Annotated in this window: 75 protein-coding genes; 38 read left to right on the top strand and 37 right to left on the bottom strand. The window is 58.2% G+C overall.

Annotated elements, in window-relative coordinates; translation table 11 throughout:
* Positions 1 to 123: 123 nt before the first annotated feature.
* The 5 genes from glmM to WCA10_RS24130 form a co-directional block, all read right to left on the bottom strand.
* Positions 124 to 1,497: a phosphoglucosamine mutase gene (glmM, locus tag WCA10_RS24150; protein WP_472825103.1), complete on the bottom strand. Its 1,374-nt coding sequence runs from the start codon at positions 1,495 to 1,497 to the stop codon at positions 124 to 126.
* Positions 1,498 to 1,501: 4 nt separating this feature from the next.
* Positions 1,502 to 2,848 carry an exodeoxyribonuclease VII large subunit gene (gene xseA, locus WCA10_RS24145; RefSeq protein ID WP_472825102.1) on the bottom strand — a complete coding sequence of 449 codons (1,347 nt, stop codon included), beginning with the start codon at positions 2,846 to 2,848 and terminating at the stop codon, positions 1,502 to 1,504.
* Between the two features lie 111 nt (positions 2,849 to 2,959).
* Positions 2,960 to 3,292, bottom strand: coding sequence for an Hpt domain-containing protein (locus WCA10_RS24140; protein ID WP_472825101.1), 333 nt, complete (start codon positions 3,290 to 3,292; stop codon positions 2,960 to 2,962).
* Positions 3,293 to 3,302: 10 nt separating this feature from the next.
* Positions 3,303 to 3,674, bottom strand: coding sequence for a response regulator (locus tag WCA10_RS24135; protein WP_472825100.1), 372 nt, complete (start codon positions 3,672 to 3,674; stop codon positions 3,303 to 3,305).
* Positions 3,675 to 3,697: 23 nt separating this feature from the next.
* Complete coding sequence (locus WCA10_RS24130) at positions 3,698 to 7,186, bottom strand: PAS domain S-box protein (RefSeq protein ID WP_472825099.1); 3,489 nt, start codon at positions 7,184 to 7,186, stop codon at positions 3,698 to 3,700.
* A 385-nt stretch (positions 7,187 to 7,571) separates the two neighbouring features.
* Between WCA10_RS24130 and WCA10_RS24125 the strand changes: the two genes are divergently transcribed.
* Complete coding sequence (locus WCA10_RS24125; RefSeq protein WP_472825098.1) at positions 7,572 to 8,498, top strand: S1/P1 nuclease; 927 nt, start codon at positions 7,572 to 7,574, stop codon at positions 8,496 to 8,498.
* 53 nt (positions 8,499 to 8,551) lie between these two features.
* Here the strand turns inward: WCA10_RS24125 and WCA10_RS24120 are convergent, their stop codons facing one another.
* The 3 genes from WCA10_RS24120 to WCA10_RS24110 form a co-directional block, all read right to left on the bottom strand.
* The gene (locus WCA10_RS24120) at positions 8,552 to 9,001 is read right to left on the bottom strand and encodes a DUF2062 domain-containing protein (RefSeq protein ID WP_472825097.1); all 450 of its coding nucleotides are present in this window, start codon (positions 8,999 to 9,001) and stop codon (positions 8,552 to 8,554) included.
* Positions 9,002 to 9,252: 251 nt separating this feature from the next.
* The gene (locus WCA10_RS24115; protein ID WP_472825096.1) at positions 9,253 to 9,924 is read right to left on the bottom strand and encodes a uridine kinase family protein; all 672 of its coding nucleotides are present in this window, start codon (positions 9,922 to 9,924) and stop codon (positions 9,253 to 9,255) included.
* Positions 9,921 to 10,787: a purine-nucleoside phosphorylase gene (locus tag WCA10_RS24110; RefSeq protein ID WP_472825095.1), complete on the bottom strand. Its 867-nt coding sequence runs from the start codon at positions 10,785 to 10,787 to the stop codon at positions 9,921 to 9,923. Before WCA10_RS24110 ends, WCA10_RS24115 begins: the two co-directional genes overlap by 4 nt.
* Before the next feature lie 110 nt (positions 10,788 to 10,897).
* On the opposite strand from WCA10_RS24110, the gene WCA10_RS24105 reads away from it, so the two are divergent.
* From WCA10_RS24105 to WCA10_RS24095, 3 genes are all read left to right on the top strand, one after another.
* Positions 10,898 to 11,179, top strand: coding sequence for a DUF2277 domain-containing protein (locus WCA10_RS24105; RefSeq protein ID WP_472825094.1), 282 nt, complete (start codon positions 10,898 to 10,900; stop codon positions 11,177 to 11,179).
* Entirely contained in the window at positions 11,176 to 11,457 is a 282-nt protein-coding gene (locus WCA10_RS24100) for a hypothetical protein (protein WP_472825093.1), read from the top strand. The genes WCA10_RS24105 and WCA10_RS24100 overlap by 4 nt, the downstream gene beginning before the upstream one ends.
* Positions 11,458 to 11,542: 85 nt before the next feature.
* Complete coding sequence (locus tag WCA10_RS24095) at positions 11,543 to 12,373, top strand: hypothetical protein (protein ID WP_472825092.1); 831 nt, start codon at positions 11,543 to 11,545, stop codon at positions 12,371 to 12,373.
* Between the two features lie 19 nt (positions 12,374 to 12,392).
* On the opposite strand, the gene WCA10_RS24090 is transcribed toward WCA10_RS24095, so the two are convergent.
* Positions 12,393 to 13,190, bottom strand: coding sequence for a hypothetical protein (locus WCA10_RS24090; RefSeq protein ID WP_472825091.1), 798 nt, complete (start codon positions 13,188 to 13,190; stop codon positions 12,393 to 12,395).
* A 109-nt stretch (positions 13,191 to 13,299) separates the two neighbouring features.
* Positions 13,300 to 14,937, bottom strand: coding sequence for an AsmA family protein (locus WCA10_RS24085; protein WP_472825090.1), 1,638 nt, complete (start codon positions 14,935 to 14,937; stop codon positions 13,300 to 13,302).
* Between the two features lie 664 nt (positions 14,938 to 15,601).
* On the opposite strand from WCA10_RS24085, the gene WCA10_RS24080 reads away from it, so the two are divergent.
* Both WCA10_RS24080 and WCA10_RS24075 read left to right on the top strand, forming a co-directional pair.
* A complete protein-coding gene (locus tag WCA10_RS24080) occupies positions 15,602 to 16,930 on the top strand; it encodes a protoporphyrinogen/coproporphyrinogen oxidase (RefSeq protein WP_472825089.1) in 1,329 nt (442 codons plus the stop codon).
* A complete protein-coding gene (locus WCA10_RS24075) occupies positions 16,915 to 17,697 on the top strand; it encodes a glycosyltransferase family 2 protein (RefSeq protein WP_472825088.1) in 783 nt (260 codons plus the stop codon). Before WCA10_RS24080 ends, WCA10_RS24075 begins: the two co-directional genes overlap by 16 nt.
* Positions 17,698 to 18,079: 382 nt before the next feature.
* Here the strand turns inward: WCA10_RS24075 and WCA10_RS24070 are convergent, their stop codons facing one another.
* From WCA10_RS24070 to cdd, 3 genes are all read right to left on the bottom strand, one after another.
* The gene (locus tag WCA10_RS24070; protein WP_472825087.1) at positions 18,080 to 19,312 is read right to left on the bottom strand and encodes a NupC/NupG family nucleoside CNT transporter; all 1,233 of its coding nucleotides are present in this window, start codon (positions 19,310 to 19,312) and stop codon (positions 18,080 to 18,082) included.
* Between the two features lie 166 nt (positions 19,313 to 19,478).
* A complete protein-coding gene (locus WCA10_RS24065; RefSeq protein WP_472825086.1) occupies positions 19,479 to 20,861 on the bottom strand; it encodes a thymidine phosphorylase in 1,383 nt (460 codons plus the stop codon).
* 469 nt (positions 20,862 to 21,330) lie between these two features.
* Positions 21,331 to 21,768: a cytidine deaminase gene (cdd, locus tag WCA10_RS24060; RefSeq protein WP_472825085.1), complete on the bottom strand. Its 438-nt coding sequence runs from the start codon at positions 21,766 to 21,768 to the stop codon at positions 21,331 to 21,333.
* Positions 21,769 to 21,809: 41 nt separating this feature from the next.
* Here cdd and WCA10_RS24055 point away from each other — a divergent pair, with 41 nt between their 5' ends.
* On the top strand, positions 21,810 to 22,721 hold the full coding sequence (locus WCA10_RS24055; RefSeq protein WP_472825084.1) for a TIGR03435 family protein: 912 nt from the start codon (positions 21,810 to 21,812) through the stop codon (positions 22,719 to 22,721).
* 169 nt (positions 22,722 to 22,890) lie between these two features.
* On the opposite strand, the gene WCA10_RS24050 is transcribed toward WCA10_RS24055, so the two are convergent.
* Positions 22,891 to 23,169, bottom strand: coding sequence for a hypothetical protein (locus tag WCA10_RS24050; protein ID WP_472825083.1), 279 nt, complete (start codon positions 23,167 to 23,169; stop codon positions 22,891 to 22,893).
* A 181-nt stretch (positions 23,170 to 23,350) separates the two neighbouring features.
* Here WCA10_RS24050 and WCA10_RS24045 point away from each other — a divergent pair, with 181 nt between their 5' ends.
* From WCA10_RS24045 to WCA10_RS24035, 3 genes are all read left to right on the top strand, one after another.
* Complete coding sequence (locus WCA10_RS24045) at positions 23,351 to 24,511, top strand: Abi-alpha family protein (protein WP_472825082.1); 1,161 nt, start codon at positions 23,351 to 23,353, stop codon at positions 24,509 to 24,511.
* A gap of 263 nt (positions 24,512 to 24,774) precedes the next feature.
* Positions 24,775 to 25,839 (top strand): Abi-alpha family protein, encoded by a 1,065-nt coding sequence (locus WCA10_RS24040; protein WP_472825081.1) that lies wholly within the window; start codon positions 24,775 to 24,777, stop codon positions 25,837 to 25,839.
* A gap of 221 nt (positions 25,840 to 26,060) precedes the next feature.
* Positions 26,061 to 27,152, top strand: coding sequence for an Abi-alpha family protein (locus WCA10_RS24035; protein ID WP_472825080.1), 1,092 nt, complete (start codon positions 26,061 to 26,063; stop codon positions 27,150 to 27,152).
* Positions 27,153 to 27,158: 6 nt separating this feature from the next.
* On the opposite strand, the gene WCA10_RS24030 is transcribed toward WCA10_RS24035, so the two are convergent.
* Positions 27,159 to 30,011 carry an AMP-binding protein gene (locus WCA10_RS24030; RefSeq protein ID WP_472825079.1) on the bottom strand — a complete coding sequence of 951 codons (2,853 nt, stop codon included), beginning with the start codon at positions 30,009 to 30,011 and terminating at the stop codon, positions 27,159 to 27,161.
* A 133-nt stretch (positions 30,012 to 30,144) separates the two neighbouring features.
* Here WCA10_RS24030 and WCA10_RS24025 point away from each other — a divergent pair, with 133 nt between their 5' ends.
* The 3 genes from WCA10_RS24025 to WCA10_RS24015 are packed head-to-tail and all read left to right on the top strand — an operon-like array spanning position 30,145 to position 37,238.
* A complete protein-coding gene (locus tag WCA10_RS24025) occupies positions 30,145 to 35,145 on the top strand; it encodes an Lhr family helicase (RefSeq protein WP_472825078.1) in 5,001 nt (1,666 codons plus the stop codon).
* Between the two features lie 3 nt (positions 35,146 to 35,148).
* Positions 35,149 to 36,006, top strand: coding sequence for a DNA-formamidopyrimidine glycosylase family protein (locus WCA10_RS24020; RefSeq protein WP_472825077.1), 858 nt, complete (start codon positions 35,149 to 35,151; stop codon positions 36,004 to 36,006).
* Positions 36,007 to 36,032: 26 nt separating this feature from the next.
* Entirely contained in the window at positions 36,033 to 37,238 is a 1,206-nt protein-coding gene (locus WCA10_RS24015) for an FG-GAP repeat domain-containing protein (protein WP_472825076.1), read from the top strand.
* Between the two features lie 221 nt (positions 37,239 to 37,459).
* Here WCA10_RS24015 and WCA10_RS24010 read toward each other — a convergent pair whose 3' ends face one another.
* From WCA10_RS24010 to WCA10_RS23990, 5 genes are all read right to left on the bottom strand, one after another.
* Positions 37,460 to 39,874 (bottom strand): transglycosylase domain-containing protein, encoded by a 2,415-nt coding sequence (locus WCA10_RS24010; protein WP_472825075.1) that lies wholly within the window; start codon positions 39,872 to 39,874, stop codon positions 37,460 to 37,462.
* Positions 39,875 to 40,030: 156 nt separating this feature from the next.
* Entirely contained in the window at positions 40,031 to 41,821 is a 1,791-nt protein-coding gene (locus tag WCA10_RS24005; RefSeq protein ID WP_472825074.1) for a proline--tRNA ligase, read from the bottom strand.
* A gap of 344 nt (positions 41,822 to 42,165) precedes the next feature.
* Positions 42,166 to 43,017 (bottom strand): SDR family oxidoreductase, encoded by an 852-nt coding sequence (locus WCA10_RS24000; RefSeq protein ID WP_472825073.1) that lies wholly within the window; start codon positions 43,015 to 43,017, stop codon positions 42,166 to 42,168.
* Entirely contained in the window at positions 43,010 to 43,453 is a 444-nt protein-coding gene (locus WCA10_RS23995) for a hypothetical protein (protein WP_472825072.1), read from the bottom strand. Before WCA10_RS23995 ends, WCA10_RS24000 begins: the two co-directional genes overlap by 8 nt.
* 10 nt (positions 43,454 to 43,463) lie before the next feature.
* The gene (locus WCA10_RS23990) at positions 43,464 to 44,459 is read right to left on the bottom strand and encodes a KpsF/GutQ family sugar-phosphate isomerase (RefSeq protein WP_472825071.1); all 996 of its coding nucleotides are present in this window, start codon (positions 44,457 to 44,459) and stop codon (positions 43,464 to 43,466) included.
* A gap of 188 nt (positions 44,460 to 44,647) precedes the next feature.
* On the opposite strand from WCA10_RS23990, the gene WCA10_RS23985 reads away from it, so the two are divergent.
* The 5 genes from WCA10_RS23985 to WCA10_RS23965 all read left to right on the top strand — a co-directional run bounded on the left by WCA10_RS23985 (position 44,648) and on the right by WCA10_RS23965 (position 48,412).
* The gene (locus WCA10_RS23985) at positions 44,648 to 45,289 is read left to right on the top strand and encodes a TlpA family protein disulfide reductase (RefSeq protein ID WP_472825070.1); all 642 of its coding nucleotides are present in this window, start codon (positions 44,648 to 44,650) and stop codon (positions 45,287 to 45,289) included.
* A gap of 11 nt (positions 45,290 to 45,300) precedes the next feature.
* Positions 45,301 to 45,816: a protein-disulfide reductase DsbD domain-containing protein gene (locus WCA10_RS23980; RefSeq protein WP_472825069.1), complete on the top strand. Its 516-nt coding sequence runs from the start codon at positions 45,301 to 45,303 to the stop codon at positions 45,814 to 45,816.
* A 665-nt stretch (positions 45,817 to 46,481) separates the two neighbouring features.
* Positions 46,482 to 47,702 carry a caspase family protein gene (locus WCA10_RS23975; RefSeq protein ID WP_472825068.1) on the top strand — a complete coding sequence of 407 codons (1,221 nt, stop codon included), beginning with the start codon at positions 46,482 to 46,484 and terminating at the stop codon, positions 47,700 to 47,702.
* 63 nt (positions 47,703 to 47,765) lie between these two features.
* Positions 47,766 to 48,023: an AbrB/MazE/SpoVT family DNA-binding domain-containing protein gene (locus tag WCA10_RS23970; protein ID WP_472825067.1), complete on the top strand. Its 258-nt coding sequence runs from the start codon at positions 47,766 to 47,768 to the stop codon at positions 48,021 to 48,023.
* On the top strand, positions 48,020 to 48,412 hold the full coding sequence (locus WCA10_RS23965; protein WP_472825066.1) for a PIN domain-containing protein: 393 nt from the start codon (positions 48,020 to 48,022) through the stop codon (positions 48,410 to 48,412). The genes WCA10_RS23970 and WCA10_RS23965 overlap by 4 nt, the downstream gene beginning before the upstream one ends.
* A 64-nt stretch (positions 48,413 to 48,476) precedes the next feature.
* Here WCA10_RS23965 and WCA10_RS23960 read toward each other — a convergent pair whose 3' ends face one another.
* The 3 genes from WCA10_RS23960 to WCA10_RS23950 form a co-directional block, all read right to left on the bottom strand.
* Positions 48,477 to 48,833, bottom strand: a complete 357-nt coding sequence (locus tag WCA10_RS23960) for a hypothetical protein (RefSeq protein WP_472825065.1) — start codon at positions 48,831 to 48,833, stop codon at positions 48,477 to 48,479.
* 123 nt (positions 48,834 to 48,956) lie between these two features.
* The gene (locus tag WCA10_RS23955; protein ID WP_472825064.1) at positions 48,957 to 49,289 is read right to left on the bottom strand and encodes a hypothetical protein; all 333 of its coding nucleotides are present in this window, start codon (positions 49,287 to 49,289) and stop codon (positions 48,957 to 48,959) included.
* Positions 49,290 to 49,457: 168 nt separating this feature from the next.
* Entirely contained in the window at positions 49,458 to 51,170 is a 1,713-nt protein-coding gene (locus WCA10_RS23950; RefSeq protein ID WP_472825063.1) for a glutamine--tRNA ligase/YqeY domain fusion protein, read from the bottom strand.
* Between the two features lie 190 nt (positions 51,171 to 51,360).
* On the opposite strand from WCA10_RS23950, the gene WCA10_RS23945 reads away from it, so the two are divergent.
* Positions 51,361 to 51,846 carry an REP-associated tyrosine transposase gene (locus WCA10_RS23945; RefSeq protein WP_472825062.1) on the top strand — a complete coding sequence of 162 codons (486 nt, stop codon included), beginning with the start codon at positions 51,361 to 51,363 and terminating at the stop codon, positions 51,844 to 51,846.
* Between the two features lie 204 nt (positions 51,847 to 52,050).
* Here WCA10_RS23945 and gltX read toward each other — a convergent pair whose 3' ends face one another.
* From gltX to ispD, 5 genes are all read right to left on the bottom strand, one after another.
* Positions 52,051 to 53,541, bottom strand: coding sequence for a glutamate--tRNA ligase (gltX, locus tag WCA10_RS23940; protein WP_472825061.1), 1,491 nt, complete (start codon positions 53,539 to 53,541; stop codon positions 52,051 to 52,053).
* Positions 53,542 to 53,604: 63 nt separating this feature from the next.
* Positions 53,605 to 53,931 (bottom strand): hypothetical protein, encoded by a 327-nt coding sequence (locus tag WCA10_RS23935; protein WP_472825060.1) that lies wholly within the window; start codon positions 53,929 to 53,931, stop codon positions 53,605 to 53,607.
* Between the two features lie 341 nt (positions 53,932 to 54,272).
* A complete protein-coding gene (locus WCA10_RS23930; RefSeq protein ID WP_472825059.1) occupies positions 54,273 to 56,312 on the bottom strand; it encodes a PP2C family protein-serine/threonine phosphatase in 2,040 nt (679 codons plus the stop codon).
* Positions 56,313 to 56,579: 267 nt separating this feature from the next.
* Positions 56,580 to 57,197 (bottom strand): 2-C-methyl-D-erythritol 2,4-cyclodiphosphate synthase, encoded by a 618-nt coding sequence (gene ispF, locus WCA10_RS23925; RefSeq protein ID WP_472825058.1) that lies wholly within the window; start codon positions 57,195 to 57,197, stop codon positions 56,580 to 56,582.
* 32 nt (positions 57,198 to 57,229) lie between these two features.
* Positions 57,230 to 57,931, bottom strand: a complete 702-nt coding sequence (ispD, locus tag WCA10_RS23920; RefSeq protein WP_472825104.1) for a 2-C-methyl-D-erythritol 4-phosphate cytidylyltransferase — start codon at positions 57,929 to 57,931, stop codon at positions 57,230 to 57,232.
* A 168-nt stretch (positions 57,932 to 58,099) separates the two neighbouring features.
* Between ispD and WCA10_RS23915 the strand changes: the two genes are divergently transcribed.
* Positions 58,100 to 59,755, top strand: a complete 1,656-nt coding sequence (locus tag WCA10_RS23915) for a tannase/feruloyl esterase family alpha/beta hydrolase (protein ID WP_472825057.1) — start codon at positions 58,100 to 58,102, stop codon at positions 59,753 to 59,755.
* 32 nt (positions 59,756 to 59,787) lie between these two features.
* Here WCA10_RS23915 and WCA10_RS23910 read toward each other — a convergent pair whose 3' ends face one another.
* Genes WCA10_RS23910 through WCA10_RS23900 form a run of 3 tightly spaced genes read right to left on the bottom strand, consistent with a single transcriptional unit; the run spans position 59,788 to position 62,799 of the window.
* Complete coding sequence (locus WCA10_RS23910; protein WP_472825056.1) at positions 59,788 to 60,258, bottom strand: GNAT family N-acetyltransferase; 471 nt, start codon at positions 60,256 to 60,258, stop codon at positions 59,788 to 59,790.
* Complete coding sequence (locus WCA10_RS23905; RefSeq protein ID WP_472825055.1) at positions 60,230 to 62,455, bottom strand: hypothetical protein; 2,226 nt, start codon at positions 62,453 to 62,455, stop codon at positions 60,230 to 60,232. The genes WCA10_RS23910 and WCA10_RS23905 overlap by 29 nt, the downstream gene beginning before the upstream one ends.
* On the bottom strand, positions 62,455 to 62,799 hold the full coding sequence (locus tag WCA10_RS23900) for a PadR family transcriptional regulator (RefSeq protein ID WP_472825054.1): 345 nt from the start codon (positions 62,797 to 62,799) through the stop codon (positions 62,455 to 62,457). The genes WCA10_RS23905 and WCA10_RS23900 overlap by 1 nt, the downstream gene beginning before the upstream one ends.
* A 47-nt stretch (positions 62,800 to 62,846) precedes the next feature.
* Between WCA10_RS23900 and tilS the strand changes: the two genes are divergently transcribed.
* The 4 genes from tilS (at position 62,847) to WCA10_RS23880 (ending at position 67,690) form a co-directional block, all read left to right on the top strand.
* Positions 62,847 to 64,343 carry a tRNA lysidine(34) synthetase TilS gene (gene tilS / locus WCA10_RS23895; RefSeq protein WP_472825053.1) on the top strand — a complete coding sequence of 499 codons (1,497 nt, stop codon included), beginning with the start codon at positions 62,847 to 62,849 and terminating at the stop codon, positions 64,341 to 64,343.
* A gap of 269 nt (positions 64,344 to 64,612) precedes the next feature.
* Positions 64,613 to 66,535: an ATP-dependent zinc metalloprotease FtsH gene (gene ftsH, locus WCA10_RS23890; RefSeq protein WP_472825052.1), complete on the top strand. Its 1,923-nt coding sequence runs from the start codon at positions 64,613 to 64,615 to the stop codon at positions 66,533 to 66,535.
* 344 nt (positions 66,536 to 66,879) lie between these two features.
* Positions 66,880 to 67,326, top strand: coding sequence for a TA system VapC family ribonuclease toxin (locus WCA10_RS23885; RefSeq protein WP_472825051.1), 447 nt, complete (start codon positions 66,880 to 66,882; stop codon positions 67,324 to 67,326).
* 130 nt (positions 67,327 to 67,456) lie between these two features.
* Positions 67,457 to 67,690 (top strand): sigma factor, encoded by a 234-nt coding sequence (locus WCA10_RS23880; protein WP_472825050.1) that lies wholly within the window; start codon positions 67,457 to 67,459, stop codon positions 67,688 to 67,690.
* Here WCA10_RS23880 and WCA10_RS23875 read toward each other — a convergent pair.
* Complete coding sequence (locus WCA10_RS23875) at positions 67,629 to 68,135, bottom strand: MarR family winged helix-turn-helix transcriptional regulator (RefSeq protein WP_472825049.1); 507 nt, start codon at positions 68,133 to 68,135, stop codon at positions 67,629 to 67,631. The genes WCA10_RS23880 and WCA10_RS23875 overlap by 62 nt on opposite strands.
* Positions 68,136 to 68,202: 67 nt before the next feature.
* Here WCA10_RS23875 and WCA10_RS23870 point away from each other — a divergent pair, with 67 nt between their 5' ends.
* The 4 genes from WCA10_RS23870 (at position 68,203) to WCA10_RS23855 (ending at position 74,399) form a co-directional block, all read left to right on the top strand.
* Positions 68,203 to 68,889 (top strand): hypothetical protein, encoded by a 687-nt coding sequence (locus WCA10_RS23870; protein ID WP_472825048.1) that lies wholly within the window; start codon positions 68,203 to 68,205, stop codon positions 68,887 to 68,889.
* A 600-nt stretch (positions 68,890 to 69,489) separates the two neighbouring features.
* Positions 69,490 to 71,817, top strand: coding sequence for a glycoside hydrolase family 3 N-terminal domain-containing protein (locus WCA10_RS23865; RefSeq protein WP_472825047.1), 2,328 nt, complete (start codon positions 69,490 to 69,492; stop codon positions 71,815 to 71,817).
* 35 nt (positions 71,818 to 71,852) lie between these two features.
* Entirely contained in the window at positions 71,853 to 73,217 is a 1,365-nt protein-coding gene (locus tag WCA10_RS23860) for an MFS transporter (RefSeq protein WP_472825046.1), read from the top strand.
* A gap of 39 nt (positions 73,218 to 73,256) precedes the next feature.
* On the top strand, positions 73,257 to 74,399 hold the full coding sequence (locus WCA10_RS23855) for an endo-1,4-beta-xylanase (RefSeq protein ID WP_472825045.1): 1,143 nt from the start codon (positions 73,257 to 73,259) through the stop codon (positions 74,397 to 74,399).
* A gap of 254 nt (positions 74,400 to 74,653) precedes the next feature.
* Here the strand turns inward: WCA10_RS23855 and galA are convergent, their stop codons facing one another.
* Positions 74,654 to 77,662, bottom strand: a complete 3,009-nt coding sequence (gene galA, locus WCA10_RS23850) for a beta-galactosidase GalA (protein WP_472825044.1) — start codon at positions 77,660 to 77,662, stop codon at positions 74,654 to 74,656.
* Between the two features lie 289 nt (positions 77,663 to 77,951).
* Between galA and WCA10_RS23845 the strand changes: the two genes are divergently transcribed.
* Both WCA10_RS23845 and WCA10_RS23840 read left to right on the top strand, forming a co-directional pair.
* Positions 77,952 to 79,292, top strand: a complete 1,341-nt coding sequence (locus WCA10_RS23845) for a DUF3863 domain-containing protein (RefSeq protein ID WP_472825043.1) — start codon at positions 77,952 to 77,954, stop codon at positions 79,290 to 79,292.
* 191 nt (positions 79,293 to 79,483) lie between these two features.
* Positions 79,484 to 81,250, top strand: coding sequence for a tetratricopeptide repeat protein (locus WCA10_RS23840; protein ID WP_472825042.1), 1,767 nt, complete (start codon positions 79,484 to 79,486; stop codon positions 81,248 to 81,250).
* 18 nt (positions 81,251 to 81,268) lie between these two features.
* On the opposite strand, the gene WCA10_RS23835 is transcribed toward WCA10_RS23840, so the two are convergent.
* From WCA10_RS23835 to WCA10_RS23820, 4 genes are all read right to left on the bottom strand, one after another.
* Entirely contained in the window at positions 81,269 to 83,050 is a 1,782-nt protein-coding gene (locus WCA10_RS23835; RefSeq protein WP_472825041.1) for a CRTAC1 family protein, read from the bottom strand.
* Between the two features lie 79 nt (positions 83,051 to 83,129).
* Entirely contained in the window at positions 83,130 to 84,911 is a 1,782-nt protein-coding gene (locus tag WCA10_RS23830; protein ID WP_472825040.1) for a CRTAC1 family protein, read from the bottom strand.
* Between the two features lie 35 nt (positions 84,912 to 84,946).
* Positions 84,947 to 87,493, bottom strand: a complete 2,547-nt coding sequence (locus WCA10_RS23825; RefSeq protein ID WP_472825039.1) for a tetratricopeptide repeat protein — start codon at positions 87,491 to 87,493, stop codon at positions 84,947 to 84,949.
* Positions 87,494 to 87,510: 17 nt separating this feature from the next.
* Complete coding sequence (locus WCA10_RS23820; protein WP_472825038.1) at positions 87,511 to 91,287, bottom strand: FG-GAP-like repeat-containing protein; 3,777 nt, start codon at positions 91,285 to 91,287, stop codon at positions 87,511 to 87,513.
* A 654-nt stretch (positions 91,288 to 91,941) separates the two neighbouring features.
* Between WCA10_RS23820 and WCA10_RS23815 the strand changes: the two genes are divergently transcribed.
* From WCA10_RS23815 to WCA10_RS23780, 8 genes are all read left to right on the top strand, one after another.
* On the top strand, positions 91,942 to 95,733 hold the full coding sequence (locus WCA10_RS23815; RefSeq protein ID WP_472825037.1) for a TonB-dependent receptor: 3,792 nt from the start codon (positions 91,942 to 91,944) through the stop codon (positions 95,731 to 95,733).
* 102 nt (positions 95,734 to 95,835) lie between these two features.
* Positions 95,836 to 97,251: a tetratricopeptide repeat protein gene (locus WCA10_RS23810; protein ID WP_472825036.1), complete on the top strand. Its 1,416-nt coding sequence runs from the start codon at positions 95,836 to 95,838 to the stop codon at positions 97,249 to 97,251.
* Positions 97,252 to 97,345: 94 nt separating this feature from the next.
* Positions 97,346 to 98,548, top strand: coding sequence for a hypothetical protein (locus tag WCA10_RS23805; protein WP_472825035.1), 1,203 nt, complete (start codon positions 97,346 to 97,348; stop codon positions 98,546 to 98,548).
* A 2-nt stretch (positions 98,549 to 98,550) separates the two neighbouring features.
* On the top strand, positions 98,551 to 99,759 hold the full coding sequence (locus WCA10_RS23800; RefSeq protein WP_472825034.1) for a hypothetical protein: 1,209 nt from the start codon (positions 98,551 to 98,553) through the stop codon (positions 99,757 to 99,759).
* A 179-nt stretch (positions 99,760 to 99,938) separates the two neighbouring features.
* Positions 99,939 to 101,168, top strand: a complete 1,230-nt coding sequence (locus tag WCA10_RS23795) for a hypothetical protein (RefSeq protein ID WP_472825033.1) — start codon at positions 99,939 to 99,941, stop codon at positions 101,166 to 101,168.
* 25 nt (positions 101,169 to 101,193) lie between these two features.
* Entirely contained in the window at positions 101,194 to 102,483 is a 1,290-nt protein-coding gene (locus WCA10_RS23790) for a hypothetical protein (RefSeq protein WP_472825032.1), read from the top strand.
* Between the two features lie 207 nt (positions 102,484 to 102,690).
* Positions 102,691 to 105,114 (top strand): glycoside hydrolase family 2 protein, encoded by a 2,424-nt coding sequence (locus WCA10_RS23785; RefSeq protein ID WP_472825031.1) that lies wholly within the window; start codon positions 102,691 to 102,693, stop codon positions 105,112 to 105,114.
* Positions 105,115 to 105,297: 183 nt separating this feature from the next.
* The gene (locus WCA10_RS23780) at positions 105,298 to 107,025 is read left to right on the top strand and encodes an alpha-amylase family protein (protein WP_472825030.1); all 1,728 of its coding nucleotides are present in this window, start codon (positions 105,298 to 105,300) and stop codon (positions 107,023 to 107,025) included.
* Positions 107,026 to 107,859 lie beyond the last annotated feature (834 nt).

Genomic DNA, 107,859 nt, shown 5'->3' with positions numbered 1-107,859 from the left:
TACGCCGCAAAGAACTTCCCTCGCAGATCGTTCGAGTATGGTTCCGGCATCTGGGTGTGCGGACAATCGCCACCTTTAGCTTGCAACACAAATGACCCCGTGCACAGTAACTAGTGAAATGCTCTAGGCCCCCAACTCCGACCGAATCGCGTTAGCAATCGCATCGGCGTGCCGCCGCATCGCCTCTTCGCTCTCGGCTTCGATCATTACCCGTGCCAGCGCTTCGGTTCCCGAGTACCGGATCACAACGCGCCCTGAATCCTTCAACTCTTCTTCCGCCGCGCGAATGCTCGACGCGACCGCCGCAATCTCTTCAAGCGGCTTTTTCTCGCGCACTCGCACGTTCACAATGACTTGTGGAAACACCTTCAAATCTTGCGTGAGTTCGTCCACGCTGTTGCCCGTGCGGGCCACCAGATCCAACACAACAAGTGCTGTCAGAAGACCGTCTCCGGTTGTTGCAAGGTGAGGGAAGAGAATATGTCCGGACTGCTCTCCACCGAGTGCGGCGCCGTGTTGGTGCATCTGCTCGAGTACGTATCGGTCACCCACGGGAGCGCGCAGCATGCGAATTCCCGATCGTTTCAGCGCTGCTTCAAGCCCCATGTTCGACATGGTGGTCGCTACGACAAGATCGCCGGTCAGCATTCCACGCGCCTTCAGGTCCCGTGCGGCCATCAACAGAATCCCGTCGCCGTTGATGACGTTTCCATGCGCGCCGGCCAGCATGCACCGGTCCGCATCCCCATCGAAGGTCAGCCCGATTCCCGCCTGCCGCTTCTGAGCTTCCGCGGCAACCCATTGCGGATGCAGTGCGCCGCAGCCGTCATTGATGTTGCTGCCGTCCGGCGAAATGTTGAGCAGCGCAAATTCTTTCGGAATCCGCGCCCCCAACCTGGCAAACAATTCGGGCGCAACCGCCGATGCAGCGCCATTTGCGCAGTCGGCAACGATACGCAAACCATCCAGCCTCAACCCCGGCACGCAATCGATGAGGAACTGAAGATAGTCCTCGGCAAGAGTCGCGTTGTCGTCCACACGCGGAAGTCCTGACACCTCCGGCACAATGGCCTCTTCGGCGTGCCGGATAATCTCGTCCTCGATCGAAGCCTCCACGGCATCCGGAAGCTTGAAACCGTCCTGGCCGAAAAGCTTGATTCCGTTATCGCGCCAGGGATTGTGGGAAGCGGAAATCACCACTCCCGCATCAAAGCCGTGTGCTCGCGCGAGGAACGCCACCGCGGGAGTAGGGACCACACCGGCTGATTCCACGCTCACTCCGGTTTTGCGCAGCGCGTCGGAAATAGTTGCTGAGATCCACATGCTCGACTCGCGTGTGTCGCGGCCGAGAATGACTTTTGGCTCATGACGGCCCTGCAGTGAGTGTCCAAGCGCCAAACCGGTTGCGTGGATGGTTCGCACATCCAACGGCGGTTCGCCCGCGATGCCTCGAATCCCGTCGGTGCCGAAGAGCTTCCTTGTATTTCCTTTGCTCATAGCCTCACTTCTTAGGTCTTCTCCTGCCAGATGCTTCGTCAACGGTGCTGCTGAATTCACCGTCATGCAGGCGGGTTTTGACACGCTCTCCCCGCACGACTTGACTCACCGAGCGAATCACTGCACCGTCAGAGTCCAGCACCAGCGCATAGCCGCGTTCCAGTACGGCCAGGGGCGACAGCGAACGCAATCGAGCATCGAGCGCTTCGACTCGGGCACCCCATCTGCGAAGGATCCTCTCGAGCGAGCGTTCCAGTCTTGTTGCTCCCACTCCAAGCCTCTCCTGCATACGCGCCAGCATTTGTCGGGGTTCATGATGCAATACATCGGCCGCAAGTTCAGCCGCGAGTCGCTGTCGAGCGCGCACCATTTCGCTTACGCTCGACTCCATGCGAAACCCGAGATCGTCCAGCTGCTGGCTAGCTCGATGCAGCATCGCCGTCACGCGCCGTTCCGCTCGAGCCAGCGGAACGTTGTCCAGCAACTGCCGCGCGTGCAGCAGCTGAAATCGCGCCGCTCGCTCCACTCGATCCGCCAAAGATTCAACGCGCTCGGCTACACGATGCTGTGCCTCGGTAATCAGTTCCGCGGCGGCCGAAGGCGTGGGAGCCCTTAAGTCTGCCACGAAATCCGCAATCGTAAAATCCGTTTCATGTCCAATTGCCGAGACAATCGGCAGGCTTGACGCGACAATTGCCCGCGCCACCCGCTCGCTGTTGAATGCGCTCAAGTCCTCAAGCGATCCGCCGCCGCGCGCGATGACAATGACGTCGACCAGGCCGCTGGCGTTCAACTGAAACAAAGCCGATTCAACTTCACCTGGGGCCTGTTCACCTTGGACTGCCGCAGGGCACACAACTACATTCAACCCCGCATGACGGCGTCCCGCGATGTTAAGGAAGTCGCGGATCACAGCGCCGGTCAGCGAAGTTACAATTCCCACCGACCGCGGAAAAGCCGGGAGAGGCCTCTTGCGCGCAGACTCAAAGAGTCCCTCGGCTTTCAATCGCTCCTTGAGCTGTTCAAAGGCCAATTGCAGCGAGCCCGCGCCCACAGGCTCGATGGTTTCACCCACCAGCTGTAGTTGCCCACGCTGCGCATACACGCTCACGCGTCCCCGCACAAGTACATGCAGTCCATCTTCCGGCTTGAAGCGCAGCAGAACCGACTGTCGGCGAAACAACACGACTGGCAATTGGGCATCCGCGTCTTTCAGCGTGAAGTACAAATGTCCCGAAGGCGCGGGGCGGCAATTCGATATCTCCCCTTCGACCCAGATGTCGCTGTACTGCTGCTCAACCTGCTCGCAGACGCGCTCGACAAGCTCGCGCACAGGCCAGATGCGGCGCATTTGTGGCGGCGCTTCAAATGTCAGGTCGAGCTGTCGCACAGATATGTCCTGTCGAGTCACCACTACGAGTGTAATTGCTCAGGTGTGATGAGAGGTGCGGTGGGAGCGCGGCTAAGGGCGACTGGCAACGATCGTCCGGAGCTGTTCCGCAATCTGTGCAAGGCGTGCAGAAATCGCGGCGGAGCCGTCCAATGTCCCCGCGAACAGATTTTCCGCTTCACGAGCCAGTTCCGTTCCTTCGTGCAGGCCGAAGGTTCCCAGAACGCCTGCCAGCTTGTGTGCGTCGGAACTTGCCGTTTGCTGTTCAGCGGCGCCAAGCGCACCGTTGGCGGCGCTCTCTGCCGCCTTCTGCAGGGTCGTGACGCGTTCCACCATCTGTGGCAGGAACTTCGTCCACAGCCGATTCATGGCTTCAGTCAGCGGCGATCCCACCGTGTCGCTCACCTGGCGGGCCTCAGCTCCACCCCAGAATGCCGGCAACCTGTTGCGAAAGTGTCATCGGGTCGAACGGCTTCACCAGCACGGCTTTCACGCCAAGATCGGCAAAGCGCGAGCGATCCGTCGCCTGAACCTTTGCGGTGAGCAGCATAACTGGAATGTGTGCCGTCGCCGGGTTCTTCTGTAATTCCCGAAATGTCGCCGGACCGTCCATTCCCGGCATCATCACGTCCAGCAGGATCGCGTCTGGCTGGTAAGTCGTGGCGCGCGCCAATCCCTGGGCGCCCGAACTGGCCACCATCACTTCCCAGCCCGCCACTGTCTCAAGGCTCAGTGCAGCTATTTCGCGGATATCGTCTTCGTCATCAATGATAAGGATGCGATGCATGAACTACTTCTCCAGAATCGGCCTCAGGAACCCTGGCCGGCGGAAACCTCGGATACGGACTCTTCGACTTCCTGCGAACTGCGCAGCATCGTCAGTACCAGGGCTTCCAGTTGTTCGGGTTCAACGCTGGCCTTGGCCAGGAAGTGACTCAAGCCTAGCACCAGTTGCATACGTTCTGCCTGCGTCAAACCATGGGCAGAATAGGCCACCAAGGGCGCCCGGTTCAAATCTTCGTGCTGCCGCAGCCAGTCCACCACGTTGAATCCATCTCCATTGGGCATTCCAATGTCGAGGATAATGAGGTGGGGCTGCAGAGTCAGGCACTCATCCATCGCTCCCTGGCGCGTATGTGCCACGCGGACGACGATTCCTTCGCGTCTGAAGATCTCGGCGACAACCTGTCCAAGATCGAGATCGTCTTCCACGACGAGGATGCGTGCCTGTTCCCCCGGAGAGCAGAGGACCTTCACCAGTTCGCCTAGAAGAGCATCGTCGCTTGGCCTCGGGAAGAGACGGTCCGCCTTGTGATTCAGTTCCGCCGCCGGCTGCGGATGCGCCACGCCCAACAGCACGACCGGAGTGTGCGCCTCCGGATCTTCGCGGCGCAGCATTGGCAGTATCTCCCATCCGTTGATGCCGTCAATGGTCGTATCGAGCACAATTGCTGAAACGCCATCGTGAGCAACCGCGACCGCCTGGTCGACGGTCGTGGCTTCCACCACGCGGTATCCATATCGTGAGAGTTGATCGGCAATCAATGGCCGGGTCGCGCCATTTGTATCGGCTACGAGCACGGCACCGTGAGCTGCGGGGCTCGATTCACCTTCCTCTGTCTTTGCAGCAACCGGCTGATAGGGCAGAAAGACCCTGAATGTCGATCCGCGAACCGGATTTCTCTCCGCCCAGATTCTCCCACTGTGCTGCAGGACGATCGCACGGCAAATCGCCAGTCCAAGGCCGCTGCCACCCTTCTGGCGCGAGTCCGATGCATCCACTTGCTGGAATCGACCAAAGATCGCTTCGAGCTTGTCTGCGGGGATTCCGCGGCCCTGATCGATGACCGAAAGCGTCACGCCGCTGGCGCCCGAGCGCAACATCACAGAGATTGCTGAATTGGCCGGCGAAAACTTGATTGCATTCGACAACAGGTTTGTCACCACCTGAAGAAGGCGATCCGGATCGGCCGTGACCTCCACCTGTGTCTTGTCGTGGATCAGCAGCACCCCGGCCTCATCCGCCATTGGCTGAACGCCGTCGATCGCCTGGCGCACGATTTCGCCAAGTTGGATCGGCTTGAACGTGAGCGGCTCGCGGCCGCTCTGGGTGCGCTCGAGATCGAGAATGTCGTTGATCAGCCGGACGAGGCGCTCGGAGTTGCTGAGCGCAATACGCAGCAGGTTCGCAGCCTTCTCGTTGATCACGCCGAGCATGCCCGACGAAAGCAGTCCCAGCGCGCCGCGAATCGAAGTCAGCGGCGTGCGCAGTTCGTGGCTTACCGTCGAAACGAATTCGTCCTTCATGCGATCGAGCGCATACCGCTGGCTGATGTCTCTGAAGCTGAGCACCGATCCCGAGAATCTTCCCTGGTCGAGAATCGGGTTCAGGAAGAACTCCGCCGGGAATCCGGTGCCGTTGCTGCGGAAGATTGTGCCTTCCCCGGTCACGGATTTCCGCTGTCCCGAAGCTCGCCTCAGCGGACAATCTTCAGGGCATTTCTTGTCCGGCGGCGCAGTGCCGTGCACGAGTTGGTGAACCGGCTTGCCGATCAGGTTCTGTGGCCGCGCACCAAGAAGCCGCGCTGCCGCGGGGTTGGCAAACCGCACCAGGCCATTGCGATCGACACCGCAAATACCGTCGGCCACCGATCCCAGCAGAATCTCCTGCTGGCGGCTCAGTTCCTCGGCGCGTTCGCGCTCGCGTGTCCGCGCAAGCATCTGCGCCAGCGACCCGGCTACCGTTTCCATGGCCGCGGTGGTCTCGCGATCTTCGCGAATTCTTGCGTGGCAGTAGAACTCGAGCACTGCCAGCACATGATTCCCAACCTGCACGGGGGCAGCCCAGCCCGATACCATCTTGCTTCGAATGGCCGCCTGCACGCGCGGACTGGTTGTCAGCACTCCCAAATCGGATGCCCAAACCAGACGGCCCTCTTTCCACGCGCGTCCCGGCAGGCTTCCGCCGGGAGCCAGCGTGATCCCCATGCTTTCCTGAATCAGACCTTCGGCACCTTTGCCCGGAACACCCCATGCCGTGTTGAATTCGAGTCGGTTTTCTTCAGCGTTTACGTCCCACTTCACCGCGACGTCCCAGCCCTGCGAAATACAAAGCGCTTCGAGCACGCGCTTGGTGGCAATCTCTGCCGAGATGTTTTCGCCCACAATCTGGCTTACTACGAGTTGCAATGCCAGGCGGTGCTCGCGCTGCTTCTGCTGGGTTACATCGTGCAGAAGGCATTGCACGGCCAGCGGTTTGCCGGCGCGTCGGCGCTGATGCAGACTCATCTCCAGCTCAAGCACGCGACCGTCTGCCGTCTCGGTGCGCAACGGAGCTCGATCCACCGTCACGCCATCCAGAGCCTTTTTCAGCAGTGCAGCCACTTCTTCACGGCAACCCGCCCCGAATACATCGGCGAACGAATCTCGCTCCAATGGTGCGTTTCTGTCGAGACGAAACGTCTGCCGCCACGCGGGATTGGCGTAAAGAAACTTTCCCACCATGTCGAGTGTCGCGATCATTTCGCTCGAATTCTCAAACAGGTCGCGATATCGATCACGCGGGATGCGCAGACCTTCGCCCGGCGTAGTGTTCACCGACTGGTCGAGCGCGACAGCGACCAGCCCGGTCGGTAAACCATCGCGATTGCGGAGCGTGGAAATGTGCAGTCTCACCGGAAAGAGCGATCCATCCTTGCGCCGCAGATGGGTTTCAAAGCTCGGGACCTGGCTTGGCGCCAGGGAATGGACAACCTCGGCGTAGGTTTCGAGGCTGCCTTCCTGTCTGCTTTCGACTGGCTTGTTGATGTCATAGAGCCGGCGGACCTCGGAGACAAGCCGATCCTCCTCACCGGGCGCCAGCAGCTTTTCTGTGCTCTCTTTGTCGACCAGTTCTACCGCGTGGTAGCCGAGCAGTCGCTCGGCGGTCGGATTCATGTATGTGAGATTGCCGTCGAGGCCGATCGAGATCACCATCGTCCCCGCGGAGTCCAGAATGTCCTTGAGGGGATCGCCTGCATACCGTGCAGCCGCTTCGCGCTCGGCGGTGACATCGGCCAGCACGCGCATCAACACCGCCGCGGTCAGCCCCATCGCGGTCATCAGCAAAAGCCAGTCGAACTTCGGTCCCGCCTCAAGCCTTGCCAGGATGAAACCAGCGGCCATCGCTACGGCAAGGACAGACAATGAAGACCAAATCGACGGAGAGTGATTCTCTCCTTCCCAGATCGACTGTCTGGCCAAGTTCGACTGTCTGGCTTCGCGTAAATCCATCGGGTTGCCGCGCTCCTGCGTGTTCACCGGTTCCGCCGCGCCTCAATCTCAACCGAGCCGCAGTTACACCGGAGTAGCTTTTCCGCTGCACAACAAGCTGTCAATCGCGCAGGCGCCTTGGGGGTTTATCGACCGCATCCCCGTAATTCTCTTCTCGCACACTTGAAGCGAGAATACATCCAACTTGCCTCGACTGTATCGAGGTACGAGAGCCCGTCAAGCTCGGGCGAATCGCAAGCGCAATAAGGCTTATCTTGCACCCTTCCACAAATCAGCCTCGGTTTCAAGCGTATGTTACTGAACCAGCGTACCGTTGTACCCGAAATGCCACCGCCGTTCCCTGCGAATTCATCGCGGAGATTGAGTCCCGGCCGAGGCGGCCTTCGGTTCTGCGCGCCGTATACTTGCTTCCATGCGACGGACAACTGCCTGGGACACGCTGGTTCTACCCGTATTCATTCTGCTTGCAAGCGCCTTCTTGCATGCACCTTTCGCCTATGCATGGGGTAACGAAGGTCATCGTATTATCAATCGTTTGGCCATTTCGAACCTGCCCCCCGATTGTCCGGCTTTCCTCCGCTCTGCAGGTGCACTCGAAGAAATCGAATACCTGGGCCCCGAGCCCGACCGGTGGCGCTCTCCCGGCGAACCGGAATTGAACGCAGCCCAGGCTCCGGAGCATTTTATAGACCTCGAACTTGCCGACGCCCTCGGGCCGCTGCCCCGCCGTCGGTTCGATTTCGAGGCGGAGGCGTTCGCCGCCGGCCAACGCCCTGAAAAGATTGGCCTTCAGCCATGGGAAGCTACCGAGGTCTGGGAACGGCTCAAGGCGGCGCTACGCGAGTACCGCCGTCTCTCCGCCGCACATCAGGGCACGCATGCCGTGGAGCAGGCAGCGATCTTCTACGCCGGTTGGCTGGGCCACTATGTGGGCGATGCCTCCCAGCCGCTTCACACCACCGTTCAATACAACGGGTGGACGGGCGCTAACCCTAACGGCTATACCACCGCGCACACGATTCACTGGCAATTTGAAGGTCCATTTGTGGGATCCAACCTGCATGCGTCCGAGGTTCAGCCGCGCATGGCGGCGGTGCACCTTCTCGAGGGGGACGTGTTCGCGGACTACATTGCCTATCTTCGGCAAAGCTCAAAACAGGTTGAAAAGGTCTACCAATTGGAGAAAATTGGCGGATTTGAGGGGCATGGAACGCAGGAATCGCGGGATTTCACCGCCGATCGGCTCGCCGCGGGCGCCAGTATGCTGCGCGACATGATCTATTCCGCCTGGCTCCAGAGCGGCAACCCAGTTCCGGACCCATATTCATCGAGCAAATGAGGAGAGCAACTTAAATAGCGCCACTCGTCCCGCGGCACCCTTCGCTGCTTCAATCAGTCTCCCGATTCGGCAGTCGCCACCTGGGGTACCTTGCGCAGGAGAGGTGTCAACACCAGTGTCAGCAGCAGGACCATGGGAACTGCTGTGACCAGCCACGCTGCCAGCGCTTCGCCTGCCAGACTTCCGGACGCCCAGATGAGCCTGGAGGCAGACTGATGGCCAAGCATCGAAGCGTTGAGCACCGGGTGAACACTGGAGGAGAACAGCCATCCGCCGAGGCGCACAAAAGGAAAGATCAGCGCGATCTGGAAGGGCATGGCGGCATAATTGGCTGCCTGAATCGCAGGCATATTGAGCCGCAATCCCAGAGCAACCAACAGACACAGTGCGGTCGGGATTCCGATGACCGGGATGCAGCCGATGGCAAAACCCAAAGCGAGCGTGAGCGCGAGCCGCTGCGGCGAGATGCCCTGCCGCAACCACGACTCCGCTTTCTGTCGCATCGCTCTGAGTGATCTGCTCATATGATTCCTACGTTATCGGTACAAAACCTGCTGCCGTTTAGATGTTGCGTAAAAGTTCAGTGAACGGTACCAAAATTCGAACCTGATGCCAGTTTGGTGCAGGATCGGGAAGCGCACTGTGACTTCCATCAACAAGCATAAGCACCATTCACAAGCACACACCGCACCACTTTGGATGTATCTTGCGGCTCCAAAGTGTCAATTCTGGCCAGGTTTCGCGGTTTTTCCCTTTATCGAGGTAATCGGAGCAGGCCGCGTTCGCGCATTGCAGACAGTGCCTGTTCGACCTTCCAGTCCAGTGCCGCTGTTCCGTCGATGACGAGGTCGGCGTGGACCGCGGAAGGCCGGACGAAGGCAATACTGGAGGGCCGGACCGTCGCTTCGTACTGCCGGCGTACCGACTCCGGCGTGCGGCCGCGCTCGATGGTGTCCCGTCTCATGCGCCGATCGAAGCAGACATCGTCGGGAGTGTCGAGGTAAACGCGGAGCTGATAAAAAGGCAGCAGATCCGTGTAATAGAGTGCGAATAATCCTTCCACCAGAACGAATGCGCCCGCATGCATCGTTTCGGTGCGATCGGGAACGCGAATATAGTGCGAGAAATCATAGAGAGGCCGCTCAATGGTCTCTCCCCGGCCCAGCGCGGCGATCTGCGCAATGAGCAGCGAACTCTCGATCAGGGCCGGATCGTCGAAGTTCTCTTTGGCTCGTTCTGCCGGCGGCAGGTGCGACAGGTCGAAATAGTAGTTGTCGAGAGGGAAGTGAATGCCGTCAAGTTCGCGGGCGAGTTCGGCGGCGAGCGTGGTTTTGCCTGATCCGGAAGCGCCCGCGATCCCGATGATGCGCGGTGGGAACGGTAGCCTGGGCATCGCCGTCTCAGGGTATTGTGCTTCGTCGCTCACGCCTCAGCTTCCACCAGCGCCGCGATCCACATGGCGATGCGCTCAAGCAACTCCGCCAGTTTTCTTTCCACCAGTTTGCCGGCTTCGAAGACCTCGGAGTGGTTGAGCGGCGTTGCGCTCAGGCCGGAGGCGAGGTTTGTGACGCAGGAGAGACCTAGCACCTCAATGCCCATATGGCGAGCGACGATGGTCTCAGGTACGGTCGACATGCCGACCAGCGTGGCGCCCATGGTGCGGAAGGCCCGAATCTCCGCAGGAGTTTCGAAGCTGGGTCCGCTGACAGCGAGGTAGACGCCCTCTTCCAGCGTCTGGCCCTCCAATTCTGCCGCCTGGGTAGCAACCTGGCGCAGCCGTTTTGAATAGGCCTCGGACATGTCAAAAAAACGGAGTCCGCTGTTGGGGCGGCCGAAAGCGAAACGGGGATCATTGGGGCCCACCAGCGGATTCCACCCCATCATGTTGATGTGGTCGGCGATCAGCACCAGCTGCCCGATCTTGTAACCATCGATAATGCCACCGGCCGCATTGGTGAGGATGACGGCGCGAACCCCCAAAGCGCCCATCACGCGCATGGGGAAGGTGACTTCCTTGAGCGAGTATCCCTCATAGAAGTGCACGCGCCCCTGCATGACCAATACGGGAGTTCCGCCGAGTGTACCGGCAACGAGGAGCCCGGAATGCCCCTCCACCGTTGATTTGGGAAAGTGCGGAATGTCGTCGTAGGGCACAATTACCCGATCGTGCACGGCATCCGCGGCAGCGCCTAATCCTGAACCCAGTACGATACCCAGGCGGGGCTTGAGACTGCCCAGTTTTGCGCGCACGAAGTGCGCCGCTTCAGAAACCTCGTCAAAGTAGCTCATGGCTTGTACCGATAAGTCCGTTCCTGCGATTCTACAACTGCGCTTGTTCCCGATTTGGTATGCGTCTCGGGCTGGAGCGCCGGCGAATCTCTCGCCCGGGGGAGCATCCCATGTGCCGCAATATCAAAACGCTTTTCAATTTCGATCCTCCGGTGACGCCGGAGGAGATTCGCGCTGCATCGCTGCAGTTTGTACGGAAGATCAGCGGCTTTGCGAAGCCTTCGAAGGCTAACGAGGCTGCATTCCTCGCAGCGGTCGACGAAGTGGCCCGGGTTTCAGCGCGACTGCTGGAGTCGCTCGAAACCAACGCGCCGGCTCGGACACGCGAAGAAGAGGCGGCGAAAGCACGTCTCCGCAATGCGCAGAGATTTCCCGAAAGAGTTACACCATGAAGGAGATTGTCGCCGTCATCTTCGGACTCGGCCTCCTTTGCAACGCCTTGCTGTTTGTGCCTCAGGTGCTGGCGGTGTGGCGCAAGAAGACGGACGAAGGAATCTCGCTGATCACGTTTGGCGGGTTCAGTGTCCTGCAGGTGATCGGGGTCGTGCATGGGATCTATCAGCGGGATCCGTCACTGATCCTCGGCATGGCGGCGAGCTTTTTGAGCTGTGGAACGGTGAGCGCACTGACGTTGTTCTATCGAATCCGGCGCTTAAGGGAGCTCAACTAAGGGCGACGTTCCAACCGAAAATCGCTGCCCGGCCGAAGTTTGCATCTAATCCATTGTTGGAGGGTCGCTCGACCGGAGGTCCTCTGTGTTCAGGGCTCGGTTTTTCGTGTTTGTGTTCTTCTTGGCTCTTGCTCAAAGCAGCTTTGCACAGTCTCCCAAAGCGATTGTCGAGCAGGCCGTTCAGACGGAACTTGCGGCCAATCGCAATGACCATTCGCACTGGCTCTATTTCGAAATCGACAGGCAGCCGGGCAAAGCCGTAAAACAGTGGGTCGCACAAGCGCGATCGTCAAGTCTCGACCGCGTAGTTGAGCGCAATGGACAGACACTTCCTGAAAATGAGCAACGCCATGAGATGAACGCCTTCATCAATAATCCGGGCGCGCAGTCGAAGCAGCGCAAGAGCGGCCAGCATGATGACGAGCAGGCTGCCGAATTGCTGCAGATGCTCCCCAATGCGTTCATCTGGACTGCTGCGGGCGAGAAGGGAAATGAGATACTGCTTCACTTTAAACCCAATCCGCAGTTTCATCCGCCGGATCTCGAGGCACGCGTCTTCGCTGCCATGGAAGGCGATATGGCGATCGACCGCGAACAGCATCGCATTGCCAGCCTGAAAGGGCACCTGATCCACGACGTTAAAATCGCCTTTGGCCTGCTGGGAGACCTGGAAGCTGGTGGCACCTTTGGCGTGGAACGCCGGGAGCTTCGGCCGCATGTTTGGCAGATCACTGAGACTCACGTTCACATTCAGGGTCACGCGCTCATCTTCAAAACCATCTCGGAGGAAGAGGACGATGTAAAGACGCACTTCGAGCAGATTGCGGATTCAACGACGCTGCAACAGGCTCAGGCTGAGCTGCTGCATCAGAGTCACGATCCCACGAAAGACCAGGCGCTCCGTCAGGGGCGCTGAGGCGTCGATAGGCGAGATGTCAGCGTGAAGCGGTCAGCATCGAGGATGCTCCGCCTTCTGACCGTTTTGGAACGTGTCGGCCCTCGCAAGCCGAAGGGACGTTTGCCATCTGTTTGAGAAACACTTTGTATCCGGGCCAACCAGGGCGCAAGGGCGACCAGTAACTCGACATCGTGATCAGCGGCTTCTTGTGAACGATAAGTTGGTTCTCAAGGATATTCACGCCACAGAGCAGGTTGTTCTCCGGTTGCAGAATCGTTTTGTCCGGATCGTGTTCCGGCAGATGTTTGTCAGCGTTCCAGTCGAAGTCACACCCGTAGCGTTTGGAATCTTCATAAGTCAGTTGCAGCAGGCCTTCGCTGCGCACCATGCGATGACTTACTTGATCGGTCACCGCGACTTGAGGCTCGGCGTGCTGCACATCCAAGGTTGGCTTGAGACCGGCCTCCACGCCCGATAGGGCCTGGAAGAAATAAGCCCAGAAAGCGCGGCGATCCGGCACGCTCATCGACCGGAAGCGCGGGCAGAATTGCCGCACCGTTGCTCCCATTTTCGGCTTGAGCAACTCTTCAGGCAAAGCCTTCTCGATGGTTGCATCCCATTCGGGGAGCCAGGTTTCGTCATCGCCGAGTTTGGCCCTCTCTTCCGCGATGGGGGTCGAAGGAGCCGGTTTCAACTCGGGCCCTGGCGGTGGAGCGGCAATCAGTGCGGCTTTGGCATCGGACCGTTCCCGCACGATGCACAATGCCAGCATCCCTGCCGGAAGTCCGAGAGCGAGCAGGGTAATTGAAATCCGCAATGTTCTGGGCATCTTCACTTTGAAAAGCTCCAGCCAAGTGAGATGCACAGTCGGAAAGGGACGGTTTGTCCTGCGCCTCCCTCAATCCATAAGCTATTTATATTCAGTCGTATGCAGAGACAAGAATTTACTTGTTGTGCGCAATATCCTGGGTGACGCCGTAGTGTCCGGCTGTTCCGGTGACAGCGATTGGCACCACTGCACCCGCGTTCTTCTTCCGGAAGAACGGGGCGAGCGGTTTCAGCAAAAACGATTTGAAACCGGTCGCAGTGTGCGAAATGTCCTTATCCATTTTCAGATCGCCTGTAAGATGCGCGACCTCTCCGTGAAAACGGAAGGTGCCCGCGAGCGTTGCCTGCGCGCCGGTGACCGCGAAGGTGAGGTGCGATGTCGAGGCGACCCCGTTCTCGATCCTGGCTGAACCCCGGATCGACGAGAGAACATCTCGAGTTGCGTCGGTCGGCTTGTCGTCGGAGTCGACGCCGGTATTGGGCTTGCGATCTCCGCGTGCGCGCTCGCTAAAGGCGGACAGGTTCTTCTCTGCCTCTTTGTCAGTTAACTTTTCCTTCGGCACTTCAAAAGTGCCTGTGACACGCAGGCGTTCCATGAATCCATTGCCCGGAGGCCCAACGTAGGCATGGCTCTTGAGCCACACCGGTCCCGTGATGGGCACATCGCTATGCACGAAGGGTTCCATGATGTCCTGGGCGCGGCCATGGTCCACGCTGATATCGAAGTTTGTGAGCTTGGGAGCACCCTTGATGCTGCCTACCACGTGAATATTCGTTTCTCTGATCTTAACGTCGATGGCATGGACCTCCATGTCGCCGTTATCTCCGGAGAGATTGCTCTGCATGGTCGCGCTCAAAGGCGTAGGCTTGCCGTTGTCGACCGCAAAGTTCTTCGACTCTGCGGATGTCTCAACCTCCATCGACCGCAAAGTGCCTTGGAAGACACCGCGCGCATCGAGGATGCCGCTGATGTCGCCAACCTCGTGCAGGTTCACCTGCGTGAAGGCGAAGTTCCCGCTTATCGGGGTTGCCAGGAAGTCTGTGCCTCCGACCGGGCCCATGCTGCCGTGGGCCAGGATGTGGCCGGTGGGCAGCGCATTCTGCATATCCACCGCGTAGCTCAATGCCTCCCCCTTGTGCAGGTTCCTGATCTCGAGTTGCTTGATCGGAAAGGAGAGTGGCTTGCCATTCTTACGCTGGATTTCGAGCAGGCTTTTATGCACCACGAATCGCTCGATCATGGTGTCTGGACCTTCGAAGTCACGGCTGCTGCCGGGCGGAAAGTCTTCGTGGTTTTCTTTGCTGCCGATTGGCGGCACTACGACGTGGAGGCCGGTAATCTCTACCCGTTCGACACGCTGACGCAGCATGATGAGGTCGGACCAGGTCCCCTGGACAAGCATCGAGTCCACATGGCCCAGGGGCGGAAGGTCCGGCGCCGACTTGCGGCGCAAGGTGAGGCCGGTTGCGAGAAATCCGGGGTGAGGAAAATACGTGCGGTGATACCCAGTGAAAGTCACGTCGCTTGCCAGCACATCCTCAAGCATCGGTGCGATCTTGCGATGGCGGTAAGGCCAATTGGCGCTGATGATTACGACGGCCGCGGCGAGCAGAGCACCCGCCGCGACGATAACGATGTGAACCCAGAGAGGGGCTTCATGCCAGATGCTGCGGACTTCACGCCGGATACGGCCCTTCAAAGGCGGCGAAGTGTTCTTGCCGGATGGAGGTGGCGATAATGAGGGATGAGCCATAAATTCGCCATCGCAGCCGGAGATAACTGGTGCAAGTCTCGCCAAAGTTGAGCTATTCCGGATTCACGAAGACCCGCAAACGCAACCGTGGATGATTCCCAGCCCGCGGACCTTGCCGTTTGGAAGCCCGATGCTATCCCAACGTTGCCCGCGCCTTCAGCGCAATGCTTCCCCTGTGTGAGAAGCCTATCCTAATCATCTGAATTCAAGAAAGAGCCGCTCGCTCTTCTATAGTGCGGCTCTGTCGAAGCAAAACCGGTGTTTCTCTTGTAAGTCTCGCAAATGAAGACTCTTGGACCCGCGCTGAAGAGGTAGCCCATCTCTACTGCAGGCTGCTAGATTCCGGATAGCAGCAAGTCGAGAAGCTTACCCCGTCGGATTCACAACCTCTTTCCGGTCGCGCCAAAATTTGCGCGGCTCGCTCCCTCCGTTATGTCAATCCCATAAATACATGGTGTCTTCAATTATTGAAATGCGATAAGCTTGCGCCAAGCCTGCCTATGACCTCCTTGTCTTCCAACCCGAAGCGCATACTCGTCTCTTCTCCTTATGCTCTATGGGACTTTCACAGCGTCTACGAAGGCACGATCGTCAAAGCCTGCCGTCCATCTTGGCATTCGTTCTTCAAGTCAGTGGAGATTGGCAAGTTGAGGGCTCATAACAGATGAAGAGCCCGACCGTCATCGACGCCATTGTTGTCGGCGGAGGCATCGCCGGACTTACGGCAGCGCAAGCCCTTCGCGAACAGGGCCGCCACTTTTGTCTCCTGGAGCGGTGCCCCTCGCTAGGCGGGCTTACGCGCACTGTCGAGATTGGGGAGTTCTGTTTCGATTACACCGGTCATTTTCTGCACCTTTCCCGTTACGGTACCCCAGCAGACATTCCGTATGCAGGGCTGGAGAATAAAGACTGGAAGACCGTTGACCGACGCTCCTGCTGCTTCATCGGCGGCAAATTCGTTGCCGCTCCAATCCAGTACAACCTCGCAGAAGTTCCGGAACCTCTTCGTACTGAGTGCATCCACTCCTACGAGCAGCGCCCGTCGATGTTCGCGCAGAACGCAACGTTCCGCGACTACATTGTTGCCGGCTTTGGTGAGCGTCTCGCTGATTTGTTCCTGATTCCACAAAACGAGAAGACCATGGCCACGTCGCTCGATCGGCTCTCCAGCGCCGCCGTGCGCCGCTTCTTTCCTGCTCCCGACGAGGCCAAGATTCGCAATGGCATGGAATCCCCGACTGCCGTCGATTTAGGCTACAACGCCCGGTTCTGGTATCCCAGGCAGGGGGGGATTGACGCTCTTGTAGCCGGGCTTTCGCGCGGCATTCAGGAGTGCGTCGTCCATGCGGACGTCTGCAAAATCAATCTGAAATCGCGAACCATCATCGCCTCTGACGGCAAAACCTATCGCTGGAATGTTCTGTTTTCCAGTATGCCGCTGAAATATCTCTGCTCGATCGCTGAGGACGAAATCTTGCGTGAACTGGCCTCTGAGCTCACCCACAGTTCCACCATCAGTTTCAACATCGGCCTTCGCACACCCCTCAAGCCGGAATTCCACGGTATTCACTGGATCTATGTTCCGGATCGCGAAATGCCATTCTATCGCGTGGGATTTTACTCCAACATCAGCAAGGGCACCTGCGCCCCTGGTCATAGCGCCGCTTATGTTGAAGTCGGTATGACCCCGGAGGAAGCCGACAAAGTCGACGTCATTGGCAGGATTCAACCCGAGGTGTTAGCTCATCTTGAGATCCTTGGCTGGATTGATCGTAGAGATGTCATCTGCGTTGCCACGCACACCATTCGCTGTGCCTATGTTCACCACACGCCAGCGCGCGATCGAGTTGTCTCCGCGGCGCTCGCCCGGTTGAAGGAGCACGATGTCCATCCCATCGGCCGTTACGGACTTTGGGACTACACCAGTATGGAGGATTCCATTGATTCCGCCCGCCGTGCCGTCACAGAGGAGGCAGCGTGGAGTACTCGATAGTCATTCCGGTCCACAATGAGGCAGCGCACCTCGAGACTCAGGTGTCGCGCTTTGTTGAAAGCCTTCCCGTGGACCTTGCCGTCCTTGTGAAGGAAATCATCCTCGTCGAAAACGGATCAACCGACAGCACATCGGAAGTATGCGGTAAACTCGAGTCGCGCTATCCATTGCTGGTTCGCCCCGTTTGCATTGCCCGCGGCAGCTACGGCGAAGCAATCAAGCGAGGGATGCTCGAATGCAGGGGAACCCATCTTTCCATCCTTGAGTGCGATGTTCTTGACTGCGACTTCGTTGCGCGCTCCGTAGCTGTCTTCCGAACAACCGATACGGAAGTGATTGTAGGCTCCAAGCGGCTTCCCGAAGCAGTCGACAGGCGGCCATTCAAGCGCCGAGCCCTCACATACCTATACAACACTGTTTTCCTTCGTCTCTGTATGGGATATCCCGGAACCGATACGCACGGTCTTAAGAGTTTCCAGACGCCTGTCGCGCAGGGCCTTTGCGCGAAGGCCGTCACGACGGACGAAGTATTTCAGACAGAGATCATTCTTCTCGCATGGCGTTGCGGATTTCGCATTAAAGAGATTCCGCTTAGCATCGAGGAAACTCGGGCCAGTGCGATCTCCATTCGCCGCAGGCTTCCCAAAGTCATCAACACAATTCACGAGCTTCGCAATTCGCTGAATCGCTTCCCAGCGCAGCGCAATTCCGATATTGCAGCCGATCCGGCGTCGGCAGTTAAAACGAGCGCACCCGCCAATAAGTGATCGAATCCTCTCATCGAATGATATCTCGGTTATTCCCTGCACCACTATCGATCGCGAACCCTCGTTCTTGCCCTCGCGAGATGTTCTGTCCGACGAGTTGTTGTCGACTACAAGAACTTCTCAGGAGCGTCCATCAGGCATGACTGAGACCGCAACGCCCAGCCCCGCGACCGCCAGCCTGGCCATCTGTGTTTTCGTGAGAGCCGGCGCCTATGTGCGCTGAAGTGTGTACGGCGATTTAAGTTTGCTAACAGGATATTCGCGGCAACCGCGCCGTGCAGATCCCCATTCGCAGGACGGAGAGAGAAGCACACACTCCCTCGGATGGTCAGTTAGTGCTAATCGGAGATGAAGTTCAGACAGAGTCCTTACTTTTTGCTGGTCAGCCGAGGAAAATGCCGGCGATTGAGGCGGAAATCAGGTTGGCCATGGTTCCCGCGAGCATCGCACGAACTCCCAGTTTTGCCAGATCGTTGCGCCGCTCGGGAACCAGGGCGCCAATTCCGCCGATTTGCATGCCGATCGATCCGAGATTCGCAAAACCGCACAGCGCAAACGTCGCGATGGTGAACGAACGTGGCAGGATGGCAGCCTTATGGGCTCCGAGAGCGATGTAGGCGATGACTTCGTTGAGAGCCATGCGGGTGCCCAGCAGGTTGCCGATCAGGCTGCAGTCCTGCGCGGGCACGCCGATGAGCCAGGCCACCGGCCAGAAGACATAGCCGAGAATCTGGCCGAGACTACCCGGTACCCAGTGAAATCCGGCATGGATGTGGACCCAACTCAACAGCATGTCGAGCAACGCGACGAGGGCAAGAAAGCTGATGAGCATGATGGCGACATTCAGCGCCAGCTTACCGCCATCGATGGTGCCGCGCGCAATGGCGCCGATGAGATTCTCATCCTTGTGCTGTTCGTCTTTGGGGATGACGACTTTGCCTTCAGTGGCGGGGACTTCTGTCTCCGGAACCAGCATCTTCGCCATCAGGATGGTTCCGGGCGAAGTCATGATCACCGCCGACAAAAGATGTCGCGCCTCAATGCCCTGCGAAATGTACATGGCCATGATGCCGCCGGAGACGTGCGCCATGCCACTGGTCATGATCGTCATCAACTCGCTGCGCGTGGCCTTGGAAAGAAACGGTCGGATGGTCAGCGGGGCCTCGGTCTGCCCCATGAAGATGGATGCTGCAACGTTCATGCTCTCTGCGCCGGAGATGCGCATGGTCTTCAGCATCAACCAGGCCATGCCGCGAATGACGATCTGCATGACCCCGATGTGATAGAGCACTGCAAAGAATGCCGAGATGAAGATGATGGTGGGCAGCACCTGGAAGGCGAAAATCGATCCCAGCGAAGTGTCGGGCGTGCCGAGTTTTCCAAACAGGACCGATGTTCCCGCGCTTGTTGCGCTCAGCATCTGCGTCACTACGCCGCCGGCCCAGAACATCGCCCTTTGGCCGAAGTCGAAACGCAGCACCAGGAATGCGAAGATGATCTGAAGGCTCAGGCCCCACGCCACCGTGCGCCAGCGGATGTGCTTTCGATTCGTTGAGCCAAGCCATGCCGCCAGCAAAACGGCCAAGATCCCCAGCACCCCTGTATATCGTCCCAATTCCTTGCTCCTTCAAAGACAACTTCCGGCTGCAAGATTCAAGCTCGTGGCTTCGTCTATTGCTTTCGGCGGCGCTTGGCGGCGTTCACTGACTTGCACTTTTCGATACCAACAGGCTAACAGCAGTCGCGGCAGATTGAGGCCGGAAACATCTGAAGGCTCGAAGCTAGGAGTTGGAAGCCATCTCTCGTAGATATCTCTCCGCATTTTCGCGCGCAAAGATGTGGCTCACCAACGGCACCTCTTCCGGCGGCTCGTCGCTCAATGTGACCGCCCGCTTGATGCGCTCCAATGGCTCGGCCAGCATCGTCTCATTGGTGGCATAGAGAGTGGCGAAGGGCTGTCCTTTCTCTATCCGAGCCCCGCGCCGGGCGTGAAACTCGATGCCGGCGTGCGGATCGACGGGCTCGCCGGCTTTCTCGCGGCCAGCTCCGAGGCGTTGCACAGCCCATCCCAACTCCATCGTGTCGAGTTCGGCAATGTATCCGTCTTTCCACGCCTCCAGCACCAGCGTTGCGCCGGGCTTGTGTGAGTCCTTCAGGTCGTCGAAGACCGCGAGGTCGCCACCCTGCGCCTTGATCATTTCGAGGAACACCTTCAGCCCTGTTCCATCCGCAAGCGCACCGGTTGCTGCCCAATACCCCTGCTCCGCGGTCTCGGTTTTACCACCCAGATGAATCATCCAACCCGCCAGGCGCAGGGAGAGCTCGCGGAGGTCTTCATTTCCTGCCGGGGAGCCGCCGCGCAGCAATTCGACACATTCGGCAACCTCGATCCAGTTCCCGGCTGTGCGGCCAAGGGGCTGGCTCATATCGGTCATCAGAGCCACAGTATGCGTTCCGGCAGCTTCAGCCGTGGCCACCATGAGCGCTGCGAGGAACTCCGCATCGGCGCGCTTGCGCAGGAAGGCGCCCGAGCCCGTTTTCACATCCAGCACCAGGGCATTCAACCCGGCTGCCAGCTTCTTGCTCAAGATCGAAGCGCAGATCAGCCCGGGACTCTCGACGGTTCCAGTGCGATCCCTTAAGGCGTAAAGAACGCGATCGGCAGGAACCAGCGTCGGTGTCTGGCTGACGATAGCTGCGCCGCATTGCTGCAACACTGCTTCGAATTCGCCAAGCGTCAGCGCCGACCGGAATCCTGGAATCGAATCCAGCTTGTCAAGCGTCCCGCCGGTATGGCCGAGCGCGCGTCCGCTGATCATGGGCACCGCAACGCCGCATGCGGCTGCAAGGGGAGCGACGAGGAAGCTGGTCTTGTCGCCCACTCCGCCGGTCGAGTGCTTATCTACTGCTCGCTTGCCGAGTCGCGACGGATCGAATTTATCGCCGGAGTCGCGCATCGCCACGGCCAGCGCACGTGTTTCTTCGATCGTGAGGCCATTCAGCCATGCGGCCATCAGCCAGGCCGATAACTGCTCCAGGGGAATCGTCTCCTTGGCGGTGCCTGCCACGATGAATCCAATCTCGCGCGCATCCAGAACACCTCCATCGCGCTTCTTGCGAATCAGATCAATCATGTGCGGAGCGGCAGCGGATTTTTCAGACATGGGCGCTCAACCTCAATTCTCGGGACAGAAGAGATTATCGCAGGAGGCGGTGTTCGCCTCTGTGATCAGAGGCAGGAGCCGTTTTAAAACAGGTCTATCTGTTTCAGCTTGTCTCGCGCGGTTGCAGCGCCTTCATTTTCATTCGCGCCTGCAAACTTGAATTCAAACTTCGACATCGCAGTTTCGGCAGACCCATCCCGGCGTTTCGTGCCCGATCCTCCCCGTCTGCCGCGGATACGCTTCCACCCGTTCCCGCGTCATTTCAGGCTTCAGGATGGAACGATGGACGTCACTTTCGCGCGATAGCCTGCCTGGCGCTGCTGCTCCTTCTGCCTTGGGCGCACGAACACGTGAATGTTGGCCAGCGCCAGCACAATCCCCTATCCAACTGCGAGGCAAGGCTTCATTGTCGTGCTCTTTCAAGGTAGAAGAAAACCAATTCGAGGCATTAGACCGTACCGCACGCCTTCTATGCCCTGTTCCCGGTCTTTTTCAGTTTCATGTCGAAGCCGAGGGGAAGAATCTCTTCGAATGGCATCGTTCGTGTTCCATCGGCCGCAGGGAAGACAATGGGCGCGTCTGGAGCGGCAAACTCGGCGAGCATCTGGCGGCATGCGCCGCATGGAGGGCTGGCGGCATTGTTCAGATTTGCCACGGCCACTGCGTCAATGCGAATGCCGGGGCCATATTGGCTCACCGCACGCACCAGTGCCGAGCGCTCGGCGCAAATCGTGAGCCCAAAGCTGACGTTTTCAACATTGGTGCCGGTGACCACGGCGCCGTCGTGCAAGCGAAGCGCTGCGCCCACTTTGAATCCCGAATACGGCGAATAGGAGTTCTCCGCCGCCTTTGTGGCCTCTTCCACAAGATTGTCGAGCGCGTCCTGGGCTAAGCTCGTCTTCATCATGGCATCCTCGTCTGGACAAGTTTGAACCTTGAGGCTAATGCATGACTGTTCCCCATGTACATCCAAAGCACTGCGCCCCAGCCGGCGCCATAGTACCTTCAGTGGCGCGGATCGTTATAATTCTGGTCGCGGCGTTGATCGGTGTGTTGCCTGGGAATTCGCAGAGCGCCAAGCCGTCAGCGTCAAATGCGACGCTCGCAGCGCAACAGCAGCCTGTTGGCAAGTCCCTCGCACCAGCGGCGCTTTCGGCATTTGACGTCGCTTCCATTCATCCCCATCAGCCTTTGCCTCACGAGCGCTCGCACATCCTGAATTCAAACGGCCGATTCGCCACGCTCAATGTGAGCCTAAAGGCGATCATCCAATGGGCCTTCGATATTCCCGAGGGCCGCATCATCGGCGGTCCTTCGTGGCTCGGCTCCAGCCGGTGGGACATTGAAGCGAAGGCCGAGAACGCAATCGATATGCAGAAGGCGTACAGCCCAGCCGAGGCCAAGCTCGAAAAGCGTCGAATGGTGCAATCTCTCCTTGTCGAGCGGTTCATGCTCGCGACGCACACCGAGACGCGCGAGCTGCCCATCTATGCGCTCGTCGTTGCCAAGGGAGGGCCGAAGTTCCTGTCTTCGCAAGCCAGCGGGACAATGGTCGACCACGGCAACGGCAATATCCGAATTCAGGGCGGCGACGACACGGTCGCCTTGCTCGCCGAGGAGCTTGCCGAAGCACTGGGCCGCGTTGTGGTCGACAAAACCGGCATGGAGGGCCGGTACAAGCTTGTACTCACATGGACGCCGGACGACCGGGTGACCACCTCTTCCAGCAGTTCCGCTTTTGACTCTGGCCCGTCGATCTTCACCGCGCTTCAGGAGCAGCTGGGCCTCAAGCTGGAGCCGCAGAAAGGCCCCGTGGAGGTTCTCGTCATCGACCGCGCGGAAGTGCCCTCCGCGAACTGACTGTCCGATCCCCCCTTCTCTCCCTTCCAGTCTTCCTGTTTCCTTGTTTCTCGTTCTCCTGTGCCCCTCCCGGGCCGCGGCGCTCTGCTTAGATCTCCCAATCCCCAAGGTCAGTCCGGAGATCGGGCACAGGACCGCTTCGCCGTCAGCCCTTCACCGGGGGCCGGATTCACATGCCTTGCGTCACACGATGAATGACGATCAGTGCGGCGATGCAGCACCCCAGCAGAAATGAAGACGCTACAAAAGCCGTGCGGAGCGGGCTCCCCGGATAAAACCGGCGATGGCTGCGAAAGATGACCGCGATGTCTCTCTCGAGCCGCGCCAGCTTCCAACCCTCCAGGCTGCGGCGAATCTCCAGGATCATTGCCACCTCAAGCAGGCAGCAGCACCCTGCGGCGGCCAGGCTGCCCGCAGCAAAAACCTCCGTCAGCAGCAACAACGACACAGAAACCTCGCAGCATTCGCCGTAGGGTCCAACACTCAGGTTCTACGGTCAGGATGATTCCTATTATGCAACGTACCCCGATTCGTCTACTCCCAGAAACCGGCAAAAGGTGCCTAAAGTAATGGCTGCCAATCCCACAAAAGTGGGATAAAGGAGAGTAAGATTGTGAGTTGTAGAACGCTTGGGCACCTTCGGGAACGTGGGCTCGGAACTGGTGAACATCTTCTCTCCCGATGGATCGCTCGCATCGAATAGTGTCTCCGAGGGCCGCATGAATCCAACGACTTCCCATTCTGAAGGTTCCTTCGCTGCAGAACGCCGCCGGGCGGAACGGCGATTTTCGCCGTCACTTGCCGCCTATCATTGGAAGGGCGCCATCCCGCGGCAAAACAGTGTCCGCGACATCAGCGCGACCGGTGCATTCCTGGTGACACAGGAACGTTGGGAGCCGGGCGAAGTGATCGCTCTGACCCTTCAGCGCAGCGGTCCGCTGGAAAAAGACAACAGTTTTCTCGTGCAAGCTAAAGCGGTTCGCTGGGACGACCATGGCGTGGCGATCTCGTTCGTTCTCCCCCCCGGCGCCGACCTTCGTCTTTGGCAGAGTCCTCTCAAGAGCGCGGCTGAGCAGAATGAGCCGGAAGACATCCTGCGCGAATTCCGCGTCGCACGGGCCATCTCTTTTCTTTCCCGTATATCGCCTGAGACCGGCGACTCGGTTCGCATCCTGCTTCATGAAGAACTCAGCAATTACCGTCTTGAAAATGCTGTCGAAATTGCCCTCAAGGCGGAAAAGATGCTCGGAGCATCGGTAGAAGGCGATCATCTGCACGCGCTTCCTCACGTGGTGATGCGCATCGTTGAAGGCGGGTCATGGTCTTCCGACGACAGGTGGATGCTTCAGTTCTGGGCGGGGCTTCTGGCCGCGTCCTGCACCGCCTCTGGCGGCGACGAGTCGAGCCTCTTGTTTGTGGACCTGCTCGGCCAACTCAAGGCTCTCCATCTGCGCATCCTTGCTGCGTCATGCACCAAGGCCACCAAGCTTGTTACCGGACCGGGCATGATTTCTACGCGTCCCCTGAACTGGAAAGCCGCCGATCTCATGAAGTATTCGGGCTCTCACGACCTGATCAAGCTGGATCGCGAGCTGAATTACATGGCGGATATGGGAGTCATCGCGGCCCGGGAAAGGTCGGCATTTTTTCAGCAAATGACGGACACAACCGTTGCGCCCACCGGTCTTGGCCTGGAACTCTACGCCCGCTGCAATGGTCATCGCGGTACCGCGCAGGGCTTCTACGGCGTTGGAATCACTCCTGCCGGCGCCCTCGCTCTCGAGCTGTAACTTCCGCCCATCCTGATTGCGTCTGAAACGCGCGCGGGATGGGTGCGTTTCTTTTGAAAGCCCGCACGGGCATTTTCTTCTCCTCGCAGATCCCACGTTGAAACATTTCACATTGAACCGTGACCTGCGACACAATCGCCTGCTCAACACCCACCATAAACTCCATCCCAATAAGGCGTGCAACATGGTCAAGGTGCTCGGCTCCATATCCGGTGCGTTCCGGCGAACTGCCAATCTCAGACCATCTGTGCCAGAGGAGTTGGGTGGGTTCATCCAGAAGCTGGTTTCGTCTGCCATTCGTCTATCGTTCGCGCGCAGAGCGCCGCGAATCGCCCGCACTCGCAGCCTTCCAGTGGAGTGGCCCCGCCCCCTCGCAAAGCCCAATAGCCAATATCAGTCGCAGCGGCGCCTATCTCCTCACTGAAGGGCAATGGAACGTTGGCGAAATCCGTTCGTTGACTCTGCAGCGGTCGGGGGCGCTCGAGAGCGCCGGTTCGCGACGTGTTACCGTTCAGGTCAAAGTCATTCGCCGTGATTCCCAGGGCGTGGGCATTCAATTTCTCATGCCATGCGGCTCAGATCTGCATCTCTGGCAGAGCGTAATTAGGGCAGAAGTGCCCCAGACCGAGCCTGAAAATGTCGTGCGGGAATTCCGTCTGGCAAACGCTCTTGCCTTCATTCGTCGCATCGCCCCGGAAGGAACCGATCGAGTCAAGCTCCTGTTGCGAAAAGAACTCAGCAACTTCCGCATTGCGAGCGCCGTCGAGATCGCATTGCGCTGCGAGGAATTGCTGGCCCTCGAGGGCGATGGCATGCGGCTGCATGCGGACCCCGCGGTTGTCTTCCGCATCCTTGAAGACGGGTCCTGGGCTGAGACCGAGTGGATCCAGCACTACTGGGCCGGTGTCCTGGCAGCCTCGTGCACGCCGGATGTGCCGATCGAGGGCAACCTGAAGTTTGTATCGCTGCTCAGCCAGATTACGACCATTCAAACCCGCATCTTTTCCGGCTCATGTGTCCGTGCCACCAAGTCCTTTCATCGCGATGGCCGCGTATCGGCTCGCCAGCTTACGTGCTCCGCCCTGGAACTCATCCAAATCGCGGACACGCACGATCGCGTCCACATCGAACGCGATATTCAGCGTCTCGTTGAACTTGGTCTGATCGAAAAGACAGTGAAATGGAGATTTTTCTCCCTTCTGGACCATGCTGTGATTACGCCGACGGAACTGGCTCTTGAACTTTATGCGCGATGCCACGGTCATCGCCGCACCGCTGAAGAGTTCTACGCTCCATGCTCTGGCGCGGAGACGGTTGCGGTTGGCTGAGGCCCCGAACCGAGGATGGTTTCAGAACCTCCAGGGTGCTCTAACCATATGGGTTCACAGGTCGCTCGAGTGCCTACTGCCTAAGTAATTACCTCCCCATTACGAAGCGGCAATTGCGGGAGTAGGATGCACTCAGTAACAATTTTCCATTGGGTCGAGTTCGCGGGCCCGCAGGCCCCGCAAGCTTTATCCGACAGCCGCCGCGATGCGAGGAGGATGGAGTGAGGTCTCTGAGGAGCTGGTTCGAAAAGGCGTTCCCGCATGAGGAGTCCCAGCAGCCCCGTGCCGAACGGCGCCCGGTGCCCGGCCTCGAAGCCATTCACTGGACCGGATCCTCGCCCGGCCTCGACATTGTTAGAAACATCAGCGCGACGGGTATGTATCTGGTCACGCGGGAACGCTGGCCCGAGGGAGAAGTGAATCCCGTTCGTCTCGTCTATCCGGAACTGGCCGACGATAGCCCGGATCACCAGGTCACCTTGCAGACAAAAGCGGTGCGCTGGGGCGAAGACGGCATGGGCCTCACCTTCATACTTCCGGAATGCATGGACTTGTGGCTTTGGAAGACCGACGACCTCATCAAACCGGAAGATATTCTCAGTGAATTCCGACTTGCCCGGTCGCTTGCCTTTCTGCGACGTATATGTCCTTCGGCAACGCAGGAACTCAAGCTCCTGTTTCGTGAAGGGCTCAGCAATATTCGCGTCGCAAACGCCATCGGAATCACCCACCGCGCCGAGGCAATGCTCGCCGCTGAGCGCGATTTCGACAGGCTCCGTGCCCCGCAAAATGTTGTCATGCGTGTCGTCCAGGAAGGCTCGTGGGCTGAAGATGGCATCACCCAACAACTTTGGGCAGGCATCCTTGCCACCGCCTGCACTCTGATGGGCGACGACGAATCGAACCTCCCCTATATCGACCTGCTCGCCGAGCTCGCGACCATCGATGGACGTCTCTTCACCACGGCCTGCACAAAATCTCAGAAGATCTTTGCAAATTCCGGAGCGGTTTCAGCCCACCCGGTTATCTGCACGACACAGGACCTGATGCAAATCGCCGGAGCGCACGATCTGATGAAGATCGATCGCAACATCTTCCAGCTTGCCAACCTCGGTCTGCTCGAGCCCAGGGTAAAGTCGAAATACTTCAACTTTGAACAGGACGCGAATCTTACGCCTACGGCGCTCGGGTTGGAATTGTTTGCCCGTTGCCAGGGTCACCGCGGTGCGCCGCACGACTACTACGCTGCCCAGGGTGCAACGCCGGCTTCCGCAGAGAGTCCGCAGCCACCTTCTCCAGCCGCGGACCACTGAGACTGTTCACCGGATACTGTTTACGGCTGGCGGCTTCATTTCCATCAGATCGGCCACCTTCGCATGAAGAGCCGCAGTAATGGCGCCTTCGCTGTCGGTTGGATCGAAACGCATCAGCTCTCCCACACGGATGTGAATCTTTCCTGACCGAAACCATCCGCGATCGCTCGCCTTCAATTCGCCTAATCCCAGAATCGCTATGGGCAGCACCGGAGCATGGGTTTGTTTCACCAGCAGGCCAATTCCCGGCCTGAACGGTGCAAGTTGTCCCGCATCGGACCGCGTTCCTTCGGGAAACACCAGCACGTTGTATCCGCGGTCCATTGCCTCGCCCGCATGGGCAAAACTGCGCTGGAAACCTTGCCGTCTTGGCAGCGGGAAGACGTTGTAAAGCGCGGTCACCAACCAGTATGCCGCAGGGCCAAACAGCATAAAACGCTGCGAGTCAGGATCGCGGAAGTGCCGGAAGTCCTCCAGCATTTCGCCCGACATCGCTGCCGCAACCCAACGTCGCATTCGTCCTGGAAGCGCATACTCGACCAGTGCGCCATCATAGGCTGTGACGTGGTTGCAGATGATCAGCACGGGCTCGCTGGTTCGCATGACGGGCGGCAACGACACACGCGGCGATCCGAGGAACCAGACAAGCGGTTGTGCAACCAAATCAAGGAAGGCGGCTCGCAGCCAATGCATGGGCCGCCACCACGGCCACCGCGGATACTTGAAATCCGGACTGGCAGCCGATATCCCCTGGGGTTGCGAGCCGGTCGCGAGAGTCATACTCGCACCCGCCTCGTCACCGCGAACGACATTCGCATGCTGTGATGGGGAGGTGGTGGTTTCAGTGTTTCGATCCGCAGTATCGAATTCTCCTTCGCGTTTCAACCGCCCTTCGGACGGAATTCGCCTAGCGATTTCCGAGCTGCGGACTCCGCCGGCGATCCGTCTCAAATCTCCCAGGGTCTTCGCTGCATCGACAACGCCCTCCCTGGGAGCATCGGTCAGCCGCTCTTCCAGTGCTGCTGCAAGTTGCACACGTCCCAGGCTGTCCAGATGAAAGTCTTCGCTCAGCCGCAAGTCGTCTTCCCCCGGGGGATGCTCGCCTGAAATCTCCGCCACCAGCGCATACAGCCAGTCTCCGCTTCGCTCGTTCCGCAGCGCGGTGGCTCTGGTTGCGGGGTCCGCGGCAGTGTCAGCCGCGCGCCTTGCGACCCACTCGGCAATGGGTTTTCTCCGCACTTTGCCCGTCGACGTTCGGGGCAGATCCGGCTCCGGCCACAGCATCCAGCGCTGGATGCGCTGAAACTCCGCCAGGCGCGTATTGGCCCGCTCCACTGCTTCAGCCGCCTGCTTTTCACCTCCGCGCACGACGAGTACCGCGCATGGCTCCGGCCCCGACGCGGTTTCAACGGCAACAACCGCACTTGCTGCGATTTCGTGCTGCTCTTCAAGTGCGGCTTCGAGATCCTCGGGATGCACATTCACTCCCGCAGCGGTGACGATGGTCTCGCTCTTGCGGCCCATAAAACGCAACTCGCCGGTTACCTGTTCTTCGGCCAGGTCTCCCGTTGCCAGCCACTCATCGTTGCGCTGGCGAAGCTCGCCGCCGCTCCAGGTTGCGGTCGAAATCATCGCTCCCTTCACCAGTACTTCGCCGTCCGGACCGATCTTCACATCCCGCCCCGGCAGAGGTTTGCCGATCGTTCCGCTGGCGACATGAAAAGGATGATTCAGCGTGATCAACGCTGTGGTTTCTGTCATGCCATATCCCTGCACCACGACAAACCCGAGCGCGTTCCAGAATTGCTCCAACGCCCCCACGAGAGCTCCTCCACCCGAAATCAGAGCCCAGAACTTGAGACCCAGCATGCGATGAACGTCGCGGAAAATCCACCACCGCTTCCACGCGGCGATGCCCTTTGAACCCGCAACGCGCTCGGCCAGCCCCGGCGTTGTGTTCTCCAGGTGAGCCTTCAGCAGTTCCATGACGCGGGGCACCGCGGCCAATACTGAAATACGCTCCCGTTTGATCGTTTCCACCAGCCTCGGCGCAACGAGGCGCGTTTCAAAGTGAACTTCCGCCATGAAGATGGGCGGAATCCAAATCCCCATCGTCTGTCCGAATACGTGACTTAACGGCAGCGTGTGCAGAAACCGCAACGGATGGACATACTTTTCGTACCTCAGGTATCGCTGCGCGGCCTGCTCAATCGGTCCCACGCTCGCGAGCACGTTGCCGTGCGTGTGCACAATGCCCTTGGGATCGCCGGTTGTCCCCGAGGTAAACAGGATTTGCAGCGGCGTCTCATGCGACAGCCCCGGCACGGCCCCTGCCTCGCGCGCGGGAAGGGAAGCCGGCCACACTTCAAACGCGATCGAAGGCGTGCCGGATGGCTGCAGTTTTTGAAGCAAACCCGCGTCTCCAACCGCCAGCACCGGTTTCACGTCGGTTGCAATTCGGTTCGCGAAATCCGCGCTCCCGAAAGCGTCGAGCGGAACCGCCATCACCCCGCGCAGCAGGCACCCGTAGAACGCAGCAACCCATTCCGCGCTGTTTTCGCCCCAAAGCAACACGCGATCGCCCATGCCCATGCCGCGGTCTTCAAGCAGCGCCGCGAACCTGCCGGCCAGGCGTGCGAGTTCACCGTAGGTCGTCACCCTGCGCCGCACACCCTGGAAGCGCACGATGGCAATCTCGCGCTCATGTCTCTTGAAATCATCCACCAGCGTGGCCAGGTGCTCGCGCACGTACCTTACTCCTGAATCGAATCCTAGCAGCGCCGCATGACCAGCCTGTGTTTCAGTGTGGTACTTCCCAGACTGCCACAGCTCTGCTTCGGTCGCTCGATGGAGTGACATGGCAAACTGAAACCGATGACCGCGTCGGCGCGATCGAAGTTATCGGCGAATTCTCATTCGAGTTGATCTTTTCGCATAATCGCCTCTTCGCCTTTTCTTTCCCCATTGCGCGCGTTATGCTCTAAGAGCGTCCATGGAAAAGATGCCTCCCCTTTTGCCAAACTCGACTCCTGAAACGGATAGCTTCGCCTGTTTTCACCCGATCACGGCGGAGTGGTTCAGGGCAGTCTTCGATGCACCGACCGCGCCGCAGCGGCTGGGCTGGCCTGTCATCGCGCGAGGCGAAAGCGCACTGATCCTCGCGCCCACCGGCACAGGCAAGACCCTTACGGCCTTCCTCTGGTGTCTTGACCGCCTGATGTTGCACGATGTGGATAACGAGAAGAAGAAGGGCTGCAGGATTGTCTACATTTCACCGCTGAAAGCTCTGGCAGTCGATGTCGAGCGCAACCTCCGCTCCCCTCTGGTGGGGATCGCCAACCTCGCCCGACGCAAAGGCGTGCCGTTCCACGATCCTGTTATCAGCATTCGTACCGGAGACACTCCGCAGCAGGAACGTGCCCGCTTCCGCCGCGACCCGGCCGATATTCTTATCACCACTCCTGAGTCGCTCTACCTGCTGCTGACCTCGCAGTCTGCCGAAGCACTGCGCACCGTCGATACGGTCATCGTCGACGAGATTCACGCGCTCGTGCCTACCAAGCGAGGAGCTCATCTTGCGCTGACACTTGAGCGACTCGAATCCTTGACTGGGCGTCGGTTGCAGCGTATCGGCCTCTCCGCGACGCAACGGCCGCTGGAAGAGGTCGCGCGGTTTCTCGGCGGAGTTGAGGTTGCGTCGACAACGCCGCTCCTGGTCAGATCGCAGCCTCGGGAATTGGAAAGCCGGACTTCAGATCTCAATCGACAAACTGTTCTCATAGAAGAACAAAGCGATTCAGGAATTCGTGACAGAGCGTCAGGTGTCTCTGGTGCGTTTGAGCCTCTCGCGGATTCCAAATCTGGCGGTCTGATCGACCCGTCAGAACTGGACGCGGACGATTCTTCCCTGAGGACCGCCGAGAGCGAGAGCTCACTGCGTTTTCGTCCGGTCACTGTTATTAATGCCTCTGCACGCAAGCAGTTGAAGCTGCGGATTGAAGTTCCCGTTGAGGATATGGCGCGGCTCCAGACGATGGAGGAAATCCCTTCCGGCCCGGCTTCGCAAACGCCGCGCAGGGTTTCTATCTGGAACGCGATTCATCCGCGGCTGCTTGAACTCATCCGGGAGCGTCATTCCACCATTCTCTTCGTCAACAGCCGGCAGGTTGCCGAGCGGCTGGCTGGCGCGCTGAATGATCTTGCCGGCGAGGCCATCGCGCGGGCGCACCACGGCTCGCTCGCTGCCTACCAGCGCTCGGTGATTGAGGAGCAGCTCAAGGCCGGACAGATCAAGGCCCTCTGCGCCACCTCGACGCTTGAACTCGGCATCGATATGGGCGCTGTCGATCTCGTCATCCAGATCGAGGCGCCGCCATCGGTCGCCAGCGGCATGCAGCGCATCGGTCGCGCCGGCCACTCTGTCGACGCCGTCAGTGAGGGCGTGCTCTTTCCGAAATACCGCGCGGATCTCGTCGCCTGCGCCGCTGTCACGCGCGCCATGCACGAGGGGCACATTGAGTCCACCCGATTTCCGCGCAATCCCCTCGACGTGCTTTGCCAGCAGCTTGTAGCTATCGTTGCCCACCCACCGGGCTACAAGGCATCTATACGACCTAAGCAGCTCAAGCGCCGTATTGGCGCTTCGCGCTCAACCCACAAACTGGGTGCGCCAGGTCTGGATTTTCAGACCTGGGAAAATTCGACTCCTTCGGCAGAAGAGCCGAAGCCCGAAGTTCACGTCAATGCGCTGTACGACCTGGTCCGCCGCGCCGCGCCATTTGGTGCTCTCACTCGCGCAGCTTTCGATGGCGTTCTCGACCTGCTCAGCGGCCGTTATCCCTCTGACGAGTTCGCAGAACTCCGTCCGCGTCTTACGTGGGATCGCATCCGGAATGTCGTTACGGCCCGCGATGGCGCAGCCCGTCTCGCCATTCTCAACGCCGGCACTATTCCCGACCGCGGTCTCTATGGCGTCTTTCTTGCGCACACTGAAGGGAAGTCGATTCGCGTGGGCGAACTCGACGAGGAGATGGTCTTCGAATCGCATCCCAACGAGACGTTCATCCTGGGCGCTTCCACCTGGCGCATCGAAGACATCACGCACGACCGTGTGCTGGTAGTTCCCGCTCCGGGCGAACCGGGCAAGATGCCGTTCTGGAAGGGCGACGGTCCCGGCCGGCCGCTGGAGTTTGGCCGCCGCATCGGTGCGCTGGTCCGCGAATTGCGCGCGCTGCCCAAGCCGGCAGCCCTCACGCGCCTCGTCGTCGATCACGATCTCGATCCAGGAGCTGCCGAAAATCTCCTGCAATTCCTCGAGGATCAGCAGGCCGCAACGGGGCAGGTTCCCGACGACAAGACCATCGTGATTGAGCGGACACGCGATGAGTTGGGCGATTGGCGCGTGTGCGTGCTGACGCCTTTCGGGAGCCGCATTCACATACCCTGGGCCATGGCCATCAGTGCGCGTATCCGTGCCACGGGCGGACCCGAAGTGGAGACGCTCTGGGGGGATGATGGATTCGTTTTGCGTTTTCCGGATACCGACGAGCCACCCGATCCTGACTGGATCCTCATTGAATCGGCCGAAGCGATGCAGATGGTTCTCCGCCAGCTTGGCTCGACCGCATTGTTTGCCGGCCGGTTTCGTGAAGCCGCGGGTCGCGCGCTGCTGCTGCCGCGCCGCCGTGCCGATCAGCGCTCACCGCTCTGGCAACTGCGCAAGCGCTCCTATGACCTGCTGAGCGTTGCTTCGCGCTATCCATCGTTTCCGCTGCTGCTTGAGGCTTATCGCGAGTGCCTGCGCGATGTTTTCGATATGCCGGCGCTCATCGAGACTCTGCGCGCCATCGAGCAGCGGCAGCTTCGCGTGCATGTGGTCGAGACGCACAAGCCTTCGCCCTTCGCGTCATCGTTGCTGTTCAGCTATGTGGCCAACTTTGTGTATGACGGTGATGCGCCTCTGGCCGAGCGCCGAGCGCAGGCCCTCACCATCGATCAGGATCAGCTTCGCGAACTGCTCGGCGAGGCGGATCTGCGCGAATTGCTCGATGCCGACGCCATCGCCGAAGTCGAAGAAGCTGCCCAGTGCCTCGCCGAATCGTATTGCGCACGATCCGCGGATGGGATTCACGACTTGCTGCTGCGGCTTGGCGATCTTTCACGCGCCGAGCTTGCAAGGCGTGTAGCAGACTCTGCGTTGCTCGAGTCCCTTGACCGCCTGTTGCGCGCGCGGCGCCTGCTCGAACTGCGGATTGCCCCAAGCGGTGAAAACACCCGCCGCCTCATCGCCGTGGAAGATGCCGCTCGCTACCGTGACGCACTCGGCATCCCGCTTCCTCCTGGCCTGCCTGCCTCGCTGATCGATCCGGTGGCGCATCCGGTTCTTGAACTGGTGCGCCGTTATGCTCGAACGCATGGTCCTTTCACGCTGCGGGAAGCCACTGAACGCTTTGCACTCGACCCCGCGGTTGTTGAGACTGCCCTGCATCAGCTCACGGTGGAGGGCCGAGTTCTTGAGGGAGGTTTCCGTCCCGGGGGCCTGCATCGTGAGTGGTGCGATGCGGAGATTCTGCGCCAGATTCGCCGCAAATCGCTGGCCCGGCTTCGCCGGGAAGTTGAACCGGTCGAGCAGCACACGCTGGCGCGATTCCTTACGCATTGGCAGGGACTGCTTTCGCCACGCCGCATCTCGCACGCGCATCTCGATGTTCTGCTCGACTCCATCGAAAGCCTGCAGGGAGCTCCCATTCCCGCGTCGCTGCTGGAAACCTCCATCCTTCCCGCACGCGTCGCCGGATACGAACCGACAGGGCTCGATACGCTGATTGCCGCGGGTGAAGTTGCGTGGGCCGGGATCGACCCCATCGGCGAGCGGGACGGACGCATAGCCCTTTTTCTTGCGGACAAGTTGCCGCTGCTTGCTCAGCAGCGGCCACTCGCCGATCCTCTCACCGAGCGTGAAGAGAAAGTTCTGGCGGTTCTCGAATCCGCCGGAGCCAGCTTCTTCGATCCGCTGCACCAGGCGGTGGGCGGCGGATATCCGGGAGAGACGATCGACGCATTATGGAGCCTGGTGTGGCGCGGCCTGGTCACGAACGATTCACTCCACGCTCTTCGCGCTTACATCGTGCGGCCGGATTCTTCGCGCCCGCAACGACGCGTACACACGGGAGTGGTCTTTCGCTCTCGCCGCACCACACCGCCGAACGCGCAAGGCCGCTGGTCGTTGTTGCCGCTGCGCGCACAGAAGGGAACCGAAATCGTTCCCACCCAGACCGAAGCCAGCCACGCCCTTGCCCTGCAATTGCTCAATCGCTACGGCGTTCTTACGCGTGAAGCGGTGGGCGCCGAAAATGTTCCGGGCGGATTCAGCGCCGTCTACGATGTGCTGAAGGCGCTGGAGGAGGGTGGCCGCATTCGCCGCGGCTACTTTGTTGCCGGCCTCGGCGCCACTCAATTTGCATTGCCGGCCGCTGTCGACCTTTTGCGCCAACTGCGCACCGAGCCTCCGGCCGAGAAGCCGGAGTTCATCCAGCTTGCCGCAACAGACACAGCCAATCCGTATGGCTCTGTGCTGCGCTGGCCCGATCTGCCGGCAATGGATGACGATGCCGAAAGTGCGCCGCGAGTCTTAACCCGCGCGGTTTACGCTGAGGTGATCTTGCGCAATGGCCAACTCGTTGCATGGCTGCGCCGTCACAATCCCAACCTGCTCGTCTTTCTCCCCGCCGATGAACCGGAGCGGTCGAAGGTGTCCGCGGGGCTTGCGCACTTCCTGTCTGCACGCGGGCAGGAGCGCATGCGCTTGAGCAGCCACCAGGGCGTGCTGATCACTACGATTAACGGCCAGCCTGTCGCAGCCCATCCCATGGCGCGCTTTCTGATGGATGCCGGCTTCCACCCCGGACCTCTCGGCCTGCACCTGCGCCGCATTCCGATTCCCATCCATCACGACCCGCACGCCGCCGACCCGGCACCCGAGGAACTGCAATAGACCATGCCTGAGGGCGATACCATCTTCCGCACGGCGCGCTCCATGGGCCGCGCACTTATCGGTAGGCCAATCACGGGCTTCCGGTCCAATTACCCGCTGCTGACGCGTTTCCACGACGACACACCCATCACCGGCCAGATCGTTGACCGCGTTGAATCCCGGGGCAAGTGGCTCCTGATTCATCTTTCCGGCGGAGCAACGCTTGCCACGCACATGCTGATGAATGGATCGTGGCACCTCTATCGCATCGGTGAGCGCTGGCAAAAACCATCGCGCGACATGCGCATCGTGTTGGAGAATCGCGAGTACCAGGCGGTTGCTTTCACGGTCCCTGTCGCTCGGATCTACTCCGCGCAGGCGCTGGCACGCGAGACGCGCATTCCACCTGCGGGCGCCGATGTTCTCAACGCAGACTTCGATCCGCTCACAGCAGCGGCGCGCCTTCGAGCCTGTGCGAGCGAAGAAGTCGGCGATGTACTGCTTCATCAGGAGGTGCTGGCTGGCGTCGGGAATGTCTTTAAATCGGAGGTTTGTTTCGTTGAGAGCGTCAACCCGTTCTGCCTGGTATCTGCGCTGAACGATGAGCAGGTTGCCGCGCTCATTCGCACTTCACAACGTCTTGTCGCAGCAAATGTGCTGGAAGATTCCGCCGACGCCATTGTGACCTATCGCGGCCAGCAGCGACGTACAACGCATCGCTCCGATCCCAGCGAGAGCTTGTGGGTCTATGGACGTTCCGGTGAACCCTGCCGCCGCTGCGGCAACGCAGTTCGCCATCGCCTGCAAGGCCCCGACGCGCGCGTCACCTTCTGGTGCCAGACCTGCCAGCCCATGCCCGACCGCAGTGAGATTGACGGATAGCAAAAAGAGGGAAGGCACCCCCTAGGATGCAGGTTTACACTCATACCGGCATGAGACACGGTTTTGTTGGATTAGCTGCGGCATTGGCCATTCCAGCGGTGGTTACCGCGTGGCTCGCTATGCGGCGCTCTACGGCTCCGGCGCCGCCCGACTTCACGGTGCAGACGATCCGCGTCGGTAAAGCGCCCGGGTTCGTTGCTGTCGCCGACGTTAATCGTGACGGCAACCATGACCTCCTCGTCGCCAATATTGATGAGGGCACTGTCAGCGTTCTGCTCGGCGATGGCGATGGAGACTTCAAGCCCGCACTGGGTTCTCCTTTCCCATGCAACGCGAATCCCAACGACATCGCCATTGCGGACATGAATGGCGACGGCCATCCTGACATGGTGATCGCCAATCACCAAACGCCCTACATCACTGTATTGCTCGGAGACGGCAAAGGAGGCTTCAAGCCTGCGGCGCATTCACCTTTTGCCACCCAGTCTCATCCGCACCCGCATGGTGTGGCTGTCGGCGATTTCCTGGGAAATGGCAAGCTTGCAGTGGTGACCGATAGCTGGGGAAGTGGAGAAGTCCTGCTGATTCCAGGCGACGGGCATGGCAATCTGATTCTCCCGGGAAGACTCATCGCCGCCAGCGGTCGTTATTACGATCAGGGCGTTCGGGCCGGTACATTTGTCAAGGGCGGTTATCTCGATTTGGTGACGAATGGCCACAGCAAGGATACCGTCGGTCTTCTCCTTGGTGATGGCAAGGGAGGTTTCCGGCCCGCACCCGGTTCACCATTTCCCGGGGGAGCCAATTCGTGGGCGTTCACCATTGACGACATCAACCGAGATGGAAACCCAGACGTATTGACGATCCCTTACGAACCCGACCTTCGCGATCCCAAGCAGCTTGGAGTTACCATCCTGCTCGGCGACGGCAAAGGCGGCCTCACCACCATGCCCGGCTCGCCTCTTTCTCTCACAGGGTGCAACGGCCCCGATCGTGTGGCCGCAGGTGACCTGACCGGCAATGGACTTCGCGATATTGTGGTCTCCTGCGCTCAGAACGACAAAATATTCTTCTTCCTGCAGAAAAGTGACGGCACGTTCCGCTCGTTCAGTCAAAGCGTGTCAACAGGATGGGGCGGACTCACTGTCGGCAACCTCGGTCATCGCGGAAAGGATTCCGTCATCGTGTCGAATAATCGCTCTTCGACCATCACCATTCTGCATTTCAATTGAGACTGCATCATCGTCAGTCAACCTGTTGCGCCTGGCTGTACCCCCGAGTGGGGAGAATCTCTACAAACTACTCCAGACGAACAAGGCAACGAGTATTTCTTCAGCCTTTGAGGCAACACACGAAAACAGACAGCCGCAGATTTCTCGACTCGTCGCCGTGGCGACTCGCTCGGAATGACATAGCTGACCGGGGGACTTGATGCCCATTCCATACGAGATTCTCAGTTCCCGGGTTTGCCCAGGCCGAAAATCTTCTGCAGGATGTTGCGATGATCGGTTGGATGATCGCAGGTATCCGTCGGTGCGGTGCCGTCAAGGAAGGCCGCAGAGTAGTCTTCGGGGCACGCCGGATCGGCAAGCAGATTTGTCACCTTATCAAGCGTCACAATCTGCACGCCATCTGGCGGCGTGAACTCGTTGGTGTCGGAGTACTGCGACAACTGGATCGCGTTCTTCATAAACGTGGCCCAGATCGGGGCGGCGGCGTGGGCGCCCTCAAGCTTGATATCGGTATAGTCGTCGTTGCCCACCCAGACCACGCAGAGCAGGCTGCTGGTGAAGCCGGCGAACCACGCATCGTGGCTGGTACCAGTTTTGGCCGCAGCCGGTGCGGTGAACCCCATGTTGCGGACGCCGGCACCTGTTCCGCAGTAATCCAGGCCATTGACCTTGCAGCCTTCGTGCCCGTTGCCTTGCAGGACTGCCTCCATCATGTACGTGGTGAGGAAGGCGACGCGAGGATCGAGGACCTGCCGTGTAGTCGGCGTGTAGTCCGTAATGACGTCGCCGGTGGGCGTGCGCACGCTGGCCAGCAACCACGGATCGATATGTACACCGCCATTGGAGAAGACCGTATAGGCGCCCGCCATATCCAGCGGAGTGGCGTCATAAGAGCCGATGGCCATGGATGGCGTACCCACGGCGCTCTTGATGCCGGCGTCGCGCGCCAGTGCAGCCACGCGATCGAAACCGACCATGGAAGCGAGGCCGATGGTGGCGTTGTTGTCCGATCGCATCAGAGCCAAGCGGGCAGTCATCTCGCCGTAAAACACGCCCTCATAGTTGCGGGGGGTGTACTCGTATTGCGTGCCTTCGCCGTAGGTGGCCTGTTGATCGTTCAGCATGGTTGTGGGCGAAAACAATGCAGTCTGGCCAGGCAGCATCGTGCCTTCAACGGCGGTTTGAAACGCTGCTGCATATACAAACGGCTTGAAAATAGAGCCCGTAGGCCGGTGAGCTACAGCGTGGTTCACCTGGGACTTGCCGTAGTCGCGGCCACCCACCAGCGCAAGTACCTGGCCGGTGTGTGGATTGAGCGCAATGAGCGCAACTTGCGGGTAGGTGATCGGTTCATTGAGTTTTTTTAGCCTGGCGTGCCGCTTTTCAACTTGCGCGTCGATCTGGGGGACGATCTCATTCACGGCGTCCGTTGCAATGCGCTGCAACTCGGGATCGAGGGACGTGTAGATGTGCAAACCTTCGCGGTTGAAGTCGCGATCGCCAAGCTTTTGGACCAACTGATCGCGCACCAGGTCCACAAAATAGGGAGCCTCGCTGGCGTCTACGCTGGCGGGCGCAAGGTGCAGCGGCTCATCCTTGGCGCGTTCGGCCCGATCCTTGCTGATGGCGCCGGTTTCCACCATCGAATCGAGCACAAGATTGCGCCGTTCGATCGTACGCTCAGGATGCCGGAAGGCATTGAAGTAGTTTGGCCGCTGAATAATGCCGGCCAGCATCGCGCACTCCGCCAGATCAAGCTGCTGAACGTCCTTACCAAAGTAGGATTGCGCCGCTTCACCAAATCCATCAATCGAGAAGCTGCCGCGCTGGCCCAGGTTGATCTGGTTCGCGTACGCTTCGAATATCTGCTTTTTGGTGAAGCGGCTCTCGAGATGAAACGCCATCAGGATCTGCGTGATCTTGTACTTGATGGTTCCCGTATCTGCCACAAAGAGCAGCTTGGCAAGTTGCATGGTTAATGTTGAAGCGCCGCCGCGATGCTTGCGGTCTCCGATCATGTCGTGCCAAGCCCAGCCGATCATGCTGGAGAAGTTGACGCCGCCGTGCTCGAAGAATTTGCGATCTTCGATGGCGAGAACAGCCTGCACGAGGTTTGGCGGAATCTCATCGTAGGTCAGCAGACGGCGCTTGGTGCGGTTGGCGTCTTCACTGAGCCCTGTTATCAGCAAGGGCTCCAACTCATAGCTGGAAAGCGATTGTCCGTGGTCGTCGGAGATGGTATCCACTTCACCTTTGCGCGTGTGAATCGTGGCCGAATCCGGCGCGTGATACGACTCAGGACCGGGGTGAACGGTTATCGAATCGGCGGTCTCGGTGAATGTGCCGATCTTCGCAGGATGCGCGAGTCCGTCGACCGTGTAACCGGCTTCCCGCAATTCCGTGGCGATAAGATGGGCGCTTATTTTTTGTCCCGGACGGACCTCGCGCGGCGCCGCATAGATTTGCGCGGTATTGGCAAAGAGCGGCTGCTTGAGCCGTTCGTCGACAATGCGCGCGTACTTGTTGTAGTAGAAGGTGAAAACCGAGAACCCGACCAGCGCAACAAGCAGGACGCCGCCCACAGCGCCGCGAACCAGCCACGAAGACCAGGAGAGCTTCAAACTCGGTCTCTTCAATCTGATCTTCAATGCCATTCCCAATCCCCCAATTTCCCTACGCATGATTCAAGCATTTGTTCCATCACGACGTGATAGAGAACCCCGCACAGACCCGGGAGTGTCCCATCCCATGCACTTCCCGATGTCAACAACGAGAAGCCGTTGGCCGAGCGTCTATGAGCTTTCAGCCAATAGCTTCTCCTCCAGTACGCGCTGCTTCACCTGTGCCACTACTTCTGGAATCGCGACATCCACACTGCTCGCCTTGGCGCGCGATACCAGTTCCACCTGGCCGCTCGCCGTCTTCTTGCCCACATTGATTCGGTATGGAATTCCCACGAGGTCGGCGTCTTTAAATTTGACGCCTGCGCGCTCGTCTCTGTCATCAAGCAGTACGTCAAGCCCTGCAGCTTCAAGCTCGGCTGCGATCTTCTCGCCGGTCTCGCGCAGCATCGCATCGGCAATGTTTGTTACCGTGACGATCACCGTGAACGGTGCAATCGACGACGGCAGGCAGAAGCCATTTGCGTCATTGGATTGCTCGATAGCCGCGGTGAGAATGCGTTCGATGCCGATGCCGTAGCAACCCATGATCGGCATGACTTCTTTGCCGTTCACATCAAGTACGCGCGCACCCATTGACTCGGTGTACTTGTAACCCAGCTTGAAGATGTGGCCCACTTCGACAGCCCTGCCGACGACCAAGACGCCCTTACAGTTATCGACGGGGCAGGATTCGCCTTCGTTTACATTGCGGATGTCGGCACTCAAAGTCCAGGCGAAGTCGCGACCTGGAACCACGTTGCGCAAATGATAGTCCAGCTTGTTCGCGCCGCAGACGAGGTTCTTTCGACCTTCGAGCGATTTGTCCAGCACAACGGTGAGCCCTTCACCAAGCGGCTTATCATCGTGCGTCAGGCCCACCGGTCCCAGATAACCCGCGGGGCCCTTGAAGTATTGCTCCAACTCCTCGGCCTGCATGGTGCGAAGCTCCGCACCCTTGATCGCTCCGAGAAGCTTGGTTTCATTCACCTGGTGATCGCCGCGCAGGAAGACCGCAACACCGTGCCATGTATCCTTTGCTTTGCCGGCACCGCGCTTGAGCGCCATGTAGGCAACGCACTTGATGTCCGATGCCGGCGAAATCTTGAAGAATGCGGCGACATCGGTGATGGCTGCACATCCGGGGGTGGAAACCAGCTCCGGCATGCCATCGCCCGTCGGCTCCATCTCCGCCACCGCCTCGAGGCGCGACGTTGCCTTCTCGAGATTGGCGGCGTAGCCACATACCGGGCAGCTTGCGATCAGGTCCTCGCCAGCGTCGGTGTAGACCATGAACTCCTGCGACTGCGATCCGCCCATGGCGCCCGAATCAGCCTCGACAGCGACGAACTTGAGCCCGCAGCGCTTGAAGATTGCGCGATAGACTCCATCGTGCTGGCTGTAGCTCTTGTCTAACCCCGCCGCGTCCAGGTCGAAGGAGTACGAGTCCTTCATCATGAACTGCCGCACCCGCAGCAATCCCGATTTCGGACGCGGCTCATCGCGGAACTTGGTCTGGATCTGGTACCAGATCTGCGGCAACTGCTTGTAGCTGCGCAGTTCATTGCGCGCGATCGCCGTCATGATCTCCTCGTGGGTCATACCGAGGCAGAGATCGGCGCCCTTGCGGTCCTTCAGGCGAAACATGTTGTCGCCCATGCCCGTCCAGCGCCCGCTCTCTTCCCAAAGTTCCCTGGGCAACAGCGCCGGCAAAAAGAACTCCTGCCCGATCTTGTCCATCTCTTCGCGCACGATGCCGATCACTTTATTCAGCGATCGCTGCCCGAGAAAGAGATAGTTGTAAAGGCCCGCGCCAAGCTGCCGGATATACCCGGCTCGCAGGAGGAACTTGTGACTGGCCACTTCGGCGTCTGTCGGCGCCTCGCGAAGAGTAGGAACAAAGAGCTTCGACCATCGATGCATAAATAAGGGCTTACATGCTTTCCCGTCCGTTTGAGTGGGGCGCACTGGAACACTGGGCCGCCGGTTGGACCTCGGACGCAAGGCGTTTGGATGTACCAGCGACCATTCTAAATGTTCGTAGTCTTCGGGGTATCGTGGGGGCGCCTGTGCGGTGCCTCCCAAAGCAAACCACGTTGCGACTGACGTTTCCATTTGCCCTGCTCCTTCTCTTCTGCCTCTGCGCAGGGAGGTGCAGGAGAAGGGCCATTTGTTGGCAACTGAAAACAAAGAAGCTACATGTGAGCCGCTGGTCGCTGTCGTGTCAGGAGCAACACACGTGTGCATCCGATGACACACGTCCTGGGTCAGCCATCCATTCCCGTCATCTTGATCATCATGCGCTCGAAGACGCCTTGCGGCAGAAGGCTGCGCATCAGGAGCCCCATCTTTGCGTTCTTACCCACAACGTAGCGGACCTTTGGCTTTGGATTCTCAAGAATGCCTGCGATCGTATCTGCGACGACTTGCGGATTGGCCCGGTTCTTTGCGCCTTCTGCCAACTTAGCGCGCCACCGAGTCACTCTCGTTGCATTTGCCGCGTCCGGGTTACGAAGGCCGGCGGTCTGCTTTGCGTTGCGCGTCCAGATGTCGGTCTCGAACGAACCGGGTTCGACCAATACGACCTGGATGCCAAGTGGCAGCATCTCGAAGCGCAAGGTCTCGGTCCATCCTTCGAGTGCAAATTTCGAAGCGGCATAGCTGCTGACGCCCGGATAGCCCATACGCCCTGAGATCGAGGTCACCACGATCACGTGTCCAAACCCCTGCCGGCGCATCAGCGGCAGCAGCGCTCGCGTTACCGCGACCGTGCCGAAGAAATTCGTATCAAACTGCTCGCGCAACTCTGCATCGGTTACTGCATCCGCAAAACCCGGTACGGCGAAGCCGGCATTATTGACGAGCGCATGAAGCGGCTCGCCGCGGCCCGCTACCAAGTCCGCGATTTTGGCAATCTGCGGGGCAAGCGTGATGTCGAGCGCGTGAAACTCGATCCGATCAAGCACACCGGCATCCCGCGCTGCGGTTTCCAGCTTTTCACGCCGGTTCAGATCGCGCATCGTCGCCAGCACGCGCCACCCGCGCTTGGCGAGGGTGATGGAGGTCAGCAGGCCAAAGCCGCTGGAGGCGCCGGTGATCAGGGCGGTCTTGTTATGCATCAATCTTTGCGGGAATGCGGTATGGAAGGACTAGTCCTTCGAGCTGCCTTGGAATCGACGGAAAGCTATAGCCGCCAAGCTTGTCCCACGATTTCGTTCCGGACATGCTGCCGGAGGAATGGACTTTAGGCAGCAGTTCGTCGTGAGGATATAGATACCAGAAACTCGCTTCTCGAAAACAGATATAGAGATCCTTACCTTGGTATTTCTTGTAGAAACAAAGGCGACCCTTCAGCTGTACCTTTAGGAATTCTTTTGATTTGAAATGCTGCGCGATGAAATCTGCTCCGTTCCAGTCGTCGCTTAGACGGATGGTTAGATATCCGAAATCTGCCAAAACGCCGGAGATCTTTTGGAAGTTGTATGTTTCCTGCTGACGGCTATTCAGGCTTTCGTAGGAAACCTTCTTGAGAAGAATGTTCAGTTTTGCCTCCAAAGCCGAAAGACTATATCAACTCCACGCCCCACAAATCATGCAGATGCACCACACCCTCAACGTGCCCCTCTGCATCCACCACAACCAGCGACGTGATCTTGCGTTCTTCTAGAACTGCAAGCGCTTTCGCAGCCAGCTCGCTCGGTGCGATTGTCCGTGGAGCCGCATTCATCGCTTCGCCCGCAGTTTTGCTCAGCGCGGCGCCGCCTTCACGCTCCAGCAGCCGGCGCAGATCGCCGTCGCTGATGACGCCGCGCAGCTTGCCGGCCTCCTGCACCGTGGTCATCCCGAGCTTTTTTGACGACATCTCGTAGATGACATCGGTCATGGGTGTTGACGTTTCCACCACAGGCACATCGTCGCCCGCATGCATCAGGTCGCTGACCTTGGCGAGTTGTTTTCCCAGCTTGCCGCCCGGATGCAGTTCCGCAAAATCCTCCGCCTTGAATCCCTTGCGCAGGCTTACGGCAACGGCGAGCGCATCACCCAGCGCCAGCATGGCGGTGGTGCTTGCTGTGGGCGCAAGATTCAACACGCAGGCCTCGCGTTCGACCGAGCAGTCCAGCGCGACATCGCTCGCCTGCGCCAGCGTTGACTGCAGATTGCAACAGAAACTCACCAGCGCGTCGCCCTTGCGCTTCAGTGTTGCCAGCAGGCGCAAAATCTCCTCCGTCTCGCCGCTCGCTGACAATGCGATCACCACATCGCCCGGCATCAGAACGCCCAGGTCTCCGTGCACGGCCTCAGCGGGATGCAGAAACAGAGCAGCCGATCCCGTGGAGCTTAGCGTCGCGGCAATTTTCTGCGCGATGATGCCGCTCTTGCCCATGCCGGTAACGACTACGCGCCCGTTGCCCTCGCCGCAACGCACAATCAGATCGACCGCCCGTTCGAAGTCCGCCGCCATCGCGCCATCAAGCCGCGCAGCCAATCCCAGCAGAGCTGAAGCTTCGGTGCGCACCAGTGCTCCCGGCGTCAGGCGGTTCTCATCCTCTTTGCGGTTCATCGGCTTCTGATCTTAACACCGGAGGGATTAGGGATCAGGGACTAGGGACCAGGGACTAGGGAGTGGGGAGTTGGGAGTAACGGACGAGCCTCGGAGCGCGATCCTGCTCACTGATCACTGGTTCTCTGTGCACTGTTCACTGGCGACTCCGCATCCTCGTACAATAAGTAGAGAGAGGTCTTTCCCCCGTGAAGCGCAACACCATCGTCCTCGGCGTCACACTTTTGATCCTGGCCACCTTTGCGTGGGCTGGCTGGGCTAATTGGGAGTATCGGAAACAGGCCTCCGAACGTGCCTTGGCCTCCGCCTCGCATGCCGAGTTGATTCCCACGGTTGCAGGCGATGTTCCGCAGGGCCAGACGTCCCTTGTGGGCAAGCCGGCGCCCGATTTCGTGCTCGAGAACCTGAGCGGGCAGACCGTTTCGCTCTCCAGCTTCAAGGGCAAGCCCTTGCTGATCAACTTCTGGGCAACATGGTGCGGCCCGTGCAAGATCGAAACTCCCTGGCTGATCGAACTGCAAAACGAGTATGCATCCAAGGGTTTTGAAATTGTGGGCATCTCGACGGAAGGCGATGACCTGCAGCCCGGCGACGCCGATGGCTGGTCGCGCGACAAGACGGCGATTGCCAAATTTGTGAAGGAATATCACATGCAGTATCCCGTCCTGATTAACGGCGACAGCCTGGCCACGAAATACGGCGGCCTCGACGCGATGCCGACTTCGGTCTATGTCAATCGCGACGGCAAGGTGGTTGCGATGCAGCTTGGGATCACGTCAAAAGAAGACATGGTGGCCAACATCGAAAAGACGCTGGGGCCGGGGAATTGAGGAGCAGGGAATTGATCGACGCGAAGGCGGCCCTCATCTGGGTATCGAGCTGCATTCTGATTGGCGCGATTTGCGTGCCGACGCGGGCGCAGGATTCGCTGAGCGAGTCTCCGCATCGCTCGGTCCTCAAATTGGAAGCTGTCGAGTATCTCTATCCAGAACAAGTGACCGTTCCCGCTGGAAAGCCTGCCGCGCTCGCGCTGCACTTTCGCATCCGGCAGAATCTGCACATCAATTCGCACACTCCGCGTGAAGAGTACCTGATCCCCACGGTCTTCTCGATTCCGGAATCCTCAGGCGTGCGTCTCGCGGGCGCGACTTATCCGGCCGGCGCAGACTTCACGCTGCCGGTGGACCCCAGCGAAAAGCTTTCGGTCTACACAGGCGACTTCACCATCGACGCGCGAATCGTCGCTACCGCCGGCGACCATCTTGTGGAAGCGAAGCTTCACTACCAGGCCTGCGACGAGAACGCCTGCATGCCGCCGAAGACGATCACTGTGCCCATCGACGTGGTTGGGAAATAGCCGGTCGAAACGCCGAGGCGGCAGGAACCGGATATGCAACCGAACGGTTGCGTTTCGCTTTTTTCAAAATTGCCTTTTTGGTAAAGTGTTCATCGGAAAAAGCTTAGGCGGAGGGGGTTCCGCAAAGTCTTCAATGTATTGAAGTTAATTCGCAGAGTGTTCTTGGCAAAGGGTTTAGAGCGTGAATTGAGCATGACACTCGTGACGTTTCCGAGACGATGTCTCACATTTTGACGTGCGGTCGAGACTTATCAAGAGCGGCAACGAACTTGTTGGTCTTGCGTTCAACTTGGATGCAATCTCATTGTGCGCCATGTAAGGGTAATTACCTGCAAAATGTCTGCAAGAATCTTCTTTTTGAAATCAGTGGTTTAGGCGCCGGGTCGCACAAACAGGGCTTGACTTTGCAGGGATGCGGATTCTGGTGGGCGTGATTTGACGGGTGGGAAAGCTCGCCTGTCTATCCGAGCGACCCGTGAGTTCTGTCCCGCCCGCGGCGACCTTCAGCGGCAAATAGAATTCCTGATTCGAAGCCTCGGAAACCGGTATCCTATTTGCACTTCCCGGAGTGATTTCCCGTTCGTTACCGCGAGATGGCGAATTCAGAAACCAAGATCGTGAGGCCGTGGATCAGACTGTGCCTCAACGGTGCATTTGCAGGCGCAGTGATCGGCTTGGTTGGCAATGCGCACGCAGCACGCGCCGCAGACGATACGGCTCGCTTTTTGGGGCAATGGAAAACCACCGTCTCGAACAACGGCCAGACAGTCACGATCATTTCGGTACACGACGCCGACGGTTACAAGAATTACATTCAAACTCCGAGCGGCCTCACGTTCGCCGGCTCAGGTGCATTTTCGGCCTCCAATGGAATATGGATGGCAGCCGCTGCGCCTCCCAACAATGGCGGATCCTATCATTTTGTGAACGCCGATACGGTCATCTGCAACAATGCAGTGGGTCAAACTGTGACCTGGAGACGCGATAGCACCTCTTTCGCGCAAGGTTCCGTTCCCCATGCACAGCCGGACGCTACCGCGTTACCTCCGCGGCCTTCCGGTCACAATGCGAGCGCACCGGCACCGGGACGGCAACGACGCGGCCTTGTTGCGGAACCCGCGCCCGACGAGGGCGGCCTTGAACCGGGCAATAACTTTGCGCTGGTGATCGGAATCGATGACTATGCCGCACCTCTCCCCAAACTGAAGACCGCCGTCAATGATGCCAAATCGTTTGCGGGCCTGCTGGCTAACAAATATGGTTTTCAGGTCACCACTCTGCTGAACCATGACGCCACACGCGACAAGATCCTGGATGCCATTACCCGCTTCCGCAAGAGCCTGGCTGAAAACGACAGCTTTCTGATCTACTATGCCGGCCACGGATCGTACGATCGCGCAACCGAGAAGGGCTATTGGCTGCCCGTGGACGCGGATTCCGATCCTCTGATTACGTCGCGCGACATCTCGGCAGACGACCTGATCACAGAGGTGCGCGGACTGGCTGCCCGCCACGTCATCATCATTTCCGATAGCTGTTTTTCCGGCGACCTCTCGCGCGACGCCGGCGACTTTTCGCCTTCAGACGGCAACCTGGCCTACATCCACCGCATGGAGCGCGCGCCCTCACGCACACTGATGGCCAGCGGCAGTGACGAGCCCGTGTCCGACTCGGGCTCTCAGGGACACTCCGTCTTCGCAGCTCTCCTGTTGCAGGCCATGCAATCCCGGAGCGGGGGAACGTTCACAGCCGACGACCTGTTCGTTTCCATTCGCAAGTCGGTCCTTGCTCGCTCCGGCCAAAGCCCGCAGTACACTCCGCTGCGCGGCTCGATCCGGCCATCGGCCAGCCTCGATACCGGCGATTTTGTGTTCACGACCAAGTGAACAGCAGTCAGGCCCACCGGTCCGTTCTCAAGAAAAGCCACTTCATGGTAAGATTGTCTTACCATGCGGACTAAGGTTTCGACCAAAGGCCAGATTGTTCTTCCCGGACCGCTTCGCCGGAGGCTGGGCATTCGAGCGGGCGATACCCTCGACATTGCCGTCGAGAAGGATCGGATTGTGATGACGCATGCCAGTAAGCCGAAGTACGATGCGCGCATGGTGGAGGATCCGGTTACCGGGTTCATTGCCATCGACCTGGGGCCGGATGCGCCGACCTTGACCAGTGAGATGGTGAAAGAGCTGCTCGCGGAATTTCCATGAAATATCTTCTGGACGTGAATGCGCTCATTGCTTTCGGCATCACTCAACATCAGTTCCATCAGCGAGTCGTCAACTGGATACGGTCGAAGCGCGGCTCCACATTCCTGACGTGTTCGGTTGCGGAGCTTGGCTTTGTTCGGGTAGTTGCAAGCGTGGCCATGTACGGCCTTACTGTGGTGCAGGCCAAGGCACTGCTTCTTGGAATGAAGACAAACGCAACCCAGCCACTTACCTTTCTTTTCGATGCAAACGACATCTCCGCTCTTCCGGCCTGGGTGAAATCTCCAGCGCAGATCACAGACGGGCATCTGGTGCAGCTCGCAATTGCAAATGACGCAATTCTTGCCACGCTGGATGAGGGGATTCCGGGGTCGTTTTTGATTCCGTAGGGGGAGTGCCGCGTGATCCCAGGTCTTAGAAGCGAGGCCTGGAGCACCCAGCTCCCGCCATGGACTAGAGGCGCCCGCTAGTTGTCTCATTGCTAGGCGGCTTGAGAGAGCCCTCATCGCGGAGACGCTGAAGCTGGGCGATAGCAGTACTCAGTTTGAGATAGTTGGAACCAACGTCAAGACTCAAGATCTGAATCGTCCCATGGATACGGTCAAATTCTACGCCCAGCTTCAACTCGTGTTGTTTGAAAGCGTTGAGGATGGCGTAGAGCAAGAACAGCACCCATGCGAAGGCGAAACAGAGAATCAGGTATTTTAGCCACGATGCTCCGGTAACCAGCCAATCACTGAACAAGACCGCTCCTACGATGACTGCAACAATACTCGCGACTGGATTGATCTTCCCCCACGGTATCTTCATGTTCTCCTCGTTTCCGGCTATATCTACGTTTTTATAATTGAAACTAGGCGCAAGAAGAAGCGGCACGGGTCGGGTACTCGGCCGCCCGCGAATGGCGGCGGTGGGGTCGGCGTTTCGCTTTCGTCAGCCGGCGTGCCTTGTTTGTATGAATTCATACTTGTGGGATTTGTAGCTGTAAGGGTCCGGGGCAAAGCTATGGATGAACCCACTTTGTGCCAGCTTCGTCTTCGCCTTCAAGTACATAGCGTGCGCCTCTTCATACGTGACACCCTCTTCGGTTGTATTGATTCTGGTGACCTGGTGAACGAACTTCTTTGTACTTTCGTCCCACCACCCATGGTCTTCACTGAAGGTGTAGACTCGCGTGCCGCTTCCCGGCAGTGGCTCGAGAAAAATCTCGCAGCATTCGGACTTCTCTTCTTCTGGTGAACTGGTCTTGTAGAGGGTCTCATTCATAACGGAATTTTACGCCCTGATCCAAAACGGTCGCCGATGTGCTGTACTAGCTAGCCGTTTTTCAGAGGCATGGCGCTAGGCCCTCCAAGGTCCGGCTCTTGGGGCCCTGGATGGCACGGTGGGTAATGCAAGCAACCAGCTGCGAGCGCCTGCCCCCACCGCAGGTGGCTAGGATCCGGACTTCTTTTCGATCTTTGCCCACGCATCTTTGAGGGGAAGGGTGCGGTTGAAGACGAGCTTGTCTTTCGTCGAGTCGGGATCGAGGCAGAAATAGCCTACACGCTCGAATTGAAAACGGTCTTCGAGTTTGGCTTTTGCAAGAGAGGGCTCAAGTTTGGCTCCCGCGATGATTTCTAGCGAGTTCGGATTGAGATTATCGAGGAAGGTCTTGCCTTCTTCCACATCCTGCGGGTCCGATTTGGTGAAGAGCCTCTCGTAGATGCGAATTTCGGCGGAGATGGCGTGCGCGGCCGAGACCCAGTGCATGGTGGACTTGACCTTGCGGCCGTCGGGCGAGTTGCCGCCGCGACTGGCTGGATCGTAGGTGCAATGGACTTCTGTGAGACTGCCGTCGGCAGCCTTTTGGACGGAATGCGCGGTGATGAAATAAGCGTTGCGCAGGCGTACTTCCTTGGCGGGAGAAAGACGGTAATACTTCGGCGGCGGGATTTCGCGGAAGTCGTCCTGCTCGATGTAGATTTCGCGCGAGAAGGGGACCTGGCGTGTGCCGGCTGAGGGGTCTTCCGGATTGTTGGCGACCTCGACCATTTCTTCCTGGCCCAAGGGGTAATTGTCGATGACGACTTTGAGCGGGCGCAGGACGGCCATGGCGCGGGAGGCGCGGTGGTTCAGGTCGTCGCGCTGAAAGTGCTCCAGCATTTCGATGTCTGTGGAGCCGTTAGTGCGGGACGCGCCGATCTGGGCACACAAGGTGCGAAGCGCTTCGGGCGTGAAGCCGCGGCGGCGAATGCCGGAGAGCGTGGGCATGCGCGGATCGTCCCAGCCGTTCACGCGTTTTTCCTGAACCAACTGGAGCAGCTTGCGCTTGGAGAGCAGGGTGTAGGTAAGGTTGAGGCGGTCGAATTCAATCTGCTGCGACGGAAAGATGCCGAGGTTCTCGATATACCAGCGATAGAGGGGCTGATGGTCGGCGAATTCGAGGGTACACATGGAGTGCGTGACGTGTTCGATCGAATCCGACTGGCCGTGCGCGTAGTCGTACATGGGGTAGATGCACCACGTATCGCCGGTGCGGTGATGCGAGGCGTGGAGGATGCGGTACATCACGGGGTCGCGCATGTTCACGTTTGGCGAGGCCATGTCGATTTTGGCGCGGAGCACACGCGAGCCGTCGGGAAATTCGCCGGCTTTCATGCGGACGAAGAGGTCGAGATTTTCTTCTACCGACCGGTCGCGATAAGGGCTGTTTTTTCCGGGCTCGGTCAGGGTGCCGCGGTGCTGGCGAATTTCGTCCGCCGTCAGGTCGTCGACGTAGGCTTTGCCCGCTCTGATGAGCTTTAGCGCCCAGTCGTAGAGCTGGGGGAAGTAGTCGGAGGCGTAGCAGAGGCGCTCCCAATCGAAGCCGAGCCAGCGGACGTCTTTCTGGATGGAGTCGACGTATTCCTGCTCTTCTTTTTCGGGATTGGTGTCGTCGAAGCGGAGGTTGGTTTTGCCGCCAAACTCGTCGGCGAGACCGAAATCCAGGCAGATGGCCTTGGCATGGCCGATGTGGAGGTAGCCGTTGGGCTCGGGTGGGAAACGGGTCTGGATGACGGCGTCGCCGTATTTTTTGGTGCGGACGTCTTCGGCGATGATGTCCGCGAGGAAATTGGAGGTGCGGGTTTCCGGGGTTTCCGTGTTCGAGCTGGTCGTGGCTGCCATGATTCTATTGTTCCACGGAACGGCTGTGGTTTGCTTCAGGTGCGTGGAGACCGATGTCAGGTGTATCGATCGTCACGTTGGGGAGGGCCGATATCGGTGAGCATAAGTGGACCGAGCCCCGGAGCGTCAGGGCACGACTTGAGTCGTGCCGCTAGCGATGTGTGAAAGGTAGAGGGCTTCAGCCCCTGCGATGTCGAAACCGTGTCGACCTTCGGATTCATCCATCGCGTCTTATGCGCCGCGAACGTTTTTTGTGACGACGCGAACGGCGGCCGGAAGATCGCTCTTCCAGACGGATCGGATGGCGGATCTCTTGATTGAGGTTTTGCGGGACAATATGCGGTCAGGGAAGATGGCGATACATGATTTCGTGATCATTCCCAATCATGTTCATGTCTTGATGACTCTGTCTGGGGAGACGAGTGTTGAGAAGGCGATGCAGTTGATCAAAGGTAGTTTTTCTTTCCGCGCGAGGACGGAACTGGGGTTTGGGGGTGAGATTTGGCAGCGAGGATATTTGGATGTGCAGATTTTGGGGGACGGAAGCTTTCGGCAGCATCGCGAGTATATCGATAAGAATCCGGTGAAGGCGGGATTGGCAAGTACACCCGAAGAGTATCCGTTCGGTACGGCGTATTTGAAGAAGCGGAAGCAGGGGCTAAAGCCCGCGGAGTAGGGACGCCGTTAGCGGCACGACTGAAGTCGTGCCCTGACGCTTTGTGGCTGGCGAAGAGCTTTGGTGGCGAGCGGAGGGCTTTGGTAGCAGGTGGAAGCAGGGGCTGAAGCCCGCACTGATTTTTTGCAGCTCTATGGCACGACTGAAGTCGTGCCCTGACGCTTCTAGCGCTCCATCCGGCTTCTAGAGATTGAAGCCAGCGATTCAAGCAAGCGATTGAAGGTGTTCTATGGCCTGGTGGATGCGGGTGAGGCAGACGTCGCGGCCCAGGACGATCAGGGTTTCGAAGAGCGGTGGCGCGTTTTTGCGTCCGCAGACGGCTACCCTGATGGGTTGGAACATGGGTCCGGCTTTGAGGCCGAGCGAGGCCGCAGCATCGCGCAAAGCTTTATCGAGCGAATCGTGATCGAACGGAGTTGCGGGCAGAATTTCGAGCGCGGTTTGAAGAACTCTGCGGGCGAGGGCGGCATCGCCGGACTCTTTCTTGCTGATTTGCGGGATCAGTTCGGCGGGGTCGTAGGGCGGGAGCTGGTCGAGGAAAAAGAAGTCGGCGGCGGAGACGGCGTCTTTCAAAAACTTAATGCGTTCGCTGATGAGTGGGGTGACGGCCAGCAGCTTGTCGGCTGGGGCGTCGAGGCCGGCTTCGGCGAAGAAGGGCTGGAGCCTGGCGCACAGTTGTTCGATGGGAAGGGCGCGGATGTGCTCGCCGTTGAGATGGACAGCCTTGGCATCGAAGGGATCTTCCTCCGTGAAGTTGACGACGGTGTTGGAGCGGTTGACGTTTCCGAGGGTGAAGGCGGCGGTGAGTTGTTCGAGAGTCAGGAACTCGCGGTCGTCTTTGGGCGACCAGCCGAGAAGGCAGAGGAAATTGATGAAAGCGTCGGGGAGGAAGCCGGCATCGCGATAGGTGGTGACGCTGACGACGGGGCCGTGCTTACGTTTGGAGAGCTTGGTGCCGCCGGGGGCTACGAGCAGAGGAAGATGGGCGAACTGGGGCGGGTCGACACCGAGACCTTCGAAGATCAGCAGGTGCTTAAAGGTGTTGGTGAGGTGGTCCTGCCCGCGAATGATGTGGCTGATGCGGAGGTCGGCGTCGTCGACGCAGGAGGCGAGATGGTAGGTCGGATTTCCGTCTGAACGAAGCAGAGCAAAGTCTTCGACCTCGTCGGCGAGTTTCGACTGGGCTCCGTAAACGGCATCTTTGAAGGCCAGGGTGCGATCGATATTGCGGGGGACTCGATAGCGCAGGGCGAACGGCTCGCCGGCAGCGGCTTGGCGGTCGCTCTCTTCGCGAGCGAGTTCGCGCATGCCGGGGTTGAAGAGCCATGCCCCTTGCGAACTCGATGCTTCACCTTCGGCGGCGTGTGCGGGCGTGAAATCGCGATAGGCGAGCCCCTTGGCGAAGATTGCCTGGGCTGCTTTCCGATGCAGGTCCAGGCGTTCGGATTGCTTGTATTCTTCGTCCCAGGAAAGACCGAGCCAGCGGAGTCCCTCAAAGATGGACTGGACGCTTGCGTCGGAATTCCGCTCGACATCGGTGTCGTCGAGGCGCAGCACCATGGTGCCGTGATTGTGGCGGGCATAGAGCCAATTGAAGATGAACGTGCGCGCGCTGCCGACGTGGAGAAAGCCGGTGGGCGAAGGCGCAAATCGAACCCGGGGAGGCAGAGATTGTGAGGGAGTCAGATCCGGCATCGTTTCGGTTGCTTTCCAATGACGATGCTAGCATCTGCTCCCCGGCGCATCAGGCGGCCCGTCTCACGCCGGAGGTGTATACGGCGGCGGCGGCGGCGGAGGATACGGTGGCGGATATCCAGCCTGCGGCGCTGGAACAACCTTCCACTCGGCGAATGCCAGTACATACAGCAGCACCAGCGTGCCCAGTGAAGGTATCAGGCACAGCAAGCAAAGCCACGGCGAGAACCCCGCCTTCTTCAGGATGAACCAGCACGGAATCATCACAATGGCAATCGTGACGATGATGATGATGGGAATGATCGCCATCATCGCCATCACAACGTGCTGAATCATTTCAGGACTGGGCTGATTCGGGGTGTCCTGCAACAACATCGCAAGCAGATGCATACACGTACTCCAAAGATGGAATAGAACTCTGAGCCAAGCTACGTCGAATCACCGGTTTTCGCAATCAGTTTCTTTTGAGGGAAGTGCAGATAGAATTCGGGAGCAAGCGCTACGGCCTTTGCGTGGCTGCGGAAAAGGGCGAGATTTGCGAGATAGGCAGGAAAAGAATGTCGCAGGGGCTAAAGCCCGCACTGATTTTGTACCATTTGCGGCACGACTGAAGTCGTGCCCTGACGCTTCTCGGCCCGTTCGAGATAGAGTGGCTCCCTTGGGACTTTTCACCAGGCTGTGAAGTCGTGCCCTGACACACGTCGGTCGCGCGACCAGGTTCCGCAGCTTCTCTATGCGACTTCGGATTTCATCGGCGGGGTAGCGGAGATCTCGCCCTCTTTTTCTTGCGCCAAGCGTGAGATCGAGACCACGGTAATGTCGTCTTCCTGGCCGAAGATCTCCGCTGCCTTTACGATGAACGCGGCGGGCAAGTGGCTGATGGAGCGCGCGCGGTTGAATCCGAACAGCTCGTTCTTCGCGTTCTTGGCTTCGATTACACCATCGGTGATGACCAGGAGGCGGTCTTTCTGCTTCAGCTGGATGGTCACCTGGTCAAAGGTGGTGGAGGGATTGAGCCCAAGCGGCAGGTTGCCGGTCATCGTGAGTTCCTTGCCATTCAGGTACGGGGCAATGTGACCGGCGTTCGCGATGATGGTTTTGCCATCCGCGCCGATTTGCATGGCGACACAGGTAGCGTACGACTGGCCGCGACCACACAACCGGCGGTTCAGCGCTTCCAGAACTACGTGCGGCTCATAGCTTGTTTCAACAATGGTGCGAATAGCCCCGACAATCAGCGCCACCTGCATGCCTGCCTGCAGACCTTTGCCGGTCACATCGCCGAGCAGAATCAGAACCCCGCCGCGCCCGTCCGGCAGGATCTGGAAAAAGTCGCCTCCCACCTGCTGTGCGGGCTTGTACTCGGTCTCAAGCACATATCCAGGAATGGTGGGAATCGCTTCGGGAATGAGCAACTGCTGAATCTGCCGCGCCTGATCGATCTCCGCCTCCCACTGTTGCCGAAGCTTCAGCGACCGCAGGAAGCGCCGCATCAGCAGGATGGTGATGATATTGAGCGATACGACGACTGCGATCTGGCTGATTCCTACCGCCATTCCAAACGGGAAGAAAAGCAGCGGCACGTGCAGCACCAGCAACTCCTGCTGGTAGAGCGAAACGATTACCAATCCCACGGCGGGCATCGCCAGCCCGGCGCCGGTATGATCCTTGCGCATGCCTTCCCATGCCACCCAGAGCAGCAATCCGCCTAGAAGCAACTTGATGAAGACGGTCAGCGGCGAAAGGAGTGCAACCGAATGGACGTGGATCACGCGCCCATAGAGAGGAGCGCGCAGCATGGCGATGGTGATAGCCAGAGCCAGCGTGAAGCCCCAGACCATCCTGTGCAGCCGCGGCATGCGGCCCATCCGGAACCAATAAGCCCAGAAGATGATCCAGAGCCCGATGACTCCGGGAACGAGAATGGCATCGGTCAGGAGGAAAAAAATGGTTGCGGGAACGATCGCCGTGTAGCTTCCGATCAGGGTAACGATGGTCTGCAGTGCAACGCCGGCGCAAGCCAGAGCGAGCCAGAGGTAAGCCTTCTCGTTGCGATCGAGCCAGAACAGGACCAGCGCCACCGTGATGGCCAGCAGCAGCACGGCGAGCTCGAGGAATCGGCTCATCTGGGATCGATTGACAGAATCCCAATCGAGCCGGAGCATGCGCTCAATCGGGCCGGCCTGACCCAGAATCGGTGGTCCGTGCAAGCCGCCCGCATCCGGGTTTGTCAGAGGAGTCGAGGGGTCCATCCACACGCGGATAGCGATCGTGGCCTGCCCGCTTTTGATTCCCCTGGACAACGCAAAAGTGCGCGGCAGCGTGAGGTACGTCGTTACACCGTCCCGCGTGAACTTTCCGAATTGCCCCACCAATTCTCCATTCACGAAGACCTGGTAGGCGTCGTCGACGTCGTCGGGCATCTTGATTTCCAGACCGCCCTCTGAAAGTCCGGGATCGTATTGAACATTGACCTTCAGCCGGTACCAGGCGTATCGCGTGTATCCTGCGTCGCCCAGTGCCGTCCATCCGGGTACGAAGCCGCTGGTGCCCAGAAACGGGTCGTAAGAACCGGCCGGCGGCGTCAGATCCATCGAAGACCAGCCGGCGTCGTTGTAGTCCGGCTGCGCCCACTCCATGTTGTCGCCCTTATGAAACTTCCACGGGCCGGTCAAATCCACGGTCGAAGAACCGAGGACAACCTGTTCTGCCCAATGCGAAACCTGTGTCGGGGCTGTTTCGGCTGTGGAAGGATTGCCGCTCTGGGGCACAGGTGAGGAGTCTGCGCGAAGGGCGCAGGACATCGTGCCAAGTGTAATGGCCGCGACGAATATGGATATCTTCGTGCTTGCTACCGATAACCGAAACACGCGCATCTGGGAAGTGGCCTCGCCCCACCGAGGTCTTTCATTCTTCGGCCCGATTGGTATGCCGGGAGGATACGCGGTTCAGCCGCGTTCCAGCAACACAAATTGACCACCTGGCTTGTGCCGACAATATCTTGTCACTTGCGACCGGCCTGTCGGGTCGTATGGCTGCTAGGTGATGTCTTCTGTATCGTACACGGGAGTGGTGGGCCGTTTTTTCGGCAGTCCATGAACGGAAGCGAGCAGGTCGTCCACGACATCTTCAAGCTGCTTCTGGCTTTCGATCACGGCGCTCATGCTTTTCAACTCGTCGGGTTCAATTGAGCGCTCCACCAGCACCACCGCGTGGCACTGCGCGACGTGATCCAGGCCGAGGCCTTCCGGCGTCTTGGCCTTGATGCTGACCTGTTCCATTTCGATCCCCAGCAGGTCGGCCACGGTGGATCGCATTTCGCCGGCGACGGGCGCAATCTTCGGCGCATTCATGATCAGGGTCGTATCCACATTCACAATGCGAAATCCCGCGTGCTGCAACTCTTCCATCGCGAGTTTCAGGAAGATGGCGGAATTCGCATCCTTCCAGCGCGGATCGCCTGGCGGAAAGAAGCTGCCGATATCGCCGGCGGCAACAGCGCCCAGTAGCGCGTCGGTTACGGCATGCAGCAGCACGTCGCCATCGGAGTGCCCGGCAAGGCCTTCGGGATGATCCAGCGTCAAGCCGCCGATGCGCAGCGGTATTCCCGCCTTGAACGCGTGGGAATCCCAGCCAAATCCGATTCGTGTTTCCATGGTCTCCGTGCCTGTTGGTGGTTTCGCCGGAATCAGCGAGCGCGCTGGTGGAGGTAGAACTCCGCAAGTTCCAGATCGCCCGGCTGCGTAATCTTCAGATTAACCTGAGAACCGTGAACTACGGCCACTGGAAATCCGGCGCGTTCCACGACTGAGGCTTCGTCGGTCCCTACAAACCCGTCCGCCATGGCGTCTGTCATCGCCTTATGCAGCAGTCCAAAGCGGAATCCCTGTGGTGTTTGCGCCTGGACGATAAATTCGCGCGGGATCGTTGACGTAACGATTGCACCATGGGCGGTGCGTTCGACCTGCTTGATGGTGTCAGTGGCCGGCATGCCGACAATGGCGGCGCCGTGTTCGATGACCGCGTCGATGGTCCGGTCGATCGTCGCGACGTCGATAAGCGGCCGCACGGCATCGTGAATGAGAACCACGTCGTCCGGGTTCGCGTGGATGGCATTGAGGGCATGGAGCACCGATTCCTGCCTGGAGTCTCCGCCCTCGACCACGTGGACCGGATCGGCGAAACCATATTCGGCGATCTGCGCCTGCACGCGTTCAAGCTCGGTTTTGCGGACGGCGACATAAATCGCCGTGACGCGCTGGACTGCCGCAAAGGCGCGCAGCGAATGGATCAGTATGGGGATGCCATCGAGCGAAAGGAATTGCTTGGGCTGCGGACCGGCCATGCGCGTGCCGAGTCCTGCAGCGGGAAGAATTGCGAATACCTGCATACCGGCTGGAGTATATCGCATCGCGCGCAGGGAACTGCATTTAGCTTCAAAGCAGAGGTTCATCGCTCCGGCGAACCTGGTCGGTCAATATTTCGTTTCGATCTCTGCAGATCGGCATAGAATGATCGCGTTCCCGATTTATTTCTGATTCAGCAAAGGATGAGCACAATGCGGATTCTTTCGGTTCTTTCTGTTTCAGCCTCTTTGCTTTTGAGCAGCCATTCCGTCATCGCAGCATCCGCCGGTGAAACGCAGGTCCAGAGCGCCGCGCCGGTTTCGAGCGAAAGCTGCGAGCGTCTCGCTTCGCTCGAACTTCCGAACGCGAGCATCACGATGGCGAAGGCGGTGGCCGCAGGTACTTTTGTTGGGCCGCCAGAGGAGTTCACCGGGCGAGACTTGTCCGCCTTCTACAAGCTGCTGCCCGCATTCTGCCGCGTAGTGGTGCATGCCAGGCCCAGTGCCGACTCCGATATCGTAGTCGAACTCTGGATGCCGCTCTCCGGTTGGAGCGGCAAACTTGAAGGTTTGGGAAATGGTGGTTTTGCCGGACAGATCGCTTACGAGGGACTCGGTGGAGCGATGTTCCATGGGTCCGCGGCTGTTGCCACCGACACGGGCCATTCCGGCTCGCCCATCGATGCCGCGTGGGCCATGGGGCATCCAGCGAAGATTGCGGACTTCGGACATCGCGGCATTCACGAGATGACGCGCGTGGGCAAACTTGTCGTCGAGAAGTTCTACGGGTCGGGAGCGAAGCGCTCTTACTTTATCGGGTGCTCCGATGGAGGCCGGGAAGCATTGATGGAGGCCCAGCGCTATCCCGCTGATTATGACGGCATCCTCGCCGGCGCGCCCGCCAACTACTGGACAGGACTGCTTTCAACGGCGGTTGTCGATCTGCAGGCACTGACTGCAACACCAGAGAGCTTCATTCCTCCCGCCAAGATTTCAGTGATCGCCAATGCGGTGCTTGCTGCGTGCGACAAACTCGATGGCGCGGCGGATGGCATTCTCAATGATCCTCGTCAGTGCCATTTCGATCCCGCTTCGATTGAGTGCAAGGCCGGTGAAGCTACGGACAAGTGCCTCACCGCACCGCAGGTTGCGAGTCTCAAGGCGATCTATGCAGGTCTGCGGGACGCGAGCGGCAAACAGATATTCCCTGGATATCTGCCCGGGGCCGAAGAAGGCCGTGGAGGATGGGAGACCTGGATTACAGGGCCGGCGCCGGCGAAGAGCGCACAGGCCTTCTTCGGCATCGGCTATTTCTCAAACATGGTTTATGAGAAGCGGGGATGGGACTACAAATCGTTCGCAGTCGACAGCGGCATTCAGACGGCGAAGGATAAGACGGCTGGCGCGCTCGATGCGGTCAATGCCGACCTGACGCCCTTTCAGGCTCGCGGCGGGAAGCTGATCTTGTATCACGGCTGGAATGATCCGGCGATCCCGGCATTGAATACCGTCAACTACTACAGCGAGGTGCTCGCGAAGATGGGGCAGACGAATGCGGATTCGTTTGTGCGGCTGTACATGATTCCGGGGATGCAGCATTGCGGCGGAGGAACCGGCCCGGATGATTTCGGGCAGTTCGGAGTATCGGGGCACAACGATCCGCAGCATAACGCGTTTGTCGCACTGGAGAACTGGGTGGAGAAGGGGACCGCGCCGGGAAGCTTCATTGCGAGCAAACATGCGGGCGGCGCACCAACAGGGGCCGTCACGATGACGCGCCCACTGTGCCCTTATCCGCAGACGGCGGAGTACAAGGGCAGTGGCGACCCGAACAGCGCCGAGAGTTTTGTCTGCTCGGCGAAAAAGTAGAAGCGCCGGCGAGTGCGAGCGGTGGACGCAGGCTACTCGGCGGGGTCGCCGATGTACAGCATTTCGTTGCTTGAGGTGAATCCGAGCTTTTCGTAGACAGGCTGCCCTTTTTTCGACGCATGCAGCGCCACCACGCGAATACCGCGGCGCCGGGCTTCGTCCATGCATTCGCTCATGAGCGCCTGCGCGAGCCCGCGTCTGCGATACTCCGGCTCCACGAAAACGTTCAGCACGTAGCCGCGCTGTTCTCCGGCAGGATCAAGAAAGTGTGGCGCCCAGTCCAGCACCAGCAGGCCGGCCGATGCGATATCGCGATTACCGTCGCCGATGATGAAGCCAGCATATTTGCCGCTGGCGAGCATGCGAAGGACCCATGGTTCGAAGTTTCGTCCCATCTCTTCTAATACCGCGGGCGGTGCGCTGTCTGCATCGGCAAACATTGCTTTGCGATGGCGCGTGATCAACCCTGCATCGTCAATCGTGGCTTTCCGCGTATCGAGCATGAATCGAGTATAGGGAAACAGGACCGCTGCCGGCACTGGTTGCAGATCGGCGTGGCAATAGTTCGAACTGCTGAATCGCAATCTTGGGAGCTACGAACGCGTGCTCAAAATCCGGCAGAAACATCACGGTAATCTCATTGAACTTGCGCAGCGGCGCATGGGACGGCACGGAAAAGCGAACCGTCTCGTGAGCCGGGGATTTCTTGACGGAGAAATGGTCGAGGTCGGTCGACAGAACCGGCTGCTGTCCGAGGTACATCGTTCGCTTCGGCGACGATTCTTCGTCCGTGAGCAACACGCCCAGGGAAACGAGGCCGGCTTTGTTGTCGCGATTCTCGATCTCAATCTCGATCTCGCGGCATCGCGCGATGGGGATGGATCGCGCCAGCTTCTGATGTGCGTTCATTACCAATTCGACAGCGTTATTCGATTCGACGTCTTCGCTGGTGGGGGTGCCGTGCGCGACGTGGGCATCGGGCCCGGGCCGATTCGAAGGCGGCTGCAGAATCCAGTATGGGCCATCAAAACGAATGATGATGGGCCGCTTTGAACCGGGGGCGAGCCAAGAATCCTCTACAGCGAGCGGCGGCACGATCTCTTTCTTTTCAGGATAGGGCCAGAGGACGATGCTTTCGAACCCACCAGTTCCTGTGCTGGAGAGAGATGCCTTCGTCTTGGCCTGCACGGTCGTTGATGCATGCGCTTCGGTGTTTACCGCCGCGCTTGCCGGCGCGAATTCATTATTTCGATGGGCCAGGCCATCGAGCAAAGCCCACATGGTCAGCAGAATCGCGGGAACAGCGGCGGTCGCGACCCGGGTCACCGCCCGCTTGATTTGAACCTCGCGCTCGAAGTCCTCACGCCGCGGCACGGTATTCTGCCATGCAAAAATGAAAGCGCTCATTGCAAGCAACAAGGCGGCGGTGTAATTGGAACGGGTCGCAAGCGCCGCGCCTGTCGCAAACAAGCTGAGCGCGATTACATAGCCGTGCACCTCAAAAGGAGGCCGAGAGAGCGACTCCGCAAACAGGTCCCCTTGTTCCCATCGCAGTGTCTGCGGCTGAGCCGGGACTAATACAAAATATGTGGCGCTTCGCAAGCCTTTCGACAGGATGAAAGCACCAACCATGGCGACAAACGCCGTTGTTGCTGAAACCTGCTCTGCAAACAGCATCATGGCGGGCACCCACATCCATCCTGTGGTGCAGGTCAATGCAAATAACGAGAAGGGTATGGGCGATCCTTCGCGAAGCGGGCTCGCGGGACTGATCCAGTAGAGCCACGATCCCGTGACTCCGCCGAGTGCTCCGATTGCCACAAACATCATCGCGTTCACAAGGAGCGAACCAAAATCAACGGAGTGCGAATCCGGTAAGCGGCAAAGAAACACTGCCGCGATCATGGAGTTCACGAGCCCAAGCGCGACCATGAACGCGAAAAAGCGCTTAACTCTCGTTGGATCCGATATCAAAGTAACCGCAACTGCGTTCGGTTCCGTTGGGGGCCAATCCGGAGTGGAATTGGCGAACAGCGGGTTTTCATTGCGCCTGATGCGGTGAACTGTTCCCCAGAGCGCAACCACCATGGTGACAAAGTAGGGAATGCGAATGAGGTTCGGCAAAATTCCCAGATCCGCGATTTGCCCCAAGAATGTCGATGCAAGCTGTGCGCGCGCGAGACCTGGCAGCGAATACCAATACAAGTTCGCGAGCAGGAAAATAGCGCCGTTCGCCAGCGGCAAGATCAGCGGGACAATCCAGAAGGCGCGAAGCAGGTCCTTTTGTGGGACGGGTTTCTTGAGAAGAGCATGCGCGAGCTGATAGATCAGTAATCCGGCCCAGAGGAACGCCGCATGTAGAACGATCCAGCCGATAAGAGCCAGGGGCAGCCAGAGCGGTCCGAATATCTGTTCACCCTTATCGAAATTCCGAGAAGTATCGATTCGTTCGAGAGTCGCGTACCACACCGGGGAAAGCAACGACCAAATCAACGCAAAGACGAGGACGGGTCCACGGGCGTAGAGGTTGCCGTACCACGAATGAACGCAGGCGGCAGTGACTTGCCGCCAGTACCAGGCGTTGGAACGGCCGAGGCAGAACACTTCAAACAGGTCGCCGTCGAGCGCCTCATCGCGATCACCGGCTGTCAGGTGCCTCAGCATCCAGGTGGCAAGCGGCGGAGGTTCTCTACGTCTCATCAGCTCTCCTGCGGCACATCCATCTTCAGGTCGGGAATCGTCTTCCAGAGGCGCGTCAGTACGCGGCGGGTCTCGTGTACCTGGCGCAGTCCTTCCCTGGTAATGCGGAAAAAGCGCTTTGCCTTGCCGCCGCGCTCCGGGGTGGGATCGCCGAGCATGGACGTGATCAGGCCCTTGGCTTCGAGGCGCTCCAGCGCCGCATACACGCTGCCCACCGCAACATCTTTGCCGCGGTATTTCTCCAGCTCGCGGGAGATCGGGACGCCGTACGCATCCTCACCAAGGTGAATCACCGCGAGGAGAAGCATCAATTCCAACTCACCGAGATAGCTTCGCTCCGACATTAACTCAACAATAGCGAATAAATCATGCTCGCGCAATGGAAATTCCGATGCAAAGACCTCTGTCCCCGGTGTGGGCGCGGGTGCACTATCATCCTCTCGTGCAATCAAAGCCGACACTTCCGCTCGACACAACCCTGCTGAAGCCCGGCATGCGGATTGCCGTGGGGCTTTCGGGTGGCGCCGATTCCGTGGCTTTGTTGTGTGGGCTTGTCGATCGCAGCAGGGAACTGGGCATCGTGGTGCATGCCGCCCATCTGCATCACGGGCTGCGTGGAGCGGAAGCCGACGCCGATCTGGAGTTCTGTCGCGACCTGGCTGCCAGATTCGATCTGCCTTTCAATGAATCGCGCGTAGATACGGAAGCCGAAGCGCGCCGCGTGCCGCAAGCCCGCGGCGCGGAATTGGCCGATGCTCTTCCAGCGGACTCGATCGAAGGCACCGCCCGCCGCTTACGTTACGCGTGGTTTCGACAACTCCTGTCGAAGAGCCTGCCCGACGCAGTGGCGCTCGATGCGGTCGCCACTGCGCACACGCTTGATGACCAGGCCGAGACAGTGCTTGCGAAGTTTCTTCGCGGCGCGTGGACGGAAGGCTTATCGGGAATTCATCCAAGACTCGAATACCCGGAGGGCGCAATCCTCCGTCCCCTGCTCCGCACCACCCGCGCCGAGATTGAAGCCTTTCTGCACGCGCGCAATCAGCCCTGGCGCGAAGACTCCACCAACCGTCATCTCACCTTTACGCGCAACCGCATCCGGCACGAACTGCTTCCGCGGCTTAGCACCTGGAATCCGCAGCTTCGCGATCACCTGGCGCAGATGGCCGAACTTGCCCGTGACGAAGAAGCCTGGTGGCAATCGGAGGTCGCCCGGCTTGCATCGCAGGTCATTCTTCGCGGCCGTCCCGTTCGTGGCGGAGGCCGCGCCACCACGACGGCGGACGGCGTCGCCCTCGACATCGGCCGATTGAAGGCAGAGCCCGTCGCTTTGCAGCGCCGGCTGCTTCGCTTTGCCGCTGCGCAACTCGAATCCGCGCTCGATTATGGTGCGACCGAGGCGCTCCGCAGCTTGACGCTGATCGGCAGGGCGGGCCAGAAACTCGAGTTCGCCGGCGGCCTGCGCGCCGACCGTACCCACCGGGAAATTCGCTTGACCCGCACCCCCAAACCCGCTTCTGGCGACGCTCCGAGCAAAGTCGAACGGTACGAATGTGTCATCCCCGGGGAGGTGATCGCCCCTGGCTTTGGGTGCCGGATTTCGCTTGAGCCGGCGACCGGTTCCCGGGCATCCGCTTCTTCCGGCGGGAGCGGGATGAAGGCGGTCGTTCGCTCGTGGAAGCCCGGCGACCGGGTGCGCCTGCGCTACTCCTCTGGGCCTCGGAAAGTTAAGGAAGTGCTTGAGCGAATGAAGGTTACGGGCGACGATCGCGCCTGCTGGCCGGTCGTTGAAGTGGCCGGGAGGATCATCTGGATGCGGGGGGTGGAACTGGAGCCAGACCCGGAAGTGCGCGTTTCTGTCAGCGGACTGCCGCCTGTATCCGCTTAGCGGTTTCGCCAAACGGCAGATTTGGCTCAGGGAATTCCCGTTGACGGGGAGGATTCCCACGGTGTGGGGCCGTTCACTTCTTCAAACTTTATTCCGCTTCGGAGTACAATCTGACTTACTGCACATCCGCGCGGTAAGTGTGTTGTGTCTCCGTTCAAGAGAAGCTGCACTTTCTGTGACTTCAAGGACTGTACGGGCGTCTAAAGGGATGATGTAGGCGGTGTTGGAAGTTCTTAAGCGGCTTCTCCCCGCCGGGAAAGAGGATCCTGGTGAATTCGACCGTCAAAACGATCATGTTCTGGGTCTTTATACTGATCTGCCTTGTGCTGCTGTGGGGCGTTGTCTCGCACGGCAACCTCGGCGCGGGTAAAGACACGGAAATCAACTACTCCGAGCTGTACGACAAGGTGCAGCAAGGCCTGGTTCAGGACGCACAGATCCAGGGAACGGACCTTCGTGGGCACATGAAAGCCACGCCGAAGGAGCAGTTTCATACAACGGTCGGAGAATCGCACGAAGACCTCGATAAGGCGATGTTGGCCAACCACGTCAGCTTCGGCAAAAAGGACGCGCAGAACAATCTGCTGCTCCCGATCCTGTTCAACGTTGGTCCGTTTGTTCTGCTCGGCGCGATCTGGTTCTTCATGCTGCGGCAGATGCAGTCGGGCGGCAACAAGGCCCTTTCATTCGGCAAGAGCCGCGCGCGCCTGCTGTCGATGCAGCAGAAGAAGGTCACGTTCAAAGACGTGGCCGGCGTGGATGAAGCCAAGGAAGAGCTGAAAGAGATCATCGAATATCTGCGCGAGCCGCAGAAGTTCCAGAAGCTCGGCGGGCGCATTCCCAAGGGCGTGCTGCTGGTGGGGCCTCCGGGGACCGGCAAGACCCTGCTGGCCCGTGCGGTTGCCGGCGAGGCGAATGTGCCGTTTTTCTCGATCTCCGGCTCGGACTTCGTTGAAATGTTTGTCGGCGTCGGCGCAAGCCGCGTTCGCGACCTGTTTGAACAGGGCAAGAAGAATGCGCCCTGCATCATCTTCATCGACGAAATCGATGCGGTGGGCCGTCACCGTGGCGCAGGCCTCGGCGGCGGACACGATGAGCGCGAGCAGACGCTGAACCAGTTGCTGGTCGAGATGGACGGATTCGAGTCGAACGACGGCGTGATCCTGGTCGCCGCGACCAACCGCCCCGACGTGCTCGATCCCGCGCTGCTGCGCCCCGGCCGTTTCGACCGCCGCGTGGTGGTGGGACTGCCCGACGTGCGTGGCCGCGAAGAAGTTCTCCGCGTACACGTGAAGAAGGTTCCCGTTGCGGATGACGTCAACCTGAACATTCTTGCCCGCGGGACGCCTGGATTTTCGGGTGCCGACCTGGCCAATATGGTCAACGAGGCCGCGCTGAATGCAGCCCGCGTCAATCGCAAGCAGGTGGTGATGTACGACTTCGAACTTGCGAAAGACAAGGTGCTGATGGGCGCGGAACGCAAGTCGATGCTGCTTACCGATGAAGAGAAGCGCGTCACGGCCTATCACGAAGCCGGACACGCTCTGGTCTCGATCAAGCACGAGCACTCCGATCCCATCCACAAGGTCACGATCATTCCGCGCGGCATGGCTCTCGGCGTGACGATCTTCCTGCCCGGCGATCGCCACAACTACACGCGCGAATATCTCGAAGCGAATCTCGCTATCGCCTACGGCGGACGCACGGCTGAGGAGATTTTCCTGAACCAGATGTCGACCGGCGCGGGCAGCGACATTGAGAACGCTACCGACCTCGCCCGCCGCATGGTGTGCGAGTACGGCATGAGCCGCCTCGGTCCGCTGACCTTCGGCAAGAAGGAAGAGCAGATTTTCCTCGGCCGCGAGATCGCACAGCATCGCGACTTCAGCGAGGAGACGGCGCGGCAGATCGATTTGGAAGTTCGGCGCCTGATCGATGAAGCTTACCAGTCGGCGCACGGCATTCTCGAAGCGCACAAGGACGCGATGCATCGCATTGCAGCAGCCCTGCTGGAGCGCGAGACCATCGACGCCGAAGAGGTGAAGATGCTGATCGACGGCAAGGAACTGCCCCCGATGCGGAGCATCCTGGCTTCGCCCAGCGACGGCAGCGGCACCGGCGGACAGCAGGTGCTGAAGCCCGATACGCGCGGCGGCGGCGGCTTCCCGGAGGGATCGCCAAGCCCGGCGTAAGCCGCAATTCAGGTAAAACAAATCAGGGCCGCTCCTTACATTTGGGAGCGGCCCTGATTTGTTGCGGCGCCAAAGTGTCGTATGTTTAATTCGCATCTTGACATAAGCATGTCATCAATTCCATAATCATGTCATGCCAATCCGGACAACCGTCGACATTCCTGTTCCTTTGCACGACCGGCTTCGGCGGAGTGCGGAATCTTCAGGCACATCCATTCGTGCTCTGATTGTGCGTGCGCTTGAGCAGACCTATATGGACACTGGAGGGAAGGAACCGGTGACGGAACCCCTGGTGCGCGATAAAGGAAAACTGGGACCCAGGTTCCCGGAGGACGAGAACCCGCATGACCTTGTTTTTTCCTGATCTAAACGTGTGGCTCGCGCTCTCGGTTGGCGGTCATTCCCACAGTTCGGATGCGTGGGGCTGGCTCAGACATCTGCCGACAGATTCCAGACTGATCTTTTCGCGATACACACAAATCGGTTTGCTGCGCCTGCTGACCAACCCTGCCGTAATGGGCGATCAGACCCAGGTTTTAAGGAAGGCGTGGGCGGTTTACGACCGCTGGTTGCTGGACCCACGCGTCGAATTCTACCCAGAGCCGCGGAGCGTTGACGCCGAATTCAGGAAAGCAACCGAGCCATTCAGTTCCAAACCCGCCTCAAAGTGGGTAGGGGACTGTTGGCTTCTGGCATTGGCAGCAGGAAATCAAGCAGCTCTTGTAACGTTCGATAGAGCGTTATACGAGTTTGCACGAAAGCAAGGCCATTCCGCCGTAATTCCCGCGTGATTCAAGGCTGCGGTCGTCAATCCTGGCATCCATCGCGAGGGCCATCCGTTCCAGCGGACGCGCTTTTCTTTTTGCAGAAGAAATCTCTCACCGTAAATGAACCGAACACCACTTTCTCTCGACATAGGAAGTGTGGATCAAAACATTTCGCGGCATTCGCAAGCTGAAGGACCCTGGTTCACTGCGCTCGTGGTTGTATTCAATCACGCACGGGATTGCTATAGACGGAATTCGAAAGAGGTCCAGTTGCAGATCCTTGAGCTTCAGCTTCAATGCAGAATGGCGACAAACGGTCCTGATTCTCACGTGGACTGCGGATCGTCTTGCGCTGTGTTCGCGGCCGGGCGTCTGGATGCGCCGGTGAGCCGATATCCCGGATGGACTCCCCGCGTGAGTCCCTGCTGGTCGGCAATCCTTAATAAGAGGGAGCCAAGTGCGGCGCGCTCTTCGCCAGTGAGCGCGACAAGCAAAGCGTCCTGGTGCTCCCGAGCCACTTTCCCGATTTTTCCGAGGACCTCTTCTCCCTGCTTTGTTAGATGAAGCGAATACAAGCGGCGGTCGTCGGGGTTGGGTTTCCGCTCCAGGAAGCCCCGTTTTTCGAGGTTATCCAGAATCGCCACCAGGCGGCTCGGGTGGATTTTCAACCTGCCGGCAAGCTCCTGCTGGCTCGGTCCGGAGGCAATCCGCAGCAGGCGCAGAATGCCGGCGTCGGCCGGTGCCAGTTCAAGAACCCTCAATCTTTCAGCAAATTGCGAAGCGGCGTGCGCACCCAGTTGGGCGAGGAGGAACGCCGGTTCTCCTCTTTCCATTCTCTCGTGAGCCATCTCAAAATAATTATTACATATAATATTCATTTATGATAATAATGATTATGTTATGAAATCTATTCCCCGATTCCGTGGTCCTTCCATCGTCGTGTTGGCGTCAGTTCACATCCTGCTTTTTGTGTCCGGTCTGGTGGCAGGGTCGGTGCTTCGTCATGGCGCCTCATTTATCACCCCGTTTGCACCTGCCGAGCAGGTGCGCATGTTTTTCAACCAAAGCCCGATGGCAGTGCGGGTGAGCAGTTTCTTCCTCTTCGGCTCCGCAGTCCCCTTTGGCATCTATGCGGTGACGACTGTGAGCCGGTTGCGCTACATGGGCGTTCGCGCAGCGGGAACGAACATCACGCTACTTGGCGGACTTATAGCAACGATTGCATTGTTCTTTTCCGGTATTGCCGGTTGGATGCTTTCGGTGCCGGATGTCTCCGATTCGATCGCGGTCGTGAAGGCGATCTACTTTTTCAGTTTTCTGTGCGGCGGAGTCGTCTACGCAATCGGCTTCGGCTTATTCGCGGCGGGGGTATCGGTAACCAGCCACTTTACGCGGTTGCTTCCGCGCTGGCTCACATTCCTTGGAATTGTTCTCGCCATTACGGGAGAACTCACCTGGTTCAGTCTGATTGCCTTTCCGGCGAACTTCTTCATCCCGATCACGCGGTATGTCGGCTTCATCTGGATGCTGCTCGCTGCCATTTTGCTGACGAGGGGCCGCAAAGCAAATCCTGCATCGGCGGGGTAGAAGTTCTCTGTTTTAACCGCGACTATCTTCAGGGCAGCTCGGCCGCATGCGACCCGAGATACGGAACTGAGCAGCGGTACTGCGTCGAAACCCGACTATCCCTCGGCAAAAACCTTTCCACACGAGCACCTTGCCTTCGCGGATTCGGACTCTGGAAAGAGTCCGTGCGTATGCACATTTCCGCGAGTAAATCTCCAAGAAAATCGATTTTTCTATTGCTCTTTCCACCGTGAGCAACTAGATTTATGGGGGCCGGAGAGCAGCCTTTCACCGCGGGCGGATTCATACCCTCGTTGAACAGCTTGTTTCCGTCCGGAGTCGTGCAGGTGGGCTCTTCTCATCGATTGTGCGCCGTTGTTGCCGACCGCAAGGCGGGATCTTGTCCGGCTGGTTCGAGTGTCTGCGTCAATCCAATTCCCAGCAATGACAATTCCTTCGCAGCTGGTCCGGTACGGCTGCAACCGGAACTGGGAGTTGATTGGTTCTGCAGGGCTCTTTGTTCCTGTTGTCCGTCTCGGAAGCGTGCGCCGGAAGTCAGGCTCTTCCTTTTTACGAATCGCCGTGCATTGTCGCGAGCATGAAACCCAAGGAATGGATCGCATGAAAAAGCAGAAGTCCGCAGTTGCCGTATCCGCCCGCAAAGCTTCTTTCTCCTATAACGACGCCAAGCTTCCCTCCGCGAGGCGAGTGAAGGATCTGATTTCGCGGATGACGTTGGAAGAAAAAGCCGCACAGATGTTGTGTGTATGGCAATCGAAGGCCCAGACGATGTTGAATGCGGAAGGAAACTTCGATTTCGAGAAGGCGAAGAAGTCGTTTCGCAATGGCCGCGGACTTGGACAAGTCGGTCGGCCGAGCGACGCAGGCGGCGGCAAGGACGCTCGCAGCATGGCCGTGCTCACCAATGCCATCCAGAAGTTCTTTCTCGAGAACAGCCGTCTTGGAATCCCGGTAATGTTTCATGAGGAGTGCCTCCACGGCCACGCCGCGCCGGGCGGGACAAGTTTCCCGCAACCCATTGCGCTGGGGGCGACCTTCAACCCCGCGCTGGTGGAGTCGCTGTTCGCGATGACGGCTCTGGAAGCGCGTCTGCGCGGCGCGCATCACGCACTCACACCGGTGGTCGACGTAGCCCGCGAGCCTCGGTGGGGACGCGTCGAAGAGACTTACGGAGAAGATCCTTACCTGGTTTCGCGTTTGGGAATCGCGGCAGTGCGCGGCTTCCAGGGAGAGAAGAACTTCCGCGACAAGCAGCATGTGCTGGCAACGCTCAAGCACTTTGTAGGACACGGACAGCCGGAATCGGGCATGAACTGCGCTCCCTCGAATGTATCGCTGCGGGTTTTGCAGGAGACCTTCCTTTACACGTTTAAGGAAGCTTTGCGCGAAGCGGGAGCCGTGACGCTGATGGCTTCGTATAACGAGATCGATGGTGTCCCATCGCACGCCAACAAGTGGCTGCTGCGGGATCTTCTGCGCAAGGATTGGGGCTTCAAGGGATTTGTGGTGTCGGACTATTACGCGATCTGGGAGCTGGGCTACCGCCCCGATACGCACGGCCACAATGTCGCGAAAGATAAAAAGGAATCGTGCGCGCTTGCAGTTCAGGCTGGCGTCAATATCGAGCTGCCCGATCCGGATTGCTATCTGCACCTGGTGGAGCTGGTCAAGAAAGGCGTGCTGAAGGAGTCGCAGCTCGACGATCTGGTCGCGCCTATGCTTTTCTGGAAATTCGAAATGGGATTGTTCGACGATCCCTATGTCGATCCCGAAGAAGCGGACCGTGCGGTGGGATGCGATGAGCATCGCACACTGGCGCTGACGGCGGCCCATGAAGCCATCACCTTACTCAAGAACGAAAATGGCATAGCACCTCTCGATCTGAACAAGATCGGAACCATCGCGGTGATCGGACCCAACGCGGACCGCGGCCTGCTGGGCGGTTACAGCGGCGTGCCGAAACACAACGTCACGGTGCTGGATGGCATCAAGGCGAAGGCGGGCAAGAAGGTGAAGGTCCTCTACAGCGAAGGATGCAAGATCACGATCGGCGGCTCGTGGAACCAGGATGCAGTGGTGCCCAGCGATCCGGAAGAAGATCGCAAGGCAATTGCAGAAGCGGTGCGCGTGGCGAAGAAGGCCGATGTCATCGTGCTGGCGATCGGCGGAAACGAGCAGACATCCCGCGAGGCATGGGGACTGAATCATATGGGCGATCGCACCAGCCTGGACCTGATTGGACGCCAGGAGGAACTGGTAAAAGCGATGCTCGCGCTGGGTAAGCCGGTGATCGTGTTCCTGTTTAACGGCAGGCCGCTCTCCATCAACTACGTGGCAGAGAATGTCCCCGTGATTTACGAATGCTGGTATCTCGGCCAGGAGACCGGACACGCGGTGGCCGACGTGCTCTTCGGGGATACCAACCCCGGCGGGAAGCTGCCGATCTCAGTGCCTCGCTCGGTGGGCCATCTGCCCGCGTTTTACAACTACAAGCCGTCTGCGCGGCGCGGATATCTCTTCGACGATGTCTCCCCGCTGTATGCGTTCGGCTACGGTCTGAGCTACACCAATTTCACCATCGCAAATCCACGGCTCACAAAAAAGAAGATTCGTACAGATGGATCGACACAGGTTTCCGTCGATGTCACCAATACGGGAAAGCGCACTGGAGCGGAAGTGGTGCAACTCTACATCCGCGATCTGGTGAGCTCGGTGACGCGGCCAATCAAGGAACTGAAAGGCTTCCGCAAGGTGTGGCTCGAGCCGGGCGAGACAACCACGGTCACGCTCGATATCACTCCGGCGCTGCTTTCCTTCTACGACGTGAATATGAAGTACGTCGTGGAACCTGGAGACTTTGCAATCATGGTCGGCAATTCTTCGCGCGATGCCGATCTTCAAACGTTGACCTTACAAGTGACACGGTAGTCCGTCCCGGAACACTGGCGAAAGACGAGGCAGTGATGATCGAGAAACTTTCCTTCGGAGAGAAGTCTGGCTACGCCCTGGGCGACATGGCGGCCAATTTTGTTTTTCAGGCCATGCTGGCGCTGCAACTGGATTTTTACACCCACACCTTCGGCCTCACAGCGGCGCAGGCAGGGACGCTCTTCCTTGTCGTTGGCCTGGGCGTGGCGTGTCTCAATCCAGTCATGGGCGTGATTGCCGATCGTACCAGCACCAAGTGGGGAAAGTTCCGTCCCTGGCTTCTGTGGTCGGCGCTGCCCTTCGGCATCATCGGAGTCCTCACCTTCACCACGCCCAATATCAGCCCCGCCGGAAAGATCATCTATGCCTGGACCACCTACATCCTGCTTAGAGTGATCTACACGATCAACAACGTACCGTATGCCTCGCTTACGGCGGTCATGACGGAAGATCCCGACGAGCGAACCAGCATCGCGTCGTACCGGCAGATCGCGGCTAACTCCGCAGGCTTCATTGTCGCCAGTCTCGCTATCCCGATGGTCAGGTTCTTTGGCCGCGGCGACGACGCGCGCGGATACCAATACACTATGGGTCTGCTGTCGGCGCTGAGCGTTATCTTTTTCATCGTTGCCTTCTTTGCTACCAAAGAGCGCATCCAGCCCGATCCGCAGCAGAAGACCAATCTCGGCCAGGACCTCTCCGACCTTTTCAAAAACCGTCCCTGGGTGGTGTTGTTTCTCGCCACATTGTTTTATTTCACGGCCATCGTCATCCGCGGCAATGTGATGCTGCCTTATTTCCGGTTTGTTGCCCGCAACGTCGACCTCTTCGCATGGTTCAACGGATTCGGCCTCGCCGCACTGCTCGTTGGCGTTGCCTGCTCCACCGCTGTCTCTGTGCGCGTAGGCAAGCGCCAGCTCTTTATTGGCAGCATGTTGATATCGGGCATCTTCAACATGGCGCTGTTTATCATTCCTCCCAGCTCCACTGTGACGATCATTGCGGTGGAAGTGCTACGCCAGTTCGCTTACGGATTGTCGGGCCCCATCATCTGGGCGATGATGGGCGACGTAGCCGACTACGGTGAATGGAAGACGGGTCGTCGCGCCAGTGGCACGGTTACGGCGGCTGTTGTCTTCGCCTTATGGGCAGGTCTCGCTCTCGGCGGTGCGATTGCCGGCTGGCTCTTTTCGTTCTACGGTTTCGTATCTGGAGCAGACGTGCAGTCGGCACATGCACAATCCGGTATTCTCTTGACCGCCAGTATCTACGCTGGACTCGCTTTCTTCGCTGTAGCTGCCTGCCTGTTCTTCTACCCGATTTCGCGCCAGGGCAACCAGAAGATCGCCAACGAGCTGTCTCAACGGCGCAAGGCTTTTGCCCCAAACACAGGCTCGTAGGCCGGCATCGATCCGGCCAAAGTCCGGGAAAGGACGATCATGTCAACAAGAACTCGGAAACAGCTTGGGCTGGCGGCGTTAGCGGCACTCATTGTCACGCTTACCGCGGCAACAACACAGGAGCCCACCTCTCTCAAAGAGGCTTACAAGGGTGCATTTGTGGTTGGAGCGGCCATCAACGCCGCCCAGATCACGGGTCAGGACCGGCGAGGGGACGCGATCATCGGCGAGCAGTTCGATTCGATCTCGCCGGAAAACGTGCTCAAGTGGGAGCGGGTTCATCCTGAGCCAGTCACGTACGCCTTCGATCTTCCCGACCAGTACGTGGCATTCGGCGAGAAGCACCACATGTTCATCGTAGGCCATTGCCTGGTGTGGCATAGCCAGGTTCCGGCCTGGGTCTTTCGCGATGACAAAGGAAACTTCGTCGACCGCGATACCCTGCTTAAGCGGATGCACGATCATATTCAAACTGTTGTCGGCCGCTACAAGGGCCGCATTCAAAGCTGGGACGTTGTGAACGAAGCGCTCAACGAAGACGGGACCCTGCGCCAGTCTCCGTGGCTGAAGATCATCGGCGAAGACTATATCGAGAAGGCCTTTCAGTACGCGCACGAAGCCGATCCTCAGGCACAGCTAACTTATAACGACTACTCGCTGGAAAATGAGGCCAAGCGTAACGGTGCGCTTGCACTGATCAAAAAGCTCAAGGCCGAGGGAGTTCCGGTTACGTCCGTAGGCATACAGGGGCATGACGGTCTGCAATGGCCTTCAGTGGAGAACGAGGATGCTACTATCTCCGCCTTCGCAAAGCTTGGAGTCAAGGTCGTGATCTCGGAACTGGACATCGACGTGCTGCCCCAGGCTACAAAACAGCAAACCGCCGACGTTTCCATGAAGGTGGGACAGGACCCGAAACTTAATCCGTACGCCAATGGGTTGCCGCAATCGGTGCAGGAGGAACTCGCAAAGCGTTATGCCGATTTATTCGGCGTCTATCTCAAGCACCGCGATGTAGTCACCAGGGTAACGCTATGGGGAGTCACGGACGCGGATTCATGGCGGAATGACTGGCCGGTGAAGGGGCGCACCAGCTATCCGCTGCTTTTCGATCGCAGCGGCCAGCCCAAACTTGCCTTCCAGGCAGTCATTCGCGTGGGAGCGAACACTAAAACAGAGTAGTTCTGCGTGCTGCGGGCGATACCGACCTTTGGCGGATGTGCTGCTTACGGCATGGCTGAAGCCATGCCCTTTCAAAGCAACGAGTTTTTCCGCTCCCTGTAAAACCCCTTATTTCATAGCTCCTTTCGGCTCGCGACCCATCAATGGGTTCTCCGAGGCCGTGCCCTTGTTACAAAACTGGCTTTTGAAACAAGCTCTCATCATCGTGGGGTTCAGTTCGTCTCGTTCCGCGAGCAGATCGACACGGCAGTCTCTTAGCGACTTGGATTGAATCGTTCTGACCTTTTCAACACCACGGACATGCTGCTGCCAACGCTGGCGAAATCGGAAATGTCGAAGGAAGGATCGGAACCGTCGGGTGCAGGGCCGATGACGGGGCCGTTGGGATCCGGCTTCTTTGGAACGGGCATGCTCCACGGCAGATTGACGGTGCGCTGGAGTTCAAGCTGTTCTCCCTTGATTTTTCCCTCGAAGACGTTGATGCCGGATTTGAAGGCCACACTATCGCCCTGAACGACGCCGTCAACAACAGGTGCAGGCGCATCGTCGCCTCCAAACCAACCGCCCGGGCCTTCCACGGTGCCGGTGAGTTTTCCGCCGTCCTGCGTGAGGGTGAAGATGCGCGGGGAGCCGAGGAACGAGGGCGCCATGCCTGCACCAGGTGCAGACACGGCGATCCACAGACCGGTGATGCCCGCGCCCTTGGGAATCGGTCGTTGCCAGACAGCGACTTGCGGGCGCAATTCGATCTGTTTGCTTGAAACAGTTGCGGTCGCCGAGGTGAGCCCGGGGGATGTTGCCTCGACGGTGATGTTGCCCGGAGTCTTTGCTGTTTGGACGAGGGCCATGCAGTATCCGGAAAATGCTTTGCGTGCCGCGTCTTTGTCCGAGGTTTGATCGGTGGGGTCCCCATTGCCTGTGCCGATAAGCTTTGCCGGCCCGGTTACCTTGAATCTGACGAGGTTGTCGGTGATGGGTACTGTGCGCCCGCTTGCGTCCTGTACCTCGACGGCAAACATGGCCACGTCTTCACCATCCGCAGACAACGAATCGCGATCGGGCGTGAGCACTAATCTGGCGGCGGAGCCGGTGGTGTCGCGGCGCGCGGTCATGACCTGCCTGGCGTCTTTCCAACCGCGGGCTTCGATGGTGCCGGGAGCATACTCGACGATCCAGGAGACGTGTCCGTCCTTTTTTACATCCTTTGCGCCGAGACTCTTTTCGTTGAGAAACAGCTCCACTTTGTCGAGGTTTGAGTAGGCCCAGACCGCGACCTTTTTGCCCTCGTAACCGGGCCAGTTCCAGTGCGGGAATAGGTGGAGTACGGGCTTCTGGGTCCACCACGACTGGTAGTAGAAGAACGAGTCCTTGGGGAACCCGCACATGTCAAGGATGCCGTATTGCGAGCTGATGTTGGGCCATCCGTTGGGCGAGGGCTCGCCGCGATAATCGAAGCCTGTCCACACGTAACCGCCGCCGAGCCAGGGGCGCGTGTTGCAGAAACTCCACCATCCTTCCGCGGAGGCGCGACCCGAGGTGGTGTACGGATCGTAGGAGCTGACGAAGCCCCTGGATTTGTCGGTGATGTAGATGCCGCGCGTGCAGACCGCGCTGACGGTCTCGGTGCCGAGCACGAATTTCTCTGGATGCGCCTTGTGGAAGGCTTCGGCCGCCGGGTCGGCGTAGTGATAGCCGATGACGTCGCAAACGGCGAGGCCGCCGGTGCCGCTGCCGGCTGCTTCCCCGTTGATCATGCCGTCAATGGTGGTTGGGCGCGAACCGTCGTGGCGAGTGGCCGTCTGCTGCATGGCGGTGACGATGTTGGCGCCTTTGGCGTTGGTGGCCGTGGGTTCCTCGTTGCCTAAGGACCACGTGAAGACGCTGGGATGATTGCGGTCGCGGCGGACGAGGTCGGCGAACTGGCTCAGACCCTCCGGATTGGAGGACATCATGCGTGTCTCGTCCATCACAAGCATGCCTAATTGATCGCAGGCATCGAGCAGTTCAGGCGTTGGTGGGTTGTGGGAGGTGCGCAGCGAGTTGCATCCCATCTCCTGCAGCTTGCGGACGCGGTAGTACTGCACTGCGTCAGGCAACGCGACCCCGATTCCAGCATGGTCCTGGTGATTGCACGTGCCCTTCAGTTTGACGGGCGCGCCATTGAGGAGAAATCCCTGCTCGGCATCGAACTTCACGGAACGAATACCGAATGGAGTCTCATAGCGATCGACGGCCTTGCCGTCAACCTGAACTTCCGTCAGAAGCTTGTAAAGGTTGCGCTCTTCGAGCGACCACAACGCAGGGCGGCTGACCGCGATGTTCTGGGAGAAGTCGTGTTGATCGCGGGCTCCGATTGCGGCGGAGGCCGAAACATCTTTTGCGACGGGTGAGCCTGAAGGATCCACGATCGTGGAGATCACGCGCACATTGCTCGACGCGTTGCCGTGATTCTCAACCTCACTGAGGATGGAGAGCTTTGCGCTACTGTTGCGAATCTCTGAGCGGACCAGGGTGCCCCATTGTTTGATGTGCACAGGGTGCGTCTTCACAAGCCACACGTGTCGATAGATGCCCGCGCCCTCATAAAACCACCCATCACTTCCGGTGGCGTCGACCCGCACCAGGAGCACGTTCGGCTGGCCGGGATTGGCGAAGTCTGAGACATCAAAGCCGAAAGAATCGTAGCCACCGGTGTGCCGGCCGATGTAGAAGCCGTTGAACACCACCGTCGTCTCGCGGTATGCGCCGTCAAACTCGATCGTGATGCGCTTGCCGGCATCTTCGGCGGGCAGCTCGAAGACTCGCCTATACCAGCCAACACTGTTTTCGGGATACTTGCGGCCGAGAGGATAGAAGCCCTTGCTCTGCAGATCGGGATCATTCTTGAAGGGCAGCTCGACCGTCCAGTCATGGGGCAGATCGATGCGGAGCCAGTCCTCGTCAACAAAGGAAGTGGAACCGGCCGGCATAAAGCTTCCGGTTTTCTGAAAGTTTCCGGCGGACGCGCTGCCGTAGCCGAAGTCTTTAGCGGGATCGTCGGCATTTCCGAAGTGAAAGCTCCACCCGAAGTCGAGCAGGCGGCGTTCGCGGCCAGCGCCGGGCGTGGCAGAGGCGAGACTGGCCGGCGCACTAAGCGGACCGGAAACTTCGCTTGCGGCGGCATGAACGGCGGGATCGATGGTGCCAAGTGCGTGGGCCGTGGCAGCGACGGCAGGCGCGAGCAGGCTGGTCTTCAGAACATCGCGGCGTGAAAAGGTTTTCATTATGCCTCCAATTGGGTGTGCTACAGGCTCGGATCTGCCCAAGTTTTTTGTACGTTGACGTTATACACCCGGAGTGGCGGAGGTCGTGCGCAATCGGGGCGTTCTCTTTATTCGCCACTGGTCGGCCAAACATTGATGAGTCACCGGAGGGTTGACGTTGTCCTCGTCACGATCATGCTCATGTTCGCGGTGTATAAGGGACCATGATGCGAGCCCAGACGATGGCGTTAGGGGCGAGGCAGGATGGGAACTAAAGACAATGAGCCACTCCTGGACGAGGCGAAAATTCATGAACCGCGCAGCAGGGGCGGCGGCCACCGTGGCGCTTGCGCCGCTGAGCAAAAACGCGCTGGCGGGCGGAACAGTGAGGCCGGCGCTCCAAGGTCGATTCCTGACACATGTCTCCGTGGTGCGCGTAAATCAGATTGAGGTCACTCCCAGCCGCGCGATCGGCGAAGACGAGGCCGCGGACAATAGCCCCGACCAGATCCGCTCGCGGCGCGAAGCGTTTCTGCGCGGTAGTCCCCATGGCAAAATGACCTGGGCGATCAGCTGGCTGGCACTCAACGACACTCGCAAGGAATACAAAGATGCGCGCCGCCTGCTTGCCTCCTATCACGAGCGATATGGCGATGAAATCACCTTCATTCCTGGCGGCTACTTCGCACCCATGTTCGACACCCGGGAAAACATCCGGGCGACCATTCACAAGTCGCTTCAACTGATCTCAGAGATGGTCGGGAACCGATATCGTCCGGAGTGCCTCGTCGCCGGCTTTATGGACGCTGACAACCAGCGTTTCCTCGCCACCGAAGAGGGCATTCATGTCTGCCAGGGCCAGATCTGGAGCCAGCACGGCATTGACAACGGCGATGGCGACGGCGGCATCTGCTATCCCTACTATCCCAGCCGCGAGCACTATCTGAAGCCGGCTCAAGGCCCAGGGGACTTCATCGACTGTGTATGCCTCGACGGCTGGACATGCGATTTTCTTGCGGCGCGTCGTAACGGCTTCGAGGGCGGATTTAACAGCCGCATGGGCGTGGGTCCGATCGAGACAGTTGGAAACCTGGGTGAGCAAAACGGTCGCAACGAGATGATGGCTACTACCGCCATGCACTTTGATCAGGGTTACGCTCTGAATGGATTCGGTTGGGTCACTGGAATCTGGGAAGTATCGATCCACCACGACAAAGACCTCGCGTGGTGGCTGCAGGCGGTCAGCAGCCGATGGCCGGACACACAAGTGCTCAGCGAAGGAGCGTTCGGCATGGAGTGGCGCAAACATACGCCCAGCAACGCGTCGCTCAACTATCGTTTCGATGCCAAAGGAACCGGTGCGCCCGGCTCAGAAAAGGAATTGGAAATTCGGTGGTTCATGAACCGGGAGTTTCGGCTGGCGTTGCTCCGCGACTGGAAAACGGAGAGTCCCGAGATGGTGATCGACTTCACCCGGTACGACATGCCCGCGCAAGAACCGCAGCGACTTCAGCGCGAATGGAGCCTGATGAACGTGCTGAACCAGAAGGGAACACGTTCCCAGGACAAGCCAATGCGGTTGGGCCAACTGCCTCCGGACTGTCAGCGGCTCATTTATAAACGGTATCCGGATTTGAAGAAGCTGAATTGAGTTTTGGCTATCAAATGAGTGGCATGCTCTCCACACGGCTGAATTGGAGCAGAATCACGGCGTGGCAGATTGTTGCTTCTCCGCCATTGCGATGAGCTTTTTGGGGCCTTTGGCTGCATGGCGTTCGTGCGCAACCCCGGCATCGCCGGCCAAACGGGCTGAAGTTTAATATGTAAGCTGTCTGGCCGACTATGGTTCTCAAGGTTGCAACCACTATCGATCAACATCACTCCGTAAGAGAATCTGCTGCGGCTGTGGATTCACCGGGGGCAAACTTTCCATTGGGAATCGTTTGTCAGAGGATTCTTATTTGCGCTGCGCTTTTTTTAGGGATGGAGTGCGGCGCATTCAATCCAAATGCTTCAGCGCAAACCGACTTATCCAATGTTTCAACAAACGCGACTGTTCACGGCAGGGTGGTGAATTCAGCGGGTAATCTGGTTGCCGGCGCAACCGTTTATCTTCAGCAGGATGGCGCTTCGCGGGCTGAAGCCGTTGTAGACGCAAGAGGCGAATACAGATTCTCCGGGCTTGCGACGGGTACCTATGTCCTGATTGCCGAGAAGGCGGGTGTCCGCAGCCGTGTCGCAACACTGAAAATCTCATCGCTCCACGATCAGCTCCATGTGGATCTCCGACTCGAGGGCCCGGCGGCGACCGGCGGCAAATCGGACTCCGAATCGGCAGCCCGAGTGAAGGCCATGGAATTCGCAGATAATCCGAACTTCGCAGTTGCCGGTGTCACGGATTGGACTGCTGCCGGCGGACATGGGTCAGACACCAGTCTGCGCACAAGCGAGGCGCTCACACGAGAGACCCTCACGCTCAAGCCCGGTTCTGCCGGCCCGGGCGCGGCAGCCACACCCGCTGAGGCAGGTATCGCCAGAGTTGCAGAAGAAAGGCTTCGCACAGCGCTCAGGAGCGCGCCCGGGGATTTTGAAGCGAACCATCGGTTGGGAGAGTTCTATCTGCGTCAGGGCAGATATCCCGAGTCCGCTACGTTGTTGAAGACCGCGTACGAGATCAAGCCCGGCGACTTTGATAATGAATACGATCTGGCGCAAGCCTGCGAGAAGGTCGGCGACCTGTCGCAGGCGCGTGATCATGTGCAGAATCTGCTGGCAAATCACGACGGAGCGGACCTGCACCGTCTCGCCGGCTCAATCGATGAAAAACTCGGCGACCCTTTGACCGCGGTTCACGAATACGAACAGGCGGTACGCATGGATCCCAGCGAACAGAACTACTTCGAATGGGGCTCCGAGCTGCTTTATCACCGGGCAGTATGGCAGGCGCAGGCGGTTTTCGAGCAAGGGGTGAAGACCTACCCGAAATCCGTCAGGATGCTCACCGCTCTGGGTGCAGCTATGTTCGCGGGTGCACTCTACGACGAGGCAGCACATCGTCTCTGCGAAGCTTCGGATCTCAATCCGGCAGACCCTGAGCCCTACACGTTCATGGGCAAGATCGAGATTGCCGCTCCCAACCCCCTGGCGTGTGTGAGCCAGAAGCTGGAGCGGTTTGTTCGACTGCAACCGGATAATGCGCTCGCAAATTATTTTTTTGCGATGGCTCTTTGGAAAGAGAACGGCACGTCGACGGACCAGCCGACAATGCAGCAGGTGGAGACCATGCTGACCAAGGCAATCACTATCGACCCGAAATGCGCCGATGCCTACCTGCAGCTTGGCAATCTCGAAGTTTCGCGGCACGAATATCAAAAGGCGATCGGCTTCTACTCCAAGGCCATCGAGGTCAATCCGCAGTTGAGCGAAGCCCATTATCGCCTCGGAATCGCCTATGAACATGTCGGCGAAAAGGAAAAGGCCAAGTTCGAGTTTCAGAAGCATGAAGAAATTGAAAGACAAACGGCGGCTGAAATTCAACGACAGCGCAAAGACGTCAAGCAATTCGTCATCGCTCTTCCCGCCGGCCCTCCGTCTCCGCATGCCAACTGACGCGCATGGATTGCTTCTCTAGCTCGTATGCGGTTTCATCGTCGATACGATGCCGTCGCCCTCGCGAATCGTGATGATCTGGTTGGCTTTTACCTGTGTAAACTTCTCAAGCTTCTGCGTCGTAGGCCACTTGACCTCAATCAGGTCCACCGTGTCCACGGTCCCGAGTCCGAAATGAAGGCGGAGATCGTTTTGCGACATGACACTGGCGCCGCTACTTACTTCATTCATCTGGATATGTTTTCCAGTCACCACGCGGACGCGCGCGCCGATCGCGGTTCGATTGCACTTCGTGCCCACCAGCTTGATCTTGATCCAGTTCTGCTTGTTGCCCCCGACGTTTTTGAGCAGAGAGGGCAACTCATTCATGTTCAGGATCAACACATCCATGCCGCCGTCGTTATCGAAGTCGCCGAATGCCGCGCCTCTGCTGGAATATTTTGCGGTTATGCCGGATCCCATCGTTGCCGAAACATCTTTGAAGTGCCCGTTGCCAAGATTCTTGTAAACCAGCCTGGGATTCCTGAACGTCTCGCCAAAGTTATAGTGGTCGATCTCGGGGTATACATGCCCGTTCACTTGAACAATGTCGGACCAGCCATCGTTGTCGTAATCAATAAAGCCGCAACCCCATGCCACGTAGCTGTTATTGATGCCGACGCCGGAATCGAATGACAGGTCGGTGAAGGTGCCGTCGCCGTTGTTGTGGTACAAGTTGCACGTATCGTCGGCGAAGTTCGTTTTGAAGATGTCGAGCCAGCCATCGCAATCGTAGTCTGCAACCCCGAGCCCCATTCCAGCCTGCTCATGGCCGTCATCGTTATACGCGCAACCCGCCATCACCGCGACATCGGTGAACGTGCCGTCGTGGTTGTTTTTGAACAAAATGCTTGGCTCGGAATCGACCGCTACATAAATATCAGGCCATCCATCATTGTCAAAGTCGTAAGAGACCGAGGATATGGAATACCGCAGCCCCGGCTTCAGGATCCCAGCCTTCTCCGATACATCCGCAAAAGTGCCGTCTCCATTGTTGTGGTACAGGATGTTTGTATCGCCGGGAAGTCCGCGAGGGCCGCACATGGTAGGCACACCCTTCCACTGGCAGAAACTCGCTTGATCGACGGTCAACGGCTTATCGGGGTCAAGCTTGACGAAGTGACAGACGAAAAGGTCGAGATGGCCGTCGCGGTCGTAATCGAAAAACGTACAACCTGTGCCCCACCGTCCGTGCTCCTGGTAGAGACCAGCCTTGTGTGTCACATCGGTAAAGGTCCCGTTGCCGTTGTTATGGAAGAGAATGTTGTGACCCCAGAACGTGCAGAACAGGTCATCCCAGCCATCGTTGTCGTAGTCGCCCACGCACACGCCGGTCTGCCACCCCGATCGTGCAAGTCCGGACTTTTCCGTCACGTCTGTAAAAGTGCCGTCGCGATTGTTTTTGAAAAGATGTGTTGTGGGTTCTTTCCCCGGAGCCCAGTGCGCGTCGAGGCGGTTTCCATTGGTCAGATAAATGTCGAGCCATCCGTCATTGTCATAATCAAAGAAGGCGATGCCGCTGCCTTTCGTCTCGATGATGATTCGCTTGTGGTCGACGCCTCCCCAGACATTCGGGATGTTCAGGCCGGCCCTCTCCGCAACGTCGATAAATTGAACCGGAGACTCTGGAGCAGTTGCCACCGTCGCTTCAAGCCGGTATCTTCCATTCCACGCCCAGAGGGGAGTGGTAAGCCGGTCGAGCAAAGAACTGCCGAGCACGAAAAGGGAAGTCCCGAGAAAGCTGCGCCGCGGAGTGATCATAGAATGCGTTGATTATAGGTTACCCATATCTGTCTCATGAATCGACCAGGGACGAGTGGAGCGATTTGTCGCTCTCTCCTCATTTGCGAGGGACCCTGGGAAAAGGATGCGGCACAATCCCAACACCTTCTTTCACGGCGATGATCCGATCGATGGGTACATTCGTCAGCTTGTCCACCTGCCCACTCGGCCACGTGATGACGAATGATTCAATTTTCGTTCGCTTGCCAAGCCCAAAATGTATGCGAGGGTCGCTGGCAGACATGTAGCTCGTTCCGCCCTTGGATTGCTCCACGTGAACGAGCCCTTCCGAAGTCAGTTTCAGCACGGAACCAATTCCGTCGCGATTGGATTTTGTGCCGATCAGGAGAACTTCGAGCCAGTGGTTGGCATTGCCGCCATCGTTGCGCAGCAGTTCAGGGAAATCGCCCCTGCAAACCACCGCGAGGCCGACCGCACCAGTGTTGAAGAAGTCGGCTGTCGCCAGGCCGCGACCCGCCACCGGGCGGTTGAAGTCAGGACCAAGCGGGTCTGAAATCTTCTCGTAGTGGCCTCCGCCCATGTTATGGAACATGAGCAGCGGCTCTTTATAGGAGACCTCGCTGTGGTAGAGCTTTACATTGTCAACCATGGCCCCGTTCGCCTGCACAATATCAGGCCAACCGTCATTGTCGTAGTCGATGAACTTCGCGGCAACACCGCTCAGCATGATTGCCTTATTGCCGATGCCTGAACTGTAGGTGACATCGGTAAATGTACCGTCCCCGTTGTTGTGATAGAGGCGGCTCAACTCAAAATCCAGATGCGTGATGTAGACGTCGAGAAACCCGTCCCCGTCCACATCGGCGGCATCGATACCCATTCCCGCTTCGTAGCGACCATCCTCGCTCGCCGCCAGTCCCGAGATCAGCGATTCGTCTGAAAAAGTTCCGTCGTGCTTATTTTCGAAGAAAAAGTTGGGCCAGGTGTCATTCGCAATCGCAATGTCGGGCCAGCCATCGTTGTTAAAGTCACCCGCGACCACGCCCATACCCTTCGACTCAGCCATGCCAATTCCCGACTTCCCGCTCACATCAGTGAACGTGCCATCGTGATTGTTGTGGTAGAGCTTTGTCTTCTGTCCATGATAGTTATTGGGACTGCAGTAAGAGCGATAGCCCGGGGTGCGCTCGCCACACCATTCATTACTCTGCGGCGACCAATCAAGATAGTTAGTCACCACGAGGTCAAGCCATCCATCTTTATCGAAGTCGACCCATGCCGCGCTCGTCGACCACTTGCTCTCATCCGCCACTCCGGCTTTCGCAGTCACATCGGTAAAGGTCCCATTGCCGTTGTTGCGATACAGAATTGCGCGCCCATAGCCAGTGACAAACAGATCGGGATACCCGTCATTATCGAAATCGCCAACCGCGACGCCCTGTCCATAGTGACCCACGCCGCCCACGCCAGCCTTCTCTGTCACGTCGGTAAATGTACCGTCGCCATTGTTGTGATAGAGAGCCGAGCGCAGGGGCCTCGCGGGCTTGTAGGCATCAGTCGCGCCAGTCTGGACGAAGTACAGATCCATCAGCCCATCCTGGTCGTAGTCGATCCACGCCACTCCGGTGCCCATGGTTTCGAGGTAGTACTTTTCATCCGTTTCTGTAGAATCCTGCACGAAAGTGATGCCCGCCGCCTGGCGAATGTCGGTGAAGCGAACGCCGATTGGAGCAGCTTGCACGTTCGCCCGTTGCTGCGCGCCTGTCTTCACAATGCCGGTCAGGCCCGTCATGGCGAAGAGCAAAACAGGAACGCAGCCAACGAGCAACGTAAAAGCAGGTGATCCATCGCGCAGGCCTCGCGATCCAACCGGTCGCACTGTTTTTTCAACGCGGGGAAAGTGCCAAATGGATCTCATAGTGTTCTGTCTGCAAGCGACAACGCCAACTGTAGAAACTGTGCCTTGTCAGCCAACGCCGTGGGCCCACTCTCTGCCGCGTTCGCCGGTGCGGCCTGGTCCAGTACCTGCGCAATCCTGTCGATGTCCAGGCTCGCATTTGCGCTGCTGTTTTTGAAGCGATCCAGCACGCCCCTGGCCTTCGCGACCTGTCCCGTTTCAAAGTAGAACACGCCAAGAGTCGAATAACCTCCCGCCCACTCGGGCAGCAGATCGACGGCGCGTTCGAGATTTGCCGCGGCCTCATTGAGATTTCCCTGCATGGCCGCGATAAGCCCCAGCCCCCAAAAGAGCTTGCCCGACCCAGGAATGCGGGCCTGGCCCTGCAGCAGGATCCGCCTCCCCTCCGCAATGTTTCCATTGCGCAAATCCAGTAGCGCAAGGGAAAGATAGGCTTGGTCATTGTCGGGGTTGCGGACGATTTCATCCTGGAATATCTTGCGCGCCGGTTCTGCGTTTCCGATGTGCGCGTAAATGTCGCCTAGCAAAGCCATATACGCATCGTCTTTTTGCTCATCGGGCGAAACCTGTTGCGCAATGTCGAGTGCCTGCGAATACTCGCGCTTTCGAAAATATGCGTTGGCCAAATCGAATTTCACATCATCTGAGTTTGGATTCGTTTGCAGTGCCTGCTGAAAGTGCTGAATCGCGTCATCATACAGGTGAAAGCGAGCGAGCAGGACGCCCATTCCGGTCAGCGTGCGAAAGTCTCCACCGGCGAGCTGGTCGAGCTGTGCAATCGTGCTCTTCGCGTTTTCCACGTCTCCGGCTTTCAGATACGCCTCGGCCAACAGATACAGATTCTCAGGTTGATCCGGATGTTTCTTCACTTCATTGGTCAACTCAGTCAGGTCCAGCCGCCTACGCGCGCCGGGGGTAAGGTTGGAGCGATTGTTGAGATAGTCAAACAGGTTCTCAAAAGGAAGGGGACCAGTCGAGGCATTTTTTGACAGAGTCTTGAACGAATTCAAATCCCGATCCGCGGCCGCAGTCTCGTGCCGGCTGCGCTCAACCATCGCCAGCTTGTAGTAGCCGTTGGCCGGGTCGCGGCTTACGCGGACGTATCGCCTCAGCAGTTCCTCGGCCTCAGGGAGTTTTTTCGCGGCCATTCGGAGATTAGCGAGTTCGAGCAGCGCGTCAGGAAAATCGGGATTGAAGCGAAGCGCCTGCTGAAAATAATTCTCCGCGCTGGCTGCATTTCCCTGGCGCTCGGCTATGAATCCCAGATTGAAGAGACACGATGTATTGTGAGGGTCAAGCTTGATCCCTTCCTCAAAGTATTGTTTCGCCTCGTCGAACCTTCCGAGGTTCCTGTAGGAAAGCCCTAAAAACGAATAGGACCGCGCGGAATTCTCAATCTTCACCAGCTTCGTAAATTGGTCAACCGCCTTGTCAACCTTGCCCGCCATGAAATAGCTCTCGCCGAGTGCCGCAATCAGGTCAGCCCGTCGAGGAGCAATCTGAATTCCCGACTCCAATAACGGGATCGCGTCTTCAAAATAATTCTGCGACATGCTGATCCGCGCCATCAGGAAGATGACATCGACATTCTCGGGCGCCAGCTTGTGCGCGCTCAGCAGGAGATCCAGCGCGTCCAGGGGACGACCCTCATTCGTGTACGCTTGCGCGAGCAGGTACATCGCATCAACCGACTCAGGCCTGAGCCTCAGCGCGCGGTTCAAAGCAAGCTCCGACTTTGGATTCTGCCCATCGCGAAGGTAGACCTGTCCGAGGTTGTAGATAATCTCAAACGTCTCCGGTTGAAGGGCATCGGCTTTCTCCAACTCAAGCTGGGCAGCTTTGTACTGTTTCTCTGAAGCAAGCAACACGCCAAGAGAAAAATGCACCTGCACATCGTTCTTGCCTTGCGTCGATACGTCCGTTGCGACGCGAAGCGCATCTGCATCTCGCTTGTTTTCGAAGTACGCGCGAATCAGGTTGAAACGTGCGGCAAGATTCTGCGTTGACACCTTCTGAAAGTGAGGTATGGCCTCGGCCGCTTTGCCCTCCATCATGAGCAGAACTCCGAGGTCGTAGTTGCCGTCCTGGTTCTCCGGATCCAGATGCAACCCCATGCGGAATGCCTTCTCCGCCGAAGCAAGATTCTTGATCGCCACGTAGGCATTGCCGATGTTGTTGTACGTCTTCACGGAATTGGGAGCAATCCGGAGGGCCTTCTTGAAAGCTTCCAGTGCGCCCTCATAATCCTGCTGATTCGTCTCGATGATGCCCAGCAGGTTATAGCCCTCAACGCTGGAGGGATGGTGTTGCAGCGCTTCCAGTGTTGCCGTCTTTGCTTCCGCAATCCTGCCCTGCTGCGCCAGCATCGCGGCTTCAGCGAAGTCGTCAGAATGTTTGGTTGGGGCCTGCTGCGCCAAGCCGACAACGCAGGCATTGAACGCAAGAGCCAGAACAAAGAAAGAAACAAATCTGAAATCTGACCCGGTAACGACGCCGGTTCGCACAGACGCGGCGACGTTCGCCGTTTTGAAAAAAAACTGCATTGTCCGTTTCCAGACGGTCATTTTAGCGTTTCCAACGCTTGCTTCGCAGTTGAGTTCTGCGGCTGCACGCGCAGCAGAGCGAGCAGCACATCTCTTGCCTGCTCCTTCTCGTTGCGCATCGTATAAAGTCGCGCGAGATTCAAATAGGACTGATCAAAATTCGGCGCCACGCGGATTCCAGTCTTGAATTGGTCTTCTGCCTCTGCGTACTTCTCGGTGTGCACAAAGAGTACGCCGAGATTATTCAGCGCTTCAGGATAAACAGGGCGGAGTTCAAGCGCCCTGCGCAGAGATTCGGTTGCGTGCGGCACGTCGCCTTGTTGCGCATAAAGCATTCCCATGCTGTAATTTGTTTCCGGGTCATCTGGCTGCAGTTGAAGTGCGCGGCCTAAACACTCCTGCGCCTTCTTAAACGACCGCTGACGGCGGTAGACATTTCCGAGATTCAGCAAGGCAATTGCATATCCCGGCCGAAGTTGAAGCGATTTCTCAAAATCTTGAATCGCTTCGTCAATTTGTCCCTGTTGGGCTGCAATCATGCCGAGATTGTTCCACGCCTCGGGATAACCCGGCCGCAACTCGATCGTCTTCTCAAGATACTGGCGGGCCTGCTGGAAATCGTTCTTTCTCAGATTCAGCGTGCCGAGGTTGTAGTAGGCATCGGCGTTGTCTGGTTTTGTCAGCAAGACCTGCCGAAACGACTCTGCCGCCTGCTCAAGAAAACCGTGTTGATACATGGCCACACCATAGGTAAAGTCGTTGCGCTGAAAAGCATCTTGCGCGAGAAGTCCTTTGAAAGGGAGCGCCTTTTCCATGCGGCCGGCCGGAGTGGTAGGCACGGAATTCAAATCTGCCCTTAAGTGTTCGAGGTTCATCGGCCCTTGAAAAACCTTCACAATCATGCCTTCTCGATCCAGCAGGAATGCAATTGGAATCGGCAGGTCTCTGCGCCGGTCGAAGAGATGGCGGTAAATGATGTTATAAACACCTGCAACTTCATCGCCAGCAAATAGTGCAGGAAACGAGAATTGCCCCTGTGATGCAAAAGCGCGCGCCTTTTCCACCTCGATCGCACTGTCAACGTTTACCGCCAGGATCGAAATCCGCTCCGCACCTGACGCGGTCGGATACTCATGGAGCCGCTTCAGCTGTTCGAGGCTAGCGGGCGCCGTTGTCGCCCAGAAGACCAGCAATACAAATCCACCCTGGAGGGAATTGAGATCGAGCGCCCCCCCAGCGAGATCTGGCAACGAAAAACCAGGAGCTTTCAGCGGTTCAATGAGCCAAGTCTCCACTTGCGAAGGCAACGACTCCGGCTGAGGCGCTTCGCCGGCGCGCGCATAGCCTGGCGGCGCCTTGCCGAAGGGCGTTGCCTTGAACGTGCTACGACCCTCACCGAGTTCGATGCGATGGTTGATCGGCAACTTCTCAAATTGTTGAGACATCCCATTGGGCCAGCGAATCGTCGCACGAACCGTCCCCTCCGGACTGCCGAGGCCGAAGAAAAGCTCCTTCGAGTGCTGCGACAGAAATCCCGATCCTGCCTGCAGGTATTTGGTCTGGCGCAGATTTCCGGTCTCAACTGTCACCGCCGCACCGATGGCATCGCGGTTACTCTCATACCCTCTCAGCCGGAACGAGATCGAATCGCCGATCTCTGTCATCGCATTGTGAAGCACCCGCACTTGTGGAGCGTTGCGATTCTTGAGAATGACTTCCAGCCTTCCGTCGTGATCAAGGTCCGCAAGTGCGAAAGCACGGCTGTCTTCAAGGAAATCCAAGCCAACTGCGCCGGAAACCTCGGTGAATGTGCCATCGCGATTGTTTGCGAACATCACGTTGCGCGCATAACCGTGCCACGTATTGTCAGATCTAACCAACTCATTAATCGCTTGCCATCCGCGCTCGTAGGCTGGTGCCGGCGTCGAGTTCTCAGAGGATTTAGCGACCACCTGCCGCCAGAAGAAACTGGCAAGATCGGCCCGTTGAGTTCCTGAAAGATACCCGTTCGCAACATAGAGGTCGGCATAGCCATCATGGTCGAGGTCCCAGGAATTAGAAGACCATGACCATCGCCCCATTTCAACCGCAGCCTGCCTTCCCACGTTCTCAAATGTCCCGTCGCCGCGGTTGCGATAGAGGGCATTGCCGCGCGCATGCCGCTGATAGAGTTCACGAATGCGTTCCGGCGCGTTTTCGTGAAACTGCTTCTGTTCTGAAACCCGTTGCCCGGCGGCCTCCCACATGCTGGGCACGTAAATGTCTTGCCGGCCGTCGTTGTCAAAATCGGCCCAGCAGCAACTCATGCCTGCGCCGACGCCTTCAACGTTTGCCTGTGCCGACACAACGGTGAACGTTCCGTCGCCGTCATTGCGATAGAGTTGCGAGCTTCCAAAGTCATTGGCAACAAACAGGTCCTGGAGTCCGTTGGAATTGGAATCACCCCAGGCACAGGCAAAACTATAGCGGTCGTTGTCTGCGTTCAATCCGGCGGCTCCCGTGGACTCTACGAAATTCCCATTGCCTTCGTTGTGGAAGAGGCAGTTCGGCGGACCGTTGCGCGCGTCGTAGTAGGGAATCGGATAGTGATATTGATCGAGGCCCAGGTAATACATGTACATGCAGAAATAAATATCCAATCGTCCATCGCGGTCATAGTCCGCAACGGCTGCATGCGTAAAGGTTCCCTGCGGCTGCCGCGCAAATTTGAACGCATCGCGCTTCAATATAAAAGCGCCGTCGCCCTGATTGATAAACAGGAGTGGCCCCGTCCCGCAAACCACAAGAAGATCCTGCCGGCCATTGTTATCGAAATCAGCAAAGATCGCGCAAGCCGTGTTGTCTAGTACACCCACACCAGCCTTTTGCGTGACGTCTTCAAAGGTGCCGTCGCCGCGGTTTCGGTAGAGGCGGTTTGGCAGTCCAGCAGGTTGGCAAACGTAAAAATCGTCGAAGCCATCGTTATCGAAATCTCCGGCTGCCACGCCATTATTGCCATAAACGTCAACGCCGATCGCTCCATCCAGAACTGTGCGCCAGTAATCGGCTCCATGCACCAAATGTTTCGCGTAGGACTCCGTCTGGCCGATCGCCTGAGTCGTCACGTCAATGAACGCGAGTCCGTGGACCACGCTCAGTGTCTCTTCAGCGGCCTCCCATCGCACTGCCTTCCATGGCTCGGATGCTTCGCGCGACCAAACCATGTGCCACGATCCCACTCGCTCCTCGCGGCTGTCATTGCTCCGCCGCGCAACAAGATCGTAGCGAACGTCGATGTGAACCGTGAGTGGCGCATGTACGGTCTCTTCGATCCCGAAAATCTCAAACTCCACAGTGTCCAAGTGCTCAAGGGGTTCAAGCCAGACATCGATCTCCTTCAGCAATCGCTCGCGTCCAGTCACCGGTGTAGACGCAAACTCTCTTCTGACCACGTCAATGCCGAAGGAAGACCGCACTCTCGTTGCTTTGACGTCGGAAAACGGTGTTGCTTGAATGGCATCATCAGCGAACCTGGCCAGCGCGGAATGGTCACGCGTCGAGTTCTTCAGGCCGTTGCTCCATTGCTTCATCACGGATTCAATTTCAAACGCATACTTCTCTGTGGCGAATTGATCGGATCCTGGCACAACGAGTTTGAGCACATCTGCAAGCGGAGATTGAGCTGGATAATGCGGCAACAAGCGAATGTCTGCAAACGGAAATGCCGCCTGCGAATTCGTCGGATTCTCTGGCGCGGCAAATAGGCGTGATCCGAACAAAGGCGCAGGGCGGAGTAGTAAAGGCACGAACCCCATATTTTTGAGAAGTTCCCGGCGAGAAATGCGCGGGTTAACGTTGTGGGGGTTTGACTTCATTCCGCGGTAGGTAGAGCGCACAATATGACGGGATAATAGCACCACGGTCGGGACTCGTCGGGATCGCTCCTGCGCTCTCGTTTTACTCCGTAAGAGCCGGTCGCGGAACTCACTGAGCGGTTTTCCACAGGAACGAAGGTGAAGGCGCTCTCGATGTGCGTGTCTCGTCCAAATCCAATGGTGTTACAGGTCTCCGGCTCAAGATGAGCAACCTTTTAACTGCATCTCTATTCGTAGCATAAACATATCATTATAAAATACTTATGGGAAGTATTCGGCAGTTGCAATGCGTAATATCCGGATTTTGGCCAATCGGTCAACCATTTGGCGAAGAGGAATCTACAACTTTTGGTTGACAAAGTTTGTACGAATATCCTACGCTTCCTCGCACGCCAATGAAACCGTTTACAAAACGGATGAAAACGGGCAGTTTCGACCCCCAGCAATCGACACGCAGAAGCTGAGAACGGGAAGACGGAGGGTATTGGGATGGGCCGTGAGCGCAGAACTTCCAATTGGTTACGAGTCGCCGTTTGCACAACTCTCAGTTGCTTTTGCCTCTTCTTAGTCCAAAGCCGATCCGCATTCGGCCAGGTGGATGAAGGAGCAATCACCGGCAGCGTCCTGGACTCCACTGGCGCGGTCGTACCCAATGCGCAGGTGATCCTGTTGAATACCGATCAGGGCATTACCCTGGAAACCAAATCGGGCGGAGACGGCGGCTATACTTTTTCGCCTGTCAGGACTGGACACTACCAGATTTCGGTCACGGCGAAAGGGTTTGCCAAGACAACCCAGAAGAACCTCACTGTAGCCGTTGCTCAGGTGCTTCAGGTCAATGTTTCTTTGAAGCTCGGCGCAGCAACCGAGACCGTTGAAGTCACCACCGCACCTCCACAGCTTCAGACTGAAGAAGCTTCGGTAGGCCAGACGATCGGCGGGCAGGAAGTGAATGCTCTTCCGCTAAATGGACGCAACTTTACGTTCCTTGCCCAACTGGGAGCGGGCATGCAGACACCGCAGGCGGACACGCGCGGCAACGCTGCGTCAGGTGCATTCTCTGCCAACGGTCTTCGTCCCGCGCAAAACAACTACCTTCTCGATGGCATCGACAACAACTCAAACGCCGTCGACTTCCTCAACGGAACGAACTTTGTCATTCTGCCTCCAGTAGACGCCATCTCACAATTCAAGGTGCAGACAGCAGACTTCAGCGCAGAACTGGGCCGTTCTGCCGGCGCGGTGCTCAACGCGACCATCAAGTCCGGCACGAACAGCATTCATGGCGCAGCGTGGGAGTTCTTCCGCAACGACAAACTCGACGCCGCGGACTGGTTCGAAGACAACTCGACCACGCCCGTCAAAGGCGAATTGCGGCAGAATCAGTTCGGCGCGATGATAGGCGGCCCGATCATCAAGAACAAGTTTTTCTTCTTCGGCGACTACGAAGGCAAACGCCGTGTGCAGGGAACTTCATTTACTAGCTCTGTTCCGACTTCTCTGGAGAGGACCAGCGCATACACAGACTTGACCGACATCCTTACCCAGCAGGCTGGAACGGCCAGGACCGACATTTTGGGACGCTCCATTCAACGCGGCACGATCCTTGATCCCGGGACGACGCGCTTCGTCGCCAACGGTGCGCAGGACCCCGTCTCGGGCTTGACAAATAATTCCGGTGCTGACGGCTACGTGCGCGATCCGTTCAGCAGCGCATGCGGACCCGGCACCAAGTCCTTCACCGTGGCCGCTTGCCCAGACCTCAATATGCTTCCCGCCGGCCGTCTCGACGCGAATGCAATCAAGCTGCTGAATCTCTTCCCTGTTCCGAATGCCGGATTGGGCACCTATCAAGACAGCCCGGCACTTTACGAGCATTCCAATACGTTCGATACGCGCGAAGATTTCAACCCCAACGAGAAGAATCAGATCTTCGCCCGCTTCAGCTATTCGGATGACCCACAGTTCATTCCTGGCCCCTTCGCAGGCGCAGCAGATGGAGGCGCCTTCCAACAAGGCCTCCAGACCGCGAAATCCGCTCAGATGGTTGCAGCCTACACATTTGTTTTCAATCCGAACACGATCAATCAGTTGCGCGGAGGGTTTGCCCATTTGCACACGACTCGCTTCGGACCGGTCGGCGGTCAAATGGGAATTCCTGACCAATACGGCATTCAGGACATCCCGCAAGTTTCAGAAAACGGCGGCTTGCCGAATTTCTACATCAGTAACCTGACGAACCTTGGCAGCAACAACTTCTTGCCTTCCGACGAAGTCAGCGCGACTATTCAGGTCACAGATGACTTCACAAAGATCTACGGGAAGCACAGCTTCAAAATGGGCATTGAATATCAGCACGTGAAGTTCTCCACTTTGCAGCCGGCATGGTCCCGCGGCGCCTTTAATTACGGCGGCAGCTTCACCGATATCCCGAACCTGGGCAGCACGAACGGCGGTATGGCCCAGATGCTGCTGCCTCCAACGGCAGCGCCTGCCACAATTGGCGGAAATGCCAATCCGAACGGCTTTAGCTATTCGGGCGGCGCCGACAACGTGTACGCTTCGAACATTAACAAGACATACGACGAAAAGGTGTACTTTGCCACCTACTTCCAGGACGACTGGAAGATGACGCCAAAGCTTACCCTGAATCTTGGTCTTCGTTGGGACTACTTTGGACCTATCAACGAGACCAACGGAGGTCAGGCCAACTTTGTTCCGATCGCTCTTCCCGAGAGGGGAATCGGAGGTCCGACCTTCATCATTCCTGCCACCGGAAAAGACAATCGCGCCCTTTCAACAAACTCCACGTGCACGGGCATCGGATGTGCCGGTTTCGTCGATCTTCTGGCTCAGGACGGTATCACGCTGCTGAGTACAAATAAGTATGGGCAAGGGCTCTTGCAGACGCAAAAAGCGAACTATGCTCCCCGCATAGGCTTTGCCTATCAAATCACGCCGAAATGGGTAGCCCGCGGAGGCCTTGGACTGTTCTTCAATTCCTTTGAGAACCAGGGGTACGGGCCGAATATCGGAGAGAACTATCCCTTCGTGTTCAACCTCAATCCTTCCATTCATGCAAATCCCGCCGATCCGAGTGCTGCATCCCAGGTGGCTCCGCTCAGTTACAACACGCCTTACAGTGGGTGCCCAACGGCAGGTCCGGGAGGTACCGCGTCGTTTGAGTCCGGATTCTCTTGTATCCCACTTACGCCCACGGCTGTTAATTCGTTGGGACTGGGTCTTCAGGGACTTCAGTTCGACTACCAAACGCCGCGCACCCTCAGCGTAAACGGCACCGTTCAATATTCGGTAACGCACACGATTTCGGCAACGGCGTCGTATGTTTACACCCACGGCGAAGACCTCCAGGGTGGCGTTGGTTATCAGAATGTAACCCAGATTCTGCCAGCAGGCATCAGCACGGGGAAGGGTTGCCCATACGCGACCTTTGCGGAGAATAGCTGCATTCCATTCGTTGATTTTGGTGGTGGCAGTTACCAGGCAACTTACGGTGTGAGTTCCTATCATGGTTTGCAGACGAAACTCGAACAGCAGCTCGCAAACGGCCTGACGTTCTTGCTCACCTACACCTGGTCGAAGACCTTGTCGGATGCAGGTGACCTCCTCAACGGCGGCAGCACAGGCTCTCTGCGCGCCTACGCCGTTCCTGGTCTCGGTCCCAAGTTCGATTATGCGAGGGCAGACTTCGATCTCCGCAACGTACTTCACTTTAGTGGCGGATATGAACTGCCGGTCGGCAAGGGAAAGAGATACGTGAATCACGGTGGAGTCGCCAATCAAGTACTCGGTGGATGGTCCACCAACTGGATTGTGACTCTGCAGGGTGGACAGCCAATCAACTTTGGTTGCCCCACCGGCACAACTTCGGGAACGAGTTGCAACGATATCCTCCTTCCCGGGAAGAGTCCGCAGCTTGGTGTCAAGGTCGCGACACAAGGTGGGTATCACGGTCCATTCTGGATCGGAAACCCCAGTGCTTTCAGCCAACCTTGCCAGTTGGGCAATGTGGGCGGTGCTATCGCGCCGATCCCAGACTCCCCCACAGGCTGCGTGGCTTATAGCGGCGCGGCTGCTCTGGGCGGCAAGGCCGGCCAGATCGACGGGCCGGGATACCATCGCCTCGACTTCTCACTGTTCAAGGCGTTTCAAATCAGCGAACGCTTCTCAATGCAGTTCCGGTCGGAATTCTTCAACATTCTTAATCACCCGAACTTCAACGCTCCCAACTTCGGTGGCAACGGTGTAGTCGCCGTTGGCGGTTCCGGCACCTACACCAGCAGCACATTTGGCGCAATTGGATCCACACGCGATGCTCCCTATGATCCGAGACAGATTCAATTTGCTCTCAAGCTGTACTACTAGGCTAGAATGAAATCGCCCCGGGACTGCACGCCCACTGGGTGCCTTCCCCGGGGCTTTCTTCTGCGTAGCACAATGCTCACGCGGCAATCAGGGAGGCGGGCGGTGAGCGAGAAGTCTCGATATGGGCTGATGCTTATCGGGACAATTCTGGCCTTCGCTATCAGTTCCCTTGCGCAGGATCCGCAGAAGCAGAAGCTCGATCGCGAATATCAATCCGCGGTGTCAGATTATGATGCGGGGCGATATGCGCTGGCGGCGGATCAATTGGAACGTCTCCTACCGTATGCCCCCAACAGCTTCGAGATCCATGAACTTCTCGGACTGGTCTACGCTTCGCTCTCGGAGGATGCGAAGGCAGAGTTGCACCTCAAAACGGCCGTCCAATTGAAGCCCGACTCTGCGGTCGCACGAACGAACCTGGGGACCAACCTTCTCCATGAACGCAAGACAGCTCTCGCAGGAGAACAGTTCCTCAAGGCACTGCAACTGGAACCAAAGAGCTTCGACGAGAACAGAAACATGGGTCAGTACTATATTCAGGTTGGAAAGATTGCTGAAGCGCAGCCGCTTTTCGAGCAGGCACAGCACATCAAGCCTGATTCCTACGAAAATGGCTACGACCTGGCGATGGCGGACCTCCTCTTAGGACGGTTTTCCGAAGCAAGGCAAGTGGCACAACAGATCCTGAAGACGCACCAGACCGGCGAACTACACAATCTGCTCGGCCAAATCGACGAGAAGGACGGTAAGTTTGTTGCGGCCGCCAATGACTTCGAAACGGCAGCACACCTCGATCCCACTGAGGACAACCTGTTTGATTGGGGAAGCGAAATGCTTCTTCACAGAACCTACGAGCCCGCAATCGCGATCTACGAGCAGGCAACAGCCCGATTCCCCAAGTCACCTCGACTCTTCATCGGTCTGGGTCTCGCGCTTTATTCACGCGGCAAATATGACGAGGCTGTGCGGGCGCTTCTCACCGCTGCAGATTTAGACCCCGCCGATCCTCGGTGCTATGTCTTCTTATCCAAGGCCTACGACAGTTCCCCGAAACAGGCTGACGACGTCATTCAGCACTTTCACAATTATGCAGAGCTCCGTCCCAACGATGCCCGGGCTCAGTACTACTATGCAATGAGCCTCTGGAAAGGAAAGCGAGCCGGAGATACGAACGTCGATCTGCAAACTGTTCAGGCCCTGCTGCAAAAGTCGATCGCCCTCGACGGCAAGCTTCCTGAGGCTCATGTGCAACTCGGGGACCTCTACGCGGGTCAGCACCAATACGACAAGTCCATTCCCGAGTATGTTCGTGCCCTTGAGCTGAATCCAAATCTATCGGATGCGCATTACCGGCTCGGCACCGACTACGTGCACGTAGGACAAAAGGGTCAGGCCCAGCAAGAATTTGCCGTATATCAAAAACTACGTGCACAACACTTGGCAGAGAGGGACAAAGAGAGGGCGGAAGTCCAGCAATTCGTGTATTCGGAAAAATCGGATTCCTCCAGCAAGCCGTGATTGAGAATTCCCCAAGCGCAGGCAGACAACTCGCCCGGCATTCAAGATCGGCAACAGTTGCATCACAGGCGCGCAGATTGGATAAGTTGAGTTGATGATCAGGTCGGTACTCACTCAGGCACTTGCCCCGGTATTCCCTGCCGGTGCCAGACGCAATCCCCGGGAGATCGCCTTCGGCTTGAGCTGGAGCCGCCGCGAATTCCTGCGCAGTACGGCAGGCCTTGCTGTGGGAGCCACGCTCGCCGGCGCAAGCCCTTTTCTGCGCGGGGAGATCGCACGCAAACGGCGCAAGGTCATCGTCGTGACCTTCGGAGGCGGCGCGAGGGACCAGGAGACATTCGCGCCCGAAGGTCAGGAAAACATTCCTCATTTGCTGAGCGAGTTAGTTCCTCAATCGAGCTTCTTTACCCACGTCACCAATGGCGGAATTCTCGGCCACTACGTGGCGACCGCCAGCCTCACGACGGGAGTCTACGAAACCCTCAATAATTTCTCGGCTGTTGCCCCCGAGCACCCCACTGTTTTCGAGTACTTTCGCAAGGACCTTAAGCGTCCTGCCTCGGATACATGGGTAGTGGCTCCGAGCAATGGTTTTAACCGCATCGGCGAAAGCGATTGCCGTTCTTATGGCCCCGGAACCGGAGCAACCGTCATTCTTCCAAAGCATCTGCTCAGCGCCGCAACCTCCGGCGGCGCAGCGGACTTTGACCACCTGCTCCGCGACAACTATGAAAATCCGCTCTACACGCCTCAACTCGGCGGCGGCGAGTTCGAGTTGCAGCAACTCGACGGCATCCTCCGACTCTCGGTCGCAGACTTCATGGCGCACGCGCGAACACTCTCGAGTCCGGACGAACTTTCGGTTTATATTGCCAAGCGCCTTATGCAACAGGAGGCGCCCAGCCTTCTGTGGATCACGATGCACGACATCGACGTGGCCCACTCCGGCGCATACTCGCTTTACATCGAAGGTATTCGACGCACCGATCGCCTCTGCGCAGAACTGTGGAAGGCAGTTCAACAGAATCCCGAATACGCCGGTAACACGACGCTCTTCATTCTTCCCGATTTCGGACGCGACTCCGACTACGATGCCGGCGGTAACGGATTCCAGCACCATCGTACCGGCGACGTTGCCAGCCGTACCACATGGATGATGGCGCTCGGAGCCGGCGTTCGCGAGGGCGTGATCTTCAATGAGCCCATGCAGTCCATCGACTTAGTACCAAGTCTCGGCGCCATCATGGGATTCTCATCTGCCCAATCGCAGGGCAAGCCAATGAAGGAACTTTTGTAGTCATGTTGCCGCGCAATCTCCAGCCCGAGAATTTCACGGCGTATCCGCCGGAGGCCAGGAAAGTTGCCCTCGATCATATCGAGACCATCCGACAGCTTCCCATCACCTTCCTGCCGAGCCTGTTGCGCGAGGTCATTGAGTACGACTTCAAATTCCCAACAGAACGCGCGGCAATCGAGATCGAGCTTTCGACGATCGCCGCGCTCCCTCCGTCGCAAATCAGAGAGTGGTTTCAGCCGTTCCAGTCCATCTCAATCTCTTCGAAGCTCGAAAACTCCGATTGGATCAATTCACCCGCGCAATTCATTGAGCAACAGTCTGCCTATCTGTGGAGCACACACCAACTGGATGCGTTTCGCAAAGCTGCAACCGATTATGGTGCGCGGTTGCAAGCAGCCGTGGTGCAAACGCCACTGCCTTCGCAAAGACTCGGCATTGCAATTATTGGCCAAGGTGTTTCCAGCTACGATGAGCAGTTATTTCGCAATTTGCGGGCACACGGTACCTACTTCGACCGGATCAAACCCGAAAACGGCTTGCAACTCCTTCTTGCGGCCGCAGCCACTCGCGCAAAGGTCCATCCCGTCCCATACGGCCACTGGTACGTCGACGGAGGAGCTGAAGCAGAGCACAGTCCGCTCTTGACCTGCGTCTCGTATCAAGGCATGCAGGCCATGCGCACGGCCCTTCTGAAAGACATTCAAGCGCAAATCAAACGCCCGGGCATGGGTCCTGAAGAGCTACGCACGCATCTCGCCCGGATGGTTCCTTCCGATCTAAGTGCGGACGATACGGGCGATGCAGTGCTCGAACGCTTTAAGCTAAAAATCATCACAGAAGGCTCGGGCACACAGATTTTTGCCACGACGTTTGCCCAGTGGGCGACCCGCGAAGCCCTCCGCCGCGCCGAGCCGCTCACATTATTGGTTCGTTTCTCGCCGCGGCAGAGGCAGCGCCCGATGAACGAGCTGCTCTCGAATGCCAGCAGGAACCCAGAGCTCGACCCTGTGGGCTCCCTCGTCGATGCAGACATGGGCGCTTACTATCACTGGATCAATCAACAGCGGCTCCAGGGTTACGATCAGTCAGCATTCCTGGTATGGTTCGAAGGCCACAACCAGGCGCTCGTGATCGCTCCTGCCTTACCCAGGGGAACGAAATCAAGCTCATCCCTGGACCTCGGGCAGCTCTCGGCGCTCGCTGTCAACTAAATCGCCGCCACGCCTGGAAGCGAAGACTTCATTTGCATCCTCTTCGCCTGCGTGTTCACTACCTCTTGTGATCCTCGACATGGAGGGGCCCTTCGCGTTGAGCCTACAATGACGCTGTTTCAAGTCTTTGTTTTGCGGGGACGCCGGGCTCCCGTGGCATCGCGCCAGAGGAGAGTTTCATGGAGATTGGTGATCACGTAGACCCCTCGCTCGAGTCTCGGTGTGCCGAGGCTTCGGATATTCTCGTCGACGAATCCAAGCGTGCCTTCCTGCGCGCTGCGGGGCTCCTTGTCGCGGGGCTTGTGCTGCCGGAGGCGCGCGCAGACCGGTCAGACCGGGCAGCATCGGCATCTGAACATAAAGTCATTCTCGTGGTGATCGGTGGTGTGCGTCGCGCAGAGAGCGTCTCGCCCGAGGGACTCGAGAACATACCTCATCTCATACAGGACCTTCTTCCTCGATCGGTTTTCTATGCGCACACACGTAATGAGGGTGTGACTGCTCACTTCAACGCAATCTCGAGCATTCTTACAGGCAACTGGCAGCGCGTCGACGACTGGGGCAAGGTCGCGCCTACCACTCCGACCTTGTTCGAGCAGTTTCGCAAAGCCAGGCGCGCCGACCGAAGCGATACATGGGTGGTGGCCAGTAACAAGGCGCTCACCAGCCTGATCGGCGCCAGTTCAGCAGCGGGCTACGGGACTGCCTACGGTGCAAACGTCGTGTTTCCGAAGCAACTCATGCTCACCGCAGTTGAAGAGGCGCTGCGTTCAGGCCGCACTGCCAACATGGCCGACCGTGCGATGGTCGAAACGGAGTTGCAGAACGCGTTGGAAGGCAATAATTTTGAAGGCCTTGGTTGGAACGTCTTTAATGCGGCTGACCAGCTTGACCCTCGCGTCGCGAGCAGCATCAAAGTCGCCATCGCCAATTTTGTTCGCAGCGGCGGCCCAACCTCGGGTGACGAACTCACCTTCTTCATGACCCGCGAAGTCATGCGCAAGTTCGCTCCCGGTGTGCTCACCGTAGTATTTTCCGATGTTGAAGCCGCACACTTCGGCTCGTACTCACTGCACGTTTCCGGTATTCGTACTGCCGATCGGCTTGCCTATCAGCTGTGGCAGGAAGTGGAATCAAACCCAGACTATCGCGGCAAAACCACCATGCTGATTCTCCCGGAATTCGGCCGCGATCCAGATGGATCATCAACCAACGGCTTCTTCAATCATCGCGCCAATGAAGACTCAACGCGCGACACATGGATGATGGCGATCGGTGCCTCTGTCGACAAGCCTCAAATCATAGAGCGCCCGATTCGTCACATCGATGTTTGCCCCACACTCACGGAGATCCTGAAGTGCAAGGGAGTTGAATCACAGGGCGCAAAGCTCGCGGAACTTCGCGGATAGCTGTGCCAGTCCGCAGGAAGAAAGTATGAAAACCGCAGACGGGTTATCGCAGGATCTTCAAAACGCCTTGAACAACGGGGTGTTGAAGCGCCTGCCGCTCACGTTCCTTCCCTTCGTCAACGAGCAGCTTAAAAAGTGGCAATATCTCTTCCCCAACGAGCGGCGTTCGGTGCAGAGACTGCTCCTTTATGTAGACGGTTTGAACGCCGAGCAGTCTTCCGCGCTGTTCAAGAATGTAGTTCAGTTGGAAGAGAAGATGGGCGTCCGTCACTGGCAATTCTCCGCGACGGAGCAGACTATCCAGAACTCCTCTGAACTGGCGCGCTCGTCCTACTTTCTTGAGTGGCGGCGAGCGGTGCAGGCGGTCTTCGACACTGTCGACCAACAACCTTTCCAATCGGAAAGCTCGTCAGTGAAGCGTCTCGTCCTGCTCGACATCCCACGGCCACTTCCCGTGAATGCGGCGACTATATGGCGTCGATGGCAAGGAATCGGCAAGGCGGTCAATTTGGAAATGGGCTTCTCCGGCAGCACACTCGGTCCTTTCGAAGTCCTTCTTGGCGGGATGCCCATCGAGAACGACAATCCATCTAAATTACTTCCAGCAAATCCGGGTCACGACGAATTCTCGGCAGACACATGGGTGATCGATGCAGGAAGCAGCGCAGTAGATGCAGTCCTCAATCACGCGACAGTGTCTATGGGTGCGCCAAGTTCGATTCTCCTCAGCTATGAACGCCTGGCCGTGTACCGCCAAAATTTCTCTCGCGAGATGAACACCATGCGCAAAGATCTCGCCGATGCAGACGCGGTCTTCGATCGGCTACGGACGGTGGATGTTACTGCGTGGAGCCCTCCTGAAGTCTCCGCCGATCCTGCGGTTCGCGAATTCGTACGCTCGCTTTACCTCGCGGGAAACGGTGCCGTCATCTTCGGCAATTCTTTTGTTGAGTGGGGAGCGTCTGAGGCGTTCCGCCGTGCCCGGCCATCATTTCTCGCGGCGAAATTTGGTGTTCGCGCCAAGCCGAAACCATTCACGGGCGTCGCAGTCTTCGACAATCCAGACCAGGTCAACCCCGCGCCTTCTGTCGACGACGTGCCCGGCAGCGCGGCCGACGCTGAAATGCTCGCGCTCTATATATGGCTCGCCGCTCAGCGCTACGACGAATATCGGCGTTCCACGGTCTGCGTCTGTCTCGCCGAGAGCATCTCCCAGGCCTACATCGTCGCTCCTCCGGAATTCACCATAACGCGCGGTTCAGATACGGTCTCGTTGCAGCAGCTTGGCACCTCACTCTCCACATGGCTTTCTTGAGTTTTTCGGTTTCGTTCTGTATTGCCGATCACTTCGTCCTTTGGTTCAAACACCGCGCCATATCAGATTGATAATTAACAAGTTGATTCCATTGCTCTGCTGCGGATTTCCATGCTCTGTTCCCGCTTCCTGCTGCTATAGTTCCCATGTGTTGTAACGAGGTTTTTTGAGGTTGCCAAAGGCGTTATCTCGGAAGGGAGTCATCCATTGATCAGACGCGACTTTATCAAGACGGCAGGCGCAGTCCTGGCCTCTACCGCATTGTCTGGTTCTCGCGCACTTGCCGAAGAGCAGATTTCGTCGGGGAGATCGATTCTCCCCATGAACCGCAACTGGCGCTACCACCCCTCAAAAGTTGCGGGCGCTGAAGCAGTCGGATTCGACGATTCGAAGTTTGAACAAGTCATCATCCCGCATACAAACATTGCTTTACCCTGGCACAGCTTCGACGACAAGGATTACGAATTCGTCTCCACCTATCGTCGTCGGTTCAAGCTGCCTCAAGGTGCCGCAGGCAAGCGTGTCTTCGTCGATTTTGAAGGCGCCATGACTGCTTCGACCGTCTGGATCAACGGTGTTCTTCTCGGCGAGTACAAGGGTGGCTTTACACCGTTCTCATTTGAACTTACAAAACACCTGCGTCCTCAAAATGAAAACGTTTTAACGGTGCAACTCGACTCAACGGAACGCGGCGACATTCCCCCCTTTGGATACGAAATCGACTACATGACCTTCGGCGGAATCTATCGCGAAGTTTCTCTTCGCGTCGTTCCCCATCTCTACATCGACAACATCTTCGCCCAACCCAAAGATGTCCTCAGTGCGAGTCCATCACTCGATGTCAATTGTTTTCTCGCTGGTGATGTTGCGGGGGGCGGCTCCATCTCGCTCGAGGCAGAGCTTCGCGACGGAGACAAGGTCATCGCGAAAGCAAACCGCACGATTGAGCGTTCATCCTCCGCGGCCAATCCCTCCATTTCCCCAACCGGACTCGATCCTGACACCGATGCCCCTGTTTACACCACGATCGAAACGCTTGAGGATCCTGCGCGCTACACCGTGTCTCTCACGCATCTCGGAGACATCCAGTTCTGGAATCTGGACCAGCCCCATCTCTACACGGTCCACGTGCGTCTCACCCAGGCCGGCAAGGTTATCGACCAGGACACTCGGCGGGTGGGCTTCCGCGAAGCGGCGTTCACCGATCATGGATTCTCGCTGAATGGCAAAATCATCAAGCTGCGCGGACTCGACCGGCATCAGACATTTCCATTTGTCGGTCAGGCCATGCCGGCCCGCGTCCAGCGCCAGGATGCCGACATTCTGCGCAAGCAACTTCATTGCAACATCGTCCGCACTTCGCACTACCCCCAGTCGCGCCACTTCCTCGATCGTTGCGACGAAATCGGCCTGCTCGTGCTTGAAGAGATTCCCGGCTGGCAGCATATCGGCGACGAGAAATGGAAGCAGGTGTCCATCGACAACGTTGGCCGCATGATCCGCCGCGACTGGAACCACCCTTCCATCATTCTCTGGGGAGTGCGAATCAACGAGTCTCTCGATGATCACGACTTCTACACGCGCACCAACGCACTGGCCCACGCCCTCGATGATTCACGCCAAACCGGCGGCATCCGTTACTTCCAGGAGTCGGAGTTCCTCGAAGACGTCTTTACGATGAACGACTTCGGCTTTCCATTGAAGCCACCGAATCATCCCCGCTATCTGAATACTGAGTTTGTCGGCCACACTTTTCCCACCAAGACCACCGATGACGATGAGCGCCAGCGCGAGCACACTCTCCGCCATGCGCGCATTCACAATCAACTTGCGTCGAACCCTCAATACGCGGGCGGTATCGGATGGTGCGCCTTCGACTACAACACCCACTCCAACTTTGGCGCTGGCGATCGGATCTGCTATCACGGAGTTACCGACATTTTCCGCGAGCCGAAACCTGCTGCCGGCTTTTACAAGTCGCAATGCGACCCGGCAGAAGAGGTCGTGCTCGAGCCTGCATTCCACTGGGCGCGTGGCGATGAGTCCATCGGCTTCACCAAGGCTGTATTCTGCTCGAACTGCGATCACATCAAGGTATTCGCACGCGCAAACTCCGACCCTGCAAATCCATGGGTTCTCGTTGCCGAAATCGATCCGGATCGCGCGGAGTTCGAACACCTCAAATACCCGCCGTTTGTCCTTGAACTGAACAAGATCGATCTGAAGAAACTCGGGGCACCCTGGGGAGATTTGCGGGCAGACGGTTTCCTCAACGGCAAGCAGGTTATCTCCAAATCGCTCTCAGGCAGGGGCGTCGACACAAAGTTTGCACTGATTGCCGACGACCGAGAACTCCACGCAGACGGAGCTGATACCACTCGGGTCGTCTTTCGCGTAACCGATGAGTTCGGCGCCATGCGCACTTATGCAAACGATCCGATCATCTTTACGCTGGAGGGTCCCGGGAAGCTGATCGGCGACAATCCATTTTCGCTTGTGGGCGGAACGGGGGCAGTATGGATTCGTGCCGGTGAAGAGCCGGGCATTCTGCGAGTCACCGCGAAACATCCACGACTCGGTGAGCAGAAAATCGAAATCAAGCTGCTTTCGGCACCCCGCGAGGAAGTCTAGCGTTCAAGAGAAGGGTTCCTCTTTGCCGTGCCGACGCCAGCTTTCAACATGCATGTCGAGAGAAGTTTGCTGCCAACTCCCTTGAGGTGCACTCGTTAAACCGGACCGGAAACACTCATCGCAGGATCGACAGCCGAGAGTGACATGTTTGAAACGTTGAAACCAATAACGCGCAGGCGTGTCTTGAAAAGTGCGCCGTCTGTTGCGGCGTTGCTGACGCCTGCTGCCTCCTGGGCACGGCAATGCAACAGCGTTTCGTCCGGCGCTGCTCACGATGACCTCGATCTGCCGGTCCTCGCACAACCTGACTGGGTGTTTGCATCCATCGGCGATTCAGAGGTGGAGCGGTATCGGCTTTTGAGAACAGGGAGCATGTGGACGGGAAATAACCGGGCTGCAGGACTAAACGTGGATATCGCGTTAGCAAGACAGCAGGCCGTAATCTCTATCGAATCCCCCGCGGTGCCTGTCCAGCGCATACAGATTCGCTGGAAACGTCGGCTGGCAGAAGATGTTCTTGCGCTCGGCGACGCATGGGAACGCAGTTACGGGGACTTGGAATGGCGACCGCTGCAGGCGGAACGCGTGTTGCCCTGGTACGCGCTCCTTCATTCACAAGGGCGAACGTCCGGCATGGGAATCAAGACGGGGACCGCCGCATTTGCCTTTTGGCAAGTGGATGCAGCCGGCATCTCGCTGTGGCTTGACGTGCGCAATGGGGGTAACGGTGTATCGCTGCGGAACCGCAGGCTTGGAGCAGCCACGATCGTGATGTGCAAAGGCGGTGGGGATGAAACCGCCTTCGGGGTCGCGCAACGTCTATGCCGAGCAATGGCTGATGGCACTACGGTAGCCGCCAGACGGGGCACAAAACAAATCGATGCCATCTATGGCAGTAACGATTGGTACTACGCATATGGACAAAATACACACGACGGCATTTTGCGTGACGCCGATCTCGTGGCATCTCTTGCGCCTGCAGGCGGCCCCCGGCCGTTCACGGTAATCGACGACGGCTATCAGAACCCATCCCGATTTCCAAGCATGCCTGGGCTTGCCTCTGCAATCCGCAACCGCAATGTGATTCCGGGCTTATGGATTCGTCCTTTGCGCGCGGCATCAGCGACGCGCTGGAATCTGCTTCTGCCGGATTCGCGGCGTATCCGATCAGGAAACGAGCGGGCACCCTTAGCCTACGATCCCACCATCCCCGAAGCGCTTCACGCCGTTGCATCTGTCGCAGCCGAGGCCTGCGAGTGGGGCTTTGAATTGATCAAGCACGACTTCACAACCTGGGAGTTGTTCGGGCAATGGGGAAGTCAGATGGGTGCCTCTCCCACCCTGGGCAATTGGCACTTCAATGATCACACGGTCACCAATGCTGAAATCGTGACTGGGTTGTATCGACAACTTCGCACAACCTGCGGGGAAGACCGCGTCATATTGGGGTGCAACACGGTAGGACATCTTTCGGCCGGTCTGTTCGATGCTTCTCGCACTGGTGATGACGTGAGTGGCAAGGAATGGGAAAGAACACGGCGGACGGGCATCAACACTCTGGCTTTTCGCGGGCCACAGCATAAGACCTTCTATTCACTCGACGCTGACTGTGTCGCGATCACCCCGGATGTGCCTTGGTCTCTGACTCGCCAGTGGCTCCAGGCAGTTGCGGACAGCGGAACCGTGCTTTTGATTTCGCCCGATCCCAGGGCCATCGGCCACGAACAGAAACAATCGCTTCGCGAGGCTTTCGAACGCTGCGTTGCAAAACCGGCCAGCGAACCGTTGGATTGGATGCAGACCCGAACACCTGCCTGCTGGAGAACTTCTGCCGCAACTCAGAATTACGAATGGATTGCGGAAGAAGGCGAGAGTCCATTCCCCATCGGAATACAACGCGGAACCGATTAAGCGAGAGGCGCGATGAATCTGCATTCAGTCGATGAATCTGCATTCAGTCACGGAGACTAAGAGTGGAAGGTAGTCAAGCAATCTGTCCTTAACTTAGCGCGGCAGGGTCAGGGCTATTGTTCGTTCGTGTTCCCACGCACGGAGAGGCAATCTGGATCACCCGCTATAAGTCATTAGTTTTGGGGGGCTTTTGGTGGACCTGATCGGGATCGAACCGATGACCTCTTCCATGCCATGGAATGAGCAAAACCGCAAATTATAGACGGCACAGCACTTAGAAGTCGGCTGAGTCGGCAAAACCGGCACAATCGGCGCTGTTTGCGACAAAGATGCGACAAACATTTGCAGCGGGCCAAAGGGCCGATCCGTGTGGGATCGGCCCATTCTCTTTCATTACCTTTCTGTACTTGTGCAATAACCTGTTGCACGATTGCCGAGGCGACCCTATAGCACAGGACAGTCAGCCGTTGTCATACCCTTGAGGAGACGATGACCAAAGCGCTTCAAGCACCGCCTGACTATGCTGCCCTGCTCAAAGACATCAAGGAGCGTGTCCGCACCGCCCATCCCCTTGAGAAGGGGATGGGGTTGTTGATGTTTTTGTAAGCGTACGCCCAGTCTCCGTTGACAGCGGGTAGCGTATGCCATCAGGTTCAATACTTGGGTTGGTAAGCCGGCAGGTGGCTTAAGGGTCATTTGTACGAAATGCCGGTTTGAACGAAGTCGCTGGCGCGACGGACTGAGAGTTGTGGTTAGCGCAGCAAGGTCCGCCGTTTAGGGTGAGTGGTCATAGGAGGAGGTTCCTATGACCCCACTTCGCCAGCGCATGCTGCA

Origin of the sequence: Occallatibacter sp. (assembly GCF_049582745.1) — a bacterium.
Taxonomy (GTDB): domain Bacteria; phylum Acidobacteriota; class Terriglobia; order Terriglobales; family Acidobacteriaceae; genus Telmatobacter.
Note: the sequence above shows the minus strand (reverse complement) of the source record. Positions and strands in the feature narration are given on the sequence as shown.

Bases quoted from the DNA above. Each gene is read 5' to 3' on its own strand.
- glmM (WP_472825103.1), bottom strand. From the start codon at position 1,497: ATGAGCAAAGGAAATACAAGGAAGCTCTTCGGCACCGACGGGATTCGA.
- xseA (WP_472825102.1), bottom strand. From the start codon at position 2,848: ATGCGCCGCATCTGGCCTGTGCGCGAGCTTGTCGAGCGCGTCTGCGAG.
- WCA10_RS24135 (WP_472825100.1), bottom strand. From the start codon at position 3,674: ATGCATCGCATCCTTATCATTGATGACGAAGACGATATCCGCGAAATA.
- WCA10_RS24125 (WP_472825098.1), top strand. From the start codon at position 7,572: ATGCGACGGACAACTGCCTGGGACACGCTGGTTCTACCCGTATTCATT.
- WCA10_RS24120 (WP_472825097.1), bottom strand. From the start codon at position 9,001: ATGCGACAGAAAGCGGAGTCGTGGTTGCGGCAGGGCATCTCGCCGCAG.
- WCA10_RS24110 (WP_472825095.1), bottom strand. From the start codon at position 10,787: ATGAGCTACTTTGACGAGGTTTCTGAAGCGGCGCACTTCGTGCGCGCA.
- WCA10_RS24105 (WP_472825094.1), top strand. From the start codon at position 10,898: ATGTGCCGCAATATCAAAACGCTTTTCAATTTCGATCCTCCGGTGACG.
- WCA10_RS24100 (WP_472825093.1), top strand. From the start codon at position 11,176: ATGAAGGAGATTGTCGCCGTCATCTTCGGACTCGGCCTCCTTTGCAAC.
- WCA10_RS24085 (WP_472825090.1), bottom strand. From the start codon at position 14,937: ATGGCTCATCCCTCATTATCGCCACCTCCATCCGGCAAGAACACTTCG.
- WCA10_RS24080 (WP_472825089.1), top strand. From the start codon at position 15,602: ATGAAGAGCCCGACCGTCATCGACGCCATTGTTGTCGGCGGAGGCATC.
- WCA10_RS24065 (WP_472825086.1), bottom strand. From the start codon at position 20,861: ATGTCTGAAAAATCCGCTGCCGCTCCGCACATGATTGATCTGATTCGC.
- cdd (WP_472825085.1), bottom strand. From the start codon at position 21,768: ATGATGAAGACGAGCTTAGCCCAGGACGCGCTCGACAATCTTGTGGAA.
- WCA10_RS24055 (WP_472825084.1), top strand. From the start codon at position 21,810: ATGACTGTTCCCCATGTACATCCAAAGCACTGCGCCCCAGCCGGCGCC.
- WCA10_RS24030 (WP_472825079.1), bottom strand. From the start codon at position 30,011: ATGTCACTCCATCGAGCGACCGAAGCAGAGCTGTGGCAGTCTGGGAAG.
- WCA10_RS24025 (WP_472825078.1), top strand. From the start codon at position 30,145: ATGGAAAAGATGCCTCCCCTTTTGCCAAACTCGACTCCTGAAACGGAT.
- WCA10_RS24020 (WP_472825077.1), top strand. From the start codon at position 35,149: ATGCCTGAGGGCGATACCATCTTCCGCACGGCGCGCTCCATGGGCCGC.
- WCA10_RS24015 (WP_472825076.1), top strand. From the start codon at position 36,033: ATGCAGGTTTACACTCATACCGGCATGAGACACGGTTTTGTTGGATTA.
- WCA10_RS24005 (WP_472825074.1), bottom strand. From the start codon at position 41,821: ATGCATCGATGGTCGAAGCTCTTTGTTCCTACTCTTCGCGAGGCGCCG.
- WCA10_RS24000 (WP_472825073.1), bottom strand. From the start codon at position 43,017: ATGCATAACAAGACCGCCCTGATCACCGGCGCCTCCAGCGGCTTTGGC.
- WCA10_RS23990 (WP_472825071.1), bottom strand. From the start codon at position 44,459: ATGAACCGCAAAGAGGATGAGAACCGCCTGACGCCGGGAGCACTGGTG.
- WCA10_RS23970 (WP_472825067.1), top strand. From the start codon at position 47,766: ATGCGGACTAAGGTTTCGACCAAAGGCCAGATTGTTCTTCCCGGACCG.
- WCA10_RS23965 (WP_472825066.1), top strand. From the start codon at position 48,020: ATGAAATATCTTCTGGACGTGAATGCGCTCATTGCTTTCGGCATCACT.
- WCA10_RS23960 (WP_472825065.1), bottom strand. From the start codon at position 48,833: ATGAAGATACCGTGGGGGAAGATCAATCCAGTCGCGAGTATTGTTGCA.
- WCA10_RS23955 (WP_472825064.1), bottom strand. From the start codon at position 49,289: ATGAATGAGACCCTCTACAAGACCAGTTCACCAGAAGAAGAGAAGTCC.
- WCA10_RS23950 (WP_472825063.1), bottom strand. From the start codon at position 51,170: ATGGCAGCCACGACCAGCTCGAACACGGAAACCCCGGAAACCCGCACC.
- WCA10_RS23945 (WP_472825062.1), top strand. From the start codon at position 51,361: ATGTCGAAACCGTGTCGACCTTCGGATTCATCCATCGCGTCTTATGCG.
- gltX (WP_472825061.1), bottom strand. From the start codon at position 53,541: ATGCCGGATCTGACTCCCTCACAATCTCTGCCTCCCCGGGTTCGATTT.
- WCA10_RS23935 (WP_472825060.1), bottom strand. From the start codon at position 53,931: ATGCATCTGCTTGCGATGTTGTTGCAGGACACCCCGAATCAGCCCAGT.
- ispF (WP_472825058.1), bottom strand. From the start codon at position 57,197: ATGGAAACACGAATCGGATTTGGCTGGGATTCCCACGCGTTCAAGGCG.
- ispD (WP_472825104.1), bottom strand. From the start codon at position 57,931: ATGCAGGTATTCGCAATTCTTCCCGCTGCAGGACTCGGCACGCGCATG.
- WCA10_RS23915 (WP_472825057.1), top strand. From the start codon at position 58,100: ATGCGGATTCTTTCGGTTCTTTCTGTTTCAGCCTCTTTGCTTTTGAGC.
- WCA10_RS23910 (WP_472825056.1), bottom strand. From the start codon at position 60,258: ATGCTCGATACGCGGAAAGCCACGATTGACGATGCAGGGTTGATCACG.
- WCA10_RS23905 (WP_472825055.1), bottom strand. From the start codon at position 62,455: ATGAGACGTAGAGAACCTCCGCCGCTTGCCACCTGGATGCTGAGGCAC.
- WCA10_RS23900 (WP_472825054.1), bottom strand. From the start codon at position 62,799: ATGTCGGAGCGAAGCTATCTCGGTGAGTTGGAATTGATGCTTCTCCTC.
- tilS (WP_472825053.1), top strand. From the start codon at position 62,847: ATGCAAAGACCTCTGTCCCCGGTGTGGGCGCGGGTGCACTATCATCCT.
- WCA10_RS23885 (WP_472825051.1), top strand. From the start codon at position 66,880: ATGACCTTGTTTTTTCCTGATCTAAACGTGTGGCTCGCGCTCTCGGTT.
- WCA10_RS23875 (WP_472825049.1), bottom strand. From the start codon at position 68,135: ATGGAAAGAGGAGAACCGGCGTTCCTCCTCGCCCAACTGGGTGCGCAC.
- WCA10_RS23870 (WP_472825048.1), top strand. From the start codon at position 68,203: ATGAAATCTATTCCCCGATTCCGTGGTCCTTCCATCGTCGTGTTGGCG.
- WCA10_RS23865 (WP_472825047.1), top strand. From the start codon at position 69,490: ATGAAAAAGCAGAAGTCCGCAGTTGCCGTATCCGCCCGCAAAGCTTCT.
- WCA10_RS23860 (WP_472825046.1), top strand. From the start codon at position 71,853: ATGATCGAGAAACTTTCCTTCGGAGAGAAGTCTGGCTACGCCCTGGGC.
- WCA10_RS23855 (WP_472825045.1), top strand. From the start codon at position 73,257: ATGTCAACAAGAACTCGGAAACAGCTTGGGCTGGCGGCGTTAGCGGCA.
- galA (WP_472825044.1), bottom strand. From the start codon at position 77,662: ATGAAAACCTTTTCACGCCGCGATGTTCTGAAGACCAGCCTGCTCGCG.
- WCA10_RS23845 (WP_472825043.1), top strand. From the start codon at position 77,952: ATGAACCGCGCAGCAGGGGCGGCGGCCACCGTGGCGCTTGCGCCGCTG.
- WCA10_RS23840 (WP_472825042.1), top strand. From the start codon at position 79,484: ATGGTTCTCAAGGTTGCAACCACTATCGATCAACATCACTCCGTAAGA.
- WCA10_RS23835 (WP_472825041.1), bottom strand. From the start codon at position 83,050: ATGATCACTCCGCGGCGCAGCTTTCTCGGGACTTCCCTTTTCGTGCTC.
- WCA10_RS23825 (WP_472825039.1), bottom strand. From the start codon at position 87,493: ATGCAGTTTTTTTTCAAAACGGCGAACGTCGCCGCGTCTGTGCGAACC.
- WCA10_RS23820 (WP_472825038.1), bottom strand. From the start codon at position 91,287: ATGGGGTTCGTGCCTTTACTACTCCGCCCTGCGCCTTTGTTCGGATCA.
- WCA10_RS23805 (WP_472825035.1), top strand. From the start codon at position 97,346: ATGATCAGGTCGGTACTCACTCAGGCACTTGCCCCGGTATTCCCTGCC.
- WCA10_RS23800 (WP_472825034.1), top strand. From the start codon at position 98,551: ATGTTGCCGCGCAATCTCCAGCCCGAGAATTTCACGGCGTATCCGCCG.
- WCA10_RS23795 (WP_472825033.1), top strand. From the start codon at position 99,939: ATGGAGATTGGTGATCACGTAGACCCCTCGCTCGAGTCTCGGTGTGCC.
- WCA10_RS23790 (WP_472825032.1), top strand. From the start codon at position 101,194: ATGAAAACCGCAGACGGGTTATCGCAGGATCTTCAAAACGCCTTGAAC.